Genomic DNA, 115,343 nt, shown 5'->3' on the forward strand with positions numbered 1-115,343 from the left:
GGTGTTTGTAAACCACATTAGAATGTAAAAAATGCCTCAATCTTGTCAATTAAATACAAAAAAGAAGCATTTTTATTTACGATATTTCACCTTAATTACTTGGTTATTAGAAGCTAAAAACGCTACTAAATATCGTGTTTTCTAATCTTTAATCAAACCACAACTACGAGTAAAGGCAACGTGTGTAGATTGTGAATATCGTGTTTTCTAATCTTTAATCAAACCACAACTAGAGGTCAATTAATTCATTCGCCTTGGAAATATCGTGTTTTCTAATCTTTAATCAAACCACAACTTAAAACAGCAGGAGAAGTAACATCATTACAATATCGTGTTTTCTAATCTTTAATCAAACCACAACTAAGATACACCTATTAATAATCCTATTACTGGTGTTTGTAAACCACATTAGAATGTAAAAAATGCCTCAATCTTGTCAATTAAATACAAAAAAGAAGCATTTTTATTTACGATATTTCACCTTAATTACTTGGTTATTAGAAGCTAAAAACGCTACTAAATATCGTGTTTTCTAATCTTTAATCAAACCACAACAAGAAGTTATCGAATATTTACAAGACCTTAAATATCGTGTTTTCTAATCTTTAATCAAACCACAACTATCAAACGAATCTATTGATGAAAAGTCAAATATCGTGTTTTCTAATCTTTAATCAAACCACAACATAATGCTGACGTTACTAATGATGAGCTTGAATATCGTGTTTTCTAATCTTTAATCAAACCACAACTTGTAAACCGCAGGGAACTGTAAAAATTAAATATCGTGTTTTCTAATCTTTAATCAAACCACAACAAGATTCGCTATACACTTTTCGAGATAAATAATATCGTGTTTTCTAATCTTTAATCAAACCACAACACTACTGGTAGTTGTTTGTTTTCTTGTAATAATATCGTGTTTTCTAATCTTTAATCAAACCACAACGATGACACGTATGAAATGGAGCGAATTTTCAATATCGTGTTTTCTAATCTTTAATCAAACCACAACAAGCTCGAGATAATAATATCCTGGTGGAAAAATATCGTGTTTTCTAATCTTTAATCAAACCACAACTAAACACTTCATTTGCTACAAAGCAAGAATAATATCGTGTTTTCTAATCTTTAATCAAACCACAACATTATTTATAATTTTATAAGACCCTATTTGAATATCGTGTTTTCTAATCTTTAATCAAACCACAACGGTAAATTCTTTTTGGTTGCCATTTTTAAGAATATCGTGTTTTCTAATCTTTAATCAAACCACAACAACGTTGGTGGTATGGTTAGTTGCCGATTTAATATCGTGTTTTCTAATCTTTAATCAAACCACAACATAAGTGTATCTTACAATTACTTCACGACTAATATCGTGTTTTCTAATCTTTAATCAAACCACAACCGCTTAATGTAATATTCTTCACAAACTAAAATATCGTGTTTTCTAATCTTTAATCAAACCACAACAGTTCTTACACTTGGTCTTAAAGTAGGTTTAATATCGTGTTTTCTAATCTTTAATCAAACCACAACGCAGATGCCATAGTGTATCGAGAGTATAAAAATATCGTGTTTTCTAATCTTTAATCAAACCACAACTAGCCAATTGAATCATTCATAAGAACTGTAAATATCGTGTTTTCTAATCTTTAATCAAACCACAACATTATTTATAATTTTATAAGACCCTATTTGAATATCGTGTTTTCTAATCTTTAATCAAACCACAACGCTTTAGTAGCAGCATTACCACCAGATACAAATATCGTGTTTTCTAATCTTTAATCAAACCACAACTTCGATATGTTTATCGAGAATTATTTTACTAATATCGTGTTTTCTAATCTTTAATCAAACCACAACTATACAAGCTCATCGCCTTCCTTTAAATCTAATATCGTGTTTTCTAATCTTTAATCAAACCACAACTATATCAAGCCAAAATAAACTTATATTAAAATATCGTGTTTTCTAATCTTTAATCAAACCACAACCTAATACAGTAGATGTAGCAATTGATTCGTAATATCGTGTTTTCTAATCTTTAATCAAACCACAACGTATAAGATTAGTGGCTTTAAATGAGCCGAAATATCGTGTTTTCTAATCTTTAATCAAACCACAACAAACCCAGAGAAAAAAAGAAAAGCATTTAAATATCGTGTTTTCTAATCTTTAATCAAACCACAACAAAACCTCACTTCGTTCTGTTTTGTTGTGGTTTTTATTGTTTAAGATTTGACTTTTTATGTCAAAGAACTTATTCCTGTCATACCGAAGCATGAGGAATCTCATAATTTTCACATTTTTAATGAAATTCCTAATACTATAAAAACAACTGCTATATTATATAAATCGACTCTCTAAAAACTCAAAATTAGCATTAAAGGAACGTATTAAATCTAATTTCTTTTCCCTGCTCCACCCTTTAAGCTCTTTTTCTCTGGCAATAGCATTTTGCACCCAACTAAATTGCTCATAATATACCAAATGTTGCAAGTTATATTTCGCTGCAAAAGTTTTGGCTCCCTTGTCTATATTCTCTTTATGCTGTTTTAAACGCTCATTTAAATTATTTGTCACACCAATATAGTAAGTAGATCGATACTTGTTAGTTATGATATACACATAATATTTATGATAACCTTCATTTTCATTAAACTCTTTCATTTTTATTTGTTTACTCTTATGTGATTCCTCATGCTTCGGAATGACAAACTATTATAATTTTTCAATTTTACCTGTAACAGATATTTTAACTTTTATAGGATTAAATGTTTTCCATCCTGTTTTACCATCACCAAAACTTTGAATTCGAATATAAAAAGGTTGAAAATTGTTTTGTATTGATGCTTCTGTATTTAATCTAAATTCATAAAACTTTGATGATAGTTTTTGAACTCTATACAAATGATCTTTTATCATCTCATAATCTTGATTTTCCCAATTAATTTCTTCATCATTTAACCCTAACAAAAACATATCGTTAATGTGTAAAGTGGTAATTATTTCTTTTCCATCTGTTGGTAATTTGTATACCGAATCTCCAATTCTTTTTCTTTCTACAACTGTCCAAAATGTTACAACATCTTCTTTTAAATTGCCTTTTTCGTCTTTATAAATTAATACATGATGATTATTTCTTGGGTTTACCCATTGGTTTATATTTTCTTTTAATTTTTCTGCACCACCAATATTTTCTTTTACTCTAACTTTTAAAATAGGAACAGGTTCACCTTTTTTATTTGGTAAGAAAATTTGTGGTTTTTTTATTCCGTTTTCTTCTATTATAAAAAAGGTGTTAGCAGGAACTCTATCTTTTACAAATCCACCTAATTCATTCACTCTTTTTAAAATCAGCATTCGAATTGTTTCATCAACTACTTTATCAATTTGTTTTGCAGTTTCTAAACTTTCAATAGGTTTTCTGACATGAAAAGCTTCTTCTCCTTTAAATGTTCGCTTACCAAAAACTGTTTCTTTATGCAATTGTCCTCTTGCCGCTACACCAATATTTTTATGTTTTTTTCCGTTTTTCTCTGTTATATGTGTTCGAACAGTAATATCATTTGAAACTTTTTTGTGAGAAACCAAAATATTTTCAACTGCTTTTTCCGCATCATAATTAAATGTTTCCCAAGGCATTGGAAAATATTTTAATTCTGGTTTTCTATTATATCTATTCCATTTAGATAATTCTTGCACATACGATCCTTTTGTACAAGCCATTACTAAAGCATCAATTGCATGATGACGATGATCTTCACGAGTTTTAGCATTTTCATAATTTAAAATATGATTCAAACCCCACTTTTGTCTCAAATTAGATGTTGCTTGTCCCGGAGAAACTGTAACATTTTCACAAATTCTTGATAAATAATTTTTAGCTTCTTTACTAATATATCGTGTATCATTTAATTGTCTTGAAGAAAAATCATCATCAAATTTTTGTTGTACAAATCGTTTAAATTTATTATATGAATTAGGGTATTCTTTAGTATCAGAAAATAATTTTAAAGCACGTTCTTTTATTGCAGACCAATTTGCTTCATCATCACCATAATATTCATAAGGTGTTTTATCACCTTTTTTTCTGTTTTCATCTGCCCAACATAATGTTTTATTTGAAAAACTATCATTTAAAGAACGACTCCATGGATGAATATGTTCAATTTGTACTTCTCCTGAAAATAATTGCGCTACTGAAATTGGCTTTCCTGTATATGGACACGTTTTTTTACATTCTTCCCATAATTTATATAACAAAATAGTATCATGAGTTATTCTAATACCTTCCTCATTTAATCTATCTTTTATTCTATCATTTTCTCTCTCTAAACGTTTTTGATCTCTACGGATTTTATTTCGTTGCGATTTGGAAATTTTTAAATCACGTGCCATTTCAACTTTAATTTCGTTAAAATTACCGTGTTCATCAATCAATTCATTAACTAATTTTCGTAGTTCAAATAAAGCTGTAATTACAATTGGATTTCTTATAGCCTGTATTTCTTTGTCTGCTTCTTTACCTAACGGCAATTTTTCTAACAATTCTTTTACATCGATTTTTGCAGAATGATGGTATAGTTTTTTAAGTTGCTTATCTGAAATATTGTAATCTTTTCTTAAAATATTTTTAATAATATCTATAAATCCGCCTTTAGTTTTTGAGCGAACAATATCTTCAACATTATCAATTAAATAATTTCTTTTTTCATCAGATAATTTTTCCCAATCTGTACCAAAAACATTTTTAATTCCACCTAAAACTACAGCCACATCATATGTAAAGCCCAACTGCAAAAAAGGAAGAATATTTGAAATTGCTTTTCTGCTTAAATTAGAATAACCATCTTTAACATTAAATTTTGAAATTGCTTCTGCTTGTTCTTCCGTAAAATTCCATTTTTTAATAGCATAATCTTTTAAATTCGATTTACTGTCAAAAAAGTACAACACATGCCATATATCTTCTTGTTCCTTTTCTGAAAACTCAAACCATTTTTTACCAAAATATTTTTTATTTGATAAATTTGATATGGTATGTGTTCCAACTATCTTATCATCATCTTTATAATTGAATTTGAATTGTGCATTTTCTTTCCCAATAACTTTTCTAATTCGTTTAAAATCGGGCTTTTCATTTGCATACAAAAAATCGATAATCTTTTCCTTTTCATCTTGAGAAATTTTATTTCCATTATATTCTACGGTGTTTACCCATTGCCATACTCTAAACTGTTCAAAAGGAATTGCGCTTATAGGACATTTTGTTTTAGTAGGTTCAAAAGAGCAATTACCAACTAAATGTTTTTGAGAACGTAATGGTCTTTGATGAAATAAAATTCCATCTTCTTTATAACCATCGAGTTTTCTACCACCAAATAAAATTTTTAATTCGTTTGTTAAACCTAAATAAAATTGAGCTTGTTTATTCCAAATCAATTCAAATTCATCAACATACATTTTACGTGTAGTATACCTGTTACGAATTCTCTCTAAACCTTCTTGAAAAGGATGATTTTCTTTTGGATAAATTTCATACAAATAAGAACCTAATGTTTTTTCTTGGATTTTCTCTTGTGTTTCTGTAATACCGATTTTTCCTTCTTTTACATTTCCTTTAAAAATAGCTCCATCATCTTTCCCCCCTTTTCTACTATTGCTTAAAAAGCCTCTACGCTGAATTAAATGATAAAATATTCTGCCTAATTCTTCTAATGTAATTTTTTTATTTAATGCTTTTTGCCTTAACTCATACGGATTTAATGCAAACCAAGTGGCTAACTTTATGGACGGAAATTCTTTTGTTCTTTTCCAATCTTCAAAATCTTTTGAATCCAATGGACACATTTTATTTTCTGAAAGTGCTTTTAATAACACTTTTTTTCTTAATCTTTTTCTAAAAAATTGACGCCTAACTCCTCTAGCTCCTGTTCTGCTTGCATTTTTAGACATTTCTCTCCCTTCCCCATCACCTAAATTATCAACTCCCATAGGAAATATCCTACTTCCCATTCCTAAAATTTTTTGGTGTGAATCATCAACAACCGCCCAACCAATACTGTTGGTTCCTAAATCTAATCCAAGAATTTTTGACATAACATATAATTTTATTGCAATTTTTTAAGACTTATAAAGTTAACGGTTTTTTATAAGATTTAAAAAAAGTTTACTATATTTGAATAGTGAAAAAATTATACTAATCTTTAATCTTATCACAATAAGGCTATATGCCGTAGATGAAAATCTTTAGTCCTGCTTCGGTAGGACTTTTTTTATATATAAAAAAGAAGTATTTATTTTACAGGCAATTTCTTTTTCAATGCTTCTACAATGTTATATGTTGCCGGGCAAATCTCCGTATTTTTTAATGTTAAATTAGTTATTTGAATAAACTTACGTCTATTGGTATGCGGATATTCACTACATGCTTTTGGGCGAACATTATAAATAAAACATGTATTGTCTTTCAAATCTAAAAAGGAACATGGAGCCGTTTTTAACACATAAAAATCATCCGAATCGCGTTCTAAATACTGTGAAATAAAATTCACAACCTTCATTTTTAAATGTTTCGAAATTCGTTCAATATCTTTTTCAGTAAAAATTGGGCTGGTAGTTTTACAGCAATTACCACAGGTTAAACAATCGGTTTTTTCAAACTCTTCATCATGTAAATCCTGCATTACCAAATCTAAATTTTTAGGTGTTCGTTTTTTCAATTTAGCAAAATACTTTTTACTCTCATCGTATTTTTCTTTGGCTAAATTGGGTAACTCTTTTAAAAACTGTTCCATTCTTCGTAATTTATAGGCAAAAATACAATTTAAACTTTTAAAATTTGTGTACTTTTGCACTTCAAATTATTTCAGTAAAAATTATGCAAAATATTTTAGAATCGGCTGTAAAAAAAGGGTTAAAACACATTTATAATGTAGCAATTGAAACTGTTGAATTTCAGGCTACACGTAAAGATTTTGAAGGAGATATAACTATTGTAATTTTTGCATTTTTACGCTTTATAAAAGGAAATCCTGCTGAAATTGGCACAAAACTGGGAAACTATTTAAAAGAAAATGTTGAAGAAATTGCAGATTTTAACGTAGTTAAAGGGTTTTTAAATTTGGTAATTTCCGATGCTTATTTTATTTCAAATTTCAATACTGTATTTTCAACTGAAAATTACGGATTTGTAACACCTAACAAAGGTGATAAAGCTGTTATGGTAGAATATTCTTCACCAAACACAAATAAACCACTACATTTAGGACATATAAGAAATAATTTATTAGGCTATTCTGTGGCTGAAATTATTAAGGCTTCAGGTAAAAAAGTATATAAAACTCAAATAATAAACGACCGTGGTATTCATATTTGCAAAAGTATGTTGGCTTGGCAACGTTTTGGAAATGGTGAAACTCCCGAAAGTACAGGCCTTAAAGGTGATAAACTGGTTGGTAATTACTATGTGAAATTTGACCAAGAATACAAAAAAGAAATCGGTAAACTTATTGCTGAAGGAAAAACAGAAGATGAAGCAAAAAAAGAAGCTCCACTTTTATTAGAAGCACAAGAAATGCTTATAAAATGGGAAGCCGGAGATGCAGAAGTTGTTGATTTATGGAAAACTATGAACGAGTGGGTTTATACCGGATTTAACGAAACTTATAAAGAATTGGGTGTTGATTTCGACAAAAATTATTACGAAAGTAATACCTATTTATTAGGAAAAGATGTTGTTGCCGATGGATTAGAAAGAGGTGTTTTTTATAAAAAAGAAGATGGCTCGGTTTGGATTGATTTGACTGAAGATGGTTTAGATGAAAAAATTGTGTTGAGAGCCGATGGAACTGCGGTGTATATGACACAAGACATAGGTACTGCCATTGAGCGTTTTAAAGATTTTGATTTAGATGAATTGGTTTATACCGTAGGTAACGAACAGGATTATCATTTTAAAGTACTGTTTCTAATTTTAGATAAATTAGGTTTTGATTGGGCTAAACATTTGTATCATTTATCGTACGGAATGGTTGATTTGCCAAGCGGTAAAATGAAATCGAGAGAAGGTACTGTTGTTGATGCTGATGATTTAATGATTGAAATGACCAATACTGCACGTGAAATTTCACAAGAGTTGGGCAAATTAGAAGGATACTCGGAAGAAGAGAAAGAAGAATTATACAAAACCATTGGTTTAGGAGCTTTAAAATATTTTATTTTAAAAGTAGACCCTAAAAAACGTATTCTATTCAATCCGGAAGAATCGGTTGATTTTAACGGCAATACAGGTCCTTTTATTCAATACACTTACGCAAGAATTCAATCTATTTTAAGAAAAGCCGATTTTGATTTTTCAGTAGAAATAAATGCTATTTCGTTAGATGGAAAAGAGCGCGAATTGATTAAACAAATTTTATTATTTCCTGAAACTATTCAAAATGCGGCTAAAAATCATAGTCCGGCATTAATTGCAAACTATACGTTTGATTTGGTTAAAGTATACAACTCGTTTTACCAAACAGTGCCTATTTTAGGTTGCGAAAATGAGCAAGAAAAAATATTCAGAACTCAACTTTCTGCTAAAGTTGGAAATGTTATAAAATCGGCATTTATGTTATTGGGAATTAATGTTCCTGAAAGAATGTAAATAGTTTTACAATAATAAAAGAGATTGTCTAAAAAGTCTTAAATGTCGTCATTCTGAATTTATTTCAGAATCTCAATATGCTTATCTTTAATTATTATGAAAACCTGAATTCGAAGATTCAGCGAAGCTAAATAAGCCTGCCTGTCGGCAGACAGGTTCCGATTAACTTAAAATACACTTTTTAAACAACCTTTTTCTTTTAAAAAAACTTTATATTTTAAGCCTCATTTTCTTTAGAACTATCTATTTTATCTTTTATATTTTTTATTGCTGCTTTTGATTCATCAGCAATAATTTCACCTTTTTCTTTAGCATTTTCAATAGTTTCATCTAACGACGCTCTAACATCACTTGCTACTTCTTTAGTTTTTTTAATGGCTTCATCTGTTTTTTCTGAAACTTTTTCTTTTACCTCTTTAGCAACTTTTTTTGTGTCTTCAATAAATTCTGAAGTTTCTTCTTTAATCTCGGCTGTTATTTCCTTTGTTTTTTCAGAAATAATTTCTTTAGCTTCCTTAGCCACTTCTTTTGCATCTTCAGCAAAATCAACTATTTCTTCTTTTAAATCATTTGCAATGTCTTTAGCTTTATCTACAGCCTTATCGGTTAGTTCTGACGCATCTTTTTTTAAGTCATCAGTTGCTACTTTTGCTTTATCAAAAGTATTTTCGGCAGTCTTTTTAGTACCACCAAATAATTTTTTTAATGAATCTAATAATCCCATGGTTTAAGTTTTAAATTGGTCTACGCTAATTTAAATATTTCTTAACTAAATTTAAGTTTATTTAGTTAAAATCTTTGTAAATTCGCCTCATATTTAATAAAAGTAAAAACATGAAATACGATATCATCATTATAGGAAGTGGTCCAGGAGGATATGTTACAGCTATTAGATCATCTCAGCTAGGTTTTAAAGTAGCTGTAGTTGAAAAAGAAAACTTAGGAGGTATCTGCCTGAATTGGGGATGTATACCAACAAAAGCATTACTTAAAAGTGCTCAAGTTTACGATTATTTAAAACACGTTGATGAATATGGTTTAAAAGCCGAAGCTATTGATAAGGACTTTGAAGCCGTTGTTAAAAGAAGCCGAAATGTTGCCGAAGGAATGAGTAAAGGTGTTCAATTTTTAATGAAAAAAAATAAAATTGATGTGATTGATGGTTTTGGTAAAATAAAACCGGGAAAAAAAGTTGATGTAACTGATGCTGATGGAAATGTTACTGAATATAGTGCCGATCATATTATTATTGCAACAGGTGCTCGTTCTCGCGAATTACCAAGCTTACCTCAAGATGGCAAAAAAGTTATTGGCTACAGAGAGGCTATGACTTTACCTGAACAACCTAAAAAAATGATTGTAGTTGGCTCCGGTGCAATTGGAGTGGAGTTTGCTCATTTTTACAATTCAATGGGTACCGAAGTAACCATTGTTGAATTTTTATCAAATTTAGTTCCGTTAGAAGATGTAGATGTTTCTAAACAATTTGAACGCTCTTTCAAAAAATCAGGTATCAAAGTTATGACCAGCTCATCAGTTGAATCTGTTGATACTTCAGGAGAAGGAGTTAAAGCTGTTGTTAAAACTAAAAAAGGTGAAGAAATTTTAGAAGCCGACATAGTTCTTTCAGCTGTAGGAATTAAATCAAACATTGAAAATATAGGTTTAGAAGATGTTGGTATTGTTACTGACAGAGATAAAATATTGGTAAACGATTTTTATCAAACAAATATTCCGGGTTATTATGCTATTGGCGATGTTGTTCCCGGACCTGCATTAGCGCACGTAGCTTCTGCCGAAGGAATTACTTGTGTTGAGAAAATTGCAGGTTTACATACTGATAAAATTGATTACGGTAACATTCCGGGTTGTACCTATGCTACACCTGAAATTGCAAGTGTTGGTTTAACTGAAGCTAAAGCGAAAGAAGAAGGTTATGAAATTAAAGTAGGAAAATTTCCTTTTTCTGCCTCAGGTAAAGCAAAAGCTGCAGGAACACCCGACGGATTTGTAAAAGTTATTTTTGATGCAAAATACGGCGAATGGTTAGGTTGCCACATGATTGGTGCCGGTGTAACTGATATGATAGCTGAGGCTGTTGTTGCAAGAAAATTAGAAACAACCGGCCATGAAGTATTAAAAGCAATTCACCCACACCCTACAATGAGTGAAGCTGTTATGGAAGCTGTAGCCGATGCTTATGGTGAAGTAATTCACTTATAAAATATTATTTTTAAAAGTAAAGCCCAAACTCAAAAGTTTGGGCTTTTTTTATAAACAGAACTTGTTCAAATTTTATAACTAAAAAATTTAATATATATTTGAGAATATACATTTGAATTTTAACTATGCGATTTTTTAAAATATTTTTATTTTCTGTACTTATAATCAGTGTTTCCTGTAAAGAAAAACAGTCTAAAACCATTATAAAAGATACCAATACTTCTTCCGAGAGTATTAAACATTATATATGCAAAAATAATTGTGAAAATAGCGGAGGTGCTATTGCAGGTAATTGCCCTGTTTGTAAAACTCCATACACACATAATGAAATTTATCATGCAAAAGATTTTTTAAAAGATGGTCCTTTAAATGTACCTAAATACAACGGTAACCAAAATAATAAAAATAACAGTACTCCTGCTCAAAATAGTTCTGGAGTTTATCATTATATTTGTAATAATGGTTGTTACGGAGGATCTGGTAAATCGGAAAAATGTTTAGTATGCGGAACAACCTTAGTACATAATCAAGCATATCATAACAACTAAATATTAAAAATGTCTTTTTCTTTTTCAAACCTTTTTAAAACAAAAAAAAATAAAAATTCTGTTGAAATTGCACCTAAAATAGAATATAATGGAGCTACAAAATATGCCGAAAACACTACAAATGACGCTTATTTAGATTTTGAAGAGCTTGGTGGGTTTCCTTATTTAAAAACAATTATTATTGGTGATTTTTCAACCAAAATTAAACGTACAGGATGTAAACTATCCTTTATTTTCGAAAATGATTCTTTAACCTTAAATTCTGATAATACAGATATTGATTCCACTCAAATAAAAAATACTAGTGCTTATTTTACGGAAATTGATTTTGAATTAGATGACCATGAAGCCTCTAAAATAAAAAATGAAAAAGTAATTGAACTGAAATACATTTTTAAATCCAAAACAATTTCATTTAAACCTATAGAATTTTAATTCTCGATAATTGAAAATTGTAATTTTAAAGGATTTAAAGCTGATAAAAGCATTGGTACTAGTTTATCGCCAAACTCTACATAATATTCAGCAAAATTTCGGGTGCGTTCTTCCAAACTCTGGTTAGGAAATAACTCATTTTGAAGTAATGTAATTCTCTCAATAACATCATTAAGTTTTCTTTTTTGTGCTTTCAGCAAACGTTGTTCTAATTTATCTAACCCATTTAATTGTTTCTTTTCCTGTGCATTCACAGCACCTAAAAATGAAACATCTGTTTGTTTTGCCAACTCTTTTAAACCTGTAAATTGTTGCTTTAAAAACAATTTTTGTTGCGAAAAATCAATTTCTATTTCAGAGATTTCTTTTATTTTTTCTGAAATTAAATCTTCTTGTTTAACAAAAATTTCTTCTAATGATATATCTAATTTTCGCAATTTATGCAGTTGCTTTTTGGAGATAAACAGTACTGAATTTCGTAACAATAAAATTGGAAATGGTATTTTAGAAACACTAAAATATTTTTTTAACTGAAACCAATAAGCCAACTCTCCACCTCCTCCAATGTAACATAAATTTGGTAAAACAGTTTCTTGATAAAGTGGCCGCATAATTACATTGGGACTAAATCTCTCCGGATAATTTTCAAGTTCATTCAATATTTCATCTTTAGTAAATGAAATTGAAGTATTATTAACAATGTAATTTTTAGTATCAAAAATAATTCTTTCTCGTAAATTATCTTTTAGGTAAAATAAATTAATTTCTCGTGGATTTACCTGGATTTTATAGTTGGAACTTAACTTATTATTTGTTTCTAAAACTGTTTTATAAGATGTATTTTCAATTAACTCATCTTTTAATATCGATTTAAACTCAGTTTTTAAAGCTTTATCATCTCCATCAACAATTACCAAACCATATTCACCAAAAAGTTCATTTACCAAATAACGTGTTGCTTCAGCTAATGTTGAATGCTTACTATATGAATTGTTAAATAGTTCTTTAAGTTTCTGTGCATTTTTTGAAGTATTCAATAAACTGATAAATTTTTCTTCAACTTCATCTAAACCTTTTGTAGAAATCCTACCTACAGCTCCGGTTACATTCTTATTCCAGCTAATTTTAGTTTCTTGAAAATTAAAATAGTTTATCTCATCAAAATCGTGATCTTCAGTAGCCATCCAATAAATAGGCACAAAATTGTACTTTGGAAACTGTTTTTTCAGTTCTTTTGTTAAATTTATTGTAGTAACTATTTTGTATAAAAAATATAATGGTCCGGTAAAAATGTTCAATTGGTGTCCTGTAGTTACTGTAAATGTATTTTCAGCACCTAACAACATTATGTTTTCAGTTGTTAAATCACTTGTTTTAAATGAATTGTATTGTTTATTTAAAGATTTAACCAACGTTTTACGTTTAGCAGCTTCAAAATTTGATTTTAGATTTATTTGCTTTTTAAATCCCTCAATATTTGGAAAATTTTCATAAAACTCCAATAATTTAGAATTTTTATCTAAATAATCGTTTATCAGATTAGAAAAATATCCTGTTTTGTAAAAAGGAAGATGGTGTACTTTCATTAAAAACTATGCTTTTCTTTGAAATAGAGTGTAAACAAATTCTCTTGTATTGCCTGAAGGTTGAAAATATGTATGGTTGAATGATTCTAACAAAATAAATTCATTTCCTAATTTTTCCTGTAGCATTTCCTCATTGTAATTTACAACATCCAATCCGCTACATTTTTTTGCGCCTTCTAAGTTAAATTGAGCCAAAATTACAAAACCATTTGGCTTTAAAACCTTTTTTAACAAATTAAAATATGTGTTTTGTTGTTCTTTCAATGTAAAAAAATGAAGAACAGCCCTATCGTGCCACAAATCTATATTTTTTAATTTTAAAAGTTCTGTAGGATTTGTTAAATCGTCAACTACAAATTTAACTTCTGAATGTTTATGCTTCGACAAACTATTTCTCAACTCGGAAAGTGCTATTGAAGAAATATCGTTTACTGTAAGGTTTGTGTAACCTCTATTTAATAGTTCTTCAATCAAACTACTGGCACCTGCACCAGGATTAAAAACAGAAGCTTCTTTAGGTAAATTACACAATTCAATAAGGTTTAATGACTGAGTTGCTTCTTTTTCATACCATCCCAAACTATTGATAGGCGTTTTTAAATAGGCATTGTTCCAATGCTTTTCAAAATTATAATCAGTACCCATATAAAACTGAAATTGAGGTTATAAAAATAAACAATTTAAAAATGTTCAACTAAAATTAACAAATTAAAATATTTATTTAATTTTTTATAACTAAAATCAATTTATACTACAATTTTTACACCTTTTTCTTAATAATTTAATCAAATGCTTATATAATCTTAAAAATTAAGTATTATTAATTACATTTGGCTTTTTTAAATTATTACATAAATGAAAAAAATCCTCTTAACATTCTTTACAATTTCATTATTATTTAGTTCAATTACTGCCCAAAATATTAAATCGCCAGCAGATTTTTTAGGTTATGAACTTGGCACACGTTTTACAAGACATTATAAAGTAATTGAATATTTTGACTATGTAAGTACTAATTCTGCTAATATAAAGCTTGAAAAATATGGTGAAACCAATGAATTTAGACCTTTATACATTTCATACATATCATCAGTAGAAAATATTTCTAATCTTGAAAAAATAAGAGAAAATAATCTTAAGAAAGCGGGTATAATTGAAGGAAATTCCAACTCTGAAACTGTTATTGTTTGGTTAAGTTACAATGTACATGGCAATGAGGCTTCGAGTACAGAAGCATCTATGCAAACATTGTACGATTTAATTACAAAAAAACAAGAATGGCTTAAAAATACATTAGTTATTATTGATCCTTGTATCAATCCCGATGGAAGAGATAGATATGTTAATTGGTATAATGAAACTAAAAGCACTCCATACAATGTGAATCCGGATGCCTCTGAACATAACGAGCCTTGGCCTAGAGGAAGAGCCAATCATTATTTGTTCGATTTAAATAGAGATTGGGCTTGGGCCAGTCAGGTTGAAACACAACAACGTTTGGTTGTTTACAATAAATGGTTACCACAGGTGCATGTAGATTTCCATGAGCAAGGTTATAATGAACCGTATTACTTTGCGCCGGCGGCAGAACCTTTTCATGAAATAATTACAGATTGGCAACGAGATTTTCAAACGCAATTAGGGAAAAATCATGCAAAATATTTTGACCAAAATGGATGGGGTTATTTTACAAAAGAGTTTTTCGATTTATTGTATCCAAGTTACGGCGATACGTACCCAACTTATATGGGAGCAATTGGTATGACTTACGAACAGGCCGGTATTGGTGCCGGATTAGGAATAACTTTAGAAAACAATTCTGTTCTTACTTTTGTTGATAGAGTTAAACACCATACAACTACAGGTTTATCAACCGTTGAATTATCTTCTAAAAATGCTGTAAAACTTATAACTGAATTTGGAAAATTCTTTGATAATTCTAATTTAAAATACAAAAGTTACATTTTAAGAGGAGACAAAACTAAAATTAAAAAACTTTCAGAATTACTTCACAAACACGGTATTGAAACGTTCCCTTCAGAAGAAAAATCACTAAAAGCTTACGATTATTATTCAAAAAGTGTAAAAACCATAAAAACAACTAAAAATGATTGGATAGTTTCAACCAATCAGCCTAAAGGAAAAATGGTGAAGGCATTGTTAGAACCTGAAGCTAAACTTACCGATTCTGTAACTTATGATATTACCGCTTGGAGTTTACCTTTTGCTTATGGTTTACAAGGGTTTGCATCGGAAGTTGAAATTCCTGTAAATAAAAATATTTCTTCTGAAAATTCAATCGTTAACAATGAAATCAACACAAATACCTATTCTTATATATGTAGATGGAAAGAAATTTCAGATGCCACATTTTTAGGAAAATTAGTGTCAAAAGGTTTTAAAGTTCGCTACAGTAATACTAATTTTTCTGTTGAAGGAAAAAATTTCACTAAAGGAACATTACTAATAATGAGAGGTGAAAACAGACATATTGAAAATTTTGACAAACTAATTGTTGAAACTGCTAATACATTAAATAAAAAATTAGAAACAACTAATACTGGTTTTGTTGATAATGGAAAAGACTTTGGGTCAGAAAACAATACACTTATCAGTAATAAAAATATAGCAGTTTTATCAGGTGAAGGAACTTCTTCATTAAGTTTTGGTGAAATTTGGCATTTTTTTGAAGCTCAACTAAAATATCCTTTAAATAATATCAATACTAAAAATTTAAATAGAATTGATCTTTCTAAATATGATGTTTTAATATTACCTGATGGATATATTGCAGATAAAGAAAGTCTTGAAAAACTTATTTCTTATGTTACAAACGGAGGTAAAATTATTGCTATTGACGGTGCTTTGGAAACTTTTTCAGACAAAGAAGGCTTTAATTTGAAAAAGAAAAAACCAGAAGAAAATAAAGAGCCTAATTTGTTACCCTATAATACTCGCGAAAGAGAATACATTAAAAACACAATTACCGGAAGCATTTTTAAAAGTACTATTGATTTTACACATCCATTAGCTTATGGCTATTCAAAAGATTATTACAGTTTAAAATTAGGAGCAAACAGTTACGAGTTATTAGATAAAGGAATAAATGTTGGTTATTTTAATAAAGATGCAACCAATATATCTGGTTTTGCAGGAGTTAACGCTTTAAAACTTGTCCCTGAATCTTTACTTTTTGGAATTGAAAATAAAGGTAGAGGAAAAATTATTTACATGGTTGATAATCCTCTTTTCAGATCTTTTTGGGAAAATGGCAAGCTATTTTTTGCCAATGCAGTTTTTTTAAATTAAGATCAAAATACTAGTTTATTAATATCCTAAAAGCTGTTTTAAAAGTAAAGTTTGAGTCAACCTGAACTTGTTTCAGGTTCTTATAATGATTTATTTTAGAACATTAAGATTCTGAAACAAGTTCAGAATGACGTTACATATTATTACTTTTAAAACAGCTTTTATTATTTTTTAATTTCCAAATTAGTTCACCGGTTCTCCGTACAAATCAAATTCAGTAGCTGAAGTAATTTTTACATTTGCAAATTTACCTACTTGAACATAATGTTTTGTGGCGTCAATCAACACTTCGTTATCAACATCGGGTGAATCAAATTCTGTTCTCCCAACAAAATAATTCCCATCTTTTCTATCAATTATAACCTTAAATATCTTATCAACTTTTTCTTGATTCAATTCAAATGAAATTTGACTTTGCAGTTCCATAATTTCATTAACACGATTCATTTTAACATCTTCAAGAACATCATCTTCTAAATTTGCAGCATGTGTATTTTCTTCATGCGAATAAGCAAAAGCACCTAAACGTTCAAAACGCATTTCAGCTACCCATTCTTTTAACTCTTTAAATTTCTCATAAGTTTCTCCCGGATAACCTACAATTAAAGTAGTTCTGATAGCCATATTAGGAACCGATTTTCTAAATTCAGCTATTAAATTGGTAGTTTTTTCATGTGAAGTACCACGTCTCATCGATTTTAAAATATCATCATTAATATGCTGTAAAGGAATATCCAAATAATTACAAACTTTCGGCTCGTTTTTAATTACTTCAAGCACATCTAATGGGAACCCTGTTGGAAAAGCATAATGTAAACGAATCCACTCAATGCCATCAACTTTTACCAATTCTTTCAATAAATCGGCTAAAGCCCTTTTTTTATAAATATCGAGTCCATAATACGTTAAATCCTGCGCAATTAAAATCAATTCTTTAATTCCTTTTTTAGCTAATTTAGTAGCTTCAATTACTAAATTTTCTATAGGTGTTGAAACATGTTTCCCTCTCATTAAAGGGATTGCACAAAAAGAACAAGGCCTGTCACAACCTTCTGCAATTTTTAAATAAGCATAATGCGTAGGCGTTGTTGTTAAACGTTCTCCAACCAATTCATGTTTATAATCAGCTTCTAAAACTTTTAATAAATTAGGCAAATCATGCGTTCCAAAATACTCATCAACATCAGGAATTTCTTTTTGCAAATCAGGTTTATAACGTTCACTTAAACAGCCTGTAACATAAACTCTATCAACTTCACCCTCTTCTTTTTTATTTACGTAGTGTAAAATTGTATTTATAGATTCTTCCTTGGCATCACCAATAAAACCACAGGTATTTATAACAACAATATTCCCTTCGTCATTTTCATCTTCATGAACAACATTTTTATTATTCGCTTTTAATTGTCCCATCAGCACTTCGCTATCGTAAACATTTTTACTGCAACCAAGTGTTACCACATTAATTTTATTTTCCTTTTTTGATTTTGTCCTCATTTCCTAATTTTAATTTTGCAAAGATACAACGTTAATTAAACCTTTTATATATTTATATGTCTTAAACTTGTCATTTACTACTATTTACTATGAAAAATTATTGGACATTATTTATTATAGTTGTGTTTACAGCATTTGCTAATTGTTCTACAGATAGCGATTCTCTTGTAAAAAATGATGATATTATTGATAATGAGTTATATTCCCCTCCAATAAATTCTGATATTTGGGAAACCATTTCTATAGAAGATTTAGACTGGAATTCTAATGCGCTTCAGCCATTATTAGATTTTTTAGATGAAAAAGGAACTAAAGCCTTTATTATTTTAAAAAATGGAAAAATTGCCGTTGAATGGTATGGTAATGATACTAATGTAAATACTAATTTAACATGGAATTCTGCAGCGAAAACACTTACTTCATTTTTAACAGGCATTGCTCAAGAAGAAGGTTTTTTGAATATTCATGATGCATCAAAAGAATATTTAGGCAATAATTGGACAAGTTTAACTGATGAACAAGAAGCTGAAATTACTGTTTGGAATCATTTAACTATGACAACAGGTTTGGATTATACCGTTGAAAATGCTAATTGTTTTGAACCTGAAGATTTGGTTTATAAAAATGAACCCGGTACATTTTGGTATTATCACAATGCACCTTATACCATTACTCATACTATTATTTCTAATGCCACAAATACAACTTTTGACAGCTATTTTAATACTAAACTTAGAAATAAAACAGGAATGAATGGCTTTTGGGTAACTATTGGTTGTTTTGATCTGTATTACAGCAATGCCAGAAGTATGGCACGTTTCGGACTTTTAAATTTGAATAAAGGTACTTGGAATACCAACACTATTTTAAATGATAAAAATTATTTTAATGAAATGACTACAACCTCTCAAAATCTAAATAAATCTTACGGCTATTTTTGGTGGTTAAACGGAAAAGAAAGTTATAGATTACCCTCTTCTGAAGCTGAGTATACAGGAAAATTAATTCCTTCCGCTCCCAATGATTTATTTGCCGCTTTAGGTAAAAATGATCAAAAATTGTATATTGTACCAAGTAAAAACTTGGTTGTAGTTAGAATGGGTGAAAATGCAAGTGATTCTCTTTTAGGACCAAGCAGCTTTGATTCACAACTTTGGGAGAAAATAAATACTTTAACAAATTAATAAAGTTTGAAAAACAATTCTAAATCATAGTATATAACTTAATTATAGTCTTTTGGGATTTTTCTAACATTTGTTAATTGCTCAAATGCATAACCAAGCTTTAATAATTTCTCTTCTTCAAAAGGTTTAGCGATAAAAGTTAAACTAATTGGCTCACCAGAATTTTCATATCCCATAGGTACCGATAAACAAGGATATTTTGCTACTGCAGCATAACCTGCATGGTAATTATTGATTGATAAAATTGCATCTAGATTATAGGTGTCCATTGGTGTTTTAAAAAACTCAATTCCACTATTATTTAATTTCAATTTAATTTCTTCAAAGTCCGCCACTGTAGTTGAATCTTTTACAATACCTTCAAATAGTTCTTGACCATACGGAGATCTTTTTACTGAATCTTGTATATTCAAATCTATAATATCTTTAATTGAGGTTATTGAAATATTTTTATCGGCATAATTTTTTAAATACTCCGGCAAATCATGTTTCATATCAATATTTAACAATGTTAAAAATCCATCAAGCGTTATTTGTGGTGGGTCATATTCAATAATTTCACCTCCTGCGGTTTTTATTTTTTCTATTGAAATACTGTAAATTGAATCTTTTAAAAGTTGCTTAATAACTCCAAACCTTTTTCCTTTTATGGATGAATTTGTTAAATTCTCAAAATAATTTATATTTTCATTCTTCTTTTTTGTTGCAATATCTTCAACATCTTCTCCAATCATAGCGGTTAAAAAAATTGCATTATCTATTATACTTTTTGTTATTGGACCCGGTGTATCTAATGTACTTGAAATAGGCACCATTCCTATTCTACTCAGCAATCCAACAGTTGGTTTTAATCCTACTACAGAATTTTTACTTGAAGGTGATAAAATTGAGCCCGAAGTTTCACTTCCTACAGCTGCTACTGCAAAATTTGCAGCCACTGAAACAGCACTTCCCGAACTTGAACCTCCTGTTTCAAAAATTTTTCTTCCGTAAGGATTTAAAGTTTGTCCTCCAATAGCACTATAACCAAGAGGACAACCCTCACAAAAATAATATGCCCACTCACTTAAATTTGCTTTTCCTAAAATAAGTGCTCCACTTTTTTTCAGTTGTTTAACAATAAATGCATCATCGGTATTTTTGTTGTCTTTTAATGCAAAAGCACCTGCCGTTGTTGGCATTTCTTTAGTATTAATATTGTCTTTTAACAAAATTGGTAAACCATATAATGTATTAATTAAACTATCTGGCTTGTTCTTATCTTTTTCCTTAGCCTCTTTTATTATAGATGGATTTAAAGCTATAATACTATGCAATGATAAATTATGATTACTTTCGAATTTTCGAATTCTATATAAATAGAAAAGCACAATTTTTTCATAAGATAAAATTCCATTTTTTACTGAAGTCTGCAAAGAAGGAATATCTTTCTCAATTATATATGGTTTTAAATTTTCATAATCTTGTTCTGAAAAATAAGCTAGATCTTCATCAAAAGACTTAAATACTTCATTCATATCTAAATATTTAGACTGAATCAGTTTAAATTTCATTCTATCAATTTCATGTTTATTCTGTATAGCTAATTCAGAAGTTTCATCATACGTTGTAAATTCAACAGGAGCTTCTTTCTTCTTACACGAAACTACTATCACTAAAAATCCTAAAATAAAAACTGCTTTTTTCATTATATATATTTTAAATAAAGGTATAAAAATAAAAAACCTCTTATATTTTAAGTATAAGAGGTTTAAAATTTTGTTTATTTTTTTTACTTAAAAAACGAATCTACAAATTCAATTTTATTAAATACTTGCAAATCATCTATACCTTCTCCAACTCCAATATATTTAACAGGTATTTGAAATTGATCTGAAATACCAATCACAACACCGCCTTTTGCTGTACCATCTAATTTAGTAACTGCTAATGAAGTAACCTCGGTAGCTTTGGTAAATTGTTTAGCTTGTTCAAAGGCATTTTGGCCTGTAGAACCGTCTAACACCAACAAAACATCGTGTGGAGCATCACCAACAACTTTTTGCATTACACGTTTTATTTTGGTTAACTCATTCATTAAATTTACTTTATTGTGTAAACGCCCTGCAGTATCAATAATAACAACATCCGCATTTTGAGCTACAGCAGATTTCAATGTATCAAATGCAACTGAAGCAGGATCACTTCCCATATCTTGGCGAACTATTGGAACACCTACTCTATCTGCCCACACTTGTAGCTGATCAATAGCTGCTGCTCTAAATGTATCAGCAGCTCCCAAAACAACTTTTTTTCCATTTTTAGTAAATTGAGCTGCTAGTTTTCCTATTGTGGTTGTTTTTCCAACACCATTTACGCCTACAACCATAATTACATACGGTTTTTTATCTTTAGGAATTACAAAATCAGTCTCATTTCCAAGATTAGTTTCGGCCAATAAACCGGCAATTTCTTCTCTTAAAATAGTATTTAATTCGTCTGTTCCTAAATATTTATCTTTTGAAACTCGCTCTTCAATTCTTTCTATAATTTTAAGGGTAGTTTCTACTCCAACATCTGAAGATATCAATACTTCTTCTAAGTTATCAAGTACGTCATCATCAACTTTTGACTTCCCTGCAACCGCCTTAGATAATTTAGAAAAAAATGATGTTTTGGATTTTTCCAAACCTTTATCTAAAGTTTCCTTTTTTTCTTTTGAAAATATTTTTTTAAATAAACTCATTTACTACAAATTATATAGTGTAAATATAAAAAAGAAAAGCTACCCTCAAAATATTGAAAGTAGCTTATATATAGTTTATGAACAAATATTATTTTTTGCTCAAAAAGTCTTTTACGTTTGTAGGATCAACAATAGCTTCAACAAAAGTGTAAGCTCCCGTTTTAGGAGATTTCACCATTTTAATAGCTTTTGTTAATCTTTTTGAACCTGTTTGTAATGATGCTACTGCTTTCTTTGCCATGATCCTAAATTATTTAATTTCTTTATGAACAGTCATTTTCTTCAAGATAGGATTGAATTTCTTAATTTCCATTCTATCAGGAGTATTCTTTTTATTCTTCGTTGTAATATATCTAGAAGTACCTGGTAAACCGGTAGCTTTATGCTCAGTACATTCTAAAATTACCTGTATTCTATTTCCTTTACTCTTTGCCATTGCCTTATGCGATTATTTTTTTAAAAAACCTTTTTCTCTTGCTTCTTTTAAAACAGCAGAGATACCTTTTTTATTAATATTCTTTAAAGCTGATGTAGATACTTTTAAAGTAACCCATTTATCTTCTTCAGGAATATAAAAACGCTTTTTAATTAAATTAGCGTCAAATTTTCTTTTAGTTCTATTCAATGCGTGAGAAACATTGTTTCCAACCATTGCTTTCTTTCCAGTAAGTTCACAAACTCTTGACATATTTCTGTACCTTTATTAGTGTAATCTCAAACGAGATGCAAAATTACAACATCTCTTCAAAATACACAAACTTATTTTATTAGTTTTTTAAAATTTCTTGTTTTAATAATTCCAATGCTTTATTTGAAGCTCTTTCAATTACCTTTTCTCGCGGTTTGCCAAAGAAATATTCATTAGAAATAATATGAGTTGGTGTAGCTATTGCAATAAATACTACTCCAACTGTTTTATCTGTTTTATCGGTAGTTGGACCTGCATTACCTGTTGTTGCAATAGCATAATCAGTTTGAAACTTTTGCTGTATCCCTTTAGCCATTGCCTCTGCAACCTGAGAACTTACTACCGAATATTTATCAATTATTTCTTCTTCAACATTCAGTTCCTTTATTTTGATTGAAGCTTGATATGCTACTATTGACCCTTGAAAATATTTTGATGATCCTGCAACAGAGGTTATTTTTTTTGCAATATTTCCTCCTGTGCAACTCTCTGCTGTAGCCAAAGTTTGTTTTTTTTGGGTTAACAAACTTCCTATTTCAAGTTCCAAAGTTTCTCCTTCATCAAAACCAACTATAATATCCGGAATTATATTGGATAGCTTCTTTACCTCTTCAGCAACTGAATCTTCTAATACCTTCTTATTAATACCTTTTGCTGTTAAACGTAATCTTACTTTTCCGTAAGATGGTAAATAGGCTAACTTTATAAAAGTGGGCAGCTTATCTTCCCATTGTTCAATACGTTCTGCAACCATACTTTCACCCATTCCATAAGTAATAATTGTTTTATGATATATATATGGTAATAAATACTTTTCTTGTAATTTAGGTAATACACCTTTAAGCATTAATTCTTTCATTTCGTATGGAACTCCAGGTAATGAAACAACAACTTTATTAGAATATTCAAACCACATCCCCGGAGCAGTTCCTAAAAAATTTTTTAAAGGTGTGCATTTTTTTGGCACCAATGCCTGATTTTTATTAATCTCTGTAAACGGGTAATTAATTTTAGCAAACATGTTTTTTATATGTTCAACTATGTCTTCATTTAAAATTAATTCGTCATCAAAATATTTAGCCAAGGTTAATTTTGTGATATCATCTTTTGTTGGCCCCAATCCGCCTGTAATTATAACAATATCAACATTAGACTCAGCTTCTTTTAAAGCTTTTAAAATATGCTGCTCATCATCTTGAATTGAAGTAATTTGATATACTGATACTCCTATTTTATTTAATTCTTCTGCTATCCATTTAGAATTAGAATCTAATATTTGTCCTATTAAAATTTCGTCTCCTATAGTAATTATTTCTGCATTCATTAGTAAGCGTTATTGTTGCGATAAATGTACAAATTACCACGCAACCTTTTTAACAAAAAAACATCTAATAATAAAAGAAAAAAATAAAAAAGGAACGCTATGATATCATCAGTAGAATTAAATAACGAAGAGTTACTTCAACAATTTGAAGATTGCACTTTAAATCCAAGTTTATTTACCCATGAAGTACTTTTAAAACTTACATGGATTTTAATTAATAAATATGGGTTAAAAGAAGCTATTGTTAAAAATTGTGAACTTAAAGAACAATACTACATTAAAGCTTTAAAAAGTAAAAAATTCAATATAGCTTTAACTAAAGCTTATACTGAAATTTTATATCATTTTATGCAAAAATCAACTACTAAAGATTTTGATAAGTTATTGCGTGAATTTCCGCGCTTGAAATACAATTTTAAAGATTTAGTTAGAACTCACTATGGTTATGATATTTTAAAAGAGCATAGAAAAGAAGTTCCTCCTTCATTTAATCCTATTTTATTTACATTTTAGTTTATTATTTGATTTTTACCGAAAACATCTCTTGGTCTTTAATAGCACCAATAAGAATATCATTTTCTTTTACACTTCCAACACCTGCAGGAGTACCCGTAAAAATAATATCTCCTTTTTTTAAGGTGAAAAATTGAGATACATACGATATAAGTTCATCTATTTTCCATAGCATAGTGCTTGTATTACCATCTTGAACCAGCTCATTATTCTTATGAAGTGTGAATTTTAAGTTATTTAAATCACCTAATTTTTCTTTTGGATAAAAATCACTAATTACCGCACTTCCATCAAAAGCCTTTGCTTTTTCCCAAGGCAAACCTTTTGCTTTACATTCATCCTGAACATCTCTGGCTGTAAAATCGATTCCTAAACCAACTTCTTCGTAATATTTATGAGAAAATTTTGGTTGAATATGCTTTCCTACTTTACAAATTTTCACCAATATTTCAACTTCATAATGTATATTGTTGGAAAATAATGGTATTACAAAAGGTTGTTTTTTACCAAGTATAGCCGAATCAGGCTTTAAAAATATAACCGGATTTTCAGGTTTTTCGTTTTCTAATTCTTCTATATGTTTAGCGTAATTGCGTCCAATGCAAATTATTTTCATATATCAATGTTAATTGTTTAATTGTGTAATTGTGTAATTAAAATTTTAAAACCCGATAGTTGGAATTATTAGTCATAAAAAAATTGTCAATTATTAATTAACCTAAGGAATCCATTTTTTCTCAAAATTAGGCTTACGCTTTTCTAAAAAAGCATTGCGCCCTTCTTTGGCTTCATCAGTCATATAAGCCAATCGAGTTGCTTCACCTGCAAAAACTTGTTGACCAACCATACCATCATCCGTTAAATTCATTGCAAATTTTAACATTTTAATAGATGTTGGTGATTTTGCCAATATTTCCTGAGCCCACTCATACGCAGTATTTTCTAATTCATCATGAGGAATTACTGCATTTACCATTCCCATTTCGTAGGCTTCTTGAGCCGAATAATTTCTTCCTAAAAAGAATATTTCACGCGCTTTTTTTTGTCCAACCATTTTAGCTAAATAAGCTGAGCCATAACCACCGTCAAAGCTGGTAACATCAGCATCTGTTTGCTTAAAAACAGCATGTTCTTTACTAGCTAAGGTCATATCACAAACAACATGTAAACTGTGACCACCACCAACTGCCCAACCCGGCACAACCGCAATAACTACTTTAGGCATAAAACGAATTAAACGCTGCACTTCTAAAATATTTAACCTGTGATAACCATCTTCTCCAACATAACCTTGATGTCCCCGTGCTTTTTGATCTCCTCCACTACAAAATGAATACACACCGTCTTTAGTTGATGGCCCTTCTGCTGAAAGTAATATAACACCTATTGAAGTATCTTCTTGTGCATCATAAAATGCATCGTACAATTCTTTTGTGGTTTTTGGTCTAAAAGCATTTCTAACATTTGGCCTGTTAAATGCAATTCGAGCTACACCATTGTACTTTTTATAAGTAATATCTTCAAACTCAATTGCAGTTTTCCACTTAATTTCTTTCATCTTTATCTTATAATTTAGAGGTAAAAATACTGCAAAATTATGTGGAATAAAAAATTATTCTATTTATTAATTGGTTTGTTTTTAATATTTCTATAACAATTCTAAATAAAATAAATATTGTATTTTTGACTTGTTATAAAGTTGGTATTTATCTTAAAACTTAGGAAATGAGAGTATTCACTAATCTTACTAAAAAAACAGAACTACCCTTAAAATTTAAAATAAGTTTTGAGCCTGTTTATGAGTACCTTGAAAATATTGTGAAGGATAAAGATCATTATCTACACAGTACAGCAAAGAGTTTATTGGAGAAATACAATAAATACCCTATTTTAAGAGACGGTTTTTACGACTTTAATTATTTGGAAAAATACAATACAGAAATTGATGAACTTTTAAATGTTATTTTCCCTAAACCACTACAAAACAATGAAATAAAGGCAGTTACCATACCGTTGATATTTACAACATTTAAGTTATCTAATAAATTTGAAAAGATTTTTGAAAATGCCGGAGATAATCCTGAATTTAAACTGCATAACTTTGACCAAGATAATTTATACATTTTAGCTTGTACTTTAATTTTAATTCATAATTACAATGTTGATATAGATTTTAGCCGTCCTTTTTATTTTGAAATTCCTGATCAGAAAAGAGGAATTACTTGTCATTATCGAATTGTTTCGAGCGGTGGTTTTTTCAAAGTAAAACCTTTAAAAAATGCTGTACCTATTACAAATGATGATATTCATTTACTTATAGATAATTTTCATAATATTGATCTTTGGAAGGAAAAATTCCCTCCTGAAAGTTATGAGTTTATAGGTTTTGATATTGTAAATTTATTTGATATAACTTCAGATCATGCATTATCAAAAGTTAAAGAAAACCTGCTAAAGAAAGATGAAAAAACATTTGACTCATTAGAGCAAAGTATCTCAAATTTGTTTGGAACTTCTAATATTAAATTTGGTTTTTCAGGATTCAATTTAAACAACGAACGTGTTATTTTTAAATATAGAAGTGCGGTAATTTTAAATACATCGGATTTTGATAAAGAAAATTTCTTTTGTAAAGAAGTAGCTACTAAAGTTTTTGAGAAAAAAGAAATTATAGCAATTTCTAATGTTGATACTTACGGAATACAAACGAAAAAGAACGGATTATATCAAGTACTAAAAAAACAAGGTATTCAAAGTATTGTTTTGATTCCAATTAATTTGAATAATGACATATTTGGTGTTTTAGAACTTTCATCAAAAAATAAATACGAACTTAATTCGGTAAATGTTCAAAAACTGGAAGATGTTATTTCAGTCTTCAAAATTGCCATCCAAAGATATATAGAAGAGTTTGAAGCTAATATTGAGTCTGTTATCCAAGAAAATTATACCTCATTACATCCATCTGTAAAATGGAAATTTTACGAAAAAGCTCAGGAATTTATTTTAAATATGGAATTTAACAATAACGAAACAACCTCATTAAAAGATATTGTTTTTGAAAATGTAATTCCGTTATTTGGCGAGTGTGATATTAAAGGTTCTTCTACTGCAAGAAACCAAGCTATTCAAGAAGATTTGATCAAACAGCTTTCGTTAGCGTGGTCTATAATTACAAAAGCAAACAAAAAGTATAAACTACCAATATATGAAGATTTAATTTTTAGAATTAATGAATCTTTAGAAAATATTAAAAAGAGCTTAAATTCAGGAGATGAAAACTCCATAACTCATTTCCTAAATAAAGAAATATATCCTGTTTTCAATCACCTAAAAAAAATAGATAAAGATTTAAGTGATGATATTGATAATTACATGATGCAAATTGATGAAAACTTGCATGTAATTTATGATAAAAGAAAAAAATTTGAAGATAGTGTAACTATTTTAAATGACAAACTGTCCAAATTTATTGATTACAAACAAATTGAAGCTCAAGAAATGTTCCCTCATTATTTTGAACGCTATAAAACTGATGGAGTTGATTATAACATGTACATAGGTCAGTCTTTAGTAAAAAATTGCACTTACGATACGGTTTACTTATCTAACCTTAGACTTTGGCAATTAAAAATGACCTGTGAACTCGAAAATATTGCAAGAAATTTAAAAAGCAGTATTCCATACCCTTTAGATATTGCCTCATTAATATTGGTACACAGTAATCCGCTGTCAATAAGGTTTAGAATGGATGAAAAGAAATTTGATGTTGACGGTGCTTATAACATTAGATACGAAATTATAAAAAAACGAATTGACAAAGCTCTCATTAAAAATACCAATGAAAGATTAACACAACCTGGTAAAATCGCTATTGTTTACAGCAATAACAATGATTACGATGAATATATGAAATACATCAAATACCTCCAATCAAAAAAATATTTGTTAGAACTTGTTGAAGATTTGGAAATAGAAGATTTGCAAGGAGTTTCGGGATTAAAAGCACTAAGAGTTAGTGTAAATTATAATAACACTCATAAAAATAAAATTGCTATTGATGAATTTAATGAAATAATAAAAAGTGAAAATTAAAGAATACTTGCAATAAGTTCACTATTATTTTTCATTATAACAAACGATATAACGTATACAATTACAGATATTACAACTCCAAACATAAAAATTGTATAAGCTATTCGCAATAATTTATATTTCTTTTCAAGAACAAGACCTAAAAAATATAAATCTTTCATTAATGATTTGTATAAATAATCTTTATCACTCATTACATCCATCATCCCCTCTTGAAAATCTTCCAATGGCATTTTATTAAAATTACCAAAAAACAATAAATTAACTTTTCTGTTTTTTATATCTTCTTTGGTAAAATTTCCTGAAGTTACTTTTGGTCGTGTTGATAAAATGGAAAATATCATTGTAACAACTGTAATGAATAAAAAAATCATTGTTGGATAAATCAAATAATAATTATCGGGCTTATCTAATTTAGGGAATAGACTTGATAAAGCTATTGATAAAATAATTGCACTTACTGAAAGTAAAATATTGGCTTTTGTATCAGCTATATCACTTAATTTTAAATGATTTTTAAGTGTAACACGGTACATAGTTTCAATACCTCTTTCCGGAATATTATCTTTATCTTTTTTACGTTTTAAATCATCTTTTTTTAAGCTTCTTTTGAATTCTTCCTCCTCATTTTTAGCAATAGCTTTACGTAAATCTTTTTTCACCTTTAACAAATTCAGGTTTTTTTGCTCGTTTAATTTATCAAAAGCATATTGCGTGTAAAACTTATGTTTGGTTAAAAATTCTTCATTTTTTTTATACCATTCAATATTAGAAAACATTTTACCGCTTAAACTTTCCCATTCCGATCTTAACAATCCTGATTTTTTATTAAAACTCTCTAAACCAACATGATGCAAATCTGCATCACATAAAATTTCTTCAATTTTGTTTTTTGGCTCAACTGTTAGTTTTGTAGATTCAATAGCAGAACAAACTTTATCCGTTTTTTCTTTATCATAACCTTTTTCAGTTAAATAATTTTGAGCAATTTCTTTACTTTTATCTTCATGATTTTTATAATCAATCGTGAAACCCGAATCGTGAAACCAAGAAGCCAGTAAAACTATCTCTAAATCACTTTCAGAAATATGTTCGGCAATTGCAATTTCATTTGCAGTTTCTACAACTTGTAGTGTATGGTCAAAATTATGGTAAACAGCTTGAGAAGGTAATTCATTTTTATATAAATTAAATATATACGTTTTAACTTCTTCAAAAAAATAATTATCTAACATATCATTAAAAAATAAGTGCGAGTTAAAAATACAAAAATTTATGTACATTTATTTTTCTAAAACTAAATTTAAATATGCAATTAAAAACCTATACTAAACTTAGTATTTTAGTTAGTATTTTTTTTTCAAGTTGTGCAACTTACGATTTACAATACAGTAAATCTGTTTCAAACTTAAATACTGAAAATGGTGAATATACTGGTGATGAAATAGAGCACACATTTTACTTTATAGGAGATGCCGGAAATGCACAAGAAGGTGAAAACTTGAGTCATTTTAACTTATTAAAAGAGGAACTTACTTTAGCAACTAAACATACAAGCCTATTATTTTTAGGAGATAATTTATATCCGAAAGGTTTACCGGAGAAAAATAATCCAGATAGAGCTTTAGCCGAACATAGATTAGATGCCCAAATTGATATTGTAAAAAACTTTAAAGGTCAAACTACTTTTATTCCAGGAAATCACGATTATTATAGCGATGGTATAAAAGGTTTAGAAAGAGAAGCAGATTACGTGACAAAAAAATTAGACTCTAAAGATGCTTTTTTACCTAAAGACGGTTGCCCTTTAAAAAAAATTAAAATAAATGATAGTGTTGTTTTAATAATTGTTGACTCTCAGTGGTATTTAGAAGATTGGAATAAAAACCCGACAATGAATGATGATTGTGATATTAAAACACGAGAAAAATTCTTTGATGAATTTGAAAGTTTGATCAAAAAAAATAATGACAAAACAATACTTGTGGCAATTCATCATCCATTATTTAGTAATGGCTCTCATGGCGGACAATTTTCATTAAAAGCACAATTTAAACCTACAGACTTATTAGTACCTATGCCAATATTAGGCACTATGGCTAATATTTTTAGAAGAACCAGTGGAATTTCTCCTCAAGACATGAACAACTCCATTTATTTAGAGTTAAAAAACCGCATTGTTACCATTTCTCAAAAAGCCGAAAAAATAGTTTTTATATCGGGTCACGAACATAACCTCCAATATATAGTTAAAGATAATTTAACTCAAATTGTTAGTGGTTCAGGTTCTAAAACTACTGCTGCCAGAGTAATAAATGGCAGTGAGTTTGCTTACGGTGGTTTAGGATATGCAAAATTAGTTGTTTATAAAAATGGTTCAACTTGGGTCTATTTCTATTCCGAAATAAACAGTGAAAAGAAATTATTATTCAAAAAAGAAATTTATCCTCCTAAAAGCAGTAAAAAAGAATATAATTTTTCTGATGATTTTCCTAAACATGTTTCAACTTCAATTTATAATACTAATGAAGTCTCTAAAGGGAAATTTTTCACCTCACTTTGGGGAAAACATTACAGAAAATATTATGGAACAAAAATTTTAGCTCCAACTGTAAATTTAGATACTTTATTTGGCGGATTAACTCCTACAAGAGAAGGTGGAGGAAATCAATCACGGTCTATACGATTAGAAGATAAAGACGGTAAAGAGTATGTAATGAGAGCATTACGCAAAAGTGCCACAAGATACATACAAGCTGTTGCCTTTAAACAGCAATATGTTGAAGGTCAATTTGAAAACACCTTAGCTGAAGATTTATTATTAGATATTTATACAACAGCGCATCCCTATATTCCTTTTACTATTGGCAAATTATCTGATGCAATTGATGTTTATCATTCAAATCCGGCGTTATATTATATTCCAAAGCAAAATGCTTTAAACCAATATAATGAAAAATTTGGTGATGAACTATATATGATTGAAGAAAGAGCAGCTTCAGGACATGGTGATGTAGAAAGTTTTGGATTTTCAAATGAATTGATAAGTACCGATGATTTACTAATTAACCTGAGAAAATCTGACGATTATTATGTTGATGAAGATTCGTATATCAGAGCTCGATTATTTGATATGCTAATTGGTGATTGGGACAGACATAATGACCAATGGCGTTGGGCAGAATTTAAAGATGGTAAAAAAACTATGTACAAACCTGTTCCAAGAGACAGAGATCAGGCTTTTTCAAAATACGATGGCTTAATTTTAGGTTTTTTAACTCGTGCTATACCTGCTTTAAAATTAATGCAAGTTTATGATGATGATATTCGAAGTGTAAAATGGTTCAACTTAGAACCTTATCCACTAGATATGGCACTTATAAATAAATCTACTTATAAAAATTGGCAAGAACAAGTAGCTTACATTCAAAAAAATATAACCGATGAAGTTATAGAAAAAGCTTTTAACATAGTGCCAAATGAAGTAAATGATGAAACTATAACTGAAATTAAAATCAAGCTAAAAAATCGTCTTAAAAATTTACCGGAAATTTCTAAAAAATATTACAATCAGCTTTCCAGAATTGGAGCTGTAAAAGGAACCGATAAAGATAACTGGTTTGATATTGAACGTTTAAATAACGGAAATACGTCTATTAAAGTCTTCAATATAAAAAAAGGAGAAAAAGGAAGTAAGATTTTAGAAAAAGTCTATCATAAAAAACAAACCAAAGAAATTTGGATTTATGGCTTAGATGATGATGATGTTTTTAATGTTACCGGAGAAGAAAAAGATGTAATTCCTTTAAGAATTATTGGTGGTCAAAACAATGATACTTATACTATTGAAAATGGAAAAAAAGTTACTGTGTACGATTTTAAAACCAAAAAAAATACCTTTACCACAAATAAAGGGAAATACAAACTTTTAGATGATTATGAGGTAAATACCTACAATTATAAAAAATTGAAATACAATCAAAATCAATTATTACCATCTATTGGAGCAAATCCTGATGATGGATTTAGAGTTGGTATCAAAAATATTTATACAACTTATAAGTTTGAAAGAAATCCTTTTACACAACAACATACACTAACAACAGCTCATTACTATGCCACTAAAGGATTAGATTTTTCATACAATGGAGAATTTGCAAACATTTTTAATAATTGGAACTTTTTACTAGATGCAAGATATACAACACCAAATTACAGTTTGAATTACTTTGGATTTGGTAACGATACAAAAAATTTAGAAGATGAGTATGGCGAGGATTACCACAGAGTTAAAATAAGCATTTATTCTTTGACTCCGTCAATAAAATGGAAAGGTCGTTTAGGAGCAGAATTTAAAGTTGGAAACACAATTGAAAGTATTGAAGTTGAAAATACGCACGGAAGATATATTAATACAGTACCTAACCGAATTGAGAACAGGCAAACTTATTTAGGCTTATATACTTCTTATTTTTACGAAAATTATGACCACAAAGCTTCACCAACTGTTGGTATGAATGCTGAAATTATAGCAGGTTGTAAAACCAATTTAGATAAAAAAAGTGAAAATAATGCTTACATAACACCATCTTTCAGCTTTAATTACAAACTTGTACCCAGCGGTAAACTTGTATTTGCTACAAAAGTAAAAGGAAATATAATAATTGGTGATAATTACGAGTTTTATAATGCAGCTAGTATTGGTGGTTTAGATGGGTTACGCGGTTATAGAAACCAACGTTTTACAGGCGATAGATCATATTATCAAAATACCGATTTACGCTATCATATTAAAAACACAAAAACCAAGTTTATTCCTTTAGAAATAGGTGTATTTGGTGGTTTTGATTATGGTAGAGTTTGGCTTAATAATGATAAATCCAAAAACTGGAAAACTTCTTATGGCGGCGGTTTATGGATTGTAGGTGCCGAAATGTTAAACTTAAATTTGTCCGTTTTTAATTCAAATGATGGAGCTTATGTTAGGTTTGGATTTGGATTTGGCTTTTAATTAATTATAAAATATTAGAACTATGAAAAATATAATTTTTAAAAAACACTTGTTATTTCTATTAACAATCGTTTTTATTAACAGTAGTTTTTCGCAAGATATTAAACTTAAAAAATTCAATTCGGCTGAACTAAATAACGATCGTTATTTAAAAATATACATTCCTCCAAGCTATCACTTAGATTCTGCAAAAGTGTATCCGTTAACTATTGTTTTAGATGCCGAATATTTATTTGATGTTTACGTAGGCAATGCTATTCTTTTTGCAAATAAAGACAAAGCTCCGGAACAAATAATAGTTGGTATTAACCAAAATCAGTACAATGAACGATATGAAGACTGTTCTTATCAAATAGAAAATAGCTTTCCAACCGAACAAGGCGAAGCTTTTTATAGATTTGTAAGAGGTGAATTATTTGAATATTTTGAAGAAAATTATCGTATTTCTCCATTCAAAACCATCGTTGGAAACACATTAACTGCAAACTTTATCAATTACTTTTTAATTGAAGAATATCCCGGTTTTAATGCATTTATTAATATCAATCCGTATTATGCGTTAGATGTGCCAACCATGATACAAAATAAAATTCCTACTTTAAAAGATGAAAACATTTATTACTATTTATGTGGAGGAGAATATAATTCGGAAAAATGGCAAACACCCATTAATACAACCAATTCACTATTAGCTAGTACAGATAATCCTAAATTCAAATATAAATTTGACACTTTTAACAACAGCATAGCATCAATAGGGCAAGCAATACCAAGTGCAATGGCTTTTATTTTTGAAATGTACTCTGCAATTTCAAAAGAAGAATTTGATAAAAATATAAAAACCTTATCTCCGGCTGACGCTATTGCTTATTTAGAAAATAAATATGTAGAAATTGAATATTTATTTGGCAGTAATTTAAAAATTAGAGAGCGTGATATTTTTGCGATTGAACCCATAATTTTAGATAAAGAAAATGGTGATTACCTTAAAAACTTTGGTGAAATAATCAATAAACTTTATAAAGAATCTCCTATTGGAGATTATTATATTGGCAGATATTATGAAACCGGAGGTAAATACAAACAAGCTTTAAAATATTACAAAAGCGGTTATATGAAGTTGCCTGAAGACGACCCTAATGCCGATGCTTATTATGGAAATATTGAACGTGTTCTTAATAAAAAAGAAGGCATATTTGACGAACAAAAAAACTAAATAAAATTTATACAAATGAAACGCATTTTTCTTTTTATCACATTTTTTACAATAACTACACTTTTTTATGCTCAGGAAGATACTGTAGTAAAAGTTAACATACCTAATGAGCAAAAATATGAATTTACACCTATTATTGATATAGAGGCTTCTGCAGTTAAAAGTCAGGGAAATACAGGTACATGCTGGAGTTTTTCAACTTCATCTTTTATTGAATCTGAAATTTTTAGAAATACGGGCAAAATGATCGATATTTCTGAAATGTACACTGTTCGAAACACTTATCCTGAAAAAGCATGGAATTATGTAATGCGCCAAGGTAAAATACAATTTAGCGAAGGTGGTTTGGCACACGATGTGATCAATTCTATAAAAAAATATGGATTAGTACCTGAAAGTGCTTATTCCGGTTTGTTAAATAATTCAACAATGCACAACCATGCAACTATAATTCCAGACCTTGAAAAAGTTTTAAATGCTTATATTAAAAATGATAAAGATTCTGACTATCCTAATTGGAAAGTTGCCGTAGATTCTATTTTAGATAAGCATTTAGGTAAAACACCTGAAAATTTCAATTATGAAGGTATTACTTATACTCCAATGTCTTTTTTAGAAATGACAAAGATAAGCACCTCTAATTATGTTACTTTAACTTCATTTATACACCAACCGTTTTACAGCCAATTTATTTTAAATATTCCTGATAATTTCTCGAACGGAATTTTTTATAACATTCCTCTAAATCAATTGGTTTATGAGGTTGACAACGCTCTTAAAAAAGGATATACATTAGCATTGGATTGTGATGTTTCAGAAAAAACTTTTTCTCAAAAATATGGTGTTGCGGTGGTTCCAAAACAAGTAGAAGACTCTACAAAATGTTTGACTTATATTGTTGAAGAAAATACTATTACTCCTGAATTCAGACAAGAAGAATTTGAAAATTACAATACAACCGACGATCATTTAATGCATATTGTAGGTTTAGTAAAAGATCAAAACGGAAATGAATATTACAAAGTAAAAAACTCTTGGGGAAGTACAGGTAAACGCATTGGAAATGGCGGTTATATTTATATGAGTAAAGCGTTTTTTAAATTAAAAACCATTTCTGTTTCAGTACATAAAAATGCTTTAAGTGATGAAGTAAAAAATGAACTTAAAATTTAAACCTTTTTATAATAAAAAAATTGTTTAAAAATAGGTGTACACGTCATTCTGAACTTGATTCAGAATCTCATCATCTTGAATGCTAATAATTATACGAACCTGAAATCGAAGATTCAGCGTAGCTAAACAAGTTCAGGTTGACGAAAAATTTGCTTTTTAAACAGTTTTTTATAAACTAAACCAATCTAATTCCTTCTTCAGAAATTGTAATTAATTTTTGTCTAAACAAACCGCCAACTGCATTTTTAAAAGCTTTTTTACTCATTCCTAATTGGTATTTTATATCATCCGGCGAACTTTTATCGTTCAATGGTAAAAAACCTTCATTCTGTTTTAAAGCATTTAGTATTTTAATCTCGTAACTTACAATAGTCTGCTTAAAACCAATTGGTTGCAAGCTTACATCAAGTTTTTCATCATCACGAATTTTCTTTATATAGCCAATCAGTTCTTGTCCCTCACTAATTTTTTGAAAAAGTTCATTTCTATATAACAAACCTTCAAATTCATGCTCAATCAATACTGTAAAACCCAAAGCTGTTTGCCTTACAACAATTAAATCTACCTTATCTCCTACTTTTAATTCCATTATTTATACTTTTAAATTGTTGAAATATGATTTTAATACTATATCGTTCTTTTCTCTAGGCGTAAAAATTTCTACTAATTTAGGTTTGTCAGACTCATTATAAAAATCAGAAAGTTTTACATTTAATTCCTCTTCATCTTTAACTGTAATATATTCAAAATTATACATTTTACATATATATTTTGCAGTTAAATTATGAGGTGTTTCAAAATAATTCAAGGCATTGGTTTGGTTTGGCCCGGGAATAAACCTAAAAATACCTCCTCCTCCATTATTTATTAAAATAATTCTAAAAGATTTAGGTATATAACTGTTCCACAAAGCATTACTATCATAAAAAAAACTAATATCACCTGTAATAAAAACTGTGTTTTCTTTAACAATACTTGCCGCACCAATTGCTGTACTTGTACTGCCGTCAATACCGCTTGTCCCTCTATTGCAAAAAACACGTAAACTTTTATTGATATCGAACAACTGAGAATACCTAATAATTGAACTGTTACTTAACTGTAACTGTGAATTATTTGGAATTGAAGGTAGTATTTTACTAAAAACTTTTAAATCAGAGTATTCACAATTATCAATAAACTCTTGGTGTTTTTGTAATCTGAACGATTTTTTATTCAACCAAAATTGCTGATAATCGCTTTCTTTTAGCTTTGTTAAAAAGAAAAACTGACTAAAAAAGAGTTGTGATGAAATTTTAAAATGATGCTCTAAACAATGAAACGTATCAAAAGCTTTTTTAGCATCTACATGCCAATGATGTTTTGGCTGATATTTTCTTAAATGTTGTTTTATTTTTTTTGAAACAATCATTCCTCCTAAACTCAATAAAATTTCAGGTTGAAATTGCTCTAATTCGTCTTCAACAAAAGGAAAAATAAGCTTATCAATACTATTTATAAATTTCGGATTTGAAACATTTGCCGTATTTTCAATTAAAATTAAAACAGAAGGATCTTTAGCTAAATGCTCTAACTGTGTTTGCAACAATTCATCAGGAAAATGCTCACCAACCAATACTATTTTTTTAGTTGAAACATTCCAAATATCAGCAAATTTTTGGAGCTCATCTACTTCTAGTGGAATTTCATCCAGTAAACTATCTTTTAATTCTTCTTTCACTTCAACTTCTTCAAACTTAAAATCTTCAAATTCATATAAAGGCTCATCAAAAGGTACATTTATATGTACTGGACCCTTATTGGCTATTACTGCTTCAAACGCATTTTTAAGTATAACATCATCGTTTTCATTACCTAAATTTGCGCTAAATTCTATATGATTTTCAAAAACATTTTCTTGCTTAATAGTTTGTCCGTCTCCAATATCAATTAAGTGTTTGGGTCTGTCGGCAGAAATAACAACTAAAGGTATATTACTGTAAAAAGCTTCAGAAATTGCCGGATAATAATTTAACAATGCAGAACCCGAAGTACAAACAATTGCCACCGGTTTTTGCAATTGCTGAGCTATGCCCAAAGCAAAAAAAGCTGCACAGCGTTCATCTACAACACTGTATGTTTTTATTTTAGGATGATTAGAAAACCCAATTGTTAAAGGTGCATTTCGAGAACCAGGTGAAATTACTACGTGTTCAATTTTATATTTTACACAAGACAAAATTACTTGTTGAGCTAAATTGTTTAGTGGAAATTCCGGCATGTACTTTTTAAATTAAGATTACAAAGTTACATAAAGTTATTGTAGTTTTTATAATTTGGGTATAGTTTTAAAATTGATAATTATCATACAAAAACTATACGAAATACTCTAATTTTAATTGTCCAATAAAAATTATATATACATTTTGTTAAAACTACTATCATTACTTTCTCCTTTATTTATAAACTTATTTGGCGCTATAATTTTACTTGCCACATCAAATAAAAATTATAAGAATAGGTTTTATTTAGGGTTGTTTTTTGCTAACAGTTTTATAATTTTTACAGGTCATTTTTTATCATTTTTAAAGTATTGGGAGCTATTTAAATATATTGATTTTCTATTTTTATCGGCATTACTAGCATTTTACCCTCTCTTTTATTTGTTTATTAAAAGTGCTTTTAATTATAATATTTTATCTCCAAAAAACATATATCATTTCATCCCTTCAATTGTAGTTGGAATTTTAATGCTTGCTACAACTGTTTATACCGGTTCTAAAAGTTATACTATTTATATGAATAATAATTTATATAATAGTCCAATTAACAATAATGGCGCTTTAATTTTAGCTTTTATTTACAAAGGAAGCAGAGCTTTTCATCTTTTACAAATTCTATTTTATAATTTTATAACTATTAAATATATTATTGCTGCTAAAAAAAACATACACAACTCTTTTTCTAATTTGGATAAATATCAAGAAAAATATTTTTACATAGTTACAGTATCGTTTATTTTATTAATGTCTATTCCAGGTTTTTTTGTAACTTTTATAGGTAGAACTCCCTTTATCTCAAATGATATTATGCTTTTTTTAGTAACATGTATTTTTACATTGTTATATATAATTTTAGCCGTTATAGGAATACAACAAAAACCTTCAGAAAGCCACTTTTCTGATTTTGAAATTAATGATGAATTGAATCATAACAATGAGTTATTAGAACTCGAACAGCATCTTATTGAATATTTTAATAAAGAAAAACCTTGGCTTAATCCCGATTTAAATATTTGGGATGTTGCCAAAAATATTGGCACAAACCGCTCTTATGTTTCTAAAATAATAAATGAAAATTTAGGAAGTAATTTTAATCAGTTTGTAAATAATTACAGAATTGAAGAAGCTAAAGAATTATTAAAAAAATCTCCTGAACGTACAATAGGAGAAATTAGTGAACTTTCGGGTTTTGGATCGGTAAATTCATTTATCAGAATATTTAAACAAACTGAAAATTGTACACCTACTAAATTTAAAAAATCTTAAAGTTTTTTTACCATTTGAATATAGTTTTATACGATATAAAACATATTAAACAGATATACTTTATAATTTTATACTCACAAAAACCACTGAGTTTAACTTAAAATTTGAGATTTTATTGCTATGCTCAAAAGTAATTATGTAACCCCACGTACATATTCGTCTAAACTTCAAAAAGAAAATTAAATTTAGTGGTTTCTTTTATAAAATACTTTTCATAATTTGAGCCTTAGATACTGTTTCTTCCCACTCTTTAACAGGATTACTATCTATAGTTATACCTCCTCCAATAAATAAGTTTATACACTTTTTATCAATATTCATACATCTCAAATTCACAAATAAATTAGTTGAATTATCTACATTTAATTCCCCTAAATAACCCGAATAATAAGCTCTGCTATACCCTTCGTTCTCTAAAATAAACTTAGTAACAACTTTTTTAGGCAGTCCACAAACTGCAGGTGTTGGATGAAGTGAATTGATAAGGTTCTCCAATAAATCTAAACTCTTTAATTTACCAAAAATATCGGTTCTTATATGCACCAAATTTCCGGCCTTTACTGTATATGGTTCACTTACTTTAGTTATAGCAACTGTAGTTTTTAAGTTTTCTAAAATAAAATCGGTTACAAATTGTTGTTCTTGCTTTTCTTTTTGTTCCCAAATTACATTGGTGGTTCCTATATATTTTTGAGTTCCGGCCAAAGCAATTGTTTTAAATTGATTTTTAGTGATATTAATCAATCTTTCTGGTGTTGCTCCCATCCACAACCCAACTTTAGGATGATACCACAAATACACAAAAGCATTTTTGTAGGTATCCAACATTTTTTTTAATGTATGTACTACATCAAAATCCGTATATTCTATTTTTTCTTTTCTTGATAAAACAATTTTTTGAGCGTTTTTGTTTTTTATATACTCCACTCCTTTTTCAACTAATACAATATGTTTTTCTTTTAATTTTTCATCACTAACAATTGATAGTTTTTTTAACGAATTTGATGTACCTATAACAATATCATTATTTATTTTAACAGAGAAGGTTACACTTTTCTCTATCGGAAAAATTACTCTTTTTTCATTATTTTCAAAAGGAGCAAAAATAAATCCGGTTTGTTTAAAAGAGTCTAATTCAAATAACTCATCTGTTGTTTGCATATAAGCAAAAATGATTTGTTCATTTGGTTTTCTATAAACTACAAATGGTTTTTTAGATAAGTATATCTCTTCAATTTTAATAAAAAAATTTTCTATTTCTTTATTCAATTTTTAATTTTTAGGTAAAATAATATTGGTTAGTTTACAAATTGAAATTAAATTATTTTGATCATCGGTAATTTTAATTTCAATTAAATGTGTAGTTCTGCCTTTATGAATAAACTTAGCGGTTGCTGTAACTATACCATTTTTAACACTTTTTAAATGATTAGCAGAAAACTCAATTCCTCTAACAGTATAATTTTCTTTGTCAATAACTAAAAGCGAAACCGGGCTGCCAACACTTTCTGCCAAAGCCATAGTAGCGCCTCCGTTTAAAATACCATCGGGCTGATAAACTCTTGAATTTACCGGCATTGTGGCAACTAAAAAATCATCACCATAATCAACATATTTTATATGTAACGTTTCCATCAAGGTATCTTTACACATACTATTAAAAAGCTGAAGTGTTTTTTCTTTATTTTTCATAATAAAATGTTAGTGTGTAAAAATAAGAATTAAAACTTTATATTACATTTGTATATAATTTAAAGTGTTTAAACATGGCTTATAAATTTAGAGTTATACTAGACGTTGAAGAAGATGTTTTTAGAGATATTGTTTTTAATGATAAACTTTGTTTAGAAGATTTGCATTACACAATTGCCAAATCTTTTGGGTTTAATGGACAAGAAATGGCTTCTTTTTACAGAACTAACGATGAATGGGAACAAGGTGACGAAATTCCTCTTTTTGACATGTCGGAAGATGGTAGTTCTTTATCTATGCAAAACTGCTCTATAAAAAGTATTTTTAAAAAGAAAGGTGATAAACTAATTTATGTATACGATTTTTTCTCAATGTGGACTTTTTATGTTGAGTTATCTAAAATTATTGATGATAAAAATGTAGACTTGCCAAAAGTAGTTTTATCATTTGGTAATGTGCCCGAAAAAGCTCCCAAAAAAGAGTTTATATCTGATGATGATGACGATTTAGATGATTACGATTTATTTAATGATGAAGAGAACTTTAAAAATTTAGATGATTTAGATTTTGATAATTATTAATTACACTTTAAATCTATACATTATCTAATAATATACGTATTTACATTTTCGTAATTTCTTACCACAAAATCAAAAGCAACTTTTAGTATTTCTCCCATAGAATTACATTTTTTAAAGTTTTTATCTTTAGTATATTCTACTAAATCCATTTTTAATTGATGTATTTTTTCCGGAGTTGAAATTCTATCGTTTACCATACAAGCCAACAAATCATTAACTCTTTCTTGAGCTCCTTTAATTCTCCTTGCAATAGCAGAACGTTCTTCTTTTTTATATTGCTCAATTGATTCTTTTTGTAAATTATCAGTAACCATTTTTACAAAAGGATAATTTTCTTTGAAAAATTGAGGAAAGTACACTTTTAAATTTCCTTCAAAACTTTGCTGATCAAAATCCATAGCTCTAATTCTGTATTCAACCTGATCAAAATCGTACGATGCAACAATTACGTAATTATACGAACGCATATCACCCAATAAACGAATCATACAACGTTCATTAAATTTTACAAACTCTTTAGAAATTCTTTTTTTTCCTCTAACCGAAACTGTATTTAAGTTTTCTGCTATAAAAACATCTCCGGGAATTCCTAAAACATGTTCTTCAATTAAAGTGTCTTTATAAATTAAAAAATTTATATTATTTGGAGATAAAATATGCTCTAATTCTAAACCGTAAACTCTTGAAGCATCAGCTTTTTTAACGTATAAATACGTGTGGTTGTCATTTAAAATATTTCTAACTTTAACTCTAAAAGGTTTTGAATTTCCAAACGTACAATAATCAATTGCATCAACTGTTAAAAAGGGTAAAGAATCTTCACTTCCATCTCCATGCAAAATCATATACATTCTTTTTAAGCTCAAATCAATTTCATCTCTTTCATGTTCAGAATAATACACTCTTACCCACAAAGTATCTTCTCCATTTTTATCGTAAACTACAATAGAACCTGCAAAACGAAGCAAATCATCATAAAAAACAGGAATTTTAATATTTCTATTATATTCTGTTAAATAATCATACAATTGTTCGTTTATTGGAAACGCCGGTTTTTTCTGTGAAATTAGTTTTTGTTGCATCATAAAAATTCAAATTCTTTCAAATTTAGTATATTGCTGTAACAATATTAAAAAAATATCGTCTTAATTTTATACTAAACAAAAATATATTGGAAACAATCTTATCAATTAACAATCTTAATAAAAAATTTGGTAGAATCCATGCCGTTAATAACTTATCCTTTACTATTAAAAAAGGAAATGTATATGGAATACTTGGTCCAAACGGCAGTGGAAAGTCTACCACACTAGGTATTATTTTAAATGTTGTAAATAAAACTTCGGGGGATTTTAATTGGTTTGACGGTAGTTTATCTACACATGAAGCTTTAAAAAAAGTAGGTGCAATTATAGAGCGTCCAAACTTTTATCCTTATATGACTGCCATTCAAAACCTTGAATTGGTTTGTAAAATAAAGGAGATTCCTTCCGCTAAAATTGAAGAAAAACTTAAAGCTGTTAATCTTTATAAACGAAAAAATGATAAATTCAGCACCTATTCACTGGGTATGAAACAACGTTTGGCAATTGCTTCGGCATTGTTAAACGATCCTGAAATATTGATTTTAGATGAACCTACCAATGGTTTAGATCCACAAGGCATTCATGAAATTCGTCAAATCATAAAAGATATTGCTGCAAACGGAACAACCATTTTATTAGCTTCACATTTATTAGATGAAGTAGAAAAAGTTTGCTCACACGTTGTTGTAATTAGAGAAGGTATTAAATTGTATTCGGGTAGCGTTGATGAAATGACTGCTTCTTTTGGTTTATTTGAACTTAAAGTGGATTCAAATTCTGAAAAACTTATCGAGTTACTATCAAATTATGAAGGAATTTCATCCGTAAAAAAAGATGAAGATAAAATTATAGCTACTTTAAATAAACCTATTGAAGCTTCAGAAATCAATCAATATGTATTTAAAAACGGCTTTGTTTTATCACATTTGATAAAAAGAAAACCAAGTTTAGAGCAACAATTCTTAACAATAACTAATAACAACTAACAATGCTACGACTACTAAGTATTGAAATTCACAAATTAAAACACAACCGTGCAAGCAGAATTTTAATTATCATTTATTTTGCATTGTTAACTTCTATTGCATTAATAGCTGCAGTAAAATTTGATATTGGTCCGGTACAATTTCATTTAGCTGAACAAGGTATTTTTAACTTTCCTTACATCTGGCATTTTAATACCTATATGGCAGCTATTTTTAAATTTTTTTTATTGCTGGTTATTGTTTCAATGATGGCTAATGAGTACAGTAACAAAACTTTAAAACAAAATTTAATTGATGGCTTGAGCAAAAAAGAGTTTATACTTTCAAAATTCTACACAGTTATTTTATTAGCTTTAATTTCTACAATTTTTGTATTTATAGTTTCATTAATTCTTGGATATATTTATTCCGATTTTAATGAAATTTTAATAGTTACCACCGATTTAGAATACTTATTTGCGTTTTTTATTAAACTTGTTGGATTTTTCTCCTTCGGATTATTTTTAGGAATTTTAATTAAAAAATCGGCTTTTGCAGTAGGAGCTATGCTGGTGTGGGCAATGGTTGAAGGATTTGCCAAAGGTATGTTTCATTGGAGATTTGAAGGTCATGTAGATGATTTGATGAGAATATTTCCATTAGAAGCTATGAGCAACCTAATTAAAGAACCTTTTACACGTTTAGGAGCGGTAAAAACTGTTGCAAAACAAGTAGGTGAAGATTTGTCTAAAGATTTTTCGGTACAACTTTTAGATATTCTAATTGTTACTTGTTGGACAGCTATTTTTGTATACCTATCATATTGGTTGTTAAAAAAACGAGATTTATAAACATTTAACAAAATGTTCCTTGGCTAATTAATATATTTGAAGATTAGATTGTTTATTACAATTTTCTTTGAATGAAAAAATTAGTAGTACTTATATTTCTGTTAACCACAATAACAACCTTTGCTCAAGGTGAAGCCAACTATTGGTTTTTTGGTGAAAATGCTGGTTTAGATTTCAATACAAATCCACCCACAGCAATTACGGGAAGTTTAAATACAAAAGAAGGCTGTTCTTCTTTTTCTGACAAAGACGGAAATCTGTTATTCTATTCTGACGGAACTACAGTTTGGAACAAAAACCACAAAGTAATGCCTAATGGAACCGGATTAAAAGGAAATGCTTCAAGTACACAGTCTGCAATGATAATACCTCGTCCTGAAAGCAGTACTGAATTTTATCTTTTTACAGTAGGCGCGGCAATTAATGGAGGCAGATATGGTTTTTATTATTATACTATCGACATTACAAAAGATGGAGGTTTGGGTGATATTGTTGATGGTCCCATTGATTTAACCGAAGGCAGAGCAGATGATTGGACTGAAAAAGTAGCCGCAATTATAGGTAACGAATGTAATACATATTGGGTTATTTCATATGTTGAAAATGAATTTTACGCTTATAAAGTAACCAAAAACGGTGTGGCAGCCACACCTGTTAAATCAACTGTTAATTACAGCACGTATGACAGAAGAGGGTATTTAAAAGTTTCACCTGACGGTACAAAAATTGTTATAGCTCACTCGGCAAATTATAATGGAATAGATAAAATTCCCGGAGCAGTTATACTATATGATTTTAATGATAGTACCGGAATAATTACCAACCCTCAAACACTACCACTTAACACCCAAGGCAATTACCCTTATGGCATTGAATTTTCACCTAACAGTAAAAAATTATACGTTAATGCTTCTAATGATTACTATAACTTAGAATATCTAGAATATAATAATCCTAATAATCATTTTTCAACTTTATTTCAATTTGATATAAGTTCACCAATATTAGCAGATATAATTACATCAAGAGTTATCATAGATTCTCAAAATTTATTTAGAGGTGGTTTACAACTAGCTCCCGATGGTAAAATATACAGAGCCTTATCAAAAACCTATGATATTGGAATACCGTATCTAGGCGTTATTGAAAGCCCAAATAAAGACGGTGTGGCATGTAATTATAAACATAAAGCTATTTCATTAGGAGATAATAATTCAACACAAGGCTTACCTCCTTTTATAGCTTCCCTTTTGCTTCCTATTGAAATTACTGATGGCATAACTACACAAAACTTAAACAACACAATCGTAAAAAGGTGTTTAGGAGAGAATTATCAGCTTTCAGTACAAGATATCCCAGGTACACCTACTTATAAATGGACATTTAATGGAATTGATTTAAATATAAATTCTTCAATATTAACCCTTACTAATTTAGATTATACACACTCCGGTATTTATAATTTAGAAGCTGAAACTATTGATGATTGTGGATTTAAAACAAAATATTTAGGTGAAGTTTCTATTGAAGTATATGAACCTCCTACCATTACAAAACCTGAAAATATTTTACAATGCGATACTGATAATGATGGTTTTTATAATTTTGATTTAAACACTTTAAGAGATACTGAAATTTTAAACAAACAAGATCCCACTGAGTTTGAAGTAGTTTATTTTGCCAATCAAGCAGATGCAGATGCAAATAACAATCCTATAATAATGCCATATACTAATTCAACTTCTTATGGTATTGATACTTTAATTGCGCGAATTCATAACAAACAAAATCCTATTTGTTTCGAAACAGAAACATTTACTCTACAGGTTTTTGAATCTCCAAATCCACCAACAAACATCACAAATCTATCTCAATGTGATAGTAATTTAGTAGGTACAGATACTGACGGATTTGAAGTTTTTGATTTAACTGAAAAACTTTCAGAAATTTTAAATGAGCAATCATCTTCTGATTTTACCATAAAATTTTATTCTGATGCTACGCTTACTAATGAAATTACCAATTCAAATACGTTTCAAAACACCACACCTAGTTTACAACCTGTTTATGTAACAATTACCAATAATTACAATCCTGATTGTTTTATAACAACTTCTTTTAATGTTGAAGTATATGAACTCCCAAAAATAACATCTAATGTAGTTTATGAACAATGTGATTTTGATTCAAAGCCTAATGATGGTAGAACTACTTTTAATTTATCAACCAAAGAAGCTGAACTAACAAAGAACAATTTAGAGAGTACAGAAGTCACTTTTTATGAAATAGAAGATACTTCTTTAAGCAATCCGGTTTCCAAAACAGATTATATAAATCTAAGCGGTCCGTATCATACTTTAACTGTTAAAGTAGAAAATACAGCTATAGATTGTTATACTACAGGAACTATTGATTTAGTGGTTTCTCCAACAAGTTTAAAAAACTATCCTCCTATTAATTCCTGTGAAATTAATGAAAATCAGAACATACAAAATGACGCAAAAAGTGAAGGTAATGGTAGAGCTATATTCAATTTTAATGAAATAAATAAAATCATAAAATCTTATTTTTTAACGCCTGTAACTGTAGAGTTTTACCATAATAGTAGCGATGCTTTGAAACAAAGTGACAGTATTTTTGGAGTCAAAATTTATACTCCGCAAGAAGTTTTTGTCAGAATTGAAAACAAAATAACTAAAGCCTGTGAAGAAGGTGGCATTTTAAAATTAGAAGTTGAAAAATTACCCGAACCAAACGGCGATGAAACTGAACAAATTTTATGTGTAAGTAAGCAAATAGATACTTCACATTTAAACTCAATAACTTTAGATGGTTCTACAGGAAATCCTAATGACCAGTACCAATGGTATTGGAATGACATTGAACTAACAGGAGAAACATCCCCAATCCTAATAGCAACTAAAGAAGGTAATTACAAAATTGAAGCATACCGTGACCTAACAAATTATAGCGGATTCTTCTGTACAGGATACAATACATTTAATATAAAAGAATCAAACGCTCCTACTATTTCAATAAACGATATTGAAGTAATTGATGATTCTTACAACAATTCTATCACAATAAATACTGCTAATTTAGGTATTGGAAATTACGAATTTGCAATTGATGATATTGACGGTTCCTATCAAGATGAGCCATTATTTGAAAATGTTGCTCCTGGAATAAGAACTGTATATATTAGAGATAAAAATTTATGTGGTATTGCACAAATTGAAGTTCCTGTAATAGGTTATCCTAGATTTTTTACACCAAACAACGATGGTTATAACGATACATGGAAAGTGTTAGGTACAAACGAAAATTTCTATCCAAATTCCAATATTTATATTTTTGACAGGTTTGGAAAATTAATTACCCTAATTGATCCTAAAGGTGAAGGTTGGAATGGTAGTTTTAATGGAAAAATTTTACCTGCTGCCGATTACTGGTTTTCTGTTGAATTAATTGATAGCAATGGAAATATCAAGGTGAAAAAAGGTCATTTTAGCTTAATACGATAATTTTAACATAATAATTCTTATTTTTTCAAGTTTAACTTACTAAAAACAAGATATTTATATATATCTTTAACAATAAAAATTTCATTTTTAAAATGAAAAAGTTATTCTTTTTATTGCTAATTCTTTTCCCCTCAATTTTATTTTCTCAAAAAGAAGCAGCAATTTGGTATTTTGGTCAATATGCCGGGTTAGATTTTAACTCTGGAGTACCTGTTCCTATTTATAATGGTGAATTATATACTTATGAAGGCTGTGCTACAATTTCTGATTATCAGGGTAACTTATTATTTTATACCGATGGTGTTACAGTATGGGATAGAAACCATAATATAATGCCTAATGGTACTAACTTATTAGGCGATGCTTCAAGTACACAATCTGCAATAATAGTTCCAAGACCAAATAATATAAACCAATATTATATTTTTACTGTGGATGCAAGGGGAAATTCACCTTTATCAGCAAATGGTATAAACTATTCAACAGTAGATTTAACCCTTAATGGGGGTTTGGGAGATATCATTTCTAATGAAAAAAATATAAATTTAGTTTCTCGTGCTTATGAAAAAATAACTGCAGTTAAACATGCCGATAATAATTCTTATTGGGTTATAACTTTTATTACAGATCAATTTTTAGCTTGGAGAGTTAATGCTACAGGTATTGATACTAATCCAATCGTTTCAAATAACAATATATCGAGAGCTAATGATTCTAGAGGATATTTAAAAATTTCACCTGACGGAACTAAAATTGCTTGTGCCAATTTTGGGGTGCAACAAAACTTAATGATCTACGATTTTAACAATGCTACTGGTATAGTTTCCAATGAAATTGAATTAGATTTTGATGAAAGTGATGATAACCCTTATGGTGTAGAATTTTCTAATCAAAGTCAAAAACTTTATGTAACTACCAGCAAACTTGATAACGAGATCCATTCACCTCCCGGAAGATTATATCAATTCGATATGCTAAGTGCTAACATTCAAAACTCTAGAGTATTAATACATGAAACATCCGTAAATACTCGTGGTGCTTTACAATTAGCTATTGATGGAAAAATATATAGAGCTTTGTCTGTTATTGAAGAAGATCCCGGAGGTACTAATTATTTAGGAATTATTAATAATCCTGAAACCGATGGTTTAGCTTGTAATTATACACATAATGCTCTTGATATAAGTAATGGAGAATTAAACCGTAAGGTTTTTGAAGGTTTACCTCCTTTTATACAATCCTTTTTTTTAACTTCAATTTCAGCAAATGATGTTTGTTTTGGAAATGAAACCGAATTTACTGTAAGCTCTTCCGTTCAACCTACAACTATCGCATGGGATTTTGGAGATCCTTCAACAGGAATTAATAATACATCAACAGAACTTAATCCTACTCATATTTTTTCATCTCCAGGTATTTTTACTGTAACAGCAATAGTTACTATTGGTACCGAGACATCTACTCTAACATTAAATGTTACAATATATAATGAACCTATTGTAAATTCACCTGTAACACTTGTTCAATGTGATGATGATTTAGATGGAATCGTAGATTTTAATTTAGAAGAAGCTAATACTTTAATCTCAGAAGAAGATCCTTTACCAACAATTACCTACTTTACAACAGAAACTGCAGCAATAGATAATACTAATTCCATTTCAAATCCGACAACTTTTTCGAACGAAACTATTTCAACTGTTTGGGCAAGAGTAGAAAATACATCAGACTGTTTTGCAATTGCTGAAGTTATTTTAGAAGTTGTATATAATGAAATTCCTGAAGGTTTAATACTAACTTTTGAAGAATGTGATGATTTAGTTGATAATGATGATTCTGATGGAATCGCTACTTTTGATTTTAGCAGTGTTACAACTCAAATTTTAGATGCATTAGCTCCCGAAACAAATTTTATTATAACGTATTATGAAAACATAGAAGACGCCTTAGCTGAACAAAATAACATTACCCCTTCTAATTACAGAAATACATCATCACCAAACACACAACAAATTGTTGTTAGAGTTGATGATTTAGATAACAATTGTTTTGGATTAGAATATATTACACTAATTGTAAACCCAGTTCCAAAATTTGATTTGTTAGAATTAATTGAATTTTGCTCAAACTCAACAGATTTAAGTTTTGGTATTGAAAATCCCATTGGTATATATAATTATATTTGGAGAAATGAAGAAGGTACAGAAATTGCTTATACTCCAGATATTACTGTAGATTCTAGTGGTTTATATTCGGTAACTGCAATAGATACAACCAATACATGCGAGAAAGTAAAGTCTATTCAAGTAACAATTAATAACGCTCCGGTAGTTACAACGCCCGTTACACATACAGAATGTGATGATGATACTGATGGTTATTTTGATTTTAATTTAGAAAATGCTAATTCTATAATTTCAAACGAAACTCCAACACCAACTATAACTTATTTTCTAAATGAAACTGCTGCTATTAATAATAGTACAACTGATGCAATAGCAAATCCTACTGTATTTTCTAACGAAACTTCTTCAACTGTTTGGGCAAGAGTAGAAAATGACTCGAATTGTTTTGTTACTGCTCAAATTAATTTAGAAGTTATTTCAATCGAAATTCCTAGTGATTTAATGCTTATTTTTAATGAATGTGATAATATTTATGACAATGATGAAACCAATGGTATAACTACATTTAATTTTAGTGATGCCACAAATGAAATTTTAAACATACTGCTTCCTAAAACTAATTTGGCAGTAACATATTATGAAAACATAAATGATGCTACAAATGAAGTAAATAGCATAAATCCTTCTAACTACAGAAATACATCTTCACCAAACACACAACAAATTGTAGTTAGAGTTGATGATTTAACTAATACATGTTATGGTTTAGGTTACCACATAACTTTAAATGTAAATCCTGTACCTCAATTTGATTTATTAAACACTGTTTCATTATGCTTAAGCTCTTCAAATACAAATATTGGTGTTGAAAATCCATCAGATGATTTTAATTATATATGGTTTGATGAGTTTAACAACGAAATTGGTTATACTCAAAGTATTTCTGTTTATTCTGATGGAGAATATTCAGTAACTGCAACAAATGAATTTAACTGTACTAAAACCAAATCAATTATAGTAAACAGTAATGAAGTAACAGAATTATTAGGATTTAATATTAGCAATGTTATAATTACCGATAATTCATCAAACAACACCATTACTGTAGTAACAAATAATTTACCTAACAGTGTATATGAATACGCAATTGATGATGGGGAATACCAATCAAATAATTTATTTGAAAATGTTCCTGCCGGAATTCATACTGTTAGAATTATTGATATTGAAAACTGTTCTGAAAGTTCTGTTGAAGTTTCCTTAATTGGTATCCCAAACTTTTTTACACCAAATTTTGATGGATATAACGATACTTGGCATGTAACAGGAATTGAATTTCAGCCAAACTCTAACGTATATATTTTTGATAGATTTGGTAAATTAATTGCTGTTTTAGATCCGTTAGGACCCGGATGGAATGGTTTATATAAAGGAAACCCTTTACCTTCAACAGATTATTGGTACAAAGTTGAGCTAGATGATGGTAGAGTTTTAAAAGGGCACTTCAGTTTAATTAGACGATAATTTTCTTATTCTGAAAGTTGTAATTTATCTGCTATTTTTCTCCAATCAACAATTTTAAAATTCTGATTTAAAGAATCCTTTCCTTGTGTATTTGCTCCATCTTGAGCAATAAAAAAACCTTTTGGATATTTTGTACCAAACGAAACGTTTGTTACATCAATACCATCAGTATCATAAGTACCATCAATTGTACCATCATCAATTTTAAAACTTCCTTGGTACTGATTTGTAATTCTATCGAAAACAGCATAACTGTTATTTCCTTGAGATGATAAAATTACATATCCTTTTCCTTCACCTGAATCATAAATGGTTACACCTTCAAAATCATCTTTCATATTTAGTGCTCTTGTAGATATAACTCTAACCCTCTCATTCATTTTATTGGGTTCAGCTTCATATTTCCACAAAGCTTTATCTTCTTCAGCAACATATAATTTCCCGTAAAAATCATCGGCAACTATACCCTCAGTTTGTGTTGACAATACAATATTTCTAACTAATTTAGCGTCAATATATCCTTTCTTTTCAAAAAGTTCCCACTGCTCTACTCCTCCATCTTTTCCACAAATAAACACATAAATTTTGTTTGAAATGTTGCTTTTGTACATTCCTAAACCATATACTTCTTTTAATTCAGATTTTATAGGTCTTGCAGCTACATCAATTAACTCACCTGTTTGTGGGTTTACAATATGAACAGTAATAGTGTTATACGTTCTATTTGAAGCTGTAACAACCGAAACCTTTTGACCTTTATATAAAAACCCATTTCGTATATCAACATTATTTACTCTTCCTACCGGATATGAGTACAGTTCTTTTCCTTCTAAATTATAAACAACCAGTCCATTTTGTTTGTTAGTTCCAATTATAGTCGACTTCATTACATCTGTTGGATGAATCCATATACAAGCGTCATCAGCTGCATCATCAACTGAACTCACAGGCTCTGTTTCTAAATCAGCAAAAACTGAAACCACCGGTTTTAATTTCATATCAATTTGTTCAATTTGCTGTGGTGGTTTACAACTAAAAATTACTAGTATAATTATAAAATATAGTCTGTTTTTCATTGGTAAAAATTTAGATACACAATGTACAGTAATTAAACTGTACATTGTGTGTAACAATAATTAACTAAGATTTATTTATGAAATTTTAAAAATTGTATTTTAATCCAACATTCCAGTTAAAATCATAGTACTCAGCCTGCATTGTTTGTTTTTTAGTACCTTGATAATAACGTAATTCTTGGTTTGTTATGTTTTTAAACTCTGTGAATAATTGCAATCCGTTTATAATTTCACAAGATGCGTTGATATCTAAAAACAGTTGAGAATCGTAATATCTGTCTTCAAAAGCTTCACCTCCGTATTCATCAATATAATCATCAGCATAATTTAAAGAGGCTCTTACTGAAAACTTTTTAGTTTCATAAGAAAGTGAACCATTAAACATATTTTCAACTGCGCCTGACAATGGCACATCATTTCTGTCTTCAATACCATCAGTTTCAGAATCAGTATATGTATAATTAAGATACAGATTTAAGTTTCTTAAAAAGCTTGGTAAAAAGTTCAATTTACGTTGTAACGCTACTTCAAAACCATAAACTTCAGCATTTTTACCATTACGTGCTTGTTTGTATTCAAAAGCAACATCAGGAAATGCACTATCAACATATCCATCTTGTCTGTAATCATAAATCCAATTATCTAAATCTTTATAAAAAGCACCTGCCGATAAAATACCAACTGAGGAAAAATAATGTTCAAACATCAGGTCAAAATTCATAGATTCTGTAGCTTTTAAATTAGGATTTCCTTCTTCAAACTCCAAATCATCAGAATTAATGAATTGGTATGGTACCAAATCGTAATAATTTGGTCGAGCAATTGAGTTTGTATAAGCGAATCTTAAAATAGTATTTTCGGTGAAATTATATTTAACTTGCACGTTAGGTAAAAAGTTGTTGTAACTTTTTGTAGCAGATAATTTTTGAGCATCATTAATTGATTCGGCAGTTTCAATATCTATTCTATAACCGGTATAATCAATATTTGTATCTTCAAAACGCACACCCGCTATAACGGTTAATTTCTCGCCTAAATCTTGTTGAAACATTACATAAGCAGCATTAACTTCTTCTTCAGCATTGTAATTAACAGGAACAAACTCTTCTAAAACAGCTGATTCTTCAAACAATGAGCTGTTAGTTAAATCTAAATTTCCTAAATAATTACTTCGAACAAAAAATCCGGATTTATATTTATCACCCGGCAAAAATCCACCAACAGTTTGATCTTTATATGGTACATCACTTAACAATTCAAAACCTTCCAACGGCTCATATTCATAAAAAATATTATCTCTGCTTTTTTCTTTGTTTTTGTATTTATAACCTGCCTTTAATTTATTTTTATAGTTACCAACTGTTGTTAAAGGAATTTTAAAATCAGCTCTAAAACCATAGTTTTCTTCCTTAGTATAATTATGATTTTCCGTTAATTCTTTAAATTCAAATGCACTAGGATTTGTATATGAATAAGGGTCAACGGCTTTTAGCTCAGGAAATCTCATTTTACTTAAATCTTGTCTAAATTTCACATCTTTATTTCTATAAGTGATATAACGTTCGTTTGGTCTATCTTCAGATGCTTCAGAGTAATTTGCTTTCCAATCAAATTCAACAGAATTAAATAAAATATGTGCTCCGCTAATTGAATATTTTTGAACTTCCTGATCTTCTAAACGCGCATTCTTTTCTGTTCCTCCTTTTGTTTGTCTTTGTACTTCTCCTTCATAAACACCGTCAGAAACTTCTTCAATATCTTTTATTCGTAATCTGTATCTATTTTCCCAATCTTTACGTTTATTAAAAATCGATTTAAAGAAAATAGTATTTTTATCATTAATTTTATAATCTAAGTTTGCAGCAAGACTTAATCTGTCTCTTCTAACATCATATTTTCTAATATCGTGTTCTGAAACGTACGGATTCTCAAAATCTCCGTCCCATTCAAATTCAATATTATCAGATCCATAATCATTCGATTGTAATGAAGCACTAACTACAGCACCTAACTTATTATCAAACATTCTACCGGCAACAACTGTTGACACATTATATAAAGGTTTATTTCTTACCGGATTTGCACCGGCAGCTCCTGTAATAGTTGCTCTAAAATTTGATGGTGCTGAACGAGTTACCAAATTTACAGAGCCTCCAATTGCATCAGCTTCCATATCTGATGTAATTGCTTTGTTTACTTCAACAGCCTGTATCATATCCGAAGGAATTAAATCCATTTGAACACGTCTATTATCACCTTCTGCAGATGGAATTCTATCTCCATTTAATGTTACAGAGTTTAATTGTGGAGCTAAACCACGTATAATTATGTCACGAGCTTCACCTTGATCATTTTGCATTGAAATACCGGGAATACGTTTTAAAGCGTCACCTATATTTGCATCTGGAAATTTCCCTACCTGATCAGCAGCAACAATGTTAGTAATATTTAAATTTGTTTTTTGTTGATTTAAGGCTTTTGCTTGCCCAACACCCAAACTACCTAAAAAAACTTCATTCAATTCATTTGTATCAACTACAAGCTTAAAGTTTGTAACAGTTGTTTTATTTGGACTTACATTAATTTCTTTAATTTCAGTTTTATAGCCTAAATAAGTTACTTTTAAATTGTAGGTTCCTTCATCTGTATTTAAAATTGTGTAATTTCCATTAAAATCTGAAGTTGAGCCAATTTTTAAGTTTTCAATAACTACTGATGCTCCAGGTAATGGTAAGTTGTTTTCATCAATAATTTGTCCACTTATAATTCCTTTAGTTTGCGCACTAATTGTTAATGCTAATAACATAGCACAAACTAATAAAGTAATTTTTTTCATAAAATATAGTTATTGTTAATTAATTTTAGACCAAACTTACTACCTCAAAACCAAGTAAAACTTAAATTAGTTTAATCAAAATGGAAATTATTTGTTAGCAAATCATTAACTATATTAAATAAACGTTACTTTTAAAAACAAGTCTAAATTAGTTTACTTTTGCAGTATGCAATTTAAATTAGAATCAAAATTTAAACCTACCGGAGATCAACCTGAAGCAATTGAACAATTGGTTACAGGAGTTATTAATAATGAAAAATATCAGACGTTACTTGGTGTAACGGGCTCTGGAAAGACCTTTACGGTTGCTAATTTAATTGAAAAGGTTGAAAAACCAACACTGGTTTTAGCTCATAATAAAACGTTGGCAGCCCAATTGTATTCAGAATTTAAACAGTTTTTTCCCAACAATTCAGTTGAATATTTTGTTTCTTATTACGATTACTATCAACCTGAAGCTTATATTCCTGTTTCCGGAACATATATTGAAAAGGACTTATCTATAAATGAAGATATTGAAAAATTACGTATCAGTGCTTCTTCTGCATTGCTTTCAGGCAGAAGAGATGTTATTGTTGTAGCTTCTGTATCTTGTATCTATGGTATTGGAAACCCTATTGAATTTAAAAAGAATGTAATTTCTATTGAAACTGACCAAACCATTTCTCGTACTAAATTTTTACATCAATTGGTTACAAGTTTGTATTCCAGAACTGAAACAGAAATAAGCAGTGGTACTTTTAAAGTTAAAGGAGACACCATAACTGTTTATCCTTCTTATGGAGAACACGCTTATAGAATTCATTTTTTTGGTGATGAAATTGAAGAAATTGAAAGTTTTGATGTTGCTAATAACACTGTTATAGAAAAATTTGAGCAATTAACCATATATCCTGCAAACTTATTTGTTACATCTCCTGATGTTTTACAAAATGCCATTCATGCTATTCAGGAAGATTTAATGAAACAATATGAGTATTTTCAAGAAATTGGTAAACATTTAGAAGCAAAACGACTAAAAGAACGAACCGAATTTGATTTGGAAATGATACGCGAATTAGGTTATTGCAGTGGAATTGAAAATTATTCTCGTTACTTAGACGGTCGGGAAGCAGGAACTCGTCCTTTCTGTTTACTGGATTATTTTCCTGATGATTATTTGATGGTAATTGATGAAAGTCATGTTACCATACCTCAAGTTCATGCAATGTATGGGGGCGACAGATCTCGTAAAGAAAATTTGGTTGAATACGGTTTTAGATTACCTGCCGCAATGGATAACAGACCGTTAAAGTTTGAAGAATTTGAAGCCATTCAAAATCAAGTTATTTTTGTGAGTGCTACACCTGCCGATTATGAATTGCAAAAAACCGAAGGTGTTTTTGTTGAACAAGTTATTAGACCAACAGGGTTGCTGGATCCTGAAATTGAAGTTCGCCCAAGCCTAAATCAGATTGATGATTTAATTGAAGAAATTCAAATTAGAGTTGAAAAAGACGAACGAACGCTAGTAACTACTTTAACAAAGCGAATGGCAGAGGAATTGACTAAATATTTGAGTAGAATTCACGTTCGTTGTCGTTACATTCACTCTGATGTAGATACGTTGGAACGAGTTGAAATTATGCAAGATTTGCGAAAAGGTTTATTTGACGTTTTAATTGGTGTAAACCTGTTACGTGAAGGACTTGATTTACCCGAAGTTTCTTTAGTTGCTATTTTAGATGCCGATAAAGAAGGTTTTTTACGTTCACATCGTTCTTTAACTCAAACTATCGGTAGAGCCGCCCGTAATATTGAAGGTAAAGCTATTATGTATGCTGATAAAATTACAAACAGTATGCAATTAACCATTGATGAGACCAACCGAAGACGCGCAAAACAAATAGCTTACAATACTGCAAATAACATCACTCCTACTCAAATTAAAAAAAGTATTGAAAATACATTGGCTAAAAATACAATCTCATCGTATCATTATGATAATTCGGTAGATATGGCTGCTGAAGATGAATTAGCTTATTTATCAAAATCTGATATCGAGAAAAGAATTCGCGATAAAAGAAAACAAATGGAAGAAGCTGCTAAAGCACTTGATTTTATTGTGGCTGCAAAACTTAGAGATGAAATTAAAGTTTTAAAAGAAAAACTTTAAATTTGGAAAAAAACTATGAAAAAGTTATTCTTTATTTTACTGTTCTTAATAAGCTGTAATTCTTTTTCCCAAAAGGAAAATTATAAATATGTAGATGAAAATTTTAATTCAATCAGCTTTATTAAATTTAAAAAGAAAATTGATTCACAATTATTTGATTTCACTATTAGTAATCTTGATACTATTATATATAAAAAATTACGTTATAAAGAATTTTATGGAAATTTAAAAACCAAAAATGCGCAATTAAAAAAATTATTCTTAAAACGAAATCAAATTGATACCACAAAAGCTTGGCTTATTCATGTTTTAGATACTTTACCAGATATTAAGGATATGCCAAAAATTTCCGGTATAGAATTACTCGATTCATTAAACAAACCTACCGGTATTTTTATTAGCTCAAAAGATTTTAAAAAGAATTTCAAAAAATATTTTTCAAAGAATCATAAACATGTTTTAAATGCTCAAGATTACATAAAAAGAATAGAAGATGAAAAATCAAAAATTGGAGACAATAGTGAACTCATACATTTGTACAATTATAATAAAGGAATACCTTTAGATGTATTAAAACGTAATAATTACTTTAATGATGAAAACTTTTTAATTAAAAAAATATTTTCAGACGGAATTATAAAATATCAAACTATAATAATTCATCCGAATGGAGAATTTTATGTCTCAATGTTTGGACAATTTGATAAGGAAATGAAATTATTAAATAAAAATAAGTTTGATAAACACAAAAAAAGTTGGTTTAAAAAAATCCTAAAATTAGATTAAAAAAAACACTCTTTTTGAAGTGCCCCCAAAAAGTTAGACACTATTTGGGGGTCAGTACATTAAGCCGCTTTTTTATTAGTTTCCTTTTTTGTAATCAGCTAAAAATTGCGCTAAACCAATATCCGTTAAAGGGTGTTTTAATAGCCCTTTAATTGAAGATAATGGTCCGGTCATTACATCTGATCCTATTTTTGCACATTCAATTACGTGCATAGTATGACGTATTGAAGCTGCTAAAATTTGAGTATCAAACTCATAATTATCATAAATTTGTCTTATTTCAGCAATAAGATTTAGTCCGTCGGTAGAAATATCATCTAAACGACCTAAAAATGGAGAAACATACGTAGCTCCTGCTTTAGCAGCCAATAATGCTTGACCTGCAGAAAACACCAAAGTTACGTTTGTTCTAATTCCTCTATCTGAAAAATATTTACATGCTTTAATACCATCAGCAATCATAGGTAATTTTACCACAATTTGAGGGTGTAAAGAAGCTAGTTCTTCACCTTCTTTTACCATACCTTCAAAATCTGTAGCTATAACTTCGGCACTAACATCACCTTCAACAATATTGCAAATATCAACATAGTGTTTCAAAATATTGTCTTTGCCTGTAATTCCTTCTTTTGCCATTAATGATGGATTTGTAGTAACTCCATCTAATACACCTAAAGCTTGAGCCTCTTCAATTTGAGCTAAATTTGCTGTGTCTATAAAAAATTTCATTGTAGTTGTGTTTTATTTAATTTTTATTGATTGATTTATTTTGTAACAAAAGTAATTAAATCATTATAATTTATAATGATCCATCAATAACTTTTCGTAAACTTTATCGGGTAATATTCTTTTTAATACAATGGAGAATTTTTGCATAAAATCACCTACTTTATAATGAATACTGGGTTTTGATGTGTTTATTATTTTATAAATTGCTTTTGCCATTTCTATAGGATCGCTACCACTATCTACATGAGTGTTCATTAAATCAAGATTCTCCTGATACGTTTTTTTATAAGGTGAGTTTTCAAAAACCGGTGTATGATATCTTCCCGATGCTATATTAGTAGCAAAATCACCCGGCGCTACATTGGTAACTTCTATTCCGAATTTTTTCACTTCCATTCTAACAGCTTCAGTAGCAATTTCTAAAGCTCCTTTTGTAGCAGAATAAATTCCTCTAAACGGCAACCCCATATAACCTGCAATTGAAGTTACGTTAATTATTAAACCACTTTTTTGTTTTCGCATTTGTGGTAACACCGCTTTTATTACATCAATTGGTCCAAAAAAATTAGTGTCAAATACGTTTCGCATTTCATTGGTTGGAGTATCTTCAATTGGCCCTGTAATTCCCATTCCGGCATTATTAATTAAAATATCCAATTTACCTTCTTTTAAAATTACTTCAGTAACAGCATTTGTAATACTTTCAACATTGTTTACATCTAATGCCACTAAATTAAAAGGATGATTTTCTATTTTATCAGGATTTCTACTTGTACCATACACAACAAAACCTTTTTTACTCAAAAATTCACCAACAGATTTTCCTATTCCTGAAGAACCGCCTGTAATTAAAATTACTTTATTCATTGAATAATTAGAATATTATATAATTGAACATTTAAAACCATTCAAAAATACGTTATTTAAAGGAAAATGAATATTATTAACTGAAATTTAAGGAGAAAAGTGACTTAAAATAAGTGTATAAAAAAAGGCAAGCTACCTACATCACACCGCTACAACCTAATACCTTTGCTGCGTTCCCGCCCTGGAGGATTCAAAGGGAGCTGGTTGTGTAGGACTTGCCGGCTGCAAATTTACAATCAATTTTCAGTATTACCAATGTTTTTTTATAATTTTATTGTAACATTTTTAAAGTGTTGTTTACTAATTAATTATTAAAACACAATTTATAACTAAAATTAAATTAATAAACTAAAACGGTATTTAGTATATTTGTTAATCTAAAACTAAACAAACAATTATGGAAACCCAAAAATCATCATCAAATCAAATAATGTTAAACTATGGTTTAATGTTAGGATTAGCAGGAGTTCTTTTAAGTGTTATAATTTTTGCAGTAGGAAAAACTTATGATCAACATTGGTCTGTTTCAGTCATCAGTGTATTAATATCTGTTACTATTATAGTACTAGGAATTAAAAAATTTAAAGAATCAAAAGAAGGTTACTTATCTTTAAGTGATGCACTAAAAATTGGTTTAGGCATAGCACTGATCGGAGGAATAATATCTGTTATTTACACATTTATTTTCACAAGTTATATTGAACCAGATTATTTCAAAAATATGGGTGATGTTCAATTCCAAAAAATGTTAGAACAAAACCCTACAATGAGTGATGAACAATTGGATGCGATTAACGAGTCAATGAAAAAATTCTCTGGGCCAGGAATTACATCTGCATTTATCATAATCTGGAGCTTATTCAGTGGTTTCATAATTTCACTTATTGGTGGAGCCATTATGAAAAAATCAAAAGAAGAATAAAAATAATATAAATGGATATATCGGTAGTAATTCCACTACTTAACGAAGAAGAATCTTTAAATGAATTATACGATTGGATTGTAAAAGTTATGCAATCCAATCGTTATTCTTATGAAATACTTTTTATTGATGATGGTAGTACAGATAGTTCTTGGGAAGTAATAAAAAAACTTTCTGCAAAAGATAACAATGTAAAAGGTATTCGTTTTCAAAAAAATTATGGAAAATCTCAGGCTCTAAATGCCGGTTTTAAAAAAGTCCTTGGTGATGTAATTATTACAATGGATGCCGATTTACAAGACAGCCCCGATGAAATCCCCGATCTTTACAATTCAATTAAAAATGAAGGTTACGACCTTATTTCGGGCTGGAAGAAAAAAAGATACGATTCAACAATCAGAAAAAATCTTCCTTCAAAATTATTTAATGCCGCTGCACGTAGAACTTCAGGTTTAAAATTACACGACTTTAATTGCGGATTGAAAGCTTACAAAAAAGAAGTTGTAAAAAACATTGATGTTAGCGGCGAAATGCACCGCTATATTCCTGTACTGGCAAAAAACGCCGGTTTTACTAAAATTAACGAAAAAGTAGTTGCCCATCAAGCACGTAAATACGGAATTACCAAATTTGGAATGGACAGATTTATAAATGGTTTTTTAGATTTAATTACCATTTGGTTTTTATCTAAATTCGGGAAAAGACCTATGCATTTATTTGGCTTATTGGGAACAATTATGTTTATAATTGGATTTTGCTTTGCTTTTTATCTTGGTTTTGAAAAACTTTTTTTGGTTCCTACAGGTAGATTAATAACCGAACGTCCTGAATTTTATATTTCTTTGGCTACTATGACAATTGGTACACAGTTCTTCTTGGCCGGATTTTTAGGCGAAATAATTTTAAGAACTAAAACCGATTCTAAACGTTACATGATTTCTGATAAAATTAACATATAACGTTTTCGTTAAATCCATTATATTTTTACATTTAATCGCCGTATTTTTACATCAAAATAAAACTTTTGAAAATGACTGAAATATTACAAAAAGCACAACTTTGGCTTACAGACACATTTGATACTGATACACAACAAGAAATTGAAGAATTAATCAACAATAATCCTGAGCAATTAACAGACAGGTTTTATAAAGATTTAGAATTTGGAACCGGTGGTATGCGTGGTGTTATGGGTGCAGGAACAAACCGAATTAATAAATATACTCTTGGTAAAGCTACACAAGGCTTGGCAAATTATCTTTTACAAGTCTTTCCAAACAAACAACTAAAAGTTGCTATTGCTTTTGATTGCCGTCATAACAGTAAATCTTTTGCTAAAATTGTAGCAAATGTACTTTCAGCAAATAATATTAAAGTTTATTTATTTGAAGATTTACGCCCTACTCCAGAGCTTTCTTTTACTGTAAAACACTTAGATTGTGATGCCGGTATTGTGTTAACTGCCTCTCACAATCCGCCTGAATATAATGGATATAAAGTATATTGGAATGATGGCGGGCAAATTGTGCCTCCGCAAGACGGTGAAATTATAAGCGAAGTAAATAGCCTGGAATTTTCCGATATCAATTTTAATGCAAAAGAAGAATTGATTGAATTTATTGGTAAAAAAGTTGATGAAGCTTTTATAAATGCCTCAGTAAAAAATGGTACATTTGATATTAAAGGTAGAGAAAATTTAAAAATTGTTTTTACTTCTCTTCACGGAACTTCAATAACAGCAATACCTTTTGCTTTTGAAAAAGCGGGATATACTGATGTAAATATTGTTGAAGAGCAACGTGTGCCTAACGGAGATTTTCCAACAGTTGCATCACCAAATCCTGAAGAACCTGCTGCTTTAAAAATGGCTACTGATTTGGCAAATAAAATTGGTGCTGATATTGTTATTGGAACGGATCCTGATTGTGACCGATTAGGAATTGCTGTTAGAGATTTAGATGGAAATATGAAATTGTTAAACGGTAACCAAACCATGTGTTTAATGACCGACTTTTTAATTAAAAAATGGAAAGATGAAGGTAAATTAAACGGAAATCAATTTGTGGGTTCTACCATTGTTTCAACCAATTTAGTAAATGAAATTGCTGATAGTTTTGGTGTTGAAACTAAAGTTGGTTTAACCGGATTTAAATGGATTGCTAAAATGGTTCGCGAAGCTGAAGGCAAACAAGATTTTATTGGAGGTGGTGAAGAAAGTTTTGGTTATATGGTTGGCGATTTTGTACGTGATAAAGATGCTGTAACTGCTACTTTATTGGCTTGTGAAATTGCTGCTAACGCAAAAGCTAAAGGAAGTTCAATGTTCAAAGAATTACTGCAAATTTATGTTGATAACAGTTTTTATAAAGAACATTTAATTTCATTAGTAAAAAAAGGAATGGATGGAGCTGAACAAATTGCGCAAATGATGGTTGATTTACGTGAAAATCCGTTGACTGAAATTGACGGATCTAAAGTTGAATCAATATTTGATTATCAAGCTTCAACTAAAACAAATTTATTAAACGGTACTGTTGAATCTATTGATATTCCAAAATCTAATGTACTAATTTACCATACTCAAGACGGAAGTAAAATTGCTGCCAGACCAAGTGGTACTGAGCCTAAAATTAAATTCTATTTTAGTGTTAAAGAAAAATTAGATGCTATAAAAAATGCAAGCAACGTTGAAGCTGAATTAGATGCTAAAATTCAACGTATTATTACTGAAATGAAATTAACTTAATGAATTATTTTAAAAAAATTCTAAAATACGCAAAACCTTATATCAACTATGCTTGGTTAAATGTAGTATTTAATATTTTATATGCAATTTTTAATGTACTTACAATTGTAGCGTTTATACCTGTTTTAAACATTCTTTTTAAACAAGAAAATAAAATTGAGGCAAAACCTGTTTATAATGGTATTTTTTCAATTGGAGATTATGCTCAAGATAGTTTTTACTATTTTATTTCTCAAAAAATAGAAAATGACGGTAATGTTAAAACATTGGTTTTTGTTTGTTTTTTAACGTTGTTTTTATTTTTCTTTAAAAACTTCTTTCGCTATTTAGCTTCATTTGTTTTGGCATATTTGCGTAACGGTGTTGTAAAAGATTTAAGAGATAGTATTTATCATAAAATAATAGAATTACCTCTAGCCTATTTTTCAGAAAAAAAGAAAGGTGATATTATTGCTCGTATGACTTCTGATGTTCAAGAGGTTGAAACTTCATTTTTAACATCTTTAGAAGCCCTTGTTAGTGAACCACTTACCATAATTATTTCATTAACAATAATGCTTATTATTAGTCCAAGTTTAACACTATTTGTATTTATTTTATTGCCTGTTTCGGGTTTTATAATTTCATCTGTAAGTAAAAAATTAAAAGCTAAATCGTTATTAGCACAGCAGGAAACCGGTAATTTTTTATCCTTTATTGAAGAAACTTTAACCGGTTTACGTGTAATAAAAGGATTTAATGCTGAAGATAAAATTGAACGAAAATTCAATAATTCTACCAGAAAATTCAGAAATCTAATGACCAACGTTTTACACCGCAAAACATTGGCTTCTCCAATGAGTGAGTTTTTAGGCTCTGCAACAATTATTGCTATTTTATGGTATGGTGGAAAATTGGTTTTGGGAGATGACAGCGCTTTAAAACCGGAACAATTTTTAACATATATAGGATTATTTTATTTGATATTAAATCCTGTAAAATCTTTAACAACAGCATTTTACAATATCCAAAAAGGAAATGCATCTGCAGAACGTATTTTAAATATTTTAGAAACTGAAAACACTATTGTAGATAAACCAAATGCCATTACAAAAGAAACATTTGATAGTGAAATTACATTCAAAAACATATCATTCAAATATTTAGATGATTATGTGTTAAAAAATTTCTCATTAACAATTCCAAAAGGACAAACAGTTGCTTTGGTAGGACAATCAGGTAGTGGAAAATCTACACTGGCAAATTTAATAACTCGTTTTTATGATGTTAATGAAGGTGTTATTAAAATTGATGGAATTGACATAAAAGATATCAATCAAAAATCATTAAGAGGTTTGATGGGAATTGTAACGCAAGAATCTATCTTATTTAATGATACCGTTAAAGAAAATATAAGTTTGGGTGTAAACAATGCAACTATTGAAGAAGTTACAGAAGCTTCAAAAATTGCAAATGCACATGAATTTATTAAAGATTTACCTAAACAATACGACACTAATATTGGTGACAGTGGAAACACCTTATCCGGTGGTCAAAAACAAAGATTAAGTATTGCCAGAGCAGTTCTTAAAAATCCGCCAATTATGATTTTAGATGAAGCAACTTCAGCATTAGATACCGAAAGTGAACAATTAGTACAACTTGCTTTGGAAAAAATGATGGAGAACAGAACCTCATTGGTTATTGCTCACCGACTTTCAACTATTCAAAAAGCAGATTTAATTGTTGTAATGCAAAAAGGAGAAATTGTAGAACAAGGTAAACACGATGAGCTATTAGATAAAAAAGGAGAGTATTTTAAGCTTGTTACTATGCAATCTTTTTAATAAAACCACTTTTAATTAATAAAAGAAAAGAGAGTTCTAAGAACTCTCTTTTCTAAATCTAGCTATGCATAAGCTATTAGTTTCCAAGTAACAGCGTTACCACTATATGGTGGCATTCTATTTCCTTTAGCAATGGGTGCGGTAGTTGATGGAGATCCTACAACTTTCCAAACACCGCTTTCAGGACAAGTCTGACCTGTCCTAGCAGTAGTACCAATTGGTGCTTTCATATTAAGCATACGTTTAATTTTTCCTCATATTTAGATTCCGAGTGAAGAAATTTACCCGACAAGGAAATTTGATTATTAGGAATTTAAACGTATATTTGATTTACTAAATAAATTTTAATTTAAATTCCAGGTCAAGCAATTTCCTAAACGAAACTTGACCTTTTTTTTATTTTCTTTCTCTACGTATTAATTTAAACATCTTATTATTTTCATACTCCATCTCTTCTATATCATATATCACAGTTTCATTTTTATAATCAATCTTAAGCTCTCTCATAATATTTTTAATAAAAACATAATAATAATCTCCTGCCTTAACAACTTTAAATGATTTCTCTGTCTCAATTTCAACAGGCACTAAATATAAACTTTTATCTTCCTCTTCTTTATTTAATCCAATATTAAAAAAATTTATGTTTTCAATATTCATAAACTTACTGGCTCCAGAACTAAAACCAAGTTTTCCAGTTTTATGAACAGTTGCTTTTACTACTCCAAACTTACTAGAAGAATCAAAAAAATCAAGACTAATCATATATTTTATATTTATACAAACGAATATAAGAATAAATATATTATAAAACAATTATATTTAAGATATATTTATTAACAATAATATTTTAATTTAGTATAGGTTCTAGATAGGTTTGAGATAGGTTTGAGATTGTAGTTAAATATAGATTTGAATATATGTTAATATAATTATATTAATATTGATTTATCTAGTAAATTAAATGTAGATAGTGACTAATAAATTATATAAGAGAATAATAATTATTTTATTTTCAACCCTAATTTTTCAGCTTTTTGAAGCATTAAATCATACGCCGAATCATAATCATTGGAAATTTCGCCCTCTAAAATAGCTTCTTTTATGGCATCTTTAATTATTCCTATTTCACGACAAGGTTGTAAATTAAAAATTTCCATAATAAGTTCACCCGAAATTGGAGGTTGAAAGTTTCTTACATGATCTCGTTCTTCAACTTCTTTAATTTTTTGACGAACTATTTTAAAGTTATGATGATATTTTTTAAACTTTGAAGGATTTTTAGTTGTAATATCTGCCTCACATAAAGTCATTAAACTTTCAATATCATCTCCGGCATCAAAAATTAAACGTCTAACTGCCGAGTCAGTAACTTCTGAAGCCAAAATAATTGGTCGAGAACTTAACAATACCATTTTTTGAACAAATTTCATTTTGTTATTTAATGGCATTTTTAAGCGTTTAAATAATTTATATACCATTTTAGAACCCACAAACTCATGTCCGTGAAATGTCCATCCAATAGTTTTATGAAACTTTTTTGTAGGTGCTTTTCCAATATCGTGCAACAATGCAGCCCAACGCAACCACAAATCATCGGTATTTTGTGAAATATTATCTACAACCTCTAAAGTATGGTAAAAATTGTCTTTATGCCTTTGTCCTTCAACCTCTTCAACACCAACCAAGTCAGTTAACTCATTAAAAAAACGTTCTAAAAGGTTCGTTTTAAAAAGCAATTTAAAACCAATTGAAGGTTTTGGAGAAGCTATAATTTTATGAAGTTCTTCAACAATCCTTTCTCTTGTAATAATATCAATTCGTTCAGCATTTTTTAAAATTGATTGAAAAGATGATTCCTCAATATTAAATCCTAATTGTGTTGCAAATCGAATAGCGCGCATCATTCTTAATGGATCATCAGAATACGTAATATCAGGATTTAAAGGAGTTCTGATAATCTTTTTATCCATATCTCCTAACCCATCAAACGGATCTAACAAAAGTCCATAATTTGACTTATTTAAACTTAAAGCCAACGCATTTATGGTAAAATCTCTCCTGTTTTGGTCGTCTTCTAAAGTACCATTTTCAACATTAGGGTTACGACTATTTTCATTATAAGATTCTTTTCGAGCACCTACAAACTCAATTTCAATATCTTCAAAACGTAACATTGCTGTACCATACGTTTTAAATACCTGTACTTTAGGTTTATTTGGAAGCAATTTAGCAACTTCTTCAGCTAATTTTATACCACTACCAACAGCAACAATATCAATATCTTTTGGTGTTTCTCTTTTTAAAAAATAATCGCGTACAAAACCACCTATCACATACGTTTCCAGTTGTAAATTATCGGCTGCAGTTGAAATAAATTCAAAAATTGGATTTGTTAAAGCGTTAATATATAAGTTGTTTTCTTTCATATTTTTCTAAACAATAAAACTCATTAAAATAATAAACGTCATTCTGAATTCATTTACTCACCCATTTCTTATTTTATTGATAAGAAATTCGTGAATCTCCAATTTCAAAATCTCACACACTATTAATAAATTATGATGCGAACTTGAAACAAGTTCAGGTTAACGAAACCTCCTATTTTAATAACTCTTATTATATGTTTTAAAATTTATTACTTGCGAAGTACAAGAATTTCACCATTTTCTTCAACTTTTAAAATTGTTGAAGATTTATCATTTATCGCTTCGCGCTGTAAATTTACAATATAGTCTACGCTATCCAAAATAGGTTGCTCTATTTCTTTAAAACTTTTTGGAGTTGGACTTCCGCTAATATTTGCTGAGGTAGAAACTATTGGTTTTTTAAATTGGTTAATCAATTGTTTACAAAACTCATTTTGTACAATTCTGATAGCAACTGTATTATCACTTGCAATAACATTTGATGCCAATTGTATCGGATTTTTATAAATTATAGTGGTTGGTGTTTTAGTGTTTTCTAAAATATCTAATACACTACTTGGTATTTTTAAAACGTATTTTTGCAACATTTTTAAACTATCAACTAAAATAATTAAACTCTTACTTTCAGGTCTTTTTTTAATTTCAAATACTTTGTTAACAGCACTTACATCGGTAGCATCGCACCCTATACCCCAAACAGTGTCTGTTGGATATAAAAAAACCTTCCCGTTTTTAAGAATTTCTAAACTGTTACTAATCTCTTGTTGCACTCTTCTAAATTTTACAAATAATTAATATATACGTATAAAATAAACTATTTATTAACCTTTACATAAATATTTCTTCAATTTTTACTAAAAAACTTTGCCACAAAGATATTTAAATTTAATCACTAATTTTTTATAAAAATCGTATGCATATTTCAGTTATAATAAGTACATACAACTCGCCTGTTTGGCTCGAAAAAGTTTTATGGGGTTATAATAACCAAACACATAACAATTTTGAATTAGTTATTGCTGATGATGGATCAAAAAACTGCACTAAGGATTTAATTGATTCTTTTAGAACCGAAGCTAATTACCCTATTACACATGTTTGGCAAGAAGATAATGGTTTTCAAAAATCACAAATATTAAATAAAGCAATTCTACAATGTAAAGCTTCATATATAATTATGTCTGATGGAGATTGCATTCCGAAAAGTAATTTTGTTGAAGTCCATGATTCTAAAAAGAAAGAAGGTTATTTTTTATCTGGAGGCTATTTTAAATTATCAAAACAGCTTTCAGAACAAATAAGTAAAAAAGATATTTTCTCAAAGAATTGTTTTGATATCAAATGGTTAAAAAAGAACGGATTAAAAAAGTCTTTTAAAAACAATAAATTAAGTTCCAAAAAAATAGAATCAGAAATTTTAAACAAAACTACACCAACAAAAGCCACTTGGAATGGACATAATGCATCCGGATGGAAAAAAGATATTATAGCTGTGAATGGATTTGACGAACGTATGCAATATGGCGGACAAGATAGAGAACTTGGTGAACGTCTTTTTAATTTTGGAATAAAATCAAAGCAACTACGGTATAGCGCTATAGTAATTCATTTAGATCATCCAAGAGGTTATGCTAATAAAGAAAGTTGGAAAAAAAATAAAGAAATTAGAAAGTATACACGGAAAAATAAGATTGTAAATTCACCTTTTGGCTTAATTAAGCATGGCAGTTATACTTAAAATCTGAAATATCCAAATCGTTTTCTTAATTGTAATTTTCTAAAAAGATTAAGTGGCTTTTTCTTTAATTTTTCACTTTCATTCTCCTTTAAAAAATGAAGCACAGCATCTACTACTCTTTTACTGGATTTACCATCAACGTATGGATGTTGTTTTAAAGCAAAAGATTTAATTCTTTTCATTAATTTTTTTGGTCGGTTTAAAGCGTGCTCAATACTTAGTTTTATAGTATCAACTTCAGTAATATTTACAAAACTTCGTTTAGGTTTATTATTTCTAAAAGTAATTACCGGTTTATTTTGAATTGCAAATTCTGTGATTATGGATGAGGTATCAGTAAACATTACATCAGCATATTTTAAAGGCTCTAAAGTATCTAAATAAGGAATATAAGTTACGTTATTATAACTGCCCAGTTTTTGAAATTTCTCAACAATAACACTATCCATTTTTGGATGTAAATTTATAATCCACTCCCAATTTTCACCTTCAATTAATTCAACTATTTTTTTATAAACTTCTTCATTATATGCTAAACTTAACCGTTCTGTAAAAGTTGAAGCTAAAAAAATAACAGGTTTATTTCCTTTCTTTTTTTCTGAAGGAAATAAAACATCAACTTTAGACCAACCCGTTTCAACTACTTTAAAATGTCCGTGTTCTTTAGCTAATTTTTTAAATCTTTTTGTTGTTGACGGACCTTGAGTACAGTACAAATCAAACAAACCTCTTATCCTGAAATGACCTTTATCTTTACTTCTTTTATTCACGCTAAAGCCATGAAATAATTGCACTTTAATTCCCGGAAAAAAATGAGGAACTTCATTTGATGCAACCAAAACAGCATCAGGCTTGTATTCTAAAACATCTTCAACGGTATTTAAAAGAATTTCATCAGGTAGCAACTTCTTTTTACTCTCTTCGAGTTCAACAAACCATTTAGCTTCAAAACCTCTTTTCAAAATTTCGGCTTGTAAAGGTCTTACAATTGGAAAACCATAAGAATATGATATGTATAATAAAAACTTCATTAAAAATAATTGGACAGCAAATTTACTGTTTTTTTAATTTATAGTATTATACAGCCTTAAACAAAAAAGGTTTCCTACGTTGAGGAAACCTTTTTTTATATCTAATAACATTTACTAAACAGCAACATCATATTCTCTCAAAGCATCGTTTAACGATGTTTTTTTATTGGTACTTTCTTTACGTACTCCAATAATTAAAGCACAAGGTACATTGTACTCTCCCGCATTGAATTTTTTAGTGTAACTTCCCGGAATAACCACCGAACGTGCAGGAACTCTACCTTTCATTTCAACCGGTTCATCTCCTGTAACATCAATAATTTTTGTTGATGCCGTTAAAACCACATTAGCGCCTAAAACAGCTTCTTTTTCAACTCTAACTCCTTCAACAACAATACAACGAGAACCTACAAAAACATTATCTTCAATAATTACAGGTGCTGCTTGTAAAGGTTCTAAAACGCCACCTATACCAACACCGCCGCTTAAATGTACATTTTTACCAATTTGAGCACAGCTACCAACTGTTGCCCATGTATCTACCATTGTACCTTCATCTACATAAGCACCAATATTTACATAACTTGGCATTAAAATAGTACCACCAGAAATGTAGGCACCATAACGTGCAACTGCATGTGGCACAACTCTAATTCCTTTTTCTTTATACCCTGTTTTTAAAGGTATTTTATCGTGATATTCAAAAATTCCAACTTCATACGTTTCCATTTTTTGAATTGGAAAATACATAACAACTGCTTTTTTTACCCATTCGTTTACTTGCCAGCCACCATCAATTGGTTCTGCAACACGTAAACTTCCACTATCTAACAAGCCTACAACTTTTCTAATAGCATTTTGTATTGTTTCTTCTTTTAATAATTCTTTGTTTTCCCAAGCGTTTTCAATAATTTCTCTTAATTCTTTCATGCTGTTTAAATTCTAATTGATGCAAATATAAAGTTTAAAAAATTATCTGATTGAAAATAACTAAATTTGCACAACTTTAATACTATATGTTAATATTTTGGCACGCATTATAGCTTTTGATTATGGTGAAAAAAGAACCGGTATTGCAGTAACTGATGAGTTACAGATTATTGCATCCGGACTTACAACCATTGAAACCAAAAAAATATTTTCGTTTTTAACTGATTATCTTAAAAATGAGAATGTTGAGCTTTTTGTTGTTGGAGAACCAAAGCAGTTAAACAATTCGGCAAGTGAAAGTGAACAGTTTATAAAGCCATTTATTGAAAAATTAGGTACAACTTTTCCTAAAATTCCAATTATTAGGGTTGATGAGCGTTTTACATCAAAAATGTCATCTCAAAGTATGATTGATAGTGGTTTAAAAAAGAAACATCGTCAAAATAAAGCTTTAGTAGACGAAATTAGTGCAACCATAATACTACAATCCTATCTATATAATAAATAGAAATAATTATCTATTTTATTATTCCTTTAATCTTTTGTACTTTTGCAGTCTCATAAATACAAAATATGATTTTACCTATAATAGCTTATGGAGATCCGGTTTTAAGAAAAATTGGAGTTGATATTGATAAAGAGTATCCTGGTTTGTCTGAACTTATTGAAAACATGAAAGAAACCATGGCTAACGCTCAAGGTGTTGGTTTAGCTGCTCCGCAAATTGGTAAGGCTATCAGGCTTTTTATTGTTGACACTACACCTTTTGCAGAAGATGAAGAGTTAGAAAATGAAGAACGTAACTTTTTAGGAGCATTTAAAAAAGTTTTTATAAATGCAAAAATTTTAAAAGAAGAAGGTGAAGAATGGCCTTTTAACGAAGGCTGTTTAAGTATTCCCGATGTAAGAGAAGATGTTTTTAGACAAGAAAAAATTACCATTGAGTATTTAGACGAGAATTTTGAAAAACACACTGACGTAATTGATGGCTTGGCAGCAAGAGTTGTTCAACATGAATACGATCACATTGAAGGAATTTTATTTACCGATAAAATTTCATCATTAAAAAAACGATTGATTAAAAAGAAATTAGAAAATATTTCAAAAGGAAAAGTAAATCCTGATTACAGAATGAAATTTCCTTCACTAAAAAGAAAATAATTTATGGAATTAAAAGATATAGTAGCCGTAAATGGCAAACCGGGATTATACCAAATTAAAGCACAAGCAAAAGGTGGTATTATTGTTGAATCGTTAATTGATGGTAAAAAAATTCCAGTTACAGTAACTCATAATATTAGTGCTTTGAACGAAATTGCCATTTATACGTATGAAGAAGAAGTGCCTTTACGAATTGTTTTTAAAAGCATTGCCGAAAAAGAAAATGGTAAAGAAGCAATTAATCCTAAAGAAAGCGGTAAAGTTTTAACTTCATATTTTAGAGAAGTTTTACCAAATTTTGATGAAGAACGTGTTTATACTTCAAACATAAAAAAAGTATTGCAATGGTATAATTTATTAGCCTCTAAAAATTTCGATTTTTCTTCAATTAAAGAAGAAGAGGAAGAAAATAAAGAAGCATAATAGCTATGAATACAAGAGAACAGCAACTCCAAGCCTTTGGTCGATTATTAGACATTATGGATGAGTTGCGTTCAAAATGTCCGTGGGATCAAAAACAAACATTGCAATCGTTACGTCATTTAACCATTGAAGAAACTTATGAATTAGGTGACGCTATTTTAAATAACGATTTACAAGAAATTAAAAAAGAATTAGGAGACCTGCTTCTTCATATTGTGTTTTATGCAAAAATAGGTTCCGAAACCAACGATTTTGATATTGCTGAAATTGCAAATTCCATTTCAGAAAAATTAATACATCGCCATCCTCATATTTATGGTGATGTAAGTGTTAATAATGCTGATGATGTTAGTAAAAACTGGGAAAAACTAAAATTAAAAGAAGGTAAAAAATCTGTTTTAGAAGGCGTTCCTAAATCATTACCGGCTATGGTTAAAGCTAACAGAATACAAGATAAAGTATCGGGCGTTGGTTTTGATTGGGAAAAACCGGAACAAGTTTGGGAAAAAGTACAAGAAGAACTTAGCGAACTAAATACCGAAATTGAAAAAGGAAATACCGATAAAATTGAGTCAGAATTTGGAGATGTGTTGTTTTCAATGGTTAATTATGCTCGTTTTATTGATGTAAATCCGGAAAATGCATTAGAACGTACCAATAAAAAATTTATCAACCGATTTCAATACTTGGAAAAAGAAGCCAAAAAAATTGGTAAATCATTACACGATATGTCTTTAACAGAAATGGATGTATTTTGGAATGATGCAAAGAAATTATATAAATAATAGTAAATTAGCATAGTTAAAAATGTACTATGCAAATTAAAGCCAACAATCCGGAAGCATATATTTCGAATATTTCTACTGAAAGAATACCGCACTTTAATAAACTGCGCCAAACTATTTTAAACAATATTCCTGAAGGTTTTGAAGAACAAATGAGTTATGGAATGATTGGTTATGTGGTTCCAAAAAACATTTACCAAAAAGGCTATCATTGCGACACTAATTTACCTTTACCTTTTATGAGTATTGCTTCGCAAAAAAATTTTATTGCCCTATATCATATGGGAATTTATGCCAATCCTGATTTGCTAAATTGGTTTGTTAAAGAATACCCTAAACATTGTAAACGAAAATTAGATATGGGTAAAAGTTGTATTCGGTTTAAAAAACCGGAAGAAATTCCTTTTGAATTGATTGCCGAATTAGCACAAAAAATAACTGTAAAAGAATGGGTTGATTTATACGAAACTAGTTTTATAAAATAATGGAAAAAATATTAATTATTACAGGTGGCAGTAAAGGTTTGGGATTTGGTTTAGCTACCAAATATCATAAAAAAGGATATAGAGTAATTTCAATATCCAGAAGTAAAATAGAAAAATTTTATTCTTTAGAACAATACCAATGCGATTTAAGTAAAACTGAAACCATAGAAAGTGTATTAACCGAAATCTTTTCTCATTTAGATAAAAACAGCACAACTAATTTAACTTTAATTAATAATGCAGGAGATTTAGGAAGAATAAATACAATTGAGAACTTAACTCCTTCAGAAATTAATTATACAATTCAAGTTAATTTAATTGCCCCTCTTGTTTTAAACTCTTTATTTATTAAATTATCAAAAGATTGGAATTGCAAAAAACAAATTTTCAATATTTCTTCTGGTGCTGCAATCAATCCTTATGAAAGTTGGGTAATGTATTGCTCATCTAAAGCGGGAATTGATATGATGACCAAGGTTATTTCAAAAGAACAAAAGGATTTGGAATACGGTGTAAGCATTGTTTCAATTTATCCGGGTATTGTTGATACCGATATGCAAGCCCAAGCCAGAAGTGCTCCTAGAGAAAATTTTAAATCGGTTCAACGATTTATAGATTTTTACGAACACGGAGATTTATACACACCCAAACAAGTTGCTGAAAAAATTTACCATTTAGATGTTACAGGTGAATTAAAAAACGGAAGAATTTTAGATGTTAGAAATATATAAAAAAATCAAACTGAACTGAATTTGCACACTTTTAGGATAAATTCAATTCAGTTTGACCTTATTAAAACTTAATACTTTATAATCGTTTTGCGTTTTTAACTTTTTGCTTAGTTAAAGCCAAATCAATAACCTCTTTCATATCATTAACATAATGAAATTTCAATCCTTTTAAATACGATTCTTTTATTTCAGCTATATCTTTTTTGTTTTCTTCACACAAAATTATTTCTTTAATATTAGCACGCTTTGCAGCCAATATTTTTTCTTTAATTCCACCAACCGGCAACACTTTTCCTCTAAGTGTTATTTCTCCTGTCATAGCCAATTTAGATTTTACTTTACGCTGTGTAAATACTGATACTAAAGAAGTTAACATAGTTACACCCGCACTTGGCCCATCTTTTGGGGTTGCACCTTCAGGTACATGAATATGAACTTTATACTCGTTCAAAATTTTAGCATTGATACCAAAATCGCTTGCATTTGCTCTAATATATTCCATGGCAATTGTAGCAGATTCTTTCATAACCTGACCTAAATTACCGGTAATAGTAAGTCCTTTTCCTTTTGAAATAATAGATTCAATAAATAATATATCACCACCAACGCTTGTCCATGCTAAACCTGTTACAACACCCGCAACTTCATTAGTTTCGTACTTATCTCGCTCTAAATGCGATGGTCCTAAAACTTTTTCAATAGTTTCAACTGTAATTTTCACTTCATACTCTTCATCCATTGCAATTGATTTTGCAGCATAACGAACCATTTTTGCAATTTGCTTTTCCAATCCTCTCACACCAGACTCTCGAGTATAGGCTTCAACAATTTTTTCTAATTCTCTTTTACCAATTTTTAAATTATTGGTTGATAAACCATGTTCTTTTAATTGTTTAGGTAATAAATGACGCTTCGCTATTTCAACTTTTTCTTCAATAGTATAACCTGTAACCTCAATTATTTCCATTCTGTCTCGTAAAGCCCAAGGAATGGTTGATAAATTATTCGCTGTTGCAATAAATAATACTTTGGAAAGGTCATAATCCAACTCCAAATAATTATCATAAAAAGCAGTATTTTGCTCAGGGTCTAATACTTCTAACATTGCTGATGAAGGATCTCCATTATGACTGGAAGAAGCCAACTTATCAATTTCATCTAATACAAAAACCGGATTTGAAGTACCTGCTTTTTTAATATCTTTTATAATTCTTCCGGGCATTGCTCCTATATACGTTTTTCTATGTCCACGTATTTCAGCTTCATCACGCAAACCACCTAAAGACATTCTAACATATTTTCTACCTAAAGATTCTGCAACTGATTTACCTAATGAAGTTTTACCAACTCCCGGAGGTCCGTATAAACAAATTATTGGAGATTTCATATCTCCTTTCAGTTTCAATACAGCTAAATGTTCAATTATACGCTCTTTAACTTTATCTAAACCAAAATGATCTCTATCTAGTATTTTTTGAGCTCTTTTTAAATCAAATTTATCTTCAGAAAATTCATTCCATGGCAATTCAAGTAATAAATCTAAATAATTGCGTTGAACTGAATATTCAGCAACTTGCGGATTCATACGCTGTAAACGTCCTAATTCTTTTTCAAATGTTTCAGCAACTTCTTTATTCCATTTTTTAGCTTTAGCCTGCTCACGCATCTCATCCAATTCCTCATCATAAGAAGCGCCTCCTAATTCTTCTTGAATAGCTTTTAACTGCTGATGCAAATAATATTCACGTTGTTGCTGATCAATATCCGATCTGGTTTTAGATTGGATAATATTGCGTAATTCCAACCTTTGCATCTCAACATCCATCTTTTTTAAAGTAAGTAATGCTCTTTCTTTTAAGTTATCAGTTTGTAATAACTCTTGTTTCTCCTCTACTTTCAAGTTCATACTTGAAGAAACAAAATTGATTAAAAAAGGTTTACTTTCAATATTTTTAATAGCAAAACTGGCTTCGGTTGGCATCGCTGGATTTTCAGTAATAAGACGAATGGCCATTTCCTTAATTGAATCTACAATAGCTTCAAATTCCGCTTCTTTTTCTTCTTTACGATCTTCTTTACATGCTTTTGTTGTTGCTTGAAAATAAGGCTCTTCTTTTACAAAGTCTTCTACCTCAAACCTTTTTTTACCTTGAATAATTACAGTTGTATTTCCATCAGGCATTTTTAGCACTCTTAAAATACGAGCTACTGTTCCTACTCTGTATATATCATTTATTGTTGGATCTTCAATTGCTTCATTTTTTTGAGCAACAACTCCAATAATTTTATTGCCTTTATTGGCTTCTTTTATTAATTGAATAGATTTATCTCTTCCGGCAGTGATAGGAATTACAACACCAGGAAAAAGTACTGTATTACGTAAAGGTAATATGGGTAAAACTTCAGGCACATTTTCCTTATTTATTTCTTCTTCGTCTTCCGGGGTCATTAAAGGTATTAAATCTGCATCCTCATCTAAAATGTGCTGTAATGACAGATTGTCTAGTTTTAAAAATTTTGATTCGCTCATAATTTATTTTGGGTCATTTTGTCATTTATCAATCTTATTCACTAATCATCGAAAACAACAAAATTAATTTATTTTTTTGTTTATCAGTAACTTACATCAAATTCATTCACTCTTGCTATTATTAAATTTCAATTGTTATGCCAAATAAGTTTATATAGCTGATATTTTTTTTAGTAATTTTAATTAAAACTGTAACAGTTAAAAAATAAACGTGTCTTTTTAATAGAAATCGATTTTTGAAAGCAGAGAATCAACATAAAAATCAACTGTTAGAGCTTTGTAAAAAAGGGGATAAAGGTGCCCAGTTTGCTCTATACAAACAATATTATAAGGCTATGTTTAACACAGCTTATAGAATTGTACAGAATAGTTTTGATGCTGAAGATGTTATGCAAGAATCATTTTTAGCAGCTTTTACAAAATTGGATTCGTTTAGTGGTAATGTAACATTTGGTGCTTGGCTTAAAAGAATTGTAATAAACAATAGTATTACCTTATTAAAAAAGAACAATAATTTTGATACTGTACCTCTTGAAAAAGTGAATCTGAAAGAGAATGAAAATGATGAGCATAATGTGAATGACTATAGTTTGCTTAAAGCCGGCGATATTTTAAAAAAATTATCACAATTAAAAAATAATTATAAAATAGCTTTAACACTAAATTTAATTGAAGGTTACGATTATGAAGAAATTGCTCAAATAATGGATATTAGTTATGAAAACAGTAGAACAACAATATCCAGAGCAAAAAATAAATTAAGACATCTTTTATCTCAAGAATATGAAGGACAATATAGATAAACTATTTAAAGATTTAGAACATCAATTCGATATTGAAGAACCAACTATTGGGCACTTTGACAGATTTGAAGCTAAATTAAATAAAACAAACTCTAATAATTCTAAAAAAAAGAATTTTAAACTATTGCCTTATGTTGCAGTTGCAGCCTCTTTTATTTTGTTATTTGGTATTTGGTTAGGTGCTTCTTTTTCTAATAAAGGAATGGAATTAGCAAACGTTTCATTAGAAATGAAAGAAACACAAAATTATTTTATAACAACTATTCAAAAAGAACTTGAAACTATTGAAAAAGAAAGAAATAATGACACTGAGCTATTAATTAAAGACGCACTTCTACAATTAAATAAGCTGGAAAAACAATACCAAAAACTTACTTTAGAACTTAAAGAAAGTAATAAAGATAAAAGAGTTATTTACGCAATGATTTCAAATTTTCAACAACGTATTGATGTTTTACAAGGTTTATTAAATAAAATAGAAGATGTTAAACAACTAAAAAAACAAAACAATGAAACCTATGTATAAAATATTACTTATTTTATTTTTAATTCCTTTTACAATTACTGCAACAAATAACAAAGGAAAATACACCAAAAACAAAGTAATTACTAAAGAGTTTAAGGTTAACAAAAACGCATCATTAAATGTTATAAATAAGTATGGAAATATTGATATTGTTACTTGGAGCGAGAACAAAATTGTTATTAAAGTTAGTATAACAACCAGTGGTAACGATGAAGATTATGTTAAAAAACGCTTAGATCAAATTGATGTGGAATTTGACGCCGGTTCAAACAGCGTTTCTGCCGAAACTATTATTGAAAAACAATACAGTTCTTGGAGTTTTTGGGGAAAAAGAAACAATGTAAGTATGGAGATTAATTACACTATTAAAATGCCGGTTACTAATAATGTTCACCTAAATAACGATTATGGAGCAATTAGCATAGATAAACTTGAAGGAAGTTCTAAAATAAATTGCGATTATGGTTCTTTAATTATTGGTGAGTTATTAAGTTCTAATAATACTTTTAATATTGATTATATAAATAAATCAACTATAGAGTTTGTTAAAGAAGCAACTATTAATGCTGATTATACTTCATTAAGTATTGAAAAATCTGAAAAAATAAAATTAAATGCCGATTATTCCAACATCTCTATTGAAAAAGTTTCAAACCTTAATTATAATTGTGATTATGGAAGTTTAAAAGTTGGAGAATCAGATAATATCTACGGAAGAAGTGATTATATGCCAACAACCATTGAAAATATTAATAGTACAGGTGATTTTGATATAGATTACGGTTCATTAAAAATAAATGAGGTTAATACTAATTTTAAAAAAATAAAAATTAACTCATCATACACAAACGTTAAAATTAAAAGTAGCCAAAATACTTCTTTTAATGTTGTAGCTTCTTTAAGTTATGGAGGTTTTAAATATGATGATGGCTTCACTTTTAATAAAGAGATTACTAAAAGTACTTCAAAATACTATGAAGGATATCATAATTCACCAAATTCAAACTCAATAATCGAAGTAGATTCAAGCTACGGAAGCATTTCATTTCTAAATAATTAAAATTAAACATCATGAAAAAACTAATTAGTTTAATCGTTCTTTTAACTATAACTGTTACTATAAATGCCCAATTTTTTAATAAAAAAATTAATGGTAATGGAAATATTACAACTGAAACCCGAAAAATTTCAAATTTTGACAAAATAAGTGTAGGTGGTTCCTTCCATGTAGAATTATTTAAAAGTAATGAAAACACTATAACAATTAAAGGAGATGAAAATGTATTGGAATTTATTGTTACTGAAGTTGAAAATAATAAATTGAAAATATACTTTGAAAAAGGCTACAATATAAATACCAGAAAAGCTGTTCAAATTACAGTACCGTTTAAAAATTTGGAAGAAGTTGCTTTGGCCGGTTCCGGAGATATTATTTCCAATGATGTTATTGAAGCTGACACACTAGAAACATCTATTGCAGGATCTGGTGATATTGAATTAAAAGTTTCCACAAATAAATTATCGTCTAACGTTGCCGGCTCGGGTAATACTAATTTTACCGGAAACACTAATGACTTTAATTGTAGTATAGCGGGTTCCGGAGATATTATGGCCTATGATTTAACTTCTAAAATTGCAACTATTAAAATTGCAGGATCAGGTGATGTTAAAGTGAATGTAACTGATGAAATTCATACTTCTAATGTAGGTTCCGGTGATGTATATTATAAAGGAAATCCTTCTGTTATAAAAGCAAAATCAGTTGGTTCCGGAGATATAATTGATAAAAACTAAACAAAAAAAGCCTCGAAAATTTCGAGGCTTTTTTTTAAAAATTTCTATATTTTTCAGTTATTTTAAAAACGTGCTCTAAAATACGTTGTTCCTTTTCATCAAACTCTAAATCTCTTCTTTTAAATACTAAGTTGGCAGTTTCTTTGGCTTTATTAATTTGGTATGTTGAAAATCCTGCTGCACCTCCCCAACTAAAAGAAGGAATAAAATTTCTTGGGAAATTGCTTCCATAAATATTTGAACTAACACCTACAACCGTCCCTGTATTAAACATAGTATTTATGGCACATTTAGAATGGTCTCCCATCATTAAACCACAAAATTGCAATCCGGTTTTATCAAACCCTTCTTTTTCATAATTCCACAAACGTACTTCGCTATAATTATTTTTTAAGTTTGAATTGTTTGAATCTGCTCCAATATTACACCATTCACCTAGAACAGAATTACCTAAAAAACCATCATGTCCTTTATTAGAGTATCCCATAATAACAGAGTTATTAACTTCACCTCCAACTTTACAATAGGGACCTACTGTAGTTCCTGTATAAATTTTGGCTCCCATTTTAATTACAGAGTTTTCCCCCAAACTAAAAGGGCCTTTTATTAAACTACCTTCCATTATTTGGGAGTTTTTACCAATATAAATTGGACCTTCACTTGCATTAAGAACTGAGAATAAAATTTCGGCTCCTTCTTCAATAAAAATGTTTTCTTTATTTAAATATTGAACTCCTTTTGGAATTGGAAGTGATTTTCTTCCTTCGGTAATTAAATCAAAATCTTCTTTTATAGCTATATGATTTAAAGAAAATAAATCCCACGTATTTTTAATTTGAAGCACGTCAAAATCAACTTCAATTTGTTCATAATTATCAAAATCAACTTCTTCTTGTGTTTCATCAGTAAAAAAAGCAATTACTTCATCATTCTTAAAAATTGCTTGATTTTTATTGAGCTCTTTAACTATTTCAATTAGCTTTTTATTAGGTAAAAACGAAGCATTTATCATTACATTTTGCTCCATTTCAACCATAGGATATTTTTCTTCTAAATATTCTTCAGTAAGGGTAGTTGTAGTAAAACCTAAATGTTGCTCCCATTTTTCTCGTATGGTTAAAATACCAATACGCAAATCTGCAACAGGTTTAGTATATGTAAATGGCAATAGTGCATTTCTAACTGTACCATCAAATAAAATATAATTCATTACAATAGTTGTTTTACACAAAGGTACAGTAAGTTTTTTCTTTCTCAAATGAAAAAGAAAAATAGTAATTTATAAGACTTTATTTTTTCTGAAATAAGTATCTATTGTATCAGCAGTATCAAAACATGCACTAACAGTATTCAATTCAGAACAATAACGTGAATCTATTGTATGATTTTTACATGCAATAGCACTCATTTCTATTGTTTTGAAATTTTTATCAACTTCAACACATTTATTATATAATGTTTCAATTGTTTCGTTTGGCTGAAGTTTAACATTATGTTTGGTTAAATACCCTTTTAAATAATTTTCAATTGCAAATTGAGAATTCTTACAAACTGAATAACTTACTATGTCTTCAGAAGGTTTTAATAATTCTTCTTTTGCTATTTTTAATTTTTTTTCTGCTTCTTTAAAAAAAGCTTCTGATCTGGATTTCATATCAATAGTTTTTAAAGAGTTAAAAAAAGTGCCAGATATATTTTACACCCGGCACTTTTATTCTAAATTAATCTATAAATTTTTATAAAGCTCTAGTTTTTCCCACTGAACATCAATTTGTTCTTGAGCTTGATCTAACAATTCTTTAGCCAATTCAGCATTGTCTTTAACAACTCTACTGAAACGAGACTCGTTATACATAAAGTCGCTTACCGGTGCTGAAGGTGCTTTAGAATCTAATCTGAATTTCTTTCCTTTAACTTCTAAAGGATTGAATCTAAATAATGGCCAATAACCTGTTTCTACCGCTTTTTCTTGGTGTTTAGCACCATCTTTTAAATCGTAACCATGTTCACCACAGTGTGAATAAGCTATAATTAATGATGGTCCAGGATATGCTGCAGCTTCTTCAATAGCTTTTAATGTTTGGTTGTCTTTTGCGCCAATTGCAATTTGAGCAACATAAACATTACCGTAAGATACTGCTTGCAATGCTAAACTTTTCTTAGCAATTGGTTTACCATTCATTGCGAATTTAGCACTCGCTCCAAGTGGTGTAGCTTTAGACGCCTGACCTCCGGTATTTGAATATACTTCAGTATCCATTACTAAAACATTTACATCTTCTCCTGATGCTAATACGTGATCTAAACCACCAAAACCTATATCATAAGCCCATCCGTCACCACCAAATATCCAAACTGATTTTTTACGTAAGTACTCAGAAAGGTTTCTTAGTTTTTTAGCTTCATAAGTATCAATAGTATCTAAAATACGGTTAAGTTCTGCAATTTGATTTAATTTTTCTTCTTTTAAAGTTTCGGTATCTTCAGGATTTTCAATTATTGATTTTACTAAATCACTTCCAACTTTATTTTCTAAAGATTTTAATAAATCAACAGCAATTTCTTGCTTTTTAGTTAATGCTAAACGCATACCTAAACCAAATTCGGCATTATCTTCAAATAATGAGTTTGCCCAAGCCGGACCACGTCCAAATTTATTAGTTGTATAAGGCGTTGTTGGTAAGTTACCTCCATAAATTGAAGAACAACCAGTAGCGTTAGCCACCATCATATTATCACCATATAATTGTGTAATTAATTTGATGTATGGTGTTTCACCACATCCTGAACAAGCTCCTGAAAACTCAAATAATGGCTCTAAGAATTGTGATCCTTTAATGGTAGAAGTTTTAAGTTCTTTTCTATCATAATCAGGTAATTCAATAAAGTAATTCCAGTTTGCATCTTCAACTTCTTCAACTTTACGTTTTTCAGTTAAATTAATTGCTTTAAAGTTTTCAATCTCTTTGCTTTCAGCAGGACAAACGGCAACACATAAATCACATCCTGTACAATCTTCAGGAGAAACTTGAAGTATATAACTTTCTGTATTACTGTCGAATGGTCTACCTTTAGCCGGAACATATTTTAAACTAGCCGGAGCATCAACTAACATTTCATTAGGAACAACTTTTGCTCTAATTGCTGCGTGTGGACAAATACTAACACATTTATTACATTGTGTACATAGATTTTCATCATCCCAAACAGGAACAAAATCGGCAATACCACGTTTTTCATATTTGGTTGTTCCTGTTGGGAATGTTCCATCAATTGAAAAAGCACTAACCGGTAAAGTATCTCCTTTTCCTGCTAAAATAGTACCCAAAATTTCTTTTACAAAATCATCGGCATCTTCTGTCATCATTGATTTTAATCCATCTTTATTAGTTAAATGACGAGGATATTCAACTTGTTGAAGGTTTTCCAAGGACATATCAACTGCCTTAAAGTTCATTTCAACAACTTTATCTCCTTTATGAGAGTATGATTTTACAATGGCATCTTTAATTTTTTTGATTGCTTCATTTTTTGGAAGCACACCAGAAATTGCAAAGAAACAAGTTTGTAAAACAGTATTTGTACGTTTACCTAAATTAGCTTCGTGAGCTACATTGGTTGCATCAACAACATAAAAATCAACATCATTATCAATAATTCTTTGTTGAAGTGTACTTGGCAATTCTGTCCAAACTTTATATTTAGAAAAAGGAGAGTTTAATAAGAATGTACCTCCTTTTTTAATATGTTCTAAAACATCGTATTTATAAATAAAGTTAAATTGATGACATGCTATAAAGTTTGCCTTATTTATTAAATATGAAGAATCAATTGGATCTGGTCCAAAACGTAAATGTGAAACTGTTTGGGCTCCTGCCTTTTTAGAATCGTACACAAAATAACCTTGTACATAATTATCGGTTGTTTCACCAATAATTTTAATTGAGTTTTTATTTGCACCCACAGTACCATCTGATCCTAAACCGTAGAACATACAATTAAATGTAGATTTTTTGGTTTTGAATTCCGGATTAAATGATAAACTTGTATGAGTAACATCATCATTAATACCTATTGTAAAATGGTTTTTAGGTGAATTTTTAGCTAGTTCATCAAAAATACCTTTAACCATTGCAGGTGTAAACTCTTTAGATGAAAGTCCATAACGTCCACCAATAATTGTTGGCATGTTTTCACCCATTTCAACGTAAGCGTTAACTACATCTAAATATAATGGTTCACCAATACTTCCAGGTTCTTTAGTTCTGTCTAATACAGCAACTTTTTTAACTGTTTTAGGTAATTTTTCAATAAAGTCATAAACTGAGAACGGACGGTATAAACGCACAAATAATGCTCCTACTTTTTCATCTTGTTCAGCTAAGGTTTCTACAGTCTCTTTTACAGCTCCTTCACCAGAACCCATAATAATTACTACTTTTTCTGCTTCAGGATGACCTATATATTCAAATAAACTATATTTTCTACCTGTTTGCTTGTAAAATTCGTCCATAGTTTTTTGAACTATTTCAGGTACTTTTTCATAAAATGGATTTGCAGCTTCACGTGCTTGGAAGAAAACATCCGGATTTTGAGATGTACCTCTAATTACAGGGTTATCAGGGTCTAATGAATTTTTTCTATGCTTCATTACTTCCTCTTCCGGCATCATGGCTTTAATAACTTCATCAGGAATAGCATCTATTTTAGAAATTTCGTGAGAAGTTCTAAATCCATCAAAAATATTTAAAAATGGCACTCTACTTTTTAATGCTGCAACTTGAGTTATCAATGCAAAATCATGAGCTTCTTGTACTGAGCCCGCAAATAACATTGAAAAGCCTGTTGCTCTAGTAGCCATAACATCAGAATGATCACCAAAAATTGATAATGCATGAGTTGCTACTGTTCTTGCAGCTACATGAATTACTGTTGGTAATAATTCTCCTGCCATTTTATACATGTTAGGAATCATAAGTAACAACCCTTGAGATGCTGTAAATGTAGTAGTAAGTGCTCCTCCTTGCAAAGAACCGTGTACTGCACCTGCTGCACCACCTTCACTTTGCATTTCAATTATTCGAGGAACATTTCCCCAAATATTTTTTTTACCTTTTGCACTAAAAACATCAACATGTTCACCCATAGGTGATGCCGGAGTTATTGGGTAAATAGCACAAACTTCATTTGTTTTATGTGCCACACGAGCTACTGCTTCGTTAGCATCACAAATTAATTTTGAATTTTCTTGTTTCATTTTACGTTATATTTACACATTATTATTTGCAAAACGAATATTATATATGGGAATATTTTGCAAATTAACTTATTCATTATTAAATTATTTACAGTAAAATTATAGCAATAATGTAAAAGTTATAATGATATATGTCAGTAAATCAGCCCTAAAAAATTATTTAGAATTGATAAAAATAGAAAACGTAACTTATTGATTTTAAGATTCTAAAAAAAATAAAAAATATATAACTTTTAAAGTTTGTAACAATATTCACAAAATAAAAAGATTAAAAAGTCTTCAAATAATTCGTATATAACTTAAATAAAATAAATTTAGAAAATTTAGGCTGCTGTAATAAGCCGTAAAATTTTATCATTAAATAAAAAAAGCCGACTAAATTTAGTCGGCTTCGAATACAATAATATAATGTAGGTATTTTATTTTGTTAAATACATTTTTCTGCGAGAATACAATTCGTAAAATTGATCATCTTTTAAATTATCAATAAATAGTATGCTCTCTCCGGTAGATTTCATTTCAGGGCCTAACTTTTTATCTACATTTGGAAATTTATTGAAAGAAAACACAGGTTGTTTAATAGCAAAACCATCTAATTTAGGGTTAAATGTAAAATCTTTCACTTTATTTACACCTAACATTATTTTAGTAGCGTAATTTACGTAAGGTTCTTGATACGCTTTTGCAATAAATGGCACGGTACGAGATGCTCTTGGATTTGCTTCAATAATATAAACAATATCATTTTTTACAGCAAACTGAATGTTTATTAACCCAACTGTTTTTAAAGCTAAAGCTATTTTTTTTGTATGATCTTTTATTTGCTGCATTACAAACTCACCTAAATTAAATGGTGGTAATGTTGCATTAGAATCGCCTGAATGAACCCCACAAGGCTCAATATGTTCCATGATACCTATTATATATATATCTTCACCATCACAAATAGCATCAGCTTCAGCTTCAATAGCACCATCTAAATAATGATCAAGTAATAATACATTATTTGGTATTTTACGTAATAAATCTACCACGTGCTTTTCTAATTCTTCCTTATTAATTACAATTTTCATTCCCTGTCCACCTAAAACGTATGATGGACGTACTAAAATTGGAAAATCTAAACTATCCGCTATTGCAGAAGCCTCATCGGCTGTTGTGGCAGTTCCGTATTTTGGAAAAGGAATTTTTAGATCTACCAAAAGTTCTGAAAATCGTTTTCTGTCTTCGGCTAAATCTAAAGCTTTAAAGCTAGTTCCTATTATTTTTATTCCGTATTTATCTAATTTTTCTGCTAATTTCAGAGCTGTTTGTCCGCCTAACTGTACAATAACACCTTCCGGTTTTTCATGCTGAATGATATCGTAAATATGTTCCCAAAAAACAGGTTCAAAATATAATTTATCGGCAATATCAAAATCGGTTGAAACAGTTTCAGGATTACAGTTGATCATAATAGTTTCATATCCTGCTTCTTTAGCTGCCAAAACACCATGCACACAACAATAATCAAATTCAATTCCTTGCCCAATTCTATTTGGACCGGAACCTAGCACAACTATTTTTTTTCTATCTGTAACTATACTTTCATTATCTGCAAAGGAACCTTCAGCAGTTTTCATTTTATTTTCAAAAGTAGAATAGTAATAAGGAGTTTCCGCATTAAACTCTGCTGCACAAGTATCTACCAATTTATAAACTCTGTTAACTCCTAATTCTTTTCTTTTAGTATAAACTTCACTTTCCCAACAATCTAACATATGAGCAATTTGCCTGTCTGCAAAACCTTTTTGCTTAGCTTCCAATAACAACTCATACGATAAAGTTTCAAGTTTATTTGTAGAGATTTCCTTTTCTAAAGCTAATAATTCTTCATATTGCTTTAAAAACCACATATCAATTCTTGTAATTTCATGAATTCTACTTAATGGGATTCCCATTTGAATAGCATCATAAATAACAAATACCCTATCCCAACTAGGATTTTTTAATTTATCTATAATAACATCGTAGTTCTTTTCTCCTTTACCGTCTGCTCCTAATCCATTACGTTTAATTTCTAATGATTGTGTAGCTTTATGAAGTGCTTCTTGGAACGAGCGTCCAATTCCCATTACTTCTCCTACCGATTTCATTTGTAATCCTAACGTACGGTTTGAACCTTCGAACTTATCAAAATTCCAACGAGGTATTTTTACAATCACATAATCTAATGTTGGTTCAAATAAAGCTGAAGTGGTTTTAGTAATTTGATTTTCAAGTTCATCTAAATGATATCCTATAGCGAGTTTAGCTGCAATTTTTGCAATTGGATATCCTGTAGCTTTTGAAGCTAAGGCTGATGAACGTGATACACGAGGGTTAATTTCAATAGCAATAATATCCTCTTTATCATCCGGACTAACAGCAAATTGAACGTTACAACCTCCTGCAAAATCACCTATTGAACGCATCATGTGTATTGCCATGTCACGCATTTTCTGAAAAGTTGTATCACTTAAAGTCATTGCCGGAGCTACTGTAATAGAATCTCCTGTATGAATTCCCATAGGATCCATATTTTCGATAGTACAAATAATAACTACATTATCATTTTTATCTCTTAATAATTCCAGCTCATATTCTTTCCAACCTATTAAAGCTTTATCAATAATTACTTCATGTATAGGAGATGCTTCTAAACCTCTACGTAATAAATCGTTAAAATCTTTTTCATCATAAACTATCGATGCTCCATAACCTCCTAAAGTAAATGACGGACGTATTACTAATGGAAAACCATATACTTGAGCAATTTCTTTTCCTTTTAAAAATGAATTTGCGGTAGTTGAAGGTGCTTGTCCTACACCAATTTCAAGCATTAATTGTCTAAATTGCTCTCTATCTTCAGTAATATTTATAGCGGCAATATCAACACCTATCAACTTAACATTATAATCATCCCAAACGCCTTTATCTTGTGCCTCAATACATAAATTCAACGCTGTTTGTCCGCCCATTGTTGGTAAAACAGCATCAATATTTGGATGCATTTCTAAAATTTGAATAATTGATTTTGTAGTTAAAGGTTTTAAATAAACATTGTCGGCTAATGACGGATCTGTCATAATTGTAGCCGGATTTGAGTTTATAAGTGTAACTTCAATTCCTTCTTCTTTTAAAGATCTAATTGCTTGAGATCCTGAATAATCAAATTCGCATGCTTGACCAATAATAATTGGGCCGGAACCAATTATTAAAATAGATTTAATGTTAGTATTTTTAGGCATTTGTGTATATAAAAATTTTTGGTGTAAATATCAAAAAAAATCGTTTTTATTTACTATTTAATTTACAGAACTTATTAAAAGATATAAAAAAAAGGTGTTACTTAAAAAAGTAACACCTTCTATATAAATAATTTTATTCATTATTTCTTAGGTCTTGGATCTGAAGAAACACTTAATCTCTTTCTACCTTTAGCTCTTCTTCTAGCTAAAACTTTTCTACCAGTTGCAGAAGCCATACGTTCTCTAAACCCATGTTTATTTCTTTTCTTTCTTTTTGACGGCTGATATGTTCTTTTACTCATTACAAATATCTTTAAAAAATCGTGTTTCTTTTATTCATGCTTTTTTGTAGAATACCTCTCTTTAAAAGCGTTGGCAAATATACAATTACTTTTGTTTATGACAAATAGATTTTTAAAAAAATTAAAAATAATTATTTCAGAGGTTAAAAATGAAAAAATATTTACATTTATAAAAATAAAAAATCGAAACTATGTATCAAAAACCAATGCTTAAAGAAGATAGCTTAAAAAATCAAGTAATTGTTGTAACCGGAGGGGGAAGTGGTTTAGGGAAAGCTATGTCTACTTATTTTTTAGAACTGGGAGCAAATGTTGTAATAACTTCAAGAAATATTGAAAAATTAAAAGCTGTAAAAAATGAATTAGAAGAAAAAACCGGAGGAAAAGTATTAGCTGTACAATGTGATGTAAGAAATTACAGCGAAGTTGAAAATGTTTTACAAGCTACTTTAACCGAATTTGGCAAAGTTGACGGACTTTTAAACAACGCTGCGGGTAATTTTATAAGTCCAACCGAACGCTTATCGGCAAATGCTTTCGATACCATTATTGATATTGTTTTAAAAGGAAGTAAAAACTGCACATTGGCTTTTGGTAAACATTGGATTGACACTAAACAAGAAAAGTCTACTATTTTAAATATTGTAACCACGTACGCCTGGACAGGTTCGGCTTATGTAGTGCCATCAGCTACTGCAAAAGCAGGCGTATTGGCTATGACTCGATCTTTAGCTGTTGAATGGGCTAAATACGGAATACGATCTAACGCCATTGCTCCGGGTCCATTTCCAACCGAAGGCGCATGGGATAGGCTACTTCCGGGAGATTTAAAAGATAAGTTTGACATGAAAAAGAAAGTACCTGTTGGTAGAGTTGGTGAACATCAAGAATTGGCTAATTTAGCCGCTTATCTAATGAGTGATTTTTCGGCATATATTAATGGTGAAGTAATTACTATTGATGGTGGAGAATGGCTAAAAGGAGCAGGCGAATTTAATATGCTGGAAGCTATACCAAAAGAAATGTGGGATATGTTGGAAATGATGATACGTAGTAAAAAAAAGTAGTAAAATATAAAAACTGAACAATTGGACATAAAGCAATTTATTAAGGAAGAAAAAATATTCTCACTAATAATTATACTATCTTTAGTTTCATCATTACGAACTCTAGTTGTTCCTCTTCAAGGTGATGAGCTAACATATCTTAAGCTTGCCAATAACTTATTGAATGGTAAATATTACCTATTAAATAATCCTTCAACCGTTGCTCCTATTATTCCTTTTATTATTGCATTTTTTAAAATAAATGCATTTCCAATGTTAGGTTTTGCTCTAAGTAAATTGTTTCATATTGGGTTAACAATATTTGGCTTTAGATACTTATACCTATTCTTAAAAAAACAACAGATAGATAACCGTGTTATATTATCTATAATAGCACTCACCGCAGTTAACCCTATTGCAATAAACTACTTTGGAAGCCTATATCCAGAAGCAATTTTATTCTTTTGTTTTTGGGGGTTTCTTTACTATTCTATATCAGAATGCAGTATTAAAAACTTTATAAAAATGCTTGGGTTATTTTTATTAATAAGTATGACAAGGTATTTATATCTTGTTTTAGGAATAATTGTAATTTTCAATATTTATAGATATTATAAAACTTTTAACAAAAAAAATATATACAAACTAATAAATTATACTATCATAATCATTTTACCTATTCTTTTTTGGGCTAAATATGTATATAATATTGAACAAAACAACTTATCCGAAATAAGTTATTTTAATAGATTTAAAACTGAAAATCAGTTCCTTTATAATGTAAAAGCTGGACTTGGAATTATTAAACATCATGAAGTTAGTAGAATAAATGGTATTCCTGCTTTTATTTCACTTTTTGTACCAATAACTGGTTTTAGAAATTATTTGGGAAGTGTGATTTTGATTTTGGCTTTTGCTTTTGGGTATTATAAAAAAAATAATTCATTTGGAATCAAAATCTTAATAATATCTATACTAATTACTATGCTAGGCCTTATATTTGCCGGAACAGGTTTTAGCAGATATTGGCTAATTTTATTACCTGGTTTTTTACTAGGATATTATTTTTTAGCAACTAAATTTAATATAAATGATAAATGGTTTATTTATACATCCCAAATTATTTGTTTCATTTATATTGCTAATGAAATACGACTCAATTTTTTAATCCTTAACAAGCATCTCTAATTTATTTTGAACTAAATGACATCAAAAAAGATAATAATATATATGCCTGCTCTCAACGAAGGGCAAACAATTTATAAGGTGCTAAAATCTGTTCCAAAAACAATAAAAGGTTTTTCTAGTTTAGAACTGTTAGTAATTAATGATGGTAGTATAGACAATACTGAAGAAGAATCTTTAAAATCTGGAGCAACTGTAATCAACCATAATTATAATAAAGGCGTTGGAAATGCTTTTCAAACAGCCTTAAACTATTCTTTAAAAGTAAATACAGATATTTTAGTTAGTATTGATTCTGATGGACAGTTTGATGTTAATCAAATAGAAGAAATGATTTCACCCATAATAAAAAATGAAGCGGATTTTTGCATAGGAAATAGATTTAGTAATTCTAAGCCTGAAAAAATGCCTAAAATAAAATATTGGGGCAATCGTCAAATAAGTAGAATTGTTAGCTTCGTTGGGAATTCTAAAATACAAGATGCATCCTGTGGATTTAGATCTTATTCAAGAGATTGTTTACTTAATTTAAATTTACAAGGAAGTTTTACTTATACACATGAAACCATTTTAGATTTAGTAGATAAAGGATATAGAGTTGCACAAGTTCCTGTTAATGTAAAATATTTTGATGATAGAGTTTCTAGAGTTGCTGATAATCTATTTAAGTATGCAGTAAACACTTCATTAATCATCTTTAAATGTTTAAAAGATTACAAACCCTTACAATTTTTTTTATCAATAGCACTGTTTGTACTATTAATTTCCTTTTTTATGGGAGGTTTTGTCTTAATTCATTGGTTTAAATACGGTACAATTACACCTTATAAAAGTTTAGGAATTATAGCACTTTCCTTTTGTGGTATGTCTTTATTATTAACCATACTTGCTTTTGTAGCCGATATGCTTAACCGTATTCGAAACAATCAAGAAAAAATGTTATACCTCATAAAAAAAGATTATTTTGAAAGAGATTGATCATTCAAAACTTAATATTAGTGTAATTAAATCAAATAAATAAGGAATTTATAATGAATGACATTATTGGAAAAAAATTAGAAAAAATTAGGATTGATAAAGTGATACCTCATATTGAAGGTAATCTACTAGATATAGGCTGTGGAAATAATCAATTGACTAAGACATATGGTCAAGGAATTGGTGTAGATGTTTTCGATTGGGGAAACGTAGATATTCTTGTTGAAGACACATCTAACATCCCATTAAAAGATAAATCATTTAATACAATTACCATTATTGCAGCACTTAATCATATACCAAATAGAGATAAAGTAATTAAAGAGTGTCATAGGCTTCTTGATATAAATGGCAAACTAATAATTACAATGATACCTCCCAATATTTCAAGAATATGGCATTTTTTAAGAAAACCATGGGATATTGATCAAAAGGAAAGAGGAATGAAAGATGGGGAAGTTTTTGGTATGAAAGAGAAACAAGTTATTTCATTAATGGAAGCAAATAAATTTAAGATAACCAAAGTTTCCTATTTCATGGCTAGAATAAACAAATTATACATTTGTCAAAAAAAATAACAATAAATTGCAATTAAAAACATTTAAAAATATTGTAAGTAAAGAAAATAAAATATTCTTTTTGAAATATATTATTATAAGTTTACTTGGTTATCTATTTATTTTTATTGGACTTTTCATTTTAATAAATATTTTCAAAATAAACAAATCCTTTTCTTTTTTAGTAATCTATGGAATAAACTACTTAATTTTATATATTGTACAGTTAAAGTACTTATTTAACACTCAACATCACAATAGTAAATTAATTCGATTTGTTGGCTTTATTCTATTCTTCTATTTATTAGCAAATATATTATATAATATAGGTCTTAAACTAGAATTAAATTACTTACTATCGACCGCCCTAACAATAGTTATTTTAATGCCTTTTAGATTAATTATTTCAAAAAAAATTGTTTTTAAAGGTTAACTATACAACTTGTAAACTATTGATAATAGGGTTAATATCAACTATAAAAAATAAAAAAGTGATTTTTGTTTTGAAATCCTACAAAACTTATAAGATATGCCAAATATTAACTTTTTGTAATTATATATATAAAATAGCAGCTTATATTATAACGAAAAATAATTTATATATTTATGGTCAATAATAAACTAGAAAATTAGTGAATGCGAATCCGCTACTTTTCATATACAAGACCATTAATAAAATTAAAGCCCCAAATCTATTTAAAAAGCAACCGTTTTTAATAAAAATACTTGATTTTCAAACAACTATTAAACTCTTTAAAATTTATTTCAGTTTTAGAGGGTTCTTTTTTTGTCAACTAAAATAGAGTTAGTACTTTTGCTCAAACCTAAGCACAATGAATAAAACTAAATATGTTTTTGTAACCGGAGGCGTAACTTCATCACTTGGAAAAGGAATTATTGCCGCCTCTTTAGCAAAATTATTACAAGAAAGAGGTTACTCTGTTACCATCCAAAAATTAGATCCTTATATTAATGTAGACCCGGGAACATTAAACCCTTACGAACATGGTGAATGTTATGTAACTGACGATGGTGCTGAAACAGATTTAGATTTAGGTCATTACGAACGTTTTTTAAACATTCCAACCTCTCAAGCAAATAATGTTACTACAGGTAGAATTTATCAATCTGTAATTGATAAAGAACGTAAAGGAGATTTTTTAGGAAAAACCGTGCAAGTTATTCCTCATATTACTGATGAAATAAAAGACCGCATCCAAATTTTAGGGAATACAGGTAATTTTGATATTGTAATTACTGAAATTGGAGGTACAGTTGGTGATATTGAATCTTTACCTTATGTAGAAGCTGTTCGTCAATTATTATGGGAATTAGGTGAAGAAAATGCGATTGTTATTCATTTAACACTTGTGCCTTATTTAGCTGCGGCCGGTGAACTTAAAACCAAGCCAACACAACATTCTGTTAAAATGTTGATGCAAAGTGGTGTTAGTCCGGATATTTTAGTTTGCAGAACAGAACATGAAATTTCCGAATCAATAAAAAGAAAACTCGCTCTTTTTTGCAATGTTAAACAAGAAGACGTTATAGAATCAATAGACGCTAAAACCATTTATGATGTCCCCAATTTAATGCTTAAAGAAGGTTTAGATACTGTAGTATTAAAAAAATTACAATTACCTTCAGACAAATTACCAAATTTAAATGCTTGGAACTGCTTTCTGAAAAAATTTAAAAACCCGAAATACACTGTTGAAATTGGTTTAATTGGTAAATATGTTGAATTACGCGATGCATACAAATCAATTTCAGAAGCTTTTATACATGCAGGTTCTCAAAATGAAATAAAAGTAAATATTCACTGGATTCATTCTGAAGAATTAAATGTTGAAGATGTACCCGGAAAATTAAAACATTTAAATGGTATTTTAGTAGCTCCCGGTTTTGGAGGAAGAGGTATTGAAGGTAAAATTGAAGCTGTTAGATATGCACGAGAAAACAACATTCCGTTTTTAGGAATTTGTTTGGGTATGCAAATGGCAGTTATTGAATTTGCAAGAAACGTATTAGGTTTGGAAGATGCTAATTCTACCGAAATGGATGAAAAAACTCCATATCCGGTAATTGATATTATGGAAGACCAAAAAGATCTTACAATTTATGGTGGTACAATGCGTTTAGGCGCTTGGGATTGTAAACTTGAAAACAATAGTAAGGTAAAACAAATATATAAAAGTGACATGATTAGTGAACGTCACAGGCATAGATACGAATTTAACGATACTTATTTAGAACAAATACAAAATGCCGGAATGATTGCAACCGGAAAAAATCCTAAAACCAATTTGGTAGAAGTAGTTGAGATTCCATCACATCCTTGGTTTGTTGGTGTTCAATATCATCCGGAATATAAAAGTACTGTATTAAATCCGCATCCATTATTTATTGATTTTATAAAAGCCGCTTTGGAACACTCTTTGAAGTAATATAGAATCATCAATAAAAACTAAATAATAAAGATACATTTACTACATTTGTCGCGCTTTTTACTTTTTTATTGAAAAGTTTAATGACAAACTGACATTTTAAACACACATGGAAGAAAAAAAATTCGACATCAATACACTTATAGGTTTTGTTTTAATGGGAGCTATAATGTTTTGGTGGATTTACAGCACACAACCAACCCCTGAAGAAATAGAGGCTGAGAAAAACAAAACAGAACAAGTTAAAGAAGACACAACCGTTACAAACCCAACTACTTCAGAAATAATTTTGCAAGCCGGTGATTCTGTAACTTTAGCTAAAGCCCAAACTGAATTAGGTTCATTTGCTTATTCTACAACTTTACCTTCTGCCAAAGATTCAGAAACTATTTTAGAAAATGATTTACTAAAACTGGTTATTTCAAACAAAGGAGGTCAAATTAAAGAAGCTTTAATTAAAAAATATGTTACCTACGATTCTTTACCATTATATATGATAAAAGATAACAATGCTTCTTTTAACATAAATTTTGGCACAACCGATAATAGAACTTTAAATACAAAAGACCTGTTTTTTGAACCTAGCTTAACTAAAAAAGGCGAAACACAAATACTTTCTATGAAGCTGAAAGTGTCTAACAATCAGTTTTTAGAATATCAATATGAGATAAAACCAAATGAATATATGGTTGATTTCAATATCCGTTCACAAGGTTTAAGCAATGTTTTCAATTCTTCTCAACAAATAAATTTAGATTGGAATTTAGAAGGATTCAGACACGAGAAAAGTATCAGATACGAAAATCAACAAACTGAGTTATATTATGAAAAAGATGATGAAAATATAGATTATCTGTCAATTGGCGGAGAAGATGATGCCGAAGAGAATGATGTAAACTGGATTGCATATAAACAACATTTCTTTTCATCCATTTTAATTTCAGAACAAGCTTTTGATAATATAAAACTTAAGTCTAAAACTTTAGTAGAAGATGAAGAAGTTGACACAACTTTTACAAAAGCATTCTATTTAAAAGCACCATTAGCACTACAAGGAGGTGAATTAAATTATAATATGAATTGGTATATTGGCCCAAACGATTACCAAATTCTAAAAAAATATGATAGAAATATCAAAGAAATCACAAATCTTGGTTGGGGAATTTTTGGTTTTATTAACCGAGCTGTATTTATTCCAGTTTTCAATTTCTTAAAAGGATTTATTGGAAATTACGGTATCATAATAATTCTATTAACAATTGTGGTAAGAATTATAATGTCTCCTTTAGTATACAAATCTTACTTGTCAAGTGCAAAAATGAAGGTTTTAAAACCTGAAATGGATGAAATAGCAAAAAAATATCCTAAGAAAGAAGATGCCATGAAACGTCAACAAGAAACGATGGCACTTCAAAGTAAAGCTGGTGTTAGCCCGCTTTCCGGTTGTATACCTGCGCTTATACAAGCACCGGTTTTCTTTGCCTTATTTAGATTTTTCCCTTCAAATATAGATTTACGTCAAAAAGGATTTTTATGGGCTGATGATTTATCTGCTTATGATTCTGTATTTAAATTGCCTTTTAAAATTCCATTTTATGGAGATCACATAAGTTTATTTCCAATATTGGCTTCTATTGCTATTTTCTTTTATATGAAAATGACACAAAGTCAGCAAATGAATATGCAACAACCTACACAAGAAGGTATGCCCGACATGCAAAAAATGATGAAAATGATGATGTACCTTTCTCCTATAATGATGCTGGTATTCTTCAATATGTATGCGAGTGGATTAAGTTTATACTATTTTGTATCTAACCTTCTTACCATTACAATTATGCTTGTGATTAAGAATTTTATTTTAGATGAAGATAAAATTCATGCTAAAATCCAAGAAAATAAAAAGAAACCTAAAAAAGAAAGTAAGTTTCGCCAACGTTTAAATGATGCCATGAAACAAGCACAAGAACAACAGGCTCAACAACAAAAAAGAAAAAAATAAATACTTAAATAAGTTATTTTAAAGTCTCAAAGAATAGTATTTCTTTGAGGCTTTTTTGTTATCTTTAATTTTTTATTATGACTGAACTGATTGCTAAATATAAAATATTAAAAGAACATAATTTAATAATTGAATATTACTTTGGCGATTTAGAGCTCGACTCTCTAATAAATCACAAACAAAAACTAACTTTAGATTCTGAATTTTCTCCCGGATTTAACTGCTTTATAAATTTAAAAAATGTAACATTCAAAACTACACCTGAAGATATAACAAATTTTGTTTCTTTTATAAAAGAAAAATCTTCTGTGTTTGGGAAAAGAAGAATAGCTTTAATTAAAAATTCACCTAATCAAGTAGTTTCTACTTCATTATACAAAATACTTCAGCAAGGAATGGACCAATCAGTAGAAATTTTTTCAACCTACGAAAAAGCATTAAAATGGCTAAATATTGATATCGATTCAAACGATATTATAAAAATTTTACAAAAATTAAAAACAAGTAGTTAATTTTGATTTAAAAAAGTAAGCACATTATTTTCTATTCGTTGAATAATATTTGTTAAATCGGCTTTTATAAATTTCTCTCCGGTAATATTTTCGTATAACTCAATATAGCGATTCGAAATTTCAGTAATTTTTTCTTCAGTCATTTCCGGAATTTGCTGTCCTTCTAATCCTTGAAAACCATTGGCAATTAACCACTGACGCACAAATTCTTTAGAAAGCTGTTTTTGAGCTTCTCCTCTACTTTGCCTTACTTCATAACCATCAGCATAAAAATAACGTGAAGAATCCGGTGTATGAATTTCGTCAATCAAAACAATTTTCCCTTCTTTTGTTTTACCAAATTCATATTTAGTATCAACCAGAATTAAGCCTTGTTTTGCAGCAATTTCAGTACCTCTTTCAAATAATGCTCGGGTATATTTTTCGAGAACTTCATAATCTTCTTTTAAAACAATTCCTTTGGCAATAATATCTTCTTTCGAAATATCAACATCGTGTAAACCTTTATCTTCTTTTGTTGATGGTGTTATAATTGGTTCAGGAAATTTATCGTTTTCTTTCATTCCTTCAGGCATTGGCACTCCGCACAATAGTCTTTTTCCCAACTTGTATTCACGTGCAGCATGACCAGACAAATAACCTCTTATAACCATTTCAACTTTAAATGGTTTGCACAAATGCCCTACTGCAACATTTGGATCGGGCACAGCAATAATCCAGTTTGGAACAATATCTTTTGTAGCTTCCATCATTTTAGAAGCTATCTGATTTAATATCTGCCCTTTATAAGGAATTTGTTTTGGCATAATTACATCAAAAGCCGAAAGTCTGTCAGATGCAATCATTACTAAAATTTCATCGTTTATGTTATAAACCTCCCTAACTTTACCTTTATAAACCGATTTTTGATTTGGAAAGTTAAATGCCGTGTTGTTAATTGTGTTGCTCATTACTTTTATAGAACCTTTTTATATTTTTTTTTAATAAACCAATCCTATTCGTTTATTATTCATTCCCTACTTCAATACTTTTATAAGCTGAAATTATTTTCTTAACCAATCGGTGTCTAATCACATCTTTATCATCCAAATACACAAAAGCAATTCCATCAATATCTTTTAAAGTAAGCATTGCCTCTTTTAAACCTGAAATTTGACGCTTAGGCAAATCTACTTGACCTGGATCTCCGGTTATAATAAATTTTGCATTTTTACCCATACGCGTTAAAAACATCTTCATTTGGTTATGGGTAGTATTTTGAGCTTCATCTAAAATTACAAAAGCGTTGTCTAAAGTTCTTCCTCTCATAAATGCCAAAGGTGCAATTTGAATAATCCCTTTTTCTAAATAAGAATCTAATTTTTCAAAAGGTATCATATCTCTTAAAGCATCATATAAAGGCTGCATGTAAGGGTCTAATTTTTCTTTTAAATCTCCCGGTAAAAAACCTAAATTTTCTCCCGATTCTACTGCCGGACGAGTTAAAACAATCCTTCTTACTTCTTTTTCTTTCAAAGCTTTTACTGCCAAAGCAACAGCTGTGTATGTTTTTCCGGTTCCTGCAGGGCCAATTGCAAAAAGCATATCGTTTTTATCCATCAGCTCAACCATTTTTCTCTGGTTAACTGTTTGAGCTTTAATTAACCTTCCGCTAACACCATGAACCAAAACACCATCTGCAACTTTTGAAGTTTTATGCTCATTTCCATTCGATGTTAATAAACGTTCAATACTATTTTCATCCAATTTATTATAACGATTGAAATATGCAATAAGCATTTCCAGTTTTTTTTCAAATTCGTCAAGAATTTCTGGTTCACCGTAAATTTTAAGATTTGTGCCTCTAGCTACAATTTTTAATTTTGGATAAAATTTGCGTAGTATATCTACGTTAGAATTTTGGGTTCCAAATAATTCATTTGGATTAATTTCTGTAAGTTCAATAATACGTTCGTTCAAATGGCGCGTTGTTAAGTTTTAATATAAAATTAGTTTTACAATAACCGAATATTTGATTAGATTTGCTTAACAAATGTAATAAATATCAAATTACAAAAATTAAATCTTAGTTAATAAGTTTTAAACATTTTATTAAGGATTTACTTTTGTTTTTCACTTAAATATTTACCCACATAATTATATGTCAATAATTACGCTAACTACTGATTTTGGTACAAAAGACCACTTTGTAGGCGCCATAAAAGGAACCATTTATAGTGAATTACCTGATGCTCGAATTGTTGATATATCTCACCATATATCACCTTTTAATATTACAGAAACTGCTTATATCTTAAAAAATGCTTATAAAAGCTTTCCTGAAGGAAGTATTCATATTATTGGTGTAGATTCTGAATTAAATGAAGAAAATAAACACATTGCTTTAAAACTTGATAATCATTATTTTATTTGTCCGAACAATGGCGTTATTTCATTATTAGCTTCAGAAATTAAACCCGAAAAAATTGTTGAAATAAACATACACGACAGAGTTGAAACAAGTTTTCCTGTATTACATGTTTTTGTTAAAGTTGCATGCCATATTGCAAGAGGTGGCACATTGGAAGTTATTGGTAAATTAATTCCTGAATTTAAAAAAATTGTAGAACTTCAACCTACTCTTTCGCCTGATAATAAAACTATTTATGGCAATATTATTTATGTTGATAATTATGGTAACTCCATTAGCAATATCAACAAAAAACTTTTTAATGATATTGGGAAAGGACGTAAATTTGAAGTATTAGCCAATAAATATATTTTTACAACTATTTACAATAAATACAGCGATATTGTTGATTTTTCGTTATCAAAAGATCAACGTCAAAAAGATGGCAGCAGACTAGCCCTTTTCAATTCGGCAAATTATTTAGAAATTGCAGTGTACCGTAGCAATTTAAATACTGTAGGTGGTGCAGCGTCTCTTTTAGGATTAAATTATAGAGATGTTATTACAGTAAAATTTTTATAAACCAAATACACGAAAACTAAATTATGTTTATACGAATTGTAAAAATGAGTTTTGATAATTCAAAAATTGAAACGTTCTTAAAAAACTTTAATTCTAACAAAACCAAAATACGAAACTTTGAAGGTTGTCGTTTATTAGAGTTATATAAAGACAAAAACAATTCGTCAATTTTTTTCACATATAGTTATTGGGAATCTGAAACACATTTAGAAGCCTACCGTAATTCCGATTTATTTAAAACTGTTTGGGCTAAAACCAAAGTTTTATTTAACGATAAACCACAAGCTTGGAGTGTAGATAAAATTGAAACATTACCTTAATTAAAACTAAATGATAGCTATTTTAAAAAAAGAATTAAACTCCTTTTTTTCATCACCAATAGGTTATTTGGTGATTGCTGTATATTTAATAATCAACGGATTATTTTTATGGGTATTTAAAGGTGATTTTAATATTTTACATGCAGGCTTTGCCGATTTAACCAGCTACTTTTTTTTAGCTCCATGGATTTTCATGTTTTTAATTCCGGCAATTACAATGCGCAGTTTTTCTGATGAAATTAATACCGGAACTCTCGAAATTTTAAAAACAAAACCTTTAACAAACCGGCAAATAATTTTAGGTAAATATTTTGGATCATTTACATTAGCAATCTTGGCAATTACACCAACTTTGATATATGTTTACAGCGTTTACCAACTTGGAAACCCTATAGGAAATATTGAATTTGGAACCACTTTTGGTTCATTTATTGGCTTATTATTTTTAGTAAGTGCTTATACTGCTATCGGTATTTTTTCATCAACCTTATCTAAAAATCAAATTGTTTCATTTATAGTTTCCGTTTTCATTTCTTTCATTCTATACTACGGTTTTGAAGCTGTTTCAAATTACAACTTGTTTGGAAATTTAGATTATACCGTTAAATATATTGGAATGAGCGAACATTATAACAGTTTAAGTAAAGGTGTAATTGATACACGCGATCTCATTTACTTTTTGTCGGTTACTTTTTTCTTTTTAGTATTAACCAAATTTAGAATACAACATGAGAAATAAGTATTCTAAAATAGCGGTTATTTTACTAAGTTTAATTGTATTAAATTTTGTTGGTTCAAAAATTTATAAGCGATTTGATTTAACTGAAGATCATAGATATACATTATCTGAAACAACAAAAAACATTGTTAAAAACGTTAAAGATATTATTGTTATTAAAGTTTATTTACAAGGTGATTTTCCTGCGGAATTCAAACGTTTACAAACCGAAACAAAACTACATTTAGAAGAATTAAAAGCTTTAAATAAAAACATCCAATTCAAATTTGTCAATCCTTCTGAAATTGCTCAGGAATTAATTAATGAAGGATTAGAACCAAGCCGATTAGAGGTTCAGGAAAATGGAAAATTATCAGAAATTGTTATTTTCCCTTGGGCAGTTATCAATTATAAAAACAACACCGAAACCATTCCTTTACTTAAAGATATTTTTTCTAATTCTCAAGACGAACAGTTAGAAAGTTCCATCCAAAATTTAGAATATGCTTTTGCAAATGCCATACATAAAGTAACTTCAAAAAAATCAAAAAAAATTGCAATTTTAAAAGGAAACGGTGAGTTAAACGATATTTATATAGTCGATTTTTTACAAAAATTAGGAGAATATTATTTTCTTGCTCCATTTACTTTAGATTCGGTTGAAAATCAACCTCAAAAAACACTTCAAGAGCTTTCAAAATTTGATTTGGCAATAATTGCAAAACCTACTGAAAAATTTACTGAAGAAGAAAAATACACATTAGATCAATATACAATGAATGGAGGAAAATCTTTATGGTTGATTGATAATGTACAAGCCGAATTAGACAGCTTAATGCAAACCGGAGAAAGTTTAGCTTACCCAAGAGATTTAGGTTTAACCGATTTCTTTTTCAATTATGGCATACGCATAAATTCCAATTTAATTACCGATTTATACAGCTCTCAAATTCCTTTAGTAACAGGAAATACCGGAAACAAACCTCAGTTCAGTTCATTTTTATGGAAATATTATCCATTGATAAATTCAACTAATAATCATCCAATCAATACCAACATACAAGCCGTTAATTTGCGTTTTACAAATAGTATTGACACATTAAAAAACTCCATAAAAAAAACAGTTCTGTTACAAAGTTCTAAACTCTCAAAACCCATTGGTACGCCCACTATTATTTCATTAAAAACAGTTACCGAAAAACCCGAACCTGCCAATTTTAACAACGGTAACCAACCTGTTGCAGTACTTTTAGAAGGTAACTTTAAATCGGCATACAATGGCCGTGTAAAGCCTTTTCAATTTGAATTAAATAAAAATACCGGTAGTGAAAACAAAATAATTGTAATTGCAGATGGAGATATTATTGCAAATGAAATTTCACAAGGAAAACCTCTTGAATTAGGTTTTGATAAATGGACAAACCAGCTTTTTGGCAACAAAGAATTTTTATTGAATACTGTTAATTATTTGTTGGATGACAGTGGGTTGATTAATATTCGATCAAAAAAAATAAAAATTGACTTTTTAGACAAACAAAAGGCTTACCAACAAGCCAACAAATGGCAGTTAATAAATATTATTTTTCCACTAATAATTTTAGCTATATTTGGATTCATTTTTAATTATTTCAGAAAGAAAAAATTTCAATAATTCCACTACAAACCTCATCTTAAATAATTGTTAAAGTTACATTACCTTTTTAAATAGGCTTATTAAATGTTATATTTGTTAGTATAACTTAAACTTCACACTATTATGCTAAAAAAAATTTCAATTCTAATAGTATTTATCGGTTTAATTTCTACGGTAAATGCTCAAATTAAAACGCCTCAGCCAAGTCCGGCTGCTAAGTTGGAACAAACTGTTGGTTTAACCGAAGTTTCACTGGAATATTCTCGCCCTGCAATGCGTGGTCGAACCATTTTTGGTGGTTTAGTGCCTTATGGACAAACTTGGAGAACAGGAGCAAATGTCAATACTAAAATTACTTTTGGCGATGATGTTATTATTGATGGCAAAGAATTAAAAAAAGGAACTTATGCTATCTATACCATTCCTAATAAAGATTCTTGGGAAGTTATTTTTTATACCGACGCTAACAATTGGGGAACACCTCAAAAATGGGACGATACCAAAGTTGCTTTAAAAACAACAGTAAACGTAGAATCAATGCCTATGAAAATAGAATCGTTTACCATTACTTTTGATGATGTAAATTCTAATTCTGCTGTATTGGGTTTTTTATGGGAAAACACATACGTAGGTGTTCCATTTGAAGTTCCAACTGAAAAAATTGCTTTAAAAAGCATAGAAACTGTTATGGGAGGTCCAACAGCTAACGATTATTTTCAAGCAGCATCATATTATCATACTGAAGGTAAAGATCTAAAACAAGCATTAGAATGGATGAAACTTGCAACTAAAGGAGAAAATCCTCCATTTTATTATTTACGTAGAATGAGTTTAATTCAGGCAGATTTAGGTGATAAAGCCGGTGCCATTGCAACAGCTAAAAAATCTTTGGCAGGCGCAGAAAAAGCAAATAATGCCGATTATATTAAAATGAACAAAGAATCAATTGCTCAATGGCAACAATAATTCTTTAAAAAAAACAAAAAAAGCACTTTACTCAAGTGCTTTTTTTATTTCATTTTTATTTGAAAAAGTTTGAATTAAAATTGCTATTCCCATTACCAACATACTTCCAAATAAGTTTAGCCATAAATATGGCATCCAATCGTAATTCCAACCAATTATAACAATAATTTGAGTAATAATCGCCGCAACAAAAACGGCATTGCTTTTAACAAATTTCACAAAAAATGCCAGCAAAAATATACCTAAAACATTACCATAAAAAATAGAACCAATAATATTAACCAACTGTATTAAGTTATCAAATAAATTGGCTATACACGCAATTGTTATAGCAATTATACCCCACATAAGCGTAAACCATTTTGATACTTTTACAAAGTGTTCATCATTTTTAGGTACTTTTAAATTCCGTTTATACAAATCCATTGCTGTTGTACTAGCTAAAGCATTTAGTTCTGAAGCTGTGCTGGACATAGCTGCCGATAAAATTACCGCCAACAACAAGCCTATTAATCCTTTTGGGAGATAATTTAAAATGAAGTGTATAAAGACATAGTCTTTGTCATTAGTTTCAACTGATGAGTTTGCTTTTGTTATAATTTTTTTTGCTTTTTCTCTTAATATTTTATCATTATCATTTAATGTTTGAACTGCTTCAGTATCAATAAAATTACTTAATAAAAGTTCTTTTTTACTTTCTTCAATTTGCTTATGCTGAAGTTCCAATTCCTTGTATTCCTTTGAAAACTCCGATTTAAGTACTGATTCTTTACCTGAAGGATTAAAATTCAATGGAGTATCATTAAACTGATAAAAAACAAAAACCATTACTCCTACTAACAGTATAAAAAACTGCATAGGCACTTTTAACAAACCATTAAAAACAAGCCCTAATTGCATTTCTTTTACCGATTTACCCGATAAATAACGTTGTACCTGACTTTGATCTGTTCCAAAATAAGAAAGTGCTAAAAAGCTTCCTCCTATAATTCCACTCCAAAAAGTATATCTATTTTCCAAATCAAAAGAAAAATCAAGGATATTCATTTTACCACTATCTCCTGCAATTTCCAAAGCTTTTGTAAATGTAATACCATCGGGCAAATAACTTATTATTAAAAAGAAAGCAATAAACATACCGGTAAAAATTACCGTTAATTGTTGCTTTTGTGTAACACTAACTGCTCTGGTACCTCCTGTAACAGTATAAATAATTACAAGTACACCAATTATAATATTTAGTGTATTTAAATCCCAACCTAAAACAGCCGAAAGGATAATAGAAGGAGCAAAAATAGTTATTCCGGTAGCTAAACCTCTTTGTATTAAAAATAAAATAGCTGCCAAACTGCGTGTTTTTAAATCAAATCTGGTTTCTAAATATTCGTATGCGGTAAATACTTTTAACTTGTGATATATTGGAATAAACACCAAGCAAATAACAACCATTGCTATTGGTAATCCAAAATAAAACTGAACAAATCCCATACCGCTATGAAACGCCTGCCCGGGTGTAGAAAGAAATGTAATTGCACTCGCTTGAGTAGCCATAACAGACAAACCTACAGTCCACCACTTAGCTTCACTACCTCCTTTAATATAATCAGTTACGTTTTTACTGCCACTTGTTCTCCAACTGCCATATAAAACAATAAAAATTAAAGTTCCTGAAAGTACAATCCAATCTATTAGCAGCATAATCTAAGAGAAAGTTTTCATTATTAAATAGAAAAGAAAAATATAAATTGCATTAGCAATTAAAACTAAAGTATATTCTTTTTTCCAAATGTATTTTTGCTTGTCCATTTTTAATTTTTTATAGGTTTTTCGGTGGTATTTTTCCCAACAGAAACCATGTTTGCAAACAACCTGTATGCTCCAGAGACTCCTTCGGGCAATTCTCTAAAAAAACTCAACCCGGAATATACAAAATTTCCTTTACCAAATTTAGCGACTAACAAACTTCCATTTTTTGGAGTTTCATTTTTATCGTTTATACTTAAAACAGTTTCAAAATTTGAGTCCCACTCGTTTGGAAAATACAAACCTCTTTCTTGAATCCAGCCTTCAAAATCTGCCTTTGTGATTTTATTAGGATAGTTCAAAATCTCATGATTCGGATTGATAATTCTAACTTCTGAGTTCTCATCGGTCACTCTATCATGCGATAGTTTTAACGGAAAAGGAGCTACTTGGTCAACCTCTAATCTAAAACTAGTGTTGTATTGAGTAATTAGAGTTCCGCCATTTTTAACATATTCAAACAAATCCTTTTGGTAAAATTTAGAACGAGTATTAGTATTATAAGCTCTTATTCCTAAAACTACAGCATCAAAATTCTTTAATTTCTCAAAAATAATATCATTTTCATTTAACTCAACAACAGTATATCCTATTTGACGTAAAGCTGTTGGAACATCATCTCCGGCACCGTGAATATAACCAACAAGTTGTCCTTTTTTTTGTATCTCTAACCTAACAATTTTTGCTTCAGCCGGTTTTATAACGGATTGAAAAGGAATATGATTGTAATCAATCTCAACTAATTCATTTGTATACGTTTTATTTCCAATTTCAATTATGGGAGAAATAAGTCCTTCCGATTGATTTTTAGGTGGATAAACTTCAAATTGAAAACTTTGCTCCTCACCTTTTTGGTGTAGCTTAAATTGAATATTCTCAGGAAAAACTTTCCAATTTTCAGGAATACACAAACTTATTTTTCCTTGTAAACTATCTTTCACCGATTTAACTTTTAGTGTAATTTCTCGAGAATTATTGTTAGAAAAAATATAAACTTTCTCGTTGAAAGAGGCTGAGACTTCAGGTAAAATTTCAAAAGGTTTATAAACTTCACCTTTAACAGGATCATTGTATTTGTAAACTACTTCTTTAGTGATGGGAATTTCAATACCCTTAAAATCCAATATAAAATTTACAGCTAAAGTTCTTGGTGTTTCAGGCAAACCAATAAGCTCTAAATCGGTTACTTTATACATTCCTAAAGTTCCTTTTTCTCTCAACCAATAAGGTGACGTTTCTTTTGCATTATCAGGAATTTTTATTTTATATGAAGTTTCAAACGGTTGATTATTATTAAGTTTTTGACCTATACTATTTGTAATTTCCAACGGATTTATACTTATTTTTTTAAGAATTATTTCAGCATTGCTTCTGTTAATTGCTTCAATTTTTATGGAATTTTGAGTGTTTACCGTAGCCGAAGATGAATTGGCTACCGCTTCTAAATAAAGTCCGGCACAAGCAGCTATAATTTCTTTAATCTCTTTTGATTTAATTTTTTTCCAATGTTCATCTTTTAATTGTGAAATTAACTTGTAAGCCTTAACTAAATTAGGAATACTTGCTGAAGGATTTTTAAAATCGTATTGTAGTTCTACTTTATTTAAAATAGCTGCAATTGCTTTCCCTCCATCTACTCTATTCCATGTTGTGTCAATTCCTTCAAATATTTTTTTATTGGAAGGAAAATCACCTTTTAAAAATTCTAAGTATTCGGTTTGACTTCCTCTGCTTCCTGTTGTTCCAAAACCTTGCGATTGATGTTTGCTTCTGCTTAATGAAGCTATTTCGTTATTTGACAATCCTTTTTCTGGATAAAAAGTTCCAATATCTAAACTCACTAAATTTGTTTTATCTGCTTTATCAAAATTTTCTTTACTTCCGTAAAACCACCACGAGGTATTAAAAAATAAACGTTTTGGTTGCCAAATTATATCATTTTTTGAATGTGTTTTATACGCTTTATCCGAAGCCAAATCAAAAGCTTCAACACTTAACATAGCTGATGCTGTGTGGTGCCCATGTGTACTGCCCGGAGTTCTATGGTCAAACCTATTGATAATTACATCGGGCTTAAAATTTCTTATAACTGTAACTATATCGTTTAATACCTCTTCTTTATTCCAAATTTCTAAGGTTTCATCAGGATGCTTTGAATACCCAAAATCATTGGCTCGTGTAAAAAATTGTTTTCCTCCGTCAATTTTTCTGGCTTCAAGCAACTCTTGAGTTCTAATTACACCTAATAGCTCTTTTAATTCAGAGCCTGTTAAATTTTGTCCTCCGTCACCTCTTGTTAAACTTAAATATGCAGTTTGGGCTTTTACATCATTAGAAAAATAAGATATCAAATTTGTGTTTTCATCATCAGGGTGAGCCGCTACATACAAAACACTTCCTAAAAAATTTAACTTTTGAATGGACTCAAATATTTCGCTCGAATTTGGTTTTTTGGGGGCTTGTGCTATACTATAAATAGTGAAAATAGATATAAGCAGTAAACTTAAAACAGTTTTTTTCATAAAAAGTTTTATTTTTAGAAGTAAAACAAATATAAAATTAAATTTACTCCTTTAAAGTTTTTTGTTTTTATATTAACATAATTATAACTTTTTAGATTATCTATATCTAAACCACTATTAATGATAATTTTAGAGCACAAACACCTTAATTTAACTGTTGATAAATAACTTTTTGAAAACAACATATTTAGAATATATTTGTAATTCATTCTATTAAAATAATCGTAAATGAAATTTATAGTATCAAGTAGTCAATTATTAAAACAACTTCAAGTATTAGGAGGCGTAATTAACAATAGTAATACGTTACCAATCTTAGATAATTTCTTATTTGAATTAAATGAAAACGAGTTAAAAATATCGGCCTCTGATTTAGAAACAACAATGAGTACAACTATTGAAGTTGAGTCTGACTCGGAAGGTTCTGTAGCTATTTCAGCACGCTTATTATTAGAAACGTTAAAAACATTTCCTAACCAACCATTAACATTTAAAACTGAAGAAAATAATACAGTTGAGATAAGTTCCAGTCAAGGTAAATATGATATGGCTTATTTTGACGGGCAAGAGTTTCCAAAAGCAGTTTCAATTGAATCTCCAAGTAGCACAATTATACCCGGAAGTATTTTAGCAACAGCTATTTCAAAAACTATTTTTGCAGCCGGAAATGATGATTTAAGACCAGTAATGAGTGGTGTATTTTTTCAATTTAATTCTGAAAGCTTAACATTTGTTGCAACTGATGCACATAAATTGGTTAAATATTCAAGAACCGATGTAACTGCTAATGATACTGCTGAGTTTATAATGCCAAAAAAACCACTAAATTTATTAAAAGGAATTTTAGGTGGTACTGATAGTGATGTTACAATTGAGTACAACGATGCAAACGCTAAATTTACTTTTGATAATGTAGTATTAGTTTGTAGATTAATTGATGGGAAATACCCTAATTATGAAGCGGTTATTCCTAAAGAAAATCCAAATAAATTAACTGTTGACAGAGGTACTTTTTTAAATTCAGTAAAACGTGTTTCTATTTTTTCAAGTAAAACCACGCATCAAATTCGTTTAAAAATGGCCGGTACAGAGTTAAACATATCAGCAGAAGATATTGATTACTCTAACAAAGCTGAGGAGCGTTTAGTATGTGAATACCAAGGAGATGATATGCAAATAGGCTTTAACTCGCGCTTTTTAACAGAAATGCTTAGCAACTTAACTTCGGATGAAGTTTTAATTGAAATGTCGTTACCAAACAGAGCCGGAATTTTAACACCAATTGATGGTGTTGATGAAGGAGAATACATTACAATGCTTGTAATGCCGGTAATGCTTAATAGTTAAAATATTTAAGAAATTTTATATAAAAAAACCACAGCTTTTAGTTGTGGTTTTTTATTATCATTTTTTTTTAGGAATGCAATTTATACATAAAACTATAGGAACTAAAGTAAATCTTTTTCTTTAAGAGAGTTTTTTATTTCTTCATGATTTTTCCAAAATTTAGTTTCAATTTCATTAAATATTTTTTTGAATTCAGGTACGTTTTTAATGTTATCTACTAATGGTTCCAGTTTAAAGAAAAGTAGTACCCAATATTGGAAATTATCTTCTTTTGCAAATAACTTTAAATGATTAATTGATTTTTTTTGATCGTTTTTATAAGCATAGTAAACAGCTAAACTTAAATGCTTGTATATAGATTCATCATTTTTAGCGTACTCAAAATAACTATTTAAAAGTTTTTGTGACTTCACTTTCTCTCCCATTTGTTCATATACATAACCAATTTTTGAATTTTCATGCTTATAAATATCTAATTTTTGGGTTTCCCTTATTGTAATAAATTTATTATAATATTTATAAGAGTTTTTATAATCTCTCATGTAATAATAAATTTTTCCAATTTCCTGCATAATATCCAAGCGTGTAGTGTCTTTTTGAAATTCTTTAATTAACAGTTTTTGTGTTTGTTGTAAATCTTTATTTTTAGCAAATAAAACATACGCTTTTACATATTCTGAATATAAATTTTTAGGATTGTAATCTAAAGATTTATTAACATTTATAATAGCTTCTTCTACAAAACCAGTTTGTATAAATGCGTTACTTATGTGCAAATAAATATAGCTGGCAGTAATGGAATCGTTGGCCGCAATATCTAATTGAGCGCCTTTTAAAGCATATTCAAGATATTTTTGGGTATTTGGCATATAGCTTGTGTAAAAATCTGACAATAAATTAATAATAAACGCTGAATTTGGGCTAAATTCTAACGCTTTCTCTAAATAAGGAACTGCCATTTTGTATTCAGAAATATTCATATAAGAAAGTGCTTTTGCAATTAAACTTTCAGGTTGTTTAGGGTCTAATAACATGGCCTTTTCAGTATACTCATTTATTAAAGCTGTATGCTGTTTTTCAGATTGAAAAAGGTCTAAATAATAATATGCGATGGCAATATCGGCATAGGCGCGTGTAAATTTATTATCATGTGCTATGGCTTGCTTAAAATAAGGAATAGCTTTTAGTAAGCCTTCGGCAGTTTCTTTATGAAAATGATCTAAACCTTTTAAAAAATAATCATAGGCAACAGGGTTATTTGTTGGTAGTTTGTCAATTCTTTCCTCTTCTTCAGGTGTAATAATAACTTCAATTCTATCAGCAATATTTTTGGCTACCTCATTTTGTAGTTTAAAAATATCTGTTACTTGTTTATTGTATTGTTCTGCCCATAAATGATTATCACTTGAAGCTTCAATTAATTGAATATTCAGTAAAATTTTATCACCAATTTTTTGTCCGCTTCCTTCAACAAAATAATTAACATTTAACTCTTTTGCCAATTCAGGAATTGTTTTAGAACTGTTTCTATACTTTTCTACAGAAGTTCTGCTTATAACTTTTAAATCTTCAATTTTTTGCAGATTTGCAAGAATAGATTCCATTACTCCATTGATAAAATAAACATTTGTAGAATCGTTACTGTCGTTTTTAAAGGGTAGTACCGCTATAGACTTTTTAACGTTTATTTTTGTCGAAGCATTTTGTTTAAATATGTTGAATAATGCAATAAACACAATAAAAAATAAAATAGCTAAAGTAATTAAGATAACATTCCTTTTCTTAGTTGTTTTCTCCGTTTGAATTAAATTATTTTCGGGCAATTTTTTAGTATCAACTTCACCGGGCGGATATCCATAAAAATCTCTAAAGCACTTAATAAAATAAGATGTACTTCCAAAACCAACTTTGTAAGATACTTCCGAAACAGTAAATGAATCTTGTTTTAGCAGGTCCATAGCGTTTTTTAAACGCACCTGCCTTATAAACTGACTAACAGATAAATTTGTTTGCTTTTTAATTTTTCGAAGTAAATTAGAACGACTCATTCCAATTTCACTTGCAAGTTCAGAAACTCCAAATTGTTCATTTGAAATATTATCCTCTATAATTTCAGTAAGCTGACTTAGAAAATCATTTTCAGTAGATTGCAAATCTGACATTATCATTAAAATTTAAACCGAAATTAGACATTTTTTTGAAAAGATACGAATTATTAAAGTTGAATCTATGATTGTAAATAAGCCACATTAAAAATTACTGTTTTTAGACTTTTTTTGACACTTGCGTCATAATTTATATTCATTCGTCATAGTTTACAAGGGTTTCATTAAAATTTATATTCTCTTTCTTTTTTTTGATTAGTGCTGCATCAACGTTTAACAGACCTTTACGCCATAGAAAAAAGTTAAACTTTAAAACAAATCAAAAATGAAAATACTTAAGATTAATTTAAAAAAATCAGTAACAGCAGTACTAGTAATAACTGCTTTAATTATCAATGTTTCGTGTAAAGAAAAAAACGAAAAATCAGACAAAGATAAAATAGAAAATTCAGTTTCAAAAACTGAGATAAAAGCTCCAACTGAAGACATTTTAACTGCAACTTTTTTAGGTAACCTTAAAGTTGTAGAACAACATATAAATGCCGGTACAGATTTAAATAAAAAAGACCAATATGGTTCTACACCTCTTATTGTAGCAGCTACCTTTGGAAAAACCGATGTTGCCAAAGCTTTAATTAACGGAGGTGCAAATTTAAATTTAACAGGAGGAGATGGTTCTACTGCATTGCATACTTCAGCTTTCTTATGTCGAACTGAAATTGTGGAAGCTTTAATAAAAGCCGGAGCCGATAAAAATTTAAAAAACAACTATGGTTCTACAGCTTTAGAGTCAGTTTTGGCACCTTTCGAAAATGTTAAACCAATTTATGAGCAATTTAATAAAAATTTAGGACCTATGGGTTTAAAGCTTGATTATACGTATTTGGAAAAAACAAGACCTATAATTGCTAACTTATTAAAATAATAAAAATAATGTCAGGTTCAATAAGAAGATATGATATAGATTGGTTAAGAGTAATTGCTATTGGTTTACTTTTAATATACCACATTACAATTGTTTTTCAACCTTGGGGAGTATTTATAGGGTTTATTCAAAGTGATAAGCCCTTAAATTCTCTTTGGATACCAATGTCTATGCTAAATGTTTGGAGAATTCCACTACTATTTTTTGTGTCAGGAATGGGTGTTTGTTTCGCTATAAAAAAGAGAAATTGGAAACAATTAATAACTGAAAGGTCGAGAAGAATTTTATTACCATTTATTTTCGGTATATTTTTTATAGTTCCAATACACTTTTTAATATGGCAATTTTATTACAGTCAGGATGTGTCATATGTATTAAATAGAAGTCATTTGTGGTTTTTGGGGAATATATTTGTTTACGTACTAGTTTTGTCTCCATTGTTCTTTTATTTAAAGAGAATTGAAGGTAGTTTATTAGGAAATAAAATAAAAAAGTTATTTGGTAATCCATTAGGTTTTTTACTAATATTAACTTCTTTCGTTATTGAAACGTTTATTGTTAAAATTGAATCTTTTGAATTATATGCTATGACTTCTCACGGATTTTTTTTAGGATTATTAGCATTTCTATTTGGTTTCTTATTAATATTCAGCGAAACTTATTTTTGGAATTCAGTTCTTAAATGGAGATGGGTTTTAGTAATTGTAGCGTCATTACTTTTCTCAGTTCGCTTGTTTTATTTTGAGTTGGTAAATGCACCAAATTATTTAAAGGCTGTTGAGTCTTGTTTTTGGGTATTTACTGTATTTGCGTTTGGTTATAGATATCTCAACCATCAAAGTAAAACTTTAAGTTATTTAAGTCAAGGAGCTTATCCCATTTATATAGTTCATATGATTTTTCTATTTTTAGGATCGTATTTAATTATACCTCTAAATATCCCTACAATATTAAAATTCATTTTACTTATAGTTTTTACTATTATAGGATGCTTTGCTTTATACGAATTTATAATTAAGCGCGTAAAAATATTAAGACTTTTTTTTGGTTTGAAAAATGAATATAGCAATACTCATCTTTTGAATAAACTTAGAATTAATTTCAA

Annotated in this window: 91 protein-coding genes, 1 other RNA gene and 2 CRISPR repeat arrays (1 of these 94 running past the window's edge); of the genes, 49 read left to right on the plus strand and 43 right to left on the minus strand. The window is 29.2% G+C overall.

Annotated features, from left to right (window positions below; all coding sequences use genetic code 11):
* The first annotated feature begins 126 nt into the window (after positions 1-126).
* Positions 127-363: direct repeats of the CRISPR family, unit length 38 nt; unit sequence AATATCGTGTTTTCTAATCTTTAATCAAACCACAACTA.
* 156 nt (positions 364-519) lie between these two features.
* Positions 520-2,200: direct repeats of the CRISPR family, unit length 36 nt; unit sequence AATATCGTGTTTTCTAATCTTTAATCAAACCACAAC.
* 155 nt (positions 2,201-2,355) lie between these two features.
* The 3 genes from HGB55_RS00005 to HGB55_RS00015 form a co-directional block, all read right to left on the minus strand.
* On the minus strand, positions 2,356-2,679 hold the full coding sequence (locus HGB55_RS00005) for a GIY-YIG nuclease family protein (protein ID WP_168813387.1): 324 nt from the start codon (positions 2,677-2,679) through the stop codon (positions 2,356-2,358).
* A gap of 51 nt (positions 2,680-2,730) precedes the next feature.
* Complete coding sequence (gene cas9 / locus HGB55_RS00010; protein ID WP_168813389.1) at positions 2,731-6,111, minus strand: type II CRISPR RNA-guided endonuclease Cas9; 3,381 nt, start codon at positions 6,109-6,111, stop codon at positions 2,731-2,733.
* A 197-nt stretch (positions 6,112-6,308) separates the two neighbouring features.
* Complete coding sequence (locus HGB55_RS00015) at positions 6,309-6,809, minus strand: YkgJ family cysteine cluster protein (RefSeq protein WP_168813391.1); 501 nt, start codon at positions 6,807-6,809, stop codon at positions 6,309-6,311.
* Positions 6,810-6,892: 83 nt separating this feature from the next.
* On the opposite strand from HGB55_RS00015, the gene argS reads away from it, so the two are divergent.
* Positions 6,893-8,662: an arginine--tRNA ligase gene (gene argS / locus HGB55_RS00020; protein ID WP_168813393.1), complete on the plus strand. Its 1,770-nt coding sequence runs from the start codon at positions 6,893-6,895 to the stop codon at positions 8,660-8,662.
* A 217-nt stretch (positions 8,663-8,879) separates the two neighbouring features.
* On the opposite strand, the gene HGB55_RS00025 is transcribed toward argS, so the two are convergent.
* Positions 8,880-9,386, minus strand: coding sequence for a hypothetical protein (locus tag HGB55_RS00025; RefSeq protein ID WP_168813395.1), 507 nt, complete (start codon positions 9,384-9,386; stop codon positions 8,880-8,882).
* Positions 9,387-9,496: 110 nt separating this feature from the next.
* Here HGB55_RS00025 and lpdA point away from each other — a divergent pair, with 110 nt between their 5' ends.
* The 3 genes from lpdA (at position 9,497) to HGB55_RS00040 (ending at position 11,868) form a co-directional block, all read left to right on the plus strand.
* On the plus strand, positions 9,497-10,885 hold the full coding sequence (lpdA, locus tag HGB55_RS00030; RefSeq protein ID WP_168813397.1) for a dihydrolipoyl dehydrogenase: 1,389 nt from the start codon (positions 9,497-9,499) through the stop codon (positions 10,883-10,885).
* Positions 10,886-11,010: 125 nt separating this feature from the next.
* The gene (locus tag HGB55_RS00035; RefSeq protein WP_168813399.1) at positions 11,011-11,433 is read left to right on the plus strand and encodes a hypothetical protein; all 423 of its coding nucleotides are present in this window, start codon (positions 11,011-11,013) and stop codon (positions 11,431-11,433) included.
* Between the two features lie 9 nt (positions 11,434-11,442).
* Positions 11,443-11,868 carry a hypothetical protein gene (locus HGB55_RS00040; RefSeq protein ID WP_168813401.1) on the plus strand — a complete coding sequence of 142 codons (426 nt, stop codon included), beginning with the start codon at positions 11,443-11,445 and terminating at the stop codon, positions 11,866-11,868.
* On the opposite strand, the gene bshC is transcribed toward HGB55_RS00040, so the two are convergent.
* Both bshC and HGB55_RS00050 read right to left on the minus strand, forming a co-directional pair.
* The gene (gene bshC, locus HGB55_RS00045; RefSeq protein ID WP_168813403.1) at positions 11,865-13,454 is read right to left on the minus strand and encodes a bacillithiol biosynthesis cysteine-adding enzyme BshC; all 1,590 of its coding nucleotides are present in this window, start codon (positions 13,452-13,454) and stop codon (positions 11,865-11,867) included. The genes HGB55_RS00040 and bshC overlap by 4 nt on opposite strands.
* Before the next feature lie 6 nt (positions 13,455-13,460).
* Positions 13,461-14,099 (minus strand): methyltransferase domain-containing protein, encoded by a 639-nt coding sequence (locus tag HGB55_RS00050; RefSeq protein WP_168813405.1) that lies wholly within the window; start codon positions 14,097-14,099, stop codon positions 13,461-13,463.
* A 210-nt stretch (positions 14,100-14,309) separates the two neighbouring features.
* Here HGB55_RS00050 and HGB55_RS00055 point away from each other — a divergent pair, with 210 nt between their 5' ends.
* Complete coding sequence (locus tag HGB55_RS00055; RefSeq protein WP_168813407.1) at positions 14,310-16,763, plus strand: M14 family metallopeptidase; 2,454 nt, start codon at positions 14,310-14,312, stop codon at positions 16,761-16,763.
* 183 nt (positions 16,764-16,946) lie between these two features.
* Here the strand turns inward: HGB55_RS00055 and rimO are convergent, their stop codons facing one another.
* The gene (gene rimO / locus HGB55_RS00060) at positions 16,947-18,260 is read right to left on the minus strand and encodes a 30S ribosomal protein S12 methylthiotransferase RimO (RefSeq protein WP_168813409.1); all 1,314 of its coding nucleotides are present in this window, start codon (positions 18,258-18,260) and stop codon (positions 16,947-16,949) included.
* An 89-nt stretch (positions 18,261-18,349) separates the two neighbouring features.
* Between rimO and HGB55_RS00065 the strand changes: the two genes are divergently transcribed.
* The gene (locus tag HGB55_RS00065) at positions 18,350-19,444 is read left to right on the plus strand and encodes a serine hydrolase (RefSeq protein WP_168813411.1); all 1,095 of its coding nucleotides are present in this window, start codon (positions 18,350-18,352) and stop codon (positions 19,442-19,444) included.
* A gap of 38 nt (positions 19,445-19,482) precedes the next feature.
* On the opposite strand, the gene HGB55_RS00070 is transcribed toward HGB55_RS00065, so the two are convergent.
* The 6 genes from HGB55_RS00070 to HGB55_RS00095 form a co-directional block, all read right to left on the minus strand.
* Positions 19,483-21,132 carry an amidase family protein gene (locus HGB55_RS00070; RefSeq protein WP_168813412.1) on the minus strand — a complete coding sequence of 550 codons (1,650 nt, stop codon included), beginning with the start codon at positions 21,130-21,132 and terminating at the stop codon, positions 19,483-19,485.
* Between the two features lie 83 nt (positions 21,133-21,215).
* On the minus strand, positions 21,216-22,169 hold the full coding sequence (ftsY, locus tag HGB55_RS00075) for a signal recognition particle-docking protein FtsY (RefSeq protein WP_168813414.1): 954 nt from the start codon (positions 22,167-22,169) through the stop codon (positions 21,216-21,218).
* A gap of 88 nt (positions 22,170-22,257) precedes the next feature.
* Positions 22,258-22,410 carry a DUF4295 domain-containing protein gene (locus tag HGB55_RS00080; protein ID WP_168813416.1) on the minus strand — a complete coding sequence of 51 codons (153 nt, stop codon included), beginning with the start codon at positions 22,408-22,410 and terminating at the stop codon, positions 22,258-22,260.
* Between the two features lie 9 nt (positions 22,411-22,419).
* Positions 22,420-22,605 carry a 50S ribosomal protein L33 gene (gene rpmG / locus HGB55_RS00085; RefSeq protein ID WP_168813418.1) on the minus strand — a complete coding sequence of 62 codons (186 nt, stop codon included), beginning with the start codon at positions 22,603-22,605 and terminating at the stop codon, positions 22,420-22,422.
* A 12-nt stretch (positions 22,606-22,617) separates the two neighbouring features.
* Positions 22,618-22,857 carry a 50S ribosomal protein L28 gene (gene rpmB / locus HGB55_RS00090; protein ID WP_168813421.1) on the minus strand — a complete coding sequence of 80 codons (240 nt, stop codon included), beginning with the start codon at positions 22,855-22,857 and terminating at the stop codon, positions 22,618-22,620.
* Between the two features lie 79 nt (positions 22,858-22,936).
* Positions 22,937-24,181, minus strand: a complete 1,245-nt coding sequence (locus HGB55_RS00095) for a competence/damage-inducible protein A (protein WP_168813423.1) — start codon at positions 24,179-24,181, stop codon at positions 22,937-22,939.
* 99 nt (positions 24,182-24,280) lie between these two features.
* On the opposite strand from HGB55_RS00095, the gene HGB55_RS00100 reads away from it, so the two are divergent.
* Positions 24,281-24,694 carry a hypothetical protein gene (locus tag HGB55_RS00100; RefSeq protein WP_168813425.1) on the plus strand — a complete coding sequence of 138 codons (414 nt, stop codon included), beginning with the start codon at positions 24,281-24,283 and terminating at the stop codon, positions 24,692-24,694.
* 4 nt (positions 24,695-24,698) lie between these two features.
* On the opposite strand, the gene HGB55_RS00105 is transcribed toward HGB55_RS00100, so the two are convergent.
* A complete protein-coding gene (locus HGB55_RS00105; protein WP_168813427.1) occupies positions 24,699-25,310 on the minus strand; it encodes a fumarylacetoacetate hydrolase family protein in 612 nt (203 codons plus the stop codon).
* A 102-nt stretch (positions 25,311-25,412) separates the two neighbouring features.
* Positions 25,413-26,252, minus strand: a complete 840-nt coding sequence (locus tag HGB55_RS00110; protein WP_168813429.1) for a 1,4-dihydroxy-2-naphthoyl-CoA synthase — start codon at positions 26,250-26,252, stop codon at positions 25,413-25,415.
* 167 nt (positions 26,253-26,419) lie between these two features.
* On the opposite strand from HGB55_RS00110, the gene HGB55_RS00115 reads away from it, so the two are divergent.
* The gene (locus HGB55_RS00115) at positions 26,420-28,789 is read left to right on the plus strand and encodes a GAF domain-containing protein (RefSeq protein ID WP_168813431.1); all 2,370 of its coding nucleotides are present in this window, start codon (positions 26,420-26,422) and stop codon (positions 28,787-28,789) included.
* Here the strand turns inward: HGB55_RS00115 and HGB55_RS00120 are convergent.
* The gene (locus tag HGB55_RS00120; protein ID WP_168813433.1) at positions 28,786-30,024 is read right to left on the minus strand and encodes a Pycsar system effector family protein; all 1,239 of its coding nucleotides are present in this window, start codon (positions 30,022-30,024) and stop codon (positions 28,786-28,788) included. The two genes, HGB55_RS00115 and HGB55_RS00120, sit on opposite strands and share 4 nt — an antisense overlap.
* A gap of 74 nt (positions 30,025-30,098) precedes the next feature.
* On the opposite strand from HGB55_RS00120, the gene HGB55_RS00125 reads away from it, so the two are divergent.
* The 3 genes from HGB55_RS00125 to HGB55_RS00135 are packed head-to-tail and all read left to right on the plus strand — an operon-like array spanning position 30,099 to position 36,189.
* A complete protein-coding gene (locus HGB55_RS00125; protein ID WP_168813435.1) occupies positions 30,099-33,800 on the plus strand; it encodes a metallophosphoesterase in 3,702 nt (1,233 codons plus the stop codon).
* Between the two features lie 22 nt (positions 33,801-33,822).
* Positions 33,823-35,016 (plus strand): alpha/beta hydrolase, encoded by a 1,194-nt coding sequence (locus HGB55_RS00130; RefSeq protein ID WP_168813437.1) that lies wholly within the window; start codon positions 33,823-33,825, stop codon positions 35,014-35,016.
* A 15-nt stretch (positions 35,017-35,031) separates the two neighbouring features.
* Positions 35,032-36,189, plus strand: coding sequence for a C1 family peptidase (locus HGB55_RS00135; protein ID WP_168813439.1), 1,158 nt, complete (start codon positions 35,032-35,034; stop codon positions 36,187-36,189).
* Between the two features lie 175 nt (positions 36,190-36,364).
* Here HGB55_RS00135 and HGB55_RS00140 read toward each other — a convergent pair whose 3' ends face one another.
* Both HGB55_RS00140 and menD read right to left on the minus strand, forming a co-directional pair.
* Positions 36,365-36,778, minus strand: a complete 414-nt coding sequence (locus tag HGB55_RS00140; RefSeq protein WP_168813441.1) for a DNA-binding protein — start codon at positions 36,776-36,778, stop codon at positions 36,365-36,367.
* Positions 36,779-36,781: 3 nt separating this feature from the next.
* Positions 36,782-38,449, minus strand: a complete 1,668-nt coding sequence (menD, locus tag HGB55_RS00145) for a 2-succinyl-5-enolpyruvyl-6-hydroxy-3-cyclohexene-1-carboxylic-acid synthase (protein ID WP_168813443.1) — start codon at positions 38,447-38,449, stop codon at positions 36,782-36,784.
* A 145-nt stretch (positions 38,450-38,594) separates the two neighbouring features.
* On the opposite strand from menD, the gene HGB55_RS00150 reads away from it, so the two are divergent.
* Entirely contained in the window at positions 38,595-39,716 is a 1,122-nt protein-coding gene (locus HGB55_RS00150) for an AraC family transcriptional regulator (RefSeq protein ID WP_168813445.1), read from the plus strand.
* 198 nt (positions 39,717-39,914) lie between these two features.
* On the opposite strand, the gene HGB55_RS00155 is transcribed toward HGB55_RS00150, so the two are convergent.
* Both HGB55_RS00155 and HGB55_RS00160 read right to left on the minus strand, forming a co-directional pair.
* Positions 39,915-40,985 carry an isochorismate synthase gene (locus HGB55_RS00155; RefSeq protein ID WP_247649164.1) on the minus strand — a complete coding sequence of 357 codons (1,071 nt, stop codon included), beginning with the start codon at positions 40,983-40,985 and terminating at the stop codon, positions 39,915-39,917.
* Positions 40,986-40,988: 3 nt separating this feature from the next.
* Positions 40,989-41,408, minus strand: a complete 420-nt coding sequence (locus HGB55_RS00160) for a PaaI family thioesterase (RefSeq protein ID WP_168813447.1) — start codon at positions 41,406-41,408, stop codon at positions 40,989-40,991.
* A gap of 74 nt (positions 41,409-41,482) precedes the next feature.
* Here HGB55_RS00160 and HGB55_RS00165 point away from each other — a divergent pair, with 74 nt between their 5' ends.
* Positions 41,483-41,989 (plus strand): plasmid pRiA4b ORF-3 family protein, encoded by a 507-nt coding sequence (locus tag HGB55_RS00165; protein ID WP_168813449.1) that lies wholly within the window; start codon positions 41,483-41,485, stop codon positions 41,987-41,989.
* Positions 41,990-42,009: 20 nt separating this feature from the next.
* Here the strand turns inward: HGB55_RS00165 and HGB55_RS00170 are convergent, their stop codons facing one another.
* Complete coding sequence (locus HGB55_RS00170; protein WP_168813972.1) at positions 42,010-43,071, minus strand: hypothetical protein; 1,062 nt, start codon at positions 43,069-43,071, stop codon at positions 42,010-42,012.
* Positions 43,072-43,160: 89 nt separating this feature from the next.
* Between HGB55_RS00170 and HGB55_RS00175 the strand changes: the two genes are divergently transcribed.
* The 4 genes from HGB55_RS00175 to HGB55_RS00190 all read left to right on the plus strand — a co-directional run bounded on the left by HGB55_RS00175 (position 43,161) and on the right by HGB55_RS00190 (position 52,064).
* The gene (locus tag HGB55_RS00175) at positions 43,161-44,060 is read left to right on the plus strand and encodes an ABC transporter ATP-binding protein (protein WP_168813451.1); all 900 of its coding nucleotides are present in this window, start codon (positions 43,161-43,163) and stop codon (positions 44,058-44,060) included.
* 2 nt (positions 44,061-44,062) lie between these two features.
* Positions 44,063-44,890: an ABC transporter permease gene (locus HGB55_RS00180; RefSeq protein ID WP_168813452.1), complete on the plus strand. Its 828-nt coding sequence runs from the start codon at positions 44,063-44,065 to the stop codon at positions 44,888-44,890.
* A 71-nt stretch (positions 44,891-44,961) separates the two neighbouring features.
* Complete coding sequence (locus HGB55_RS00185) at positions 44,962-48,414, plus strand: T9SS type B sorting domain-containing protein (protein ID WP_168813454.1); 3,453 nt, start codon at positions 44,962-44,964, stop codon at positions 48,412-48,414.
* A 92-nt stretch (positions 48,415-48,506) separates the two neighbouring features.
* Positions 48,507-52,064: a T9SS type B sorting domain-containing protein gene (locus HGB55_RS00190; protein ID WP_168813456.1), complete on the plus strand. Its 3,558-nt coding sequence runs from the start codon at positions 48,507-48,509 to the stop codon at positions 52,062-52,064.
* A 5-nt stretch (positions 52,065-52,069) separates the two neighbouring features.
* On the opposite strand, the gene HGB55_RS00195 is transcribed toward HGB55_RS00190, so the two are convergent.
* Positions 52,070-53,140, minus strand: a complete 1,071-nt coding sequence (locus HGB55_RS00195; RefSeq protein WP_168813458.1) for a phytase — start codon at positions 53,138-53,140, stop codon at positions 52,070-52,072.
* Positions 53,141-53,225: 85 nt separating this feature from the next.
* Positions 53,226-55,976, minus strand: a complete 2,751-nt coding sequence (locus tag HGB55_RS00200) for a TonB-dependent receptor (protein ID WP_168813460.1) — start codon at positions 55,974-55,976, stop codon at positions 53,226-53,228.
* A 166-nt stretch (positions 55,977-56,142) separates the two neighbouring features.
* On the opposite strand from HGB55_RS00200, the gene uvrB reads away from it, so the two are divergent.
* Both uvrB and HGB55_RS00210 read left to right on the plus strand, forming a co-directional pair.
* Positions 56,143-58,131 (plus strand): excinuclease ABC subunit UvrB, encoded by a 1,989-nt coding sequence (gene uvrB / locus HGB55_RS00205; protein ID WP_168813462.1) that lies wholly within the window; start codon positions 56,143-56,145, stop codon positions 58,129-58,131.
* A 15-nt stretch (positions 58,132-58,146) separates the two neighbouring features.
* Positions 58,147-58,917: a hypothetical protein gene (locus HGB55_RS00210; RefSeq protein WP_168813464.1), complete on the plus strand. Its 771-nt coding sequence runs from the start codon at positions 58,147-58,149 to the stop codon at positions 58,915-58,917.
* Between the two features lie 75 nt (positions 58,918-58,992).
* On the opposite strand, the gene fsa is transcribed toward HGB55_RS00210, so the two are convergent.
* From fsa to ffs, 3 genes are all read right to left on the minus strand, one after another.
* Positions 58,993-59,646 (minus strand): fructose-6-phosphate aldolase, encoded by a 654-nt coding sequence (fsa, locus tag HGB55_RS00215; protein ID WP_168813466.1) that lies wholly within the window; start codon positions 59,644-59,646, stop codon positions 58,993-58,995.
* Between the two features lie 63 nt (positions 59,647-59,709).
* Positions 59,710-60,513, minus strand: a complete 804-nt coding sequence (locus tag HGB55_RS00220) for an SDR family oxidoreductase (protein WP_168813468.1) — start codon at positions 60,511-60,513, stop codon at positions 59,710-59,712.
* A gap of 122 nt (positions 60,514-60,635) precedes the next feature.
* An RNA gene (gene ffs, locus HGB55_RS00225) (signal recognition particle sRNA small type) lies at positions 60,636-60,734 on the minus strand.
* A gap of 176 nt (positions 60,735-60,910) precedes the next feature.
* On the opposite strand from ffs, the gene HGB55_RS00230 reads away from it, so the two are divergent.
* From HGB55_RS00230 to HGB55_RS00245, 4 genes are all read left to right on the plus strand, one after another.
* Positions 60,911-61,435 carry a DUF4199 domain-containing protein gene (locus tag HGB55_RS00230; RefSeq protein WP_168813470.1) on the plus strand — a complete coding sequence of 175 codons (525 nt, stop codon included), beginning with the start codon at positions 60,911-60,913 and terminating at the stop codon, positions 61,433-61,435.
* Between the two features lie 11 nt (positions 61,436-61,446).
* On the plus strand, positions 61,447-62,394 hold the full coding sequence (locus HGB55_RS00235; protein WP_168813472.1) for a glycosyltransferase family 2 protein: 948 nt from the start codon (positions 61,447-61,449) through the stop codon (positions 62,392-62,394).
* Between the two features lie 71 nt (positions 62,395-62,465).
* Positions 62,466-64,181 (plus strand): phospho-sugar mutase, encoded by a 1,716-nt coding sequence (locus HGB55_RS00240; RefSeq protein ID WP_168813474.1) that lies wholly within the window; start codon positions 62,466-62,468, stop codon positions 64,179-64,181.
* Positions 64,181-66,007: an ABC transporter ATP-binding protein gene (locus HGB55_RS00245; protein ID WP_168813476.1), complete on the plus strand. Its 1,827-nt coding sequence runs from the start codon at positions 64,181-64,183 to the stop codon at positions 66,005-66,007. Before HGB55_RS00240 ends, HGB55_RS00245 begins: the two co-directional genes overlap by 1 nt.
* Before the next feature lie 62 nt (positions 66,008-66,069).
* Here HGB55_RS00245 and HGB55_RS00250 read toward each other — a convergent pair whose 3' ends face one another.
* The 4 genes from HGB55_RS00250 to HGB55_RS00265 all read right to left on the minus strand — a co-directional run bounded on the left by HGB55_RS00250 (position 66,070) and on the right by HGB55_RS00265 (position 69,206).
* The gene (locus HGB55_RS00250) at positions 66,070-66,237 is read right to left on the minus strand and encodes a hypothetical protein (RefSeq protein ID WP_168813479.1); all 168 of its coding nucleotides are present in this window, start codon (positions 66,235-66,237) and stop codon (positions 66,070-66,072) included.
* 166 nt (positions 66,238-66,403) lie between these two features.
* Positions 66,404-66,772, minus strand: a complete 369-nt coding sequence (locus HGB55_RS00255; protein WP_168813481.1) for a hypothetical protein — start codon at positions 66,770-66,772, stop codon at positions 66,404-66,406.
* 239 nt (positions 66,773-67,011) lie between these two features.
* Positions 67,012-68,436, minus strand: coding sequence for a CCA tRNA nucleotidyltransferase (locus HGB55_RS00260; RefSeq protein ID WP_168813483.1), 1,425 nt, complete (start codon positions 68,434-68,436; stop codon positions 67,012-67,014).
* 209 nt (positions 68,437-68,645) lie between these two features.
* Positions 68,646-69,206 (minus strand): L-threonylcarbamoyladenylate synthase, encoded by a 561-nt coding sequence (locus HGB55_RS00265; RefSeq protein WP_168813485.1) that lies wholly within the window; start codon positions 69,204-69,206, stop codon positions 68,646-68,648.
* Between the two features lie 143 nt (positions 69,207-69,349).
* Between HGB55_RS00265 and HGB55_RS00270 the strand changes: the two genes are divergently transcribed.
* Positions 69,350-70,174 carry a glycosyltransferase family 2 protein gene (locus tag HGB55_RS00270; RefSeq protein WP_168813487.1) on the plus strand — a complete coding sequence of 275 codons (825 nt, stop codon included), beginning with the start codon at positions 69,350-69,352 and terminating at the stop codon, positions 70,172-70,174.
* Here the strand turns inward: HGB55_RS00270 and HGB55_RS00275 are convergent.
* Together HGB55_RS00275 and HGB55_RS00280 are read right to left on the minus strand one after the other, a co-directional pair.
* Positions 70,171-71,205: a UDP-N-acetylglucosamine 2-epimerase gene (locus HGB55_RS00275; RefSeq protein WP_168813489.1), complete on the minus strand. Its 1,035-nt coding sequence runs from the start codon at positions 71,203-71,205 to the stop codon at positions 70,171-70,173. The two genes, HGB55_RS00270 and HGB55_RS00275, sit on opposite strands and share 4 nt — an antisense overlap.
* 114 nt (positions 71,206-71,319) lie before the next feature.
* Positions 71,320-72,135 carry a 2,3,4,5-tetrahydropyridine-2,6-dicarboxylate N-succinyltransferase gene (locus HGB55_RS00280; RefSeq protein ID WP_168813491.1) on the minus strand — a complete coding sequence of 272 codons (816 nt, stop codon included), beginning with the start codon at positions 72,133-72,135 and terminating at the stop codon, positions 71,320-71,322.
* Positions 72,136-72,232: 97 nt separating this feature from the next.
* On the opposite strand from HGB55_RS00280, the gene ruvX reads away from it, so the two are divergent.
* From ruvX to HGB55_RS00310, 6 genes are all read left to right on the plus strand, one after another.
* A complete protein-coding gene (gene ruvX / locus HGB55_RS00285) occupies positions 72,233-72,643 on the plus strand; it encodes a Holliday junction resolvase RuvX (protein ID WP_168813493.1) in 411 nt (136 codons plus the stop codon).
* Positions 72,644-72,708: 65 nt separating this feature from the next.
* On the plus strand, positions 72,709-73,296 hold the full coding sequence (gene def, locus HGB55_RS00290) for a peptide deformylase (protein ID WP_168813495.1): 588 nt from the start codon (positions 72,709-72,711) through the stop codon (positions 73,294-73,296).
* A 3-nt stretch (positions 73,297-73,299) separates the two neighbouring features.
* On the plus strand, positions 73,300-73,719 hold the full coding sequence (locus HGB55_RS00295) for a DUF5606 domain-containing protein (protein WP_168813497.1): 420 nt from the start codon (positions 73,300-73,302) through the stop codon (positions 73,717-73,719).
* Between the two features lie 5 nt (positions 73,720-73,724).
* Complete coding sequence (gene mazG, locus HGB55_RS00300; RefSeq protein ID WP_168813499.1) at positions 73,725-74,504, plus strand: nucleoside triphosphate pyrophosphohydrolase; 780 nt, start codon at positions 73,725-73,727, stop codon at positions 74,502-74,504.
* A 29-nt stretch (positions 74,505-74,533) separates the two neighbouring features.
* On the plus strand, positions 74,534-74,989 hold the full coding sequence (locus HGB55_RS00305) for a DUF1801 domain-containing protein (protein WP_168813501.1): 456 nt from the start codon (positions 74,534-74,536) through the stop codon (positions 74,987-74,989).
* Positions 74,989-75,720 carry an SDR family NAD(P)-dependent oxidoreductase gene (locus HGB55_RS00310; RefSeq protein ID WP_168813503.1) on the plus strand — a complete coding sequence of 244 codons (732 nt, stop codon included), beginning with the start codon at positions 74,989-74,991 and terminating at the stop codon, positions 75,718-75,720. The genes HGB55_RS00305 and HGB55_RS00310 overlap by 1 nt, the downstream gene beginning before the upstream one ends.
* 76 nt (positions 75,721-75,796) lie before the next feature.
* Here HGB55_RS00310 and lon read toward each other — a convergent pair whose 3' ends face one another.
* A complete protein-coding gene (gene lon, locus HGB55_RS00315) occupies positions 75,797-78,250 on the minus strand; it encodes an endopeptidase La (RefSeq protein WP_168813505.1) in 2,454 nt (817 codons plus the stop codon).
* Between the two features lie 236 nt (positions 78,251-78,486).
* Here lon and HGB55_RS00320 point away from each other — a divergent pair, with 236 nt between their 5' ends.
* From HGB55_RS00320 to HGB55_RS00335, 4 genes are read left to right on the plus strand one after another with little or no spacing between them, the layout of a single operon-like run.
* Positions 78,487-79,053 (plus strand): RNA polymerase sigma factor, encoded by a 567-nt coding sequence (locus HGB55_RS00320; protein ID WP_168813507.1) that lies wholly within the window; start codon positions 78,487-78,489, stop codon positions 79,051-79,053.
* On the plus strand, positions 79,034-79,579 hold the full coding sequence (locus HGB55_RS00325) for a hypothetical protein (RefSeq protein ID WP_168813509.1): 546 nt from the start codon (positions 79,034-79,036) through the stop codon (positions 79,577-79,579). Before HGB55_RS00320 ends, HGB55_RS00325 begins: the two co-directional genes overlap by 20 nt.
* On the plus strand, positions 79,572-80,639 hold the full coding sequence (locus HGB55_RS00330; protein WP_168813511.1) for a hypothetical protein: 1,068 nt from the start codon (positions 79,572-79,574) through the stop codon (positions 80,637-80,639). Before HGB55_RS00325 ends, HGB55_RS00330 begins: the two co-directional genes overlap by 8 nt.
* An 11-nt stretch (positions 80,640-80,650) precedes the next feature.
* Positions 80,651-81,373 (plus strand): head GIN domain-containing protein, encoded by a 723-nt coding sequence (locus HGB55_RS00335; protein WP_168813513.1) that lies wholly within the window; start codon positions 80,651-80,653, stop codon positions 81,371-81,373.
* A gap of 34 nt (positions 81,374-81,407) precedes the next feature.
* On the opposite strand, the gene HGB55_RS00340 is transcribed toward HGB55_RS00335, so the two are convergent.
* The 5 genes from HGB55_RS00340 to rpmH all read right to left on the minus strand — a co-directional run bounded on the left by HGB55_RS00340 (position 81,408) and on the right by rpmH (position 90,201).
* A complete protein-coding gene (locus HGB55_RS00340; RefSeq protein WP_168813515.1) occupies positions 81,408-82,583 on the minus strand; it encodes a GlmU family protein in 1,176 nt (391 codons plus the stop codon).
* A 69-nt stretch (positions 82,584-82,652) separates the two neighbouring features.
* Entirely contained in the window at positions 82,653-83,027 is a 375-nt protein-coding gene (locus HGB55_RS00345; RefSeq protein ID WP_168813517.1) for a HEPN domain-containing protein, read from the minus strand.
* Positions 83,028-83,099: 72 nt separating this feature from the next.
* Positions 83,100-86,630: a pyruvate:ferredoxin (flavodoxin) oxidoreductase gene (nifJ, locus tag HGB55_RS00350; protein ID WP_168813519.1), complete on the minus strand. Its 3,531-nt coding sequence runs from the start codon at positions 86,628-86,630 to the stop codon at positions 83,100-83,102.
* A 419-nt stretch (positions 86,631-87,049) separates the two neighbouring features.
* Positions 87,050-89,899, minus strand: a complete 2,850-nt coding sequence (gene carB / locus HGB55_RS00355; RefSeq protein WP_168813521.1) for a carbamoyl-phosphate synthase large subunit — start codon at positions 89,897-89,899, stop codon at positions 87,050-87,052.
* Between the two features lie 140 nt (positions 89,900-90,039).
* Positions 90,040-90,201, minus strand: a complete 162-nt coding sequence (rpmH, locus tag HGB55_RS00360; protein WP_168813523.1) for a 50S ribosomal protein L34 — start codon at positions 90,199-90,201, stop codon at positions 90,040-90,042.
* 191 nt (positions 90,202-90,392) lie between these two features.
* Between rpmH and HGB55_RS00365 the strand changes: the two genes are divergently transcribed.
* From HGB55_RS00365 to HGB55_RS00395, 7 genes are all read left to right on the plus strand, one after another.
* Positions 90,393-91,268: an SDR family oxidoreductase gene (locus HGB55_RS00365; RefSeq protein ID WP_168813526.1), complete on the plus strand. Its 876-nt coding sequence runs from the start codon at positions 90,393-90,395 to the stop codon at positions 91,266-91,268.
* Positions 91,269-91,289: 21 nt separating this feature from the next.
* Complete coding sequence (locus tag HGB55_RS00370; protein WP_168813528.1) at positions 91,290-92,435, plus strand: hypothetical protein; 1,146 nt, start codon at positions 91,290-91,292, stop codon at positions 92,433-92,435.
* A 42-nt stretch (positions 92,436-92,477) separates the two neighbouring features.
* Positions 92,478-93,410, plus strand: coding sequence for a glycosyltransferase family 2 protein (locus HGB55_RS00375; protein ID WP_168813530.1), 933 nt, complete (start codon positions 92,478-92,480; stop codon positions 93,408-93,410).
* A gap of 53 nt (positions 93,411-93,463) precedes the next feature.
* Positions 93,464-93,988: a class I SAM-dependent methyltransferase gene (locus HGB55_RS00380; protein ID WP_256368411.1), complete on the plus strand. Its 525-nt coding sequence runs from the start codon at positions 93,464-93,466 to the stop codon at positions 93,986-93,988.
* An 812-nt stretch (positions 93,989-94,800) separates the two neighbouring features.
* Positions 94,801-96,414: a CTP synthase gene (locus HGB55_RS00385; RefSeq protein ID WP_168813534.1), complete on the plus strand. Its 1,614-nt coding sequence runs from the start codon at positions 94,801-94,803 to the stop codon at positions 96,412-96,414.
* A 109-nt stretch (positions 96,415-96,523) separates the two neighbouring features.
* Positions 96,524-98,416, plus strand: a complete 1,893-nt coding sequence (gene yidC / locus HGB55_RS00390) for a membrane protein insertase YidC (protein ID WP_168813536.1) — start codon at positions 96,524-96,526, stop codon at positions 98,414-98,416.
* Between the two features lie 77 nt (positions 98,417-98,493).
* Positions 98,494-98,928 carry a hypothetical protein gene (locus HGB55_RS00395; protein ID WP_168813538.1) on the plus strand — a complete coding sequence of 145 codons (435 nt, stop codon included), beginning with the start codon at positions 98,494-98,496 and terminating at the stop codon, positions 98,926-98,928.
* Here HGB55_RS00395 and HGB55_RS00400 read toward each other — a convergent pair.
* On the minus strand, positions 98,925-99,878 hold the full coding sequence (locus tag HGB55_RS00400; protein ID WP_168813540.1) for a phosphoribosylaminoimidazolesuccinocarboxamide synthase: 954 nt from the start codon (positions 99,876-99,878) through the stop codon (positions 98,925-98,927). The genes HGB55_RS00395 and HGB55_RS00400 overlap by 4 nt on opposite strands.
* A 55-nt stretch (positions 99,879-99,933) precedes the next feature.
* Positions 99,934-100,887: a PhoH family protein gene (locus tag HGB55_RS00405; RefSeq protein WP_168813542.1), complete on the minus strand. Its 954-nt coding sequence runs from the start codon at positions 100,885-100,887 to the stop codon at positions 99,934-99,936.
* 181 nt (positions 100,888-101,068) lie between these two features.
* Between HGB55_RS00405 and HGB55_RS00410 the strand changes: the two genes are divergently transcribed.
* The 5 genes from HGB55_RS00410 to HGB55_RS00430 all read left to right on the plus strand — a co-directional run bounded on the left by HGB55_RS00410 (position 101,069) and on the right by HGB55_RS00430 (position 105,536).
* Positions 101,069-101,899 carry an S-adenosyl-l-methionine hydroxide adenosyltransferase family protein gene (locus HGB55_RS00410; protein ID WP_168813544.1) on the plus strand — a complete coding sequence of 277 codons (831 nt, stop codon included), beginning with the start codon at positions 101,069-101,071 and terminating at the stop codon, positions 101,897-101,899.
* A gap of 23 nt (positions 101,900-101,922) precedes the next feature.
* Positions 101,923-102,219: a putative quinol monooxygenase gene (locus HGB55_RS00415; RefSeq protein WP_168813546.1), complete on the plus strand. Its 297-nt coding sequence runs from the start codon at positions 101,923-101,925 to the stop codon at positions 102,217-102,219.
* A gap of 10 nt (positions 102,220-102,229) precedes the next feature.
* Positions 102,230-102,958 (plus strand): gliding motility-associated ABC transporter permease subunit GldF, encoded by a 729-nt coding sequence (gldF, locus tag HGB55_RS00420; protein ID WP_168813557.1) that lies wholly within the window; start codon positions 102,230-102,232, stop codon positions 102,956-102,958.
* Positions 102,948-104,588: a gliding motility-associated ABC transporter substrate-binding protein GldG gene (gene gldG / locus HGB55_RS00425; protein WP_168813559.1), complete on the plus strand. Its 1,641-nt coding sequence runs from the start codon at positions 102,948-102,950 to the stop codon at positions 104,586-104,588. Before gldF ends, gldG begins: the two co-directional genes overlap by 11 nt.
* A 105-nt stretch (positions 104,589-104,693) precedes the next feature.
* Positions 104,694-105,536, plus strand: a complete 843-nt coding sequence (locus HGB55_RS00430; RefSeq protein ID WP_168813560.1) for a DUF2911 domain-containing protein — start codon at positions 104,694-104,696, stop codon at positions 105,534-105,536.
* A 27-nt stretch (positions 105,537-105,563) separates the two neighbouring features.
* On the opposite strand, the gene HGB55_RS00435 is transcribed toward HGB55_RS00430, so the two are convergent.
* Entirely contained in the window at positions 105,564-107,234 is a 1,671-nt protein-coding gene (locus tag HGB55_RS00435; RefSeq protein WP_168813561.1) for a sodium:solute symporter, read from the minus strand.
* 110 nt (positions 107,235-107,344) lie between these two features.
* Positions 107,345-109,861, minus strand: coding sequence for a PIG-L family deacetylase (locus HGB55_RS00440; protein WP_168813563.1), 2,517 nt, complete (start codon positions 109,859-109,861; stop codon positions 107,345-107,347).
* A gap of 228 nt (positions 109,862-110,089) precedes the next feature.
* On the opposite strand from HGB55_RS00440, the gene dnaN reads away from it, so the two are divergent.
* Positions 110,090-111,208, plus strand: a complete 1,119-nt coding sequence (gene dnaN, locus HGB55_RS00445; protein ID WP_168813564.1) for a DNA polymerase III subunit beta — start codon at positions 110,090-110,092, stop codon at positions 111,206-111,208.
* 101 nt (positions 111,209-111,309) lie between these two features.
* Here dnaN and HGB55_RS00450 read toward each other — a convergent pair whose 3' ends face one another.
* The gene (locus HGB55_RS00450) at positions 111,310-113,370 is read right to left on the minus strand and encodes a helix-turn-helix domain-containing protein (protein WP_168813566.1); all 2,061 of its coding nucleotides are present in this window, start codon (positions 113,368-113,370) and stop codon (positions 111,310-111,312) included.
* A gap of 268 nt (positions 113,371-113,638) precedes the next feature.
* On the opposite strand from HGB55_RS00450, the gene HGB55_RS00455 reads away from it, so the two are divergent.
* Together HGB55_RS00455 and HGB55_RS00460 are read left to right on the plus strand one after the other, a co-directional pair.
* On the plus strand, positions 113,639-114,238 hold the full coding sequence (locus HGB55_RS00455) for an ankyrin repeat domain-containing protein (protein WP_168813568.1): 600 nt from the start codon (positions 113,639-113,641) through the stop codon (positions 114,236-114,238).
* A gap of 8 nt (positions 114,239-114,246) precedes the next feature.
* Positions 114,247-115,343, plus strand: partial view of an acyltransferase family protein gene (locus tag HGB55_RS00460; RefSeq protein ID WP_168813570.1) — the 5' portion only. The gene runs 10 nt beyond the window's last position; only the first 1,097 of its 1,107 coding nucleotides appear in the window; it begins with the start codon at positions 114,247-114,249; its stop codon lies beyond the right edge, outside the window.

The sequence above is a fragment of the Lutibacter sp. B1 genome (genome assembly GCF_012524075.1).
Classification (GTDB): domain Bacteria; phylum Bacteroidota; class Bacteroidia; order Flavobacteriales; family Flavobacteriaceae; genus Lutibacter.

Excerpts from the sequence above, each read along its gene's own strand:
- HGB55_RS00190 (WP_168813456.1), top strand. The coding sequence starts at position 48,507 with ATGAAAAAGTTATTCTTTTTATTGCTAATTCTTTTCCCCTCAATTTTA.
- HGB55_RS00455 (WP_168813568.1), top strand. The coding sequence starts at position 113,639 with ATGAAAATACTTAAGATTAATTTAAAAAAATCAGTAACAGCAGTACTA.
- dnaN (WP_168813564.1), top strand. The coding sequence starts at position 110,090 with ATGAAATTTATAGTATCAAGTAGTCAATTATTAAAACAACTTCAAGTA.
- HGB55_RS00395 (WP_168813538.1), top strand. The coding sequence starts at position 98,494 with ATGACTGAACTGATTGCTAAATATAAAATATTAAAAGAACATAATTTA.
- HGB55_RS00435 (WP_168813561.1), bottom strand. The coding sequence starts at position 107,234 with ATGCTGCTAATAGATTGGATTGTACTTTCAGGAACTTTAATTTTTATT.
- fsa (WP_168813466.1), bottom strand. The coding sequence starts at position 59,646 with ATGAAATTTTTTATAGACACAGCAAATTTAGCTCAAATTGAAGAGGCT.
- HGB55_RS00250 (WP_168813479.1), bottom strand. The coding sequence starts at position 66,237 with ATGAAAGCACCAATTGGTACTACTGCTAGGACAGGTCAGACTTGTCCT.
- HGB55_RS00365 (WP_168813526.1), top strand. The coding sequence starts at position 90,393 with ATGTATCAAAAACCAATGCTTAAAGAAGATAGCTTAAAAAATCAAGTA.
- HGB55_RS00340 (WP_168813515.1), bottom strand. The coding sequence starts at position 82,583 with ATGAATTATATTTTATTTGATGGTACAGTTAGAAATGCACTATTGCCA.
- def (WP_168813495.1), top strand. The coding sequence starts at position 72,709 with ATGATTTTACCTATAATAGCTTATGGAGATCCGGTTTTAAGAAAAATT.
- HGB55_RS00095 (WP_168813423.1), bottom strand. The coding sequence starts at position 24,181 with ATGAATGCAGAAATAATTACTATAGGAGACGAAATTTTAATAGGACAA.
- rpmH (WP_168813523.1), bottom strand. The coding sequence starts at position 90,201 with ATGAGTAAAAGAACATATCAGCCGTCAAAAAGAAAGAAAAGAAATAAA.
- HGB55_RS00185 (WP_168813454.1), top strand. The coding sequence starts at position 44,962 with ATGAAAAAATTAGTAGTACTTATATTTCTGTTAACCACAATAACAACC.
- mazG (WP_168813499.1), top strand. The coding sequence starts at position 73,725 with ATGAATACAAGAGAACAGCAACTCCAAGCCTTTGGTCGATTATTAGAC.
- HGB55_RS00410 (WP_168813544.1), top strand. The coding sequence starts at position 101,069 with ATGTCAATAATTACGCTAACTACTGATTTTGGTACAAAAGACCACTTT.
- HGB55_RS00105 (WP_168813427.1), bottom strand. The coding sequence starts at position 25,310 with ATGAAAATAATTTGCATTGGACGCAATTACGCTAAACATATAGAAGAA.
- HGB55_RS00220 (WP_168813468.1), bottom strand. The coding sequence starts at position 60,513 with ATGAATAAAGTAATTTTAATTACAGGCGGTTCTTCAGGAATAGGAAAA.
- HGB55_RS00400 (WP_168813540.1), bottom strand. The coding sequence starts at position 99,878 with ATGAGCAACACAATTAACAACACGGCATTTAACTTTCCAAATCAAAAA.
- HGB55_RS00110 (WP_168813429.1), bottom strand. The coding sequence starts at position 26,252 with ATGAAAGAAATTAAGTGGAAAACTGCAATTGAGTTTGAAGATATTACT.
- HGB55_RS00235 (WP_168813472.1), top strand. The coding sequence starts at position 61,447 with ATGGATATATCGGTAGTAATTCCACTACTTAACGAAGAAGAATCTTTA.
- HGB55_RS00140 (WP_168813441.1), bottom strand. The coding sequence starts at position 36,778 with ATGGAATTAAAAGTAGGAGATAAGGTAGATTTAATTGTTGTAAGGCAA.
- rpmB (WP_168813421.1), bottom strand. The coding sequence starts at position 22,857 with ATGTCAAGAGTTTGTGAACTTACTGGAAAGAAAGCAATGGTTGGAAAC.
- cas9 (WP_168813389.1), bottom strand. The coding sequence starts at position 6,111 with ATGTCAAAAATTCTTGGATTAGATTTAGGAACCAACAGTATTGGTTGG.
- menD (WP_168813443.1), bottom strand. The coding sequence starts at position 38,449 with ATGCCGGAATTTCCACTAAACAATTTAGCTCAACAAGTAATTTTGTCT.
- HGB55_RS00130 (WP_168813437.1), top strand. The coding sequence starts at position 33,823 with ATGAAAAATATAATTTTTAAAAAACACTTGTTATTTCTATTAACAATC.
- nifJ (WP_168813519.1), bottom strand. The coding sequence starts at position 86,630 with ATGAAACAAGAAAATTCAAAATTAATTTGTGATGCTAACGAAGCAGTA.
- HGB55_RS00055 (WP_168813407.1), top strand. The coding sequence starts at position 14,310 with ATGAAAAAAATCCTCTTAACATTCTTTACAATTTCATTATTATTTAGT.
- HGB55_RS00195 (WP_168813458.1), bottom strand. The coding sequence starts at position 53,140 with ATGAAAAACAGACTATATTTTATAATTATACTAGTAATTTTTAGTTGT.
- HGB55_RS00270 (WP_168813487.1), top strand. The coding sequence starts at position 69,350 with ATGCATATTTCAGTTATAATAAGTACATACAACTCGCCTGTTTGGCTC.
- HGB55_RS00165 (WP_168813449.1), top strand. The coding sequence starts at position 41,483 with ATGGCTTATAAATTTAGAGTTATACTAGACGTTGAAGAAGATGTTTTT.
- HGB55_RS00065 (WP_168813411.1), top strand. The coding sequence starts at position 18,350 with ATGAAAAATTATTGGACATTATTTATTATAGTTGTGTTTACAGCATTT.
- HGB55_RS00415 (WP_168813546.1), top strand. The coding sequence starts at position 101,923 with ATGTTTATACGAATTGTAAAAATGAGTTTTGATAATTCAAAAATTGAA.
- HGB55_RS00035 (WP_168813399.1), top strand. The coding sequence starts at position 11,011 with ATGCGATTTTTTAAAATATTTTTATTTTCTGTACTTATAATCAGTGTT.
- HGB55_RS00345 (WP_168813517.1), bottom strand. The coding sequence starts at position 83,027 with ATGAAATCCAGATCAGAAGCTTTTTTTAAAGAAGCAGAAAAAAAATTA.
- argS (WP_168813393.1), top strand. The coding sequence starts at position 6,893 with ATGCAAAATATTTTAGAATCGGCTGTAAAAAAAGGGTTAAAACACATT.
- HGB55_RS00210 (WP_168813464.1), top strand. The coding sequence starts at position 58,147 with ATGAAAAAGTTATTCTTTATTTTACTGTTCTTAATAAGCTGTAATTCT.
- yidC (WP_168813536.1), top strand. The coding sequence starts at position 96,524 with ATGGAAGAAAAAAAATTCGACATCAATACACTTATAGGTTTTGTTTTA.
- HGB55_RS00180 (WP_168813452.1), top strand. The coding sequence starts at position 44,063 with ATGCTACGACTACTAAGTATTGAAATTCACAAATTAAAACACAACCGT.
- bshC (WP_168813403.1), bottom strand. The coding sequence starts at position 13,454 with ATGAAAGTACACCATCTTCCTTTTTACAAAACAGGATATTTTTCTAAT.
- HGB55_RS00255 (WP_168813481.1), bottom strand. The coding sequence starts at position 66,772 with ATGATTAGTCTTGATTTTTTTGATTCTTCTAGTAAGTTTGGAGTAGTA.
- lon (WP_168813505.1), bottom strand. The coding sequence starts at position 78,250 with ATGAGCGAATCAAAATTTTTAAAACTAGACAATCTGTCATTACAGCAC.
- rimO (WP_168813409.1), bottom strand. The coding sequence starts at position 18,260 with ATGAGGACAAAATCAAAAAAGGAAAATAAAATTAATGTGGTAACACTT.
- HGB55_RS00335 (WP_168813513.1), top strand. The coding sequence starts at position 80,651 with ATGAAAAAACTAATTAGTTTAATCGTTCTTTTAACTATAACTGTTACT.
- HGB55_RS00325 (WP_168813509.1), top strand. The coding sequence starts at position 79,034 with ATGAAGGACAATATAGATAAACTATTTAAAGATTTAGAACATCAATTC.
- HGB55_RS00050 (WP_168813405.1), bottom strand. The coding sequence starts at position 14,099 with ATGGGTACTGATTATAATTTTGAAAAGCATTGGAACAATGCCTATTTA.
- HGB55_RS00080 (WP_168813416.1), bottom strand. The coding sequence starts at position 22,410 with ATGGCAAAGAAAGCAGTAGCATCATTACAAACAGGTTCAAAAAGATTA.
- HGB55_RS00115 (WP_168813431.1), top strand. The coding sequence starts at position 26,420 with ATGAGAGTATTCACTAATCTTACTAAAAAAACAGAACTACCCTTAAAA.
- lpdA (WP_168813397.1), top strand. The coding sequence starts at position 9,497 with ATGAAATACGATATCATCATTATAGGAAGTGGTCCAGGAGGATATGTT.
- HGB55_RS00135 (WP_168813439.1), top strand. The coding sequence starts at position 35,032 with ATGAAACGCATTTTTCTTTTTATCACATTTTTTACAATAACTACACTT.
- HGB55_RS00070 (WP_168813412.1), bottom strand. The coding sequence starts at position 21,132 with ATGAAAAAAGCAGTTTTTATTTTAGGATTTTTAGTGATAGTAGTTTCG.
- HGB55_RS00310 (WP_168813503.1), top strand. The coding sequence starts at position 74,989 with ATGGAAAAAATATTAATTATTACAGGTGGCAGTAAAGGTTTGGGATTT.
- HGB55_RS00385 (WP_168813534.1), top strand. The coding sequence starts at position 94,801 with ATGAATAAAACTAAATATGTTTTTGTAACCGGAGGCGTAACTTCATCA.
- HGB55_RS00160 (WP_168813447.1), bottom strand. The coding sequence starts at position 41,408 with ATGAAAAATAAAGAAAAAACACTTCAGCTTTTTAATAGTATGTGTAAA.
- HGB55_RS00120 (WP_168813433.1), bottom strand. The coding sequence starts at position 30,024 with ATGTTAGATAATTATTTTTTTGAAGAAGTTAAAACGTATATATTTAAT.
- ftsY (WP_168813414.1), bottom strand. The coding sequence starts at position 22,169 with ATGAGTTTATTTAAAAAAATATTTTCAAAAGAAAAAAAGGAAACTTTA.
- HGB55_RS00100 (WP_168813425.1), top strand. The coding sequence starts at position 24,281 with ATGATATCATCAGTAGAATTAAATAACGAAGAGTTACTTCAACAATTT.
- HGB55_RS00440 (WP_168813563.1), bottom strand. The coding sequence starts at position 109,861 with ATGAAAAAAACTGTTTTAAGTTTACTGCTTATATCTATTTTCACTATT.
- HGB55_RS00260 (WP_168813483.1), bottom strand. The coding sequence starts at position 68,436 with ATGAAAGAAAACAACTTATATATTAACGCTTTAACAAATCCAATTTTT.
- HGB55_RS00005 (WP_168813387.1), bottom strand. The coding sequence starts at position 2,679 with ATGAAAGAGTTTAATGAAAATGAAGGTTATCATAAATATTATGTGTAT.
- HGB55_RS00330 (WP_168813511.1), top strand. The coding sequence starts at position 79,572 with ATGTATAAAATATTACTTATTTTATTTTTAATTCCTTTTACAATTACT.
- carB (WP_168813521.1), bottom strand. The coding sequence starts at position 89,899 with ATGCCTAAAAATACTAACATTAAATCTATTTTAATAATTGGTTCCGGC.
- HGB55_RS00170 (WP_168813972.1), bottom strand. The coding sequence starts at position 43,071 with ATGCAACAAAAACTAATTTCACAGAAAAAACCGGCGTTTCCAATAAAC.
- HGB55_RS00305 (WP_168813501.1), top strand. The coding sequence starts at position 74,534 with ATGCAAATTAAAGCCAACAATCCGGAAGCATATATTTCGAATATTTCT.
- gldG (WP_168813559.1), top strand. The coding sequence starts at position 102,948 with ATGAGAAATAAGTATTCTAAAATAGCGGTTATTTTACTAAGTTTAATT.
- HGB55_RS00280 (WP_168813491.1), bottom strand. The coding sequence starts at position 72,135 with ATGAAAGAATTAAGAGAAATTATTGAAAACGCTTGGGAAAACAAAGAA.
- HGB55_RS00245 (WP_168813476.1), top strand. The coding sequence starts at position 64,181 with ATGAATTATTTTAAAAAAATTCTAAAATACGCAAAACCTTATATCAAC.
- HGB55_RS00240 (WP_168813474.1), top strand. The coding sequence starts at position 62,466 with ATGACTGAAATATTACAAAAAGCACAACTTTGGCTTACAGACACATTT.
- HGB55_RS00430 (WP_168813560.1), top strand. The coding sequence starts at position 104,694 with ATGCTAAAAAAAATTTCAATTCTAATAGTATTTATCGGTTTAATTTCT.
- HGB55_RS00015 (WP_168813391.1), bottom strand. The coding sequence starts at position 6,809 with ATGGAACAGTTTTTAAAAGAGTTACCCAATTTAGCCAAAGAAAAATAC.
- uvrB (WP_168813462.1), top strand. The coding sequence starts at position 56,143 with ATGCAATTTAAATTAGAATCAAAATTTAAACCTACCGGAGATCAACCT.
- HGB55_RS00230 (WP_168813470.1), top strand. The coding sequence starts at position 60,911 with ATGGAAACCCAAAAATCATCATCAAATCAAATAATGTTAAACTATGGT.
- gldF (WP_168813557.1), top strand. The coding sequence starts at position 102,230 with ATGATAGCTATTTTAAAAAAAGAATTAAACTCCTTTTTTTCATCACCA.
- HGB55_RS00125 (WP_168813435.1), top strand. The coding sequence starts at position 30,099 with ATGCAATTAAAAACCTATACTAAACTTAGTATTTTAGTTAGTATTTTT.
- HGB55_RS00450 (WP_168813566.1), bottom strand. The coding sequence starts at position 113,370 with ATGTCAGATTTGCAATCTACTGAAAATGATTTTCTAAGTCAGCTTACT.
- HGB55_RS00200 (WP_168813460.1), bottom strand. The coding sequence starts at position 55,976 with ATGAAAAAAATTACTTTATTAGTTTGTGCTATGTTATTAGCATTAACA.
- HGB55_RS00295 (WP_168813497.1), top strand. The coding sequence starts at position 73,300 with ATGGAATTAAAAGATATAGTAGCCGTAAATGGCAAACCGGGATTATAC.
- HGB55_RS00375 (WP_168813530.1), top strand. The coding sequence starts at position 92,478 with ATGCCTGCTCTCAACGAAGGGCAAACAATTTATAAGGTGCTAAAATCT.
- HGB55_RS00025 (WP_168813395.1), bottom strand. The coding sequence starts at position 9,386 with ATGGGATTATTAGATTCATTAAAAAAATTATTTGGTGGTACTAAAAAG.
- rpmG (WP_168813418.1), bottom strand. The coding sequence starts at position 22,605 with ATGGCAAAGAGTAAAGGAAATAGAATACAGGTAATTTTAGAATGTACT.
- HGB55_RS00275 (WP_168813489.1), bottom strand. The coding sequence starts at position 71,205 with ATGAAGTTTTTATTATACATATCATATTCTTATGGTTTTCCAATTGTA.
- HGB55_RS00040 (WP_168813401.1), top strand. The coding sequence starts at position 11,443 with ATGTCTTTTTCTTTTTCAAACCTTTTTAAAACAAAAAAAAATAAAAAT.
- HGB55_RS00380 (WP_256368411.1), top strand. The coding sequence starts at position 93,464 with ATGAATGACATTATTGGAAAAAAATTAGAAAAAATTAGGATTGATAAA.